The following is a 115343-nucleotide window of genomic DNA, read 5'->3' as shown; positions in this document are numbered from 1 at the left end:
TACTATCGACTCGCACGAACAGTGCAGGGGGCGATTGGCGCAGTTGGTAGCGCGCTTCGTTCACACCGAAGAGGTCATCAGTTCGAGTCTGGTATCGCCCACCCTTGAGACAGAGCCCGACGCAGCAGCGTCGGGCTCTTGTCATCTCACCGGGCCGCAGCACGCGGGCCACACCACCAGCACGATCGGACGAAGGGGCGCATGACCGACGTCGACCTCGAGTTCGCCCGGGTCCGAGCGGTCCTCGACCGTCCGACCCTGCGCCTCATGTCCCGCCCGACGAGCGCGACGGTCCTCGCCGTGTTCCGCACGGTGTTCGACCGCGACGTCCAGTACGTCCCCGCCGACCGCATGCACCTGCAGGTCGAGGAGCACGTCGCCCGCCTGCAGGCATCGGGTGCACGCGTGCCCGCGAGCGAACAGCACGAGCAGAGCGAGCAGGACCCCCGACCGAACGGCCGTGCCCTCTGCCGTGAGTGGGTGGCGGCCCAGTGGCTGGTCCGCTCGAACTCCCCCGACGGCGACGAGCAGTACTCGCTGACCAGTCACGCGCTCGAGGCCCTGAGCCTCGTCGACGCCCTGTCGGCCGACCGCGCCCTGATCAGCGAGAGCCGGCTGGCGATGATCGTCGACGCCGTGCACCGCTGGGCCGCCCGCGCCGAGCCGGACCCCGACGTGCAGATCCGCCGCATCGACGCCCAGATCGCCGAACTGCAGGCCGAGCGTGAACGCCTCGAGCACGGCGACGACGTCGTCACGGTCGAGGACGACCGGATGCGCGACGGGTACACGAACATCTCCGACCTGATCCGGCAGCTCCCGAGCGACTTCAAGCGTGTCGAAGAGGCCGTCGCGACGATGCACCGCTCGATCGTCGAGGACTTCCGGCAAGAGGTCCGCCCGATCGGCGAGATCCTCGACGACTACCTCGCGCGCACCGACAACCTGATGCAGGCGACGCCCGAGGGCCGCGCGTTCGAGGGTGCCTTCGAGCTCCTGCGCGACGACGCCCTGCTGCTCCGCCTGCGCGACGACATCGCGACGATCCTGTCCCACCCCTTCGCCGAGGGCCTCGGCGCCGGTGAGCGTCGCGCGTTCCGCAACACGGTGACGATCCTCCGCCAGGGCATCGAGGACGTCCTCGCCCAGCGCCGCCAGCTCACCGCCACGCTCCGCGACCAGATCGTCGCCCACGACGTGGTCCGCGACCGCGAACTCGACGCCGTCATCCGTTCGATCAACCGCGGCCTGGCGACGCTGATGGACCAGGGCGGGGCGCGCGACCGCATCCCGCTCCCGCTGCTGCCGGCATCGGCCGAGGTCGGCACCCTGCGCGAGCGCTTCTACGACCCGGACGCCGAGTCGGTGCCGCCGCCCATCGAGGAACCCGACGACGACGTCTTCGAGGACCTCGACGTCGAGATGCTCCGCAAGCACGGCGGTCCGCTCCTGACGGAGCTGCGCGCCGCACTCCGGTTCGCCGAGGCCGACTCGAGCGTCGACGCGTTCCACGGGCTGCCGCCCGAACAGCGTCGACCGGTCGAGCTCTTCGGCCTCGCCCACCTGCTCACCGGACGCGACGACTTCGAGTCCGCCGCGCACGTCGCCGAACACCGGACAGTGCGTCCGGACGGCAGCCCGGTCACCTTCCACATGCCCACCGCTGCGCTCGCTGCCGAGCACGCGCCGGCCGGCGAACCCCACGACGACACACAGAACGCACAGGAGGCACGGTGAGCGACACGACGCCGGCACCGGTCGACGAGACCGTCCCGTACGACGACCCCGCAACGGTCCTGCAGGACGACGAACGCGACGAGTCCAGCTTCGCTCTCTTCGAGGGCGACGAGGGCCGGCTCGACGAGCACCAGCGCCGCGCCCTGGTGGCGCTGCTCCGGCACTCGTACCTCAGCTCCCGCACGCACCCCGACGAGTGGCGTGCCGTCCTCGACGCCGAGTACCAGCTGCGGTCGCGTCTCAACGACCTGTTCCTCGAGCTGCACGTCGACCGTGACCGCGAGGTCGCGTGGAAGCGCCAGGCCCGCTCGGAGAGCCAGCGCCGCACGTTCCCCACGCTGCTGCGCGACCTGCCGTACACCCGCGAGGAGACGATCGTCCTCGTCTACCTGCGGATGCGGCTGCGAGCCGATGCCCGACCGGGGCCGGACCAGGTCGTCGTCGACCGCTCCGAGATCCTCGGGCACGTCGCCGGGTTCCGACCGGCCACCGCGACCGACCGCACCCGTGACGAGGGCCGTGTGGCGAAGGCCGTCGAGCGTCTCGTCACCGCGCGCATCCTGATCCGCACGTCCGACCCGGACCGCTTCCGGGTGGCGAGCGTCGTCGAGGTGCTGCTCCCCCTGGAGCGCCTGCTGGAACTGGACACCTGGTTGCGGACCACCACCGCGCAGGAAGTGGCGACCGCCCCGGGCGGCGAGCCGACCGACGGAGCCGACCCGGGCCTCCCGACTGACGACACCGACACCGACGACGAAGGCGAGACGGAAGCGTGACCGACACGTTCGAGATCCCGGCGCTCTTCGACACGGTCGCGCAGTGGCGCGCCGAGTCGATGCAGGTCGTCAACTGGGGCGGGTTCCACGGTCACCGCCAGGTCGAGCTGTCCGGCACCGCGACGCTCATCTCCGGCGCGTCCGGCACCGGCAAGTCCACGCTCATGGATGCGTACCTGGCCGTGATGATGCCGTCCGACGTGCCGTTCAACGGCGCCTCGAACGACGCCACGACCGGTCGTGCCCGCAGCGCCGACCAGCGCAACCTGCTCACGTACCTGCGCGGCAAGGTCGACACCCGCCGCGACCCCGAGTCCGGCGCCCTGCGCGACGTGAACCTGCGCGGCGACGACCAGACCACCTGGGGCGCGGCCGCGGTCACGTTCCGGAACGACGACGAGCGCCGCTTCACGGTGTTGCGGGCGTACATCGTGCCGAAGCGCGCGCGGGGCGTCGGCGACATCCAGATGACCATGGCGACGGTCGACGACACCTTCGACCTGCGCCGGCTCGAGGAGTTCGTGCCGACGCGCTTCCACCACCTCGAGCTGACCGGCCGCGTGCCGGGGCTCGTGATCCGCGACACCTACCAGGAGCTCGCCTACACGCTGCAGACCCGCCTCGGCATCGGTGACTCCGGTGGCGGCAACCGGGCGATGCGCCTGCTCGCACGCATCCAGGCCGGGCAGCACCTGCCGACGGTCGACGCGCTGTACAAGTCGCTCGTGCTCGAGACCCCGGGCACCTACGAGGCGGCCGACCGTGCCCTCGCGCACTTCTCCGCACTCGACGAGGCGTACGAGGCGATGGACACCGAGGAGCGCAAGGTCCGCATCCTCTCCCCCATCACCGACCTGCACGACGAGATCGAACGGTCGAAGGCCGCGGCCGAGGCCCTCGACGGCATCGCCACCGGCGCCGAGGTCTCCCCGTTCGCGCACTGGACGGCCTCGCGGAAGCGGGACCTGCTCGACGCCGAGGTGGACCGCAACGGCCGGGAGCGCACGGCGTCCCGCGCCGAGGTCGCCGCCGCCGAGGCCCGGCACGCCGCCGTGGAGATCGAGCTGCGCGACGCCGAGGCACGGCTGCGCGACCAGGGCGGCAACGCGCTCGCCCAGCTCGAGGACCGCATCGAGCGACTCACCCGTGAGCGCGACGCGGTGGTCCGGACCCGGGCGACCTTCGACGAGCGCACAGCGGTGCTCGGCACGTCCGTCGCGACCGAGGCCGACTTCACTGCCGCGCAGCGCAGCTCGCACGAGTTCCTCGGGTCCTACGCTGCTTCGCGCTCGTCGTTGGACGATCGCCGCGATGCCCTGACGCGCGAGGAGTACCCGCTCCTCGACCGGGAGCGCTCGCTGCGCCAGGAGCGGCAGTCGCTCGAGCACCGTCAGGGCGCGATGCCCCTGCCGATGCACGAGGCCCGGCTCGCGATGGCCCGGGCTGCCGGCATCGACCCCGCCGACCTGCCGTTCGTCGCGGAACTGCTCGACGTGCAGCCCGGCGAGGAGCGCTGGCGCACGGCCATCGAGTCCGTGCTGGCCCCCGTCGCCCGCACCCTGCTCGTCGACCAGGACCGCCTCGGCGCGTTCAGCGAGGCGATCGACGCACTCCGCCTGCCCGTCCGCGTGCAGTTCGAGGGCGTGCCGACCGGACCGCACCTGGACCTCGACGGCGACCCCGCGATGGTCTCCGGCAAGCTCGCCATCAAGCACTCGCCGTTCAGCACCTGGGTGCGGGAGCGGATCGAGTCGGACCGCACCGATGCCCGCTGCGTCACCGACGCCTCGGAGCTCGGTGGTGGTGGCCGGCGCGTGACCGAGTCCGGCCAGCTCCGCGACGGCCGGCGTGGTGCGCACGGTGACCGCCGCCAGGCCAACGTCATCGGCTTCACGAACGAGGCCCGCGTCGCCGCCGTCGAGCAGGAGCTCGCGTCGATCGCGCAGGACCTCGCCACGCTCGAGGCCCGTCGCACCGACGTCGCGCAGGACCTCACCGCGCTCGACGTCCTCCGCGCCGCGCACCAGCACGTGGTCGACGTGACGTGGGACGCCATCGACGTCGAGGGCGTCGAGACGTCGCTCGCCCGCCTCGACGAGGAACGCCAGGCGCTGCTCGCCGCCGACGACGGCCTCCGGACCCTGCGCGCCTCGGTCGCCCGCCTGCGGAAGTCGCTCGACGAGACCGCCGACCGACGCTCCGCCGCACGGCTCGCCGTGCAGCGGCTCGAGGAGCGGCACGCCGTGCTCGTCGACGGCCAGGACGCCGCCGCCGAGATCCTGTCGCGTTTCGACGACACCCCCGAGTCGTTGCCCGACGACGAGCAGTCGCGACTGCTCGCCGAGACGTTCGCCGAGGTCGGGGCACCGGACGGTGTGGACGGTTTCGACGACGCCACCCGACGGCTCCGACGCCGGCTGGAGGAACGGCTGTCGCAGGCACTCGACGGTGCCGCAGCGGCCTCGACGTCGTTGACGCTCACGTTCCAGCGGTACCAGGACGCCTGGCCGGACCCGAACCTCGGCACCGGCGTCGCGTCGTTCCCGGACTACCACGCCATCCTCGACCAGATCGTCGCGACCGGTTTGCACGCACGTCGCACCGAGTGGCGTCGACGGCTGTCGCAGTGGAGCGGCGAGGACCTCGTGCCGCTCGCCGGGGCCTTCGACCGGGCCGTCGTCGAGATCGAGGAGCGCCTCGAACCGGTCAACGAGATCCTGCGGGACCTGCCGTTCGGCGCGAACCGCGACCGCCTGAAGATCCAGATCCGGCGGGTCACCCGCGAGGACGTCACCGCGTTCCGCCGCGAGCTCCGCGCCCTGTCCGCCTCGGTCGACTCCGAGCTGACCGACGACGTGCTCGAGACCCGGTTCCGTCGGCTCCGGCGCTTCATGGCCGTCATCCGCCCCGACCCCGACGCCGCCCGTGGTCGCACCACGCAGCGCGACGCCGTACTCGACGTCCGGCGGCACATGGAGATCACGGCGGTCCGCTACGACACGTCGGGGGGCGACCTCGGTGTGTACTCGTCGCTCGGTGACAAGTCCGGTGGTGAGACGCAGGAGCTCGTGGCGTTCATCGTGGGTGCGGCGCTCCGTTACCAGCTCGGCGACGAGACCCGGCCCCGGCCGCGGTTCGCCCCGGTGTTCCTCGACGAGGCGTTCATCAAGGCGGACTCGGAGTTCGCCGGTCGTGCGGTCACCGCGTGGCTCCGACTCGGGTTCCAGCTGGTGGTGAGTGCGCCGCTCGACAAGGTCACGGCGCTCGAGCCCTCGATGGAGCGGCTGCTCTCGATGCGCAAGCACCCCGAGACCGGCCACTCGTCCATCACCGAGATCGCCCGGGTCCCCGCCGACGCCTGACCCGGGCGGGGGCGCCGTCCCGCTCAGGTCGGCCGAGTGGTCACGAACTGTCGCCTGGCGGCCGCGCTGCCGACAGTTGGTGACCACTCAACGCGCTTCCGGCGGGGTGTCCTGACCACCCGGCACACGCTGTGGGGGCGACCGACGACGGCCTGGAGGCGCGGCGCGGGCCCGCCACGGGCCTCCCGGCCGCTGTTCCGCCGGTCGCGACACCCCGCTCACCTTCGCGCACTGGTCACGATGCGTCGCCTGGCGGCGCCGCCGCCGACACTTCCTGACCACCCGACGGGGTGCGGACGGGGTGCCCTGACCAGTCAGCGCGCACCCGGCGGGCGCGCCATCAGCGTGCCGACAGATGCCGCACAGACGTTCCATGACCAATCGCCGCTACGGTGATGGCGTGTTCGGACGCCGCTCCCCCAAGCCCCGCCCCGACGACGCCCCCGGTCTCGGCATCGGCGCGCTCGTGCAGGTCATCGACTCCGCGGAGGGCGGTGACCGGTGGGCCGACGAGCCGATCGGCGTCATCGTGGCTCCCGGCGGCAACCAGATCGTCGGCTACCCCGGCGTCGGCGAGCCGCTGTCGTGGACCGTCGCGTTCGAGGAGCCCGTGTACACGAAGGACGGTCGCGGCCCCTTCGAGCGCGCGACCGTCCTGAGTCGTCAGTTGGTGCCGATCACGACCGGCAGCGGCGAGTAGCCCAGCGGGCTCAGTACTCTTCGGAGCCGCTCTTCATCATGGCGGCGACCGCCATGCAGCAGCCCACACCACCGAGGACGCCGATGCCGATGATGATGCCGGCGATGAGTTCGAGCATGGGGTGACTCCTTGGTTGCTTCGGCCGTGTGGCTTCCCTCAGGTTAGCGGATGCCGCGACGGATCAGCGGATACCGCGCATGAGCTTCAGGACCGGCTTGGCCAGGACGAGCAGGACCACGCCGACCGCGACGGCGACGAGACCGAGCACGGCGAAGTACGGCGCCTCGTTCGCCGGGTCGTAGTACTGCGACAGCACCCCGGTGACGGCGGTGCCGAGCGACACCGACAGGAAGAACAGCGCGACCATCTGCGTCTGGAACTTCGGCGGCGCGAGCTTCGTGGCGACGGACTGCCCGACGGGTGACAGCAGCAGTTCGGCCAGCGTGAAGACGAGCAGGATGCCGACCAGGGCGAGCAGCGGCGTGCCGTTCTGGCCCGAGCCGACGAAGGGCAGGAACAGCAGGAACGCGACGCCCATGATGCCGGTGCCCAGGCCGAACTTCGTCGGCGTGGACGGCTGTCGGTCGCCGAGCTTGGTCCAGAGCGCCGCGAAGACCCCGGACAGCACGATGATGAAGACCGGGTTGATCGACTGCACCCACGACACCGGCATCTCCCACCCGAACAACGAGCGGTCCAGTCGCTCGTCGGAGTAGACCGTGACGACGGTGAACTGCTGCTGGTAGAGCGACCAGAACACGGCGCTGCCGATGAAGAGCGGGATGAACGCGAACACCCGCGACCGCTCCTGCGCCGTGATTCCGCTGGTCAGGATGACGACGAAGTACCCGATCGTGGCGAGGATCACGATCGCGACGACCACGGTGGGCAGGTTGCCGACGTTCAGCAGCCCGGTCAGGACGGCGACCGCGATCACGACCAGGGCGACGACGACCCCGACCCCGATCAGCGGCAGGCGTCGGCGGTCGACCGGGTTCGTGACGTGGCGGACCGTGTCGGGCAGGTTCTTCCGACGGATCGCGTACTGGACCAGGCCGGCTGCCATGCCGACGGCGGCGAGCCCGAAGCCGTAGTGGAAGCCGAGCGAGCTCTGCAGCAGGCCGGTCAGGAGCGGCCCGAAGAACGCACCGAGGTTGACGCCGAGGTAGTACAGCGAGAACCCGGCGTCGCGGCGGGGGTCGTCGCGGCGGTAGAGCCCACCGACGATCGTCGTGGCGGTCGCCTTGAGTCCGCCGGACCCGAGCGCGATGAGCACGAGCCCGACGCCCACGCCAGCCACCCCGGGGGATGACCGCCAGGGCGATGTGACCGAGCATGACGACGATCGCGCTGCCGAACAGTGTGCGGTCGGCACCGAGCAGCCGGTCGGCGATCCACGCGCCGATGATCGTGAACAAGTACACGGCGCCGCCGTACGCGCCCATGATCCCGCTCGCGATGCCCTTGTCGATCCCCAGGCCGCCCTGCGTGACCGTGTAGTACATGTAGATCAGGACGATGCCCTGCATGCCGTAGAACGAGAACCGCTCCCAGAGCTCCACCGCGAAGGGCGTCGACAGCTCGAACGGCTGTCCGAAGAAGGTGCGTTGGGGCTTGGGATCGTGTCCCGTGGTGGAGCCTGACATGTCGGCCAGTTTGCCCCGCGGGCCGGTGGCACGCCCAATCGTCGATGGGTGCTCAACGAATTCGTCGGCACGTCCACTTGGAGGGTTCCCACGGCCGCGACCCCCACGCACCGATCGCCGGTTGTCCGAGCCACACCGCGTTCGCCCGGCTCCCGGCGGCGGTGTCTAGCGTGGGGAGCGCAACACCGGACACCGCAGTTCAGGAGGACTCCGACCATGGTCGACACCGCATCCGCGCAGCACACCGGCACGCCCACGGCGAAGCACGAGGCCGGCGAGAAGGCGAGCAAGAGCGCCAGCGAGAACCCGGGCACGAACGCGAGCAGGCACACGAGCGCGAACGCGAGCAAGCCCACCGACATCCGCATCGACGTCGACATGGTCGAGACCCTCCTGCTCGGCCGCTGGGCCGAGGACCGCCGGATCTCCCGCCGCCTCGTCCTCGACCCCGCACTGCACAAGACCGAGGGTCTCGGCACCATCGAGCACCGGGCCCGCGCGTTCGAGCAGCTGCAGATCCTGGTCGACGCCGGAGCCATCCAGCGCCCGTACCCGCCGGAGCTCGGCGGTCAGGACAACCACGGCGGCAACCTGGCGGCGTTCGAGGAGATCACCACCGCCGACCCGTCGCTGCAGATCAAGGCCGGCGTGCAGTGGGGCCTGTTCGGCTCCGCGGTGCACCACCTCGGCACCGCGCGGAACCACGAGGAGTTCCTGCCCGGCATCATCGGGTTCGACGTGCCCGGCTGCTTCGCCATGACCGAGACCGGCCACGGTTCGGACGTGCAGAACATCGCGACGTCAGCGACCTACGACCCCGCCACGCAGGAGTTCGTCGTGCACACGCCGTTCCGCGGGGCGTGGAAGGACTACATCGGCAACGCGGCCCTGCACGGCAAGGCGGCCGTCGTCTTCGCCAAGCTCGTCACCCAGGGCGTCGACCACGGCGTGCACGCGTTCTACGTGCCGCTCCGTGACGACGACGGCGCGTTCCTGCCGGGCGTCGGCGGCGAGGACGACGGCGTCAAGGGCGGCCTGAACGGCATCGACAACGGCCGACTGCACTTCGACCACGTCCGGGTCCCCCGCACGAACCTGCTGAACCGCTACGGCGCCGTCGCCGAGGACGGCACCTACAGCTCGCCGATCGACTCGCCCGGACACCGCTTCTTCACGATGCTCGGCACCCTGGTGCAGGGCCGCGTGTCGCTCGACGGCGCCGCGGTCGTCGCCCAGAAGATCGGGCTGCAGATCGCGCTGACGTACGCGATGCAGCGCCGGCAGTTCCCGACGGTGGGCGGCGTCGAGGGCGTCCTGCTGGACTACGGCCGGCACCAGCGCCGACTCATCCCCCGTCTGGCGACGGTGTTCGCGCAGTCGTTCGCGCACGAGCAGCTGCTCCGCACCTTCGACGACGTGTTCAGCGGGCGAGCCGACACCCCGCAGCGCCGCGAAGACCTGGAGACCCAGGCCGCCGCGTTCAAGTCACTGTCGACGTGGTCCGCGCTCGACACCCTGCAGGAGTGCCGCGAGGCCTGCGGCGGCGCGGGCTTCCTCGCCGAGAACCGCCTGACGAGCCTGCGCGCCGACCTCGACGTCTACGTGACGTTCGAGGGCGACAACACCGTCCTGCTGCAGCTCGTCGGCAAGCGTTTGCTCACGGACTTCCGCAAGCGGGCGCCGCGCGACGCCGCATCGACCGCGAAGTTCGTCGCCTCGCAGGTGGGCGCGAAGCTCGCGGACGCCTCGGGCCTCCGCCGCCTGGGCCAGACCGTCGCCGACCGCGGCTCGCTCGCCGCGAGCGTCACGGACCTGCACGACCCCGCCACGCAGCGCGCGCTGCTCGCCGGCCGCGTGGACACCATGGTCACCGAGATCGGACTCCGGCTGAACACCGCCGGCAAGGACCGCGCCCGCCAGGCCGTGCTCCTGAACCGGTCGCAGCACGAGCTGATCGAGGCTGCACGCGCCCACGCGGAGCTCATGCAGTGGGACGCCTTCACCGAGGGGCTCGACGCGGTCCCCGAGGGCGACACCCGCCGGGTGCTCGTGTGGCTGCGCGACCTGTTCGCGCTCGGACTGCTCGAGCAGCACCTCGACTGGTACCTGGTGCACGGCCGCCTGAGCGCGCAGCGTGCCCGTGCGGTGTCGGCGTCGATCGACCGGCTCGTGGCGCGGCTCCGTCCGGTGGTCCCGCAGCTCATCGAGACCTTCGGCTACGAGCCCGGCCACGTGCGGGCGCCGATCGCGCTCGGCGAGGAGCAGGCGCGCCAGGACGAGGCCCGTGCGTGGTTCGCCGCCGAGGCGGCAGCCGGACGACTCCCCGAACAGGAGAAGAAGCCCCGCGCGTAGCTGCCCGGTGCGGACGGTCCGGCCTGGAGGCACGGGTCGGGTCGTCCCCGCCGGCCGCGCCCCGCCGAGCCCGCGTCCACGGCGCGACGCACGAAGAACGTCGCCCCGTCCCGTCCCGTCCCGTCCGCGCCCCGCCAGCGTCGTCGCGCCCCGACTCTTCGGGGCGCGACGACGCTAGCGGGGCGCGCTCGACAACGAACGCTCGACAACGACCGTGCGACGGGCCGGACTACGCCCGGTCGGCCCCGCCGCGGTCGCCGAGCGCGGCACGCAGCCGTGCCTCGGCGTCGTCGCCGGAGGCACCGGTCGCGCCGGCAGCCGCAGCGGCCTCGGCGTTCGCCTCGGCGACCGCCCGCACGACCTCTTCACGCTGGATCTTCACCCCGCGTGGTGCGTCGATGCCGATCCGGACGCCGTCGCCCCGGGCGTCGAGGACCGTGATGACGATGTCGTCACCGACGAGGATCCGCTCGCCGACCTTCCGCGTGAGTACCAGCACCCGCTCAGCCTAGCGACAGGACGGGGACCCCCAGCAGGTCGACGGACTCCGGCGTGGCGGTCTCGCCCGCGCCGATCGCGACGACACCGGCCACCGGCAGCCGTCCGGCCACCGCGGACACCATGGCCGCGGAGTCCTCGGGCTTCCGTCCGACGTCGACGACGACCCAGACCTGGTCGGCCTCGATCCGTTCGCCGGTCGCGCGGTCGTCCCACGCGGCGACGGCGAGCACCGCGTGGCCGTCGCGCACGCCGTCGGCGCGGGCGAGGATCGCGGACCGCCGGTCGGCGGCGTCCGTCGGCCGCAGCGCGTGCCGGACGGCGAACAGCCCGGCCGCGGCGTCGACGTCGTTCGCCCGGCCGACCAGCAGGACCAGGTCACCGTCGGCCGACCGCACTGCCGGAACAGCAGACCGCACCGCCGGGATAGCAGATCGCGCGGCAGGGGCCGTGGGCCGGGCCACGCGCACGGCGGGCGCGGCGTCGGGGACGGTGGCCGGGCCTCCTGGCAGGGTGTCGCTGACGGCCTGGAGGCGCGGGACGACGTCCGCAGGCCCGTCCGGCTCCGGCAGGGCGCGCGTCGGGCGCGGGGCGCTCCCCGTGATCCCGTCCGCCACGAAGCCGTCGAGCACCGACGCGAACGCGTCGGCGCGCGTGGTCGCGGTGCCGTCACCACCCGCGATGCGGGCCTCGGCCTCCTCGGCGTCGGCGAGCAGCGCCGCGATCCCGATCCGCTGGACGGGCGAGTCGGCGATGACCACGCGTGCGGTCGGGGTCTCCCCCGGTTCGGGCACCTCGACGGTGGCCTCGACGTGCGCCTTGCGGAACAGCCCGCCGATGCCCGGCGTGGTGACCCGCTCGGCGGCGACGATCCGTGCACTCGCGCCGAACTCGGTCCGGACGGCGTCGCGGACCTCGTCGAGCGTTGCGCCGTTACGCTGCAATCGGGTCGGCGGCACGGACCACTCCCACGGTCTCGATGGTGGAGCCCGCGGCGGTGGCCTCCTGGTACGACAGCACCGGGAGCCCGTTCGACTGGGCGGCGACCATGCGGTGCACGGCCGGGCGGAGCTGCGGGGCGCAGACGAGGACGGCGGACAGGCCCTGGTCCTCGATGCTGCGCACGGCATCGCGGACGGAGCCCAGGACCTGCTCGATGCGGTGGGCGTCGAGGACGATCTGGCTGCCCTGCTCGGAGGGTCGCAGGCCCTCGAGCATCGACTGCTCGAGCAGCGGGTCGATCATGATGACCCGGAGCGTGCCCTGGTCGGTGTAGCGGGCGGCGAGAGCGGGACCGAGCGCGGCGCGGGCGGCCTCGACGAGCCCCTCGGGGTCGGTGGAGGCCTTGGCGCGCAGGGTCAGCGCCTCGCAGATCCGGCCGAGGTCGTTGATCGGCACCCGCTCGGCGAGCAGGCCCTGCAGCACGCGCTGCAGTTCGGCCATCGAGAGCATGCCCGGCACGAGTTCCTCGACCGCGGCGGGGTTGACCTGCTTGACGCCCTTGGTCAGGACCTTGACGTCCTCGCGGGTGAGCAGGCGGGCGGCGTTGTCGCCGATGACGGCCTGCAGGTGCGTGACGAGCACGGACACCCGGTCGATCACGGTGGCGCCGGTCATCTCGGCGGCGTGCCGGAGTTCGGCGGGCACCCACTTGCCGGTCAGGCCGAACACCGGCTCGACCGTCGAGGTGCCCGGCAGGCCGTCCAGGTGGTCACCGAGGGCCAGGACGCTGCGGGCCGGGGCGGTGCCGCGGCCCGCCTCGACGCCGGCGATCCGGATGGCGTAGGTCGACGGCGGGAGGTCGATGCTGTCGCGGGTGCGGACCGGCGGCACGACGATGCCCATGTCGACGGCGATCTTGCGACGGAGGGCACGGACCCGGCCGAGCAGGTCGTCGGAGGCGCCGGACACCATGTCGACCAGGTCGGGCGCGAGCAGGATCTCGAGGGCGTGCACGCGCATCTGCTCGATGAGGTCCTCGGGGGTGTCGCCGGAGGGCGCGGCGGCTTCGAGGGCCTGCTGCTCGGCGGCGGCCGACTCGGCGTTCGCGGCGTTCCGGCCGATGCGCCACGCGGTGAACAGCAGGGTCGCACCGACGAGCAGGAAGGGCAGGATCGGCATGCCGGGGATGAACCCCATCGCGACGGCGGCGACGCCGGCGATCATCAGGGCGTTGCGCGACTGCGACAGCTGTGTGGCGGCCGAGGCACCCATCTCGGACTCCGCGCCGGAGCGCGTGACGATCATGCCGGTGGAGACCGCCATGAGCAGCGCCGGGATCTGCGTGACGAGGCCGTCGCCGATCGTCAGGATGCCGTACTTCGACAGGGCGTCGGTGGCGGAGAGCCCGTTCTGCAGCATGCCGATCGCGATGCCGCCGACCAGGTTGATGATGATGATCAGGATGCCGGCGATCGCGTCGCCCTTGACGAACTTCGAGGCGCCGTCCATCGCGCCGTAGAAGTCGGCCTCGGCGGAGACCGCGGCGCGGCGGTCCTTCGCCTGCTGGTCGGTGATGAGCCCCGCGTTCAGGTCGGCGTCGATCGCCATCTGCTTGCCGGGCATGGCGTCGAGGGTGAACCGTGCCCCGACCTCGGCGACGCGCTCGGCACCCTTCGTCACGACGACGAACTGGATGACGATGAGGATCAGGAAGATCACCGCGCCGATGATGATCGACCCGGACACGGCGACGTGGCCGAACGCCTGGATGACGTCGCCGGCGAAGCCCTCGCCGAGCACGAGCCGGGTCGACGCGACGTTCAGGCCGAGGCGGAACAGCGTCGCGACGAGCAGCAGCGACGGGAACACCGAGAAGTCGAGCGGCTTCTTCACGAAGAGCGTCGTGAGCAGGATCACCAGCGCCAGCAGGATGTTGATGATGATCAGGAAGTCGAGCAGGAACGACGGCACCGGCAGGATCAGCAGCAGGATGATGCCGACGATGAACACCGGGACGACGAGCTTCGGCAGGTCCTTGCGGTTCATGCGGGGAGTCCTTCGGTCGGGGTCTCGGCGATGCGCGGTGCGCGGAGCTTGCGGGGGCGGAGGTCACCGGTCAACGTGGCCGGGTCGATGACGCTCGCGACCTCGTCGGGCGTGGTCGGCCTCGGCGGTGCGTGGGTGCCGGCCGCTGCGCCGCGGGCCTTCAGGGCCATCACGAACGACAACACTCGGGCGACCGGCGTGTACAGGTCGACGGGGATCTCGTGCCCGAGCTCGCACGCGGCGTGCAGCGCGCGGGTGAGCGGGACGTCGCGCACGATCGGCACACGGTCCTCCTCCGCCCGGGCACGGATGACGTCGGCGACGGGCCCGGCGCCCTTCGCGACCACCCGCGGTGCGGCCTTGCCCGGCTCGTACTTGAGCGCGACGGCGTAGTGGGTCGGGTTCGTCATGACGACGTCCGCGGTGCCGACCGCCTGGATCATCCGGTTGCGGCTCATCGCGAGCTGGCGGGAGCGGCGCTGGCCCTTCACGAGCGGGTCACCGTCGCTCTTCTTCTGCTCGTCCTTGACCTCGCGCTTGGTCATCATGGTGCGCTTGCGGTTGCGGCGGATGACCACGAGCACGTCGATCGCGGCGAGGACCAGCCCGGCGGCGATCGCGGCGCGGAGCAGGGTGCCCGCGCCGTCCGCTGCTGCCTCGAGCACGGCGGACAACGGCAGCGAGCCGCTGGTCATGAGCACGGGCATCAGGCCCTGCACGGCGAACCAGAGCACGAGCCCGACGACGGTGGTCTTCAGCAGGGCCTTCGCCCCGTTCCACAGCGCCTGGACGCCGAACACGCGCCTCAGGCCCGCGATGGGGTCGAAGTGCGAGGCCTCGGGCGCGAGTTTCCGGACGTGCACCCCGCCCTGCGCGACGGCGGCCGCGGTGACGGCGACGAGCACCACCGCGAGCATCGGGCCGAGGGTCGCGCCGACGCTCGCCATCGCATCGCCGAACACGTGGTTCATGGTGCCGATGGTCGGGTTCGCGATGACGGACTGCACGGCGACGAGCTGTGCTGTGCCCGCGGCTGCCGCGTTGCCGATCATCGACGGCACCATGAGTGCGACGACGGCGATGCCGATCCACGCACCGAGGTCTTGGGACCGGCCGAGCTGGCCCTTCCGGTGGACCTCCTGCATGCGCTTCTGGGTGGCCTTCTCGGACTTCTCACCACTATCGGACACGGTGCCTCACCCCCGTCCCGTGATCGCCTGGACGGCGTCGCCGGTCAGTGACGACACCACCGAGGGCAGGGCCATGAAGAGCGCTCCGGCGAACAGGACCGTCAGCCCGATCTTGATCGGGAACCCCATCTGGAACGCGTTGAGGGCCGGCGCGACGCGGGTGAGCAGGCCGAGGCCGACATCGGCCAGGAACAGCACGACCACCAGCGGCCCGGCGATCTGCAGCGTCGCCAGGAACATCTGCGACATCGCTGCCACGAGCAGGTGGGCCAGACCGTCGACCGCGAAGCTGCCGGTGAGCGGCACGGCGTCGAACGACCGCACGAGCCCACCGACGATGAGCTGGTACCCGCCCGAGGTGAACAGGAGCGCGAGCGCCGCCATCTGGAACAGCCGGGTGAACTGGGCGCCGTTGACCTGCGACTGCGGGTCGAACGCCTGCGCGAGCGTGAACCCGCCGAACAGGTCGATGAGCGCACCGGCCGACTGCACCGCGGCGAACACCAGGAACACCAGGAAGCCGAGCGACAACCCGACGACGAGCTGGGTGAGCAGCGCGAGCAGGAAGGGCCCGGTGTCGAGCGACTCGTAGCCGACGGCGACGCGGGGGGCGACGCCGATCGCCAGGCCGAGCCCGAGGATCACCTTCACGGTGCCGGGGAACGCCCGGTACGAGAACGGCGGCGCGATCACGAAGAACGCCACGAGCCGGACGCCGGCGAGCATGGTCGCCTCCAGACGGTCGGCGTTGACCGCGAGCTCCATCAGCCGCTCCCGAGGAGCTTCGGGATCATGTCGAAGGCGACGTGCGTGAACGCCACCATCTCGGAGATCATCCAGTTGCCGCAGACGACCAGGGCGATCGCGACCGCGACGGCCTTCGGCACGAACGAGAGCGTGACTTCCTGGATCTGGGTCACGGACTGGAACAGCGAGATCGCGAACCCGACGACGAGCGACGTGACGAGCACCGGAGCGGCGAGCTTGCCCGCGACCAGGAGCGCCTGGAGGACCAGGTCGATGACGGCCTGCTGGTTCATGCCTGCCCCCTAGACAACGTGGTAACTCTCGATGAGCGACGTGATGATGAGGCCCCAGCCGTCGACCAGGACGAAGAGCAGGATCTTGAAGGGCAGCGAGATCATGACCGGCGGGAGCATCATCATGCCCATCGACATGAGTGCCGCCGAGACGACGAGGTCGATCACCAGGAACGGGATGAAGATGACGAACCCGATGATGAACGCGCTGCGGAGCTCCGAGATGATGAACGCCGGGATGACGGTCGTCATCGGCACGTCGGCCATCGACTTCGGGTTGTCGAGCCCCGCCGCGCGGGTGATCAGGGCGACGTCCTCGTCGCGGGTCTGGTGCAGCATGAAGGTCCTGAGCGGCTTGGTGCCGATCTCGACGGCCTGGTCGAAGTCGAGGTGGCCGGCGAGGTAGGGCTGCAGGGCGTCGTCGTTGATGTGCCCGAGCACCGGTGCCATCACGAACAGCGACAGGAACAGCGCCAAGCCCGCGATCACCTGGTTCGGCGGGATCGACTGCAGGCCCAGGGCGTTCCGGGTCATCGCGAGGACGACGAAGATCTTCGTGAACGACGTCATCATGAGCATGAGCGCCGGGGCGACGCTGAGCAGCGTGATGCCGATGAGCGTCACGACGGCTGACGACGGGGTGCCGTCCGGGCCGTTCACGCTGACGCTGAAGTCGCCGTTCGCGGGAGCGGTCGGCGTCGCGGGGGCGGTCGGTTCGACGACGCCGGCGGCGTGGGCACCGGTCGCGGTGAGCATGAGGAAGCCGGCGACGACCGCCAGCCCGAGCAGGACGAGGGCCAGGACACGCGCCGAGCGGACGGCGGTCACCCGACCCGCCGGTTCCGCAGTGCGGCGGCCGCCTGCCGCCAGGTGTCGACCGACAGGATCGAGCCCTGCAGCTGCTGCGCGGTCGGCACGGTAGTGCGCTGCGGACGGCGGTTGCGGGGGCGCATCGGGAGGGGCTGCGCCGTCGCTTCCGTTCGGTCGGACGGGAGGTGGGCCCCACCAGCCGGTTCCGGATCGACGCGCCCGCGGCGCTCCGGCCGTGCCTGGAGGGACGTGGTGGCGTCCGTCTGCAGCGCCAGTTCCTGACCGAACGCGTCGGCCGACGGGGCGGGATGCACGGGCAGCTGCACGGGTCCGGTCACGATGGTGAGTTCTGGAGCGGGCGCCTGCCCGCTCCTCAACAGGTTGACGCCCTGCTCGGAGACCCCGAGCACCAGACGCTCCCCCTCGACGTCGACCACCACGACGCTCGCCTTGCCGCCGAGGCCCTGGCGACCGACGACCTCGACGGTCGCCGCACGGCGTCCGGAGGTCTTGCCGGCGAAGCGCTTCTTGCTGGCACGGTGCAGCACCCACATGAGGGCGAGCACGACGCCGAGCGACAGCGCGACGCGGAGCGTGATGAGGAGGGTGTCCACGCGGGGCTCAGAGGGATTCGGCGACGTCGAGGATGCGGGTGATCCGGACGGCGTAGTCCTGGTCGACGACGACGACCTCGCCGTGCGCGATCAGGCGGCCGTTCAGCAGGACGTCGGCGGGCGCGCCGGCGCTGCGGTCGAGTTCGACGACCGCGCCGGGCTCCATGCCGAGCACGTCGCGGACCGACATGCGGGTGCGGCCGATCTCCACGGTCAGGGTCATCTCGACGTTGTTGATGCGGCCGAGGTTGCCGGCGGGCACCCCGACGGGCGCGGCAGCCGAGACCGTGCCGTGCTCGCGCACCCGGATGCCGAACCAGCCGCTCGGGACACCACCGGCGGTCAGCTCGAACACCACCGTGTCGGGGTCGGCCAGCAGCGCCGCTGCCGACTCGCGGCTCGCCTCGCCGAGGACCCCGACGCCGAGCACGGACGCGGCGGCCTCGAGCGACGGACGCAGCACGTCGGTGACGGCCACGATCCCGTTGTCGGTACCGCCGGCAGCGATGACGGCCTCGAGGTCGGTGAGCACGAGGGCCAGATCGGCCGACAGGCCGCCGACGAACGACGCGACCACGGCGTCGGTCGCCGCTTCGAGCACGACCGGGGTCGCGCCTCCCGGCAGCAGCAGCGCACCCAGCGGGACCGCCGTCGGGAGCTGCGCCGCGAGCGACTCGGCCGCGGTGGTCTGGAGGGTGGTCGTTTCGGTCATCAGTGCTGCTCCGTGCTCGTGGTGGTGACGACGATGCCGGCGAGGCGCGAGCCGTTCGCGCCGACCGCGGCGGTGCCGACGGGTTCACCGTCGACCGCGATGGTGAGGGGGCGGTGCTGCGGGTGCGGCAGCCGCAGGACGTCGCCGACGGCGAGCCGGAGCACCTGCGTGGGCAGGACCGTCGCCGGGGCGAAGCGCAGGCTGACGCCGACGGGGACGCCCGCGAGCTGCGCGTCGAGCAGGGCCTGGGCGTCGGCGGGCGACACGTGGGCGGCGGCCTCGCCGAGCTGCGGCAGCACGGCCTCGGCCGGCAGGGCGAGCGTGCCGGGGGCGACGCGGTCGCCGACGCGGATCGAGAACGCCGCGACGATCATCAGGTCGCCCTTCTGGGCGGCCTGGGCGAACTGCGAGTTGAACTGGAAGCCACCAGCCGTGACGTCGTGCGCGAGCAACCCGCCGAACGAGTAGCGGAGGTCGTCGAGGGCGTCCTCGACGATCTTGCGCACGAGGGCCTGCTCGATGGGCGTGAAGGTGCGCTCCGGGGTCGGCAGCGGCTTCGAGGCGCCGAGGGCGTGCGAGACCCAGGTCAGCGCGGCGTCGAGCGGGACCTGCAGGACGCCCTTCGGGACGACGTCCGCGATCGGCAGCAGCACCATGCCGGTGAGCGCGGGCAGCGAGGCGGCGTACTCGTCGTACGTCACCATCTGCACCTGCTCGCAGGTGACCTGGCTGACGGCACGCACCTTCGCGGTGAGCTGCGTGCCCCACTGCCGCGCGAAGGTCTCGAACGCGAGCTCGAGGACCCGGGCGTGCTCGCGGGCGAGCGTCGACGGGCGCGCGAAGTCGTACACCTCGGGCGCTGGCAGGGTCTCGGTCACGGGTGCGTCTATCGGTCGCCTGTACGGCACCCGTCAGTGCTGTACCCCGTACTGGGGATGCGGGGTCTCCAGCCCCGTCGGTCGTGCGTCAGCCCTGGCGTGCTCCGTCCTGCGCCTTCGCCAGTGCCGGCATCAGCGCGCTGACGTCCTGGTCGGCGTTCGACAGCACCACGATGTCGACCCGTCGGTTCAGGGCGAGGTCCTGGTCCGTCCCGCCCTTCGCGAGCGGTCGGCTCGACCCGAAGCCGACGCTCTGCACGTGGTCGCCCGGCATCCCGCCGCGCTCGACCAGGTCGCGCAGCACCCCCGTCGCCCGTGCCGCGCTGAGCTCCCAGTTGGTGGCGTACGGCGCCGTCGAGTTCCGCTGGTCGGCGTGCCCCTCGACGCTGACGTCGTGGTGGCTCGTCTTCAGGACCGGGGCGATCGCGTCCATGATCGACTTCGCCTGGTCGGACAGGTCCGCGCTGTTCGTGCCGAAGTAGGTCTCACTACCGACGAGCCGGACGATCAGGCCACGGGCGTCGACGGTGAACTGCACGTTCGCGGTCTGGCCGGCCTTCGCGAGGTTCTGCTTGATCGCCTGCTCGATCGCGGTGAGGTCGTCCAGCTCCTTCTGGGCGTCGGCGAGGTCCTGCTTCGTCGCGGTCACGGGCACGACGGTCGACGCGGGGTCGACGTTGGTGTCCTTCGTGCCGGACGACGCCGTCGAGTGGTCGGCCTGCGACTTGTCGGTCGAGTACCCGGAACCGTCCTCCACCTGGTCCTTCGTCACCACCGTGCCGCTGGCGGTGTCGACCTTCTGCGACTTCACCTCGCCGAAGCCGGTCGCGAGCGAGTTCTTCAGGGCGATGTACTTCTCCTGGTCGACCGTCGACATGGCGAACAGCACCAGGAACATGCACATCAGCACCGTGATCATGTCCATGTAGGACGCCATCCAGCGCTCGTCGGGGTGCTCGGCCTCGTCGTGGCCCTTCTTCGCACGACCACGGCCACGGCCCCGGGGGTTGGCGCTCATCGTCAGGCCGCCAGCTGCTGGTCGTCGGCGTCGGCGTCCTGGTCGTTCTTGCCGGCTTTGCGCTTCGTGGTCTCGGCGCGTGCGGCCGGCGGCACCATCGCCTTCAGGCGTTCACCGAGCAGGCGGGGCTGGCTGCCGGCCTGGACCGCGAGCAGGCCCTCCATCAGGAGCGTCTGGCGGTCCGACTCGAGCTGTGCGAGCTTCCGGAGCTTGCCGCCGATCGGCAGCCACATGAAGTTCGCGGTGAGCAGGCCCCACAGGGTCGCGACGAACGCGCTCGCGATGAGGGGGCCGAGCTCGTCGGGCTTGCCGAGGTTCGCGAGCACGTGGGTCAGGGAGACGACGGTACCGATGATGCCGACCGTCGGGGCGAAGCCGCCGAGCCCCATGAAGAACGCACTGGCACTGCGCGTGGGGGCCGCGTTCGACTCGATCTCGTCCTCGAGCAGGATCCGCAGCTCGTCGCCGTCGGTGCCGTCCGCGATGTTCTGCAGCGCCTTCTTCATGAACGGGTCGTCGTGCTTGTCGGCCTCCTGCTCGAGGGCGAGCAGACCGTTCGACCGAGCCGTCTCCGCCAGGCCCACGACGTCGTCGATGACCGACTGCGGCGGCGTGACCTTGCCCGTGAACGCCTTCGGGACGGCCTTGAAGCTCGCGATGGCGTCCTTCAGCGTGGTGCTCGCGATCCCGCAACCGATGGTGGCACCGAACACGAGCAGCATCGGCGCGGGCAGGAACAGCCCGGCGAGTTCGACGTGCTCCATCTCGACCATGCCGAACAGGGCGCCGAAGGCGAGCAGGATCCCGATGATCGTCGCGATGTCCACGTCAGCGACCCCCGTCCTGCGTGCGGAGGGGTGCGACCGCGGTGAGCGTCGGCTGGGGGCCGGTGGCGTTCCGCGTGTTCGGCAGGTCGGTGCCGTAGGCCATGCCGACGATGCGAGCGCGGTACGCGGCGATCAGGTCGATGACGTCGGCCATGGACTCGCGGACGATGTACTTCGCCCCGTCGACCATGATGAGTGTCGTGTCCGGCGTCTCGTGGATGCGCTCCACGAGGTCGGGGTTCACAGCGAATGCGCTGCCGTTGAGTCGTGTGACGACGATCATGGCCCGTCCTGGTTCTCGATCGTCCCGCCGCCGTCCGTGGGGCGGGATGCCGCCCGTCCGTGGGCCTGCACGGAGGTCTATCGGCGGACCACACCTGTCCGTTAGTTCATCTCAGATACGAGTTGTTGTGCCCCGATGGCTGGGAATCTGGTGCATCACCACCCCGGTTTTATCTCATGAGCGTGTTACGTTGGCGCCATGTCCGACACCACCACCGTCGTCTCGCCGGCCACCCCGGCATCCGCCGCCCCGCTCCGCGAGGTCGGTGCCCTCATCCGGGGCGCCCGCAAGGGCCGCAGCATGACCCAGGCGCAGCTGGCCGAACGCGTCGGCACCAGCCAGAGCGCGATCAACCGCATCGAACAGGGCGGGCAGAACCTGTCCCTCGAGATGCTCACCCGCATCAGCGACGCCCTCGACCAGCGGATCGTCTCGATCGGCGGCGCCCCGCAGCGTGCCCACCTGCGCGTGCAGGGCGGCCGGAAGCTCAGCGGGTCCATCGCCGTCAACTCGAGCAAGAACGCCGCCGTCGCGCTGCTCTGTGCCTCGCTGCTCAACCGCGGCGTCACCCGCCTGCACAAGGTCGCCCGGATCGTCGAGGTCGACCGGATCATCGACGTGCTCCGCAGCCTCGGCGCGAGCGTCACGTGGTCCGAGGACGGCGAGACCCTCGAGATCGTCGCACCGTCCGACCTGCACCTCGACGCGATCGACGCCGACGCCGCCCGCCGCACCCGCAGCGTCCTGATGTTCCTCGGCCCGCTCAGCGGCCGGTACGAGTCCTTCCGGCTGCCGTACGCCGGTGGCTGCGACCTCGGCACCCGCACGGTCGAGCCGCACCTCATCGCGCTGCGCCCCTTCGGCGTCGACGTCGAGGCGACCTCCGGATGGTACGAGGTCGGCGTCGCGAACCAGGACGTCCCCACGAAGTCCGTCGTCCTCACCGAGCGCGGCGACACGGTCACCGAGAACGCGATCCTCGCCGCGGCCGCCCGCGACGGCGAGACCGTCATCCGCAACGCCAGCCCCAACTACATGGTGCAGGACCTCTGCTTCTTCCTCGAGCTGCTCGGGGTGCAGATCGAGGGCATCGGCACCACGACGCTCCGCATCACCGGCAAGAGCCGCATCGACGAGGTCGTGGACTACTGGCCGAGCGAGGACCCGGTCGAGGCGATGAGCCTGCTGACCGCCGGCATCGTCACCGACTCCACGCTCACCGTCACGCGTGCACCGATCGAGTTCCTCGAGATCGAGCTCGCGACCCTGGCCGAGATGGGCCTGCGGTTCGACGTCACCGACGAGTACCCCGCCGCGAACGGTCGTACCCGCCTCGTCGACATCACCGTGCACCCGTCCGAGCTGCACGCCCCGATCGACAAGATCCACGCCATGCCGTTCCCCGGGTTGAACATCGACAACCTGCCGTTCTTCGTGGTCATCGCCGCGATGGCCGAGGGAACCACGCTCGTGCACGACTGGGTGTACGAGGGCCGGGCGATCCACCTGCTCGACCTGACCCGCCTCGGCGCGAGCGTCACCCTGCGCGACCCGCACCGCCTCGACGTCACCGGACCGACGCACTTCTCCGGTGCCGAGATCAGCTGCCCGCCAGCACTCCGACCCGCGGTGGTCATCCTGCTGGCGATGCTCGCGGCGAAGGGTGAGAGCGTCCTGCGCAACGTGGGCATCATCGCCCGCGGCTACGAGCAGCTCCAGGAGCGCCTCAACTCCCTCGGCGCGTCCATCGAGACGTTCCACGACTGAGCCGACCACCCACCCACGTGACCTGACGGCCCGTCCCCGCAAGTGGGGACGGGCCGTCACCCGTTCTGCGCGGATCGACCCGCGCCTCCAGGCTGATGCGCAGGAGCGCTCCACCGCCCACCCAGGCGACCGGTGCTGGATGGGGTGATGGCCACGAGATCGCTCTTGACCGTCCCCCTGCTCATCACCGTCGCGGCCGCCGCGGCGGCATGGTTCGTCCTCGGCCCCGCCGCCGCCCTGGCGTTCGTCGCACTCGCGCTCCTGGAGATCGCGATGGCCGCCGACTCGTCGGTGCCGATGGCCGGCATCGCCGGACGGCTGCACTCCCCTGCCCGACGGCTGTTCCTGTCGCTCGGGATCGTCGCGGGCGTCCTCGCGATGCGGCTGCTCCTGCCGCCGGCGGCGGTCGCGGTCGGCGACGCGACCGACCCCGCGAGCTCCGTGCAGGAGGCCGTCTTCGCCCCCGGCTCGTTCTCGGCGCACCTCGCCGAGGTGCGCCCCGCCCTCGCCGCCTTCGGCGCCGCCTTCATCTGGCTCGTGTTCGCCGAGTACCTGTTCAACACGGACCGTGCGCCGCGCAGGTCCTGGCTGGGCCGCCTGGAGGCCCGGCTCGCCTCTGTCGCGCGTCCTCGCGTCTGGTCGCTGGTCACCGCTGCGACGGGGGTCGCCGTCACGGCCGTCCTCGTCGGCGTCGACCGTGCGTGGTCGCCGGGTGCCCTGCTGCCGGTCGTGCTCGGCGGTGCGGCGGGCATCGCCGCGTACCTCGGGTCGAAGCGCGTCGCCGCGTGGGCGCTCGACGGGGTCGGCTCGGACACCGCGTCGATCGGGGTCGGGCGGGGTGCCTGGCGGATCCACGCCTACGCGTCGACGGTGGTCTTCGAGCGGGGGCTCGTGGTGTTCATGCTGTTCGAGATCCTGGACGGCGTGTACAGCCTGTCGGGCTCCGGAACCCTCGGCGCCGACGGCCTCGGCGCGCTCGAACAGGCGGCGGTCGCGGTGGCGGCGATCGGCGTCGGTGCCGTGTTCCTGGCGCGGTTGACCTCGCGGTTGGACGAGGCCGCGGGACTGAAGCGGCTGCGGTACCTGAAGGCCGGGGCGGCGTACGTGCTCGGCGTGCTCGCGGTGCTGCTGTGGGCGAGCCTGCTCGTGCCGATCCCCGGGGTGGTCGTCGCCTGGTTCGGCAGCGTGGTGATCGGTTCGGCGCTCGCGAGCTCGTTGCCGTGGCGTGCGTGGTGGCGTCGGGTGTCGCGGCGTCCGCACGCCGTCTGATCGCGCGTCTGGAAGGATCCACCGGTGATCGGCGTTGACTTGCGGGTCGGACGACGATCGGAGTGCACGTGCTGGGTCCTGAACTGGTGGTCGTCCTCGGCCTCGCCATCGCGCTGACGGCGGGGATCGCGGACCGGATCCGGGTGGCCCCTCCGGTGCTGCTGCTCGTCTTCGGGGCAGCCCTGGCGTTCGTGCCGCAGTTCGCGGACGTCGAATTGCCGGCCGACGCGGTCCTGCTGCTGTTCCTGCCGGCGCTCCTGTACTGGGAGAGCCTGACGACGTCGTTGCGCGAGATCCGGAAGAACCTGCGCGGGATCGTCCTGATGGGCACCCTGCTCGTGGTGGTCACGGCCGGCGCCGTCGCCGTGCTGCTCCACCTGCTCGGCCTGCCCTGGGGTCCGGCGTGGGTGCTCGGCGCCGCCGTGGCCCCGACCGACGCCACCGCGGTCGGCGTGCTCACGAAGATGCTGCCCCGCCGGAACGTCACGGTCCTCCGTGCCGAGAGCCTGGTGAACGACGGTACGACCCTCGTCATCTACGGCATCGCCGTCGCCGTCACGGTCGGCACGCAGGAACTCACGTTCTGGGGCGTGTCGGGGATGCTCGTCCTGTCGTACCTCGGTGGGGTCGCCGCGGGGCTCGCCGCCGCGTGGGTCGGCACGCTCGTGCTGCGCCGGGTCGACACCGTGGTGCTCGAGAACCTCGTCACGCTCCTCGTGCCGTTCGGGGCGTTCCTGGCGGCCGAGGCGATCGGCGCCTCCGGCGTGCTCGCGGTGGTGGCGGCCGGCATCGTCGTCAGCCAGGTCGGACCGAAGCTCGACCGGGCCGAGACCCGGCAGCAGGTCCGGGCGTTCTGGTCGTTCCTGACGTTCCTGCTCAACGGCGCACTGTTCGTCCTGGTCGGCATCGAGGCGATGGTCGCGGCCCGGGCGCTGACTCCGTCCGAGTTGCTCCGCGCCGTCGGCGTCGTCCTGGCCGTGGCGGTCGTGCTCGTCGTGGTCCGGTTCGCGTTCCTCAACGCCGCGGGCGGCACCGTCTGGCTCGTCACCCGTCGGACCGGCGGTGCACCCCGCGAGGGCCACCGCGACCGGCTCGTGAGCGGCTTCGCCGGGTTCCGCGGCGCGGTCTCGCTGGCGATGGCCGTCGCCGTCCCCCGCGTGCTCGAGTCCGGAGCGGACTTCCCGGACCGCGACCTCATCGTCTTCGTGACGGCCGGCGTGGTCGTCGTCACCATCGTCGGGCAAGCCCTCGTGTTGCCGGCGGTCCTGCGGCGGGCCGCGCTGCCCGAGGACGAGTCGGTCGGTGAGGAACGTCGCTACGCCGAGCGGACCGCGATCGAGGAAGCCCTCGACGCCCTGCCGCGGTTGGCGCGGTCGACCGGCGCCGACCAGGCCACCGTCGACCGGGTGCGCAAGGACTACGAGGCGCACCTGGACGTCATCCAGGCACGCGAAGAGGACGACGACGACCACCCGGCGGTGCAGCGGCACGACACCGCCGTCGCGCTCGAACTCGCCCTGGTGCAGCACAAGGCCGCGACCCTGCTGCGGCTCCGTGACTCGGACGAGATCGACGACCTGGTGCTCCGCCAGGTCCGCGCCGGCTACGACGCGGAAGAGGCGCGACTCGACGGCATCACCCCCGCCTGACCTCCGCCGCCCGACGGCGCGCTCGATCAGCGCTCCCGGACGTCCGCCCGCGGGAGCACGACGACCGCGATGACGGCGCTGGCCACGAGGAAAACGGTCGCGATCGTGAGCGCCGTGTCCGTGCGGGCGACCACCGCCGCCGCGTCCGACCCGGCGGTAGCGGTCGTGGCGACGGCGACGAGGACGGCCAGCCCGAGCGAGCTGCCGAGTTGGTGCGCGGTGTTGACCAAGCCGGAGGCGGCGCCCGCATCCGACGCCGTGGCGCCGTGGATGCCGAAGCTCGTCAGCGGTGCGAACACCAGACCTTGCCCGCCACCGATCAGGACCATCGGCAGCGCGACACCGGTGGTGAAGGAGGAGTCGACGTGCACCTGGGCGAGCCACCACATCCCGATCGCGGTGAGGACCGCACCTGCCACGAGCACCCAGGCCGCCGGGACGCGACGGAGCAACCGGGGCACCGAGACGGCGACCGCGAAGTTCACGACGCTCATCGGCAGGAAGCCGAGCCCGGCCTGCAGTGGCGTCCACCCGAACACCTCCTGCAGGAACTGCGTCGTGAAGAAGAAGAAGCCCATCATCGCGCCGAGGTACAGGAAGCGGATCGCGTAGGCGCTCGACCGGATCGGGCTGCGGAAGAGCCGCAGCGGCATGATCGGCTGCTCCGCACGCCACTCGTTCACCACGAGGAGCGCGAGCAGCACCAGCCCGACGATGACCGCCGTCAGGGTGACCGGCGACGCCCACCCCCGTGTCGAGGACTCGATGACCCCGAAGATCAGCGCGCCCACGCCGATGGTCGCGGTGAGGGCGCCGACGACGTCGAACCGGCCGGGAGCGCGACGAGTCTCGACCAGGTACCGCACCCCGAGCACGATCATCACGGCACCGATGGGCAGGTTCAGGAAGAAGCCGGCGCGCCAGGAGACGAGGTCGGCGGTCACCCCGCCGACGACCATGCCGAGGCTCGCGCCGATCCCCGCGACCGCCGAGTACAGCGCGACTGCTCGCGAACGCTCGTCACGGTCCGTGAACGTGCTCGTGATCAGCGACAACGACGTCGGAGCGAGGATCGCGGATCCGATGCCCTGCGCAGCGCGTGCGGCGATCATCCACCAGCCGGTGGGCGACGCCCCGACGAGGCCGGAGGCGACCGTGAAGACGACCAGCCCGATGATGAACATGCGGCGCCGGCCGACGATGTCCCCGGCGCGCGCCCCGAGCAGCAAGGCGCCGCCGAAGGTGAGCGTGTACGCGTCCTGGACCCAGGTGAGCTGGGTCTGGGTGAAGTGCATCTCGCGCTGGATGGTCGGCAGCCCGGTGAAGACGATCGAGTTGTCGAGGATCAGCATGAAGTAGCTGATCAGGATGATCACGAGGATCGCGGTCGTGTGGACGACGGTCCGGTTCGTGCCGGTCGCGGGCTGCAGGGTGTCGGTGGTCACCGGACGATGCAATCGCCGATCCGACCGCGCTGACAGGGGCTGTCAACCCCTGGTTCACCCGTACCGCCCGGTGCCGGACGGGCATACCGTCGTGGGCATGGAGACGATCACCCTGAACAACGGACTCGAGTTGCCGGCCATCGGTTTCGGCGTGTTCCAGAGCGCACCCGACGAGACGGTGGACGCGGTCCGCACGGCACTGGAGACCGGGTACCGCCACATCGACACCGCCGCCGCGTACGGCAACGAGCGCGAGGTCGGCGAGGGCATCCGCGCGTCCGGGGTGGACCGCGCTGAGATCGTGGTCGAGACGAAGATCTGGGTCTCCGACTACGGGTACGACGAGACCCTGCACGCGTTCGAGAAGGCCACCGGCAAGCTCGGCTTCGACACCGTCGACGTGCTGATCCTGCACCAGCCCGCTCCTGACCGCTTCGACCGGACGGTGCAGGCGTACAAGGCGCTCGAGAACTTGTACGCCGACGGCAGGGTCCGGGCGATCGGCGTGAGCAACTTCATGCCGCACCACCTGCGCTCGCTGCTCGAGCAGGCGGACGTGATCCCGGCGCTCAACCAGATCGAGCTGCACCCGTACTTCACGCAGCCCGACGTGCAGCGCGCCGACGCGGAACACGGCGTCCTCGACCAGGCGTGGTCGCCCATCGGCGGGATCACGTTCTACCCGGGGTGGGGTGACGAACGTGTGAGCGTGATGGACGACCCCACGATCACCTCGATCGCCGAAGCGCACGGCAGGACACCAGCGCAGGTCATGCTCCGCTGGCACGTGCAGCAGGGCCGGAACGCCATCCCGAAGTCCACGAACCCCGGGCGCATCGCCGAGAACTTCGACGTGTTCGACTTCGCACTCACCGACGACGAGCTCGCGCGGCTCGATGCCCTCGACACCGGGCGCCGCAACGGGCCGGACCCCGACGGCGCGGACACGAGCCGGTTCGAGCGGGTGATCCCCGAGGCATGACCGGGCGTGGCGTCCGATGGTCTACGCGTCGTCGGACGCCGCAGCGTCGGACGCGAGCGCCTTCCGACGCTGCGCGACCTGGACCGCGATCGCGACGGGGACCGCGGCGAGGGCGACCGCCCGCAGCCACGGGCGGTCGAACACATGCCGGGTGGCGTGGTCGAGCGACACCGGACCGGGGCCACTGAGCGCGAACATCGCCGCCGAGAAGCCGAGGAACGCCGGGAACTCGAAGCCGCCGTCCGCGTTGAAGAAGCCGTTCGGGGTGTGCACGCTCGACGCGACACCCATCGTCGTCGCGGCGCCTGCGCCGGCGATCGGGGTGGCGAGCCCCAGTGCCAGGGCGGCGCCGGAACCGGCCTCGCCGATGCCGGCCAGCACGGCGTTCCGTTTGGCGGGGCGGAACCCCATGGCGTGCATGCCCTGCGCGGTGCCCTCGATGCCCCCGCCGCCGAACGCACCGAAGAGCTTCTGGGAGCCGTGCGAGACGAGGACGGCGCCGAGTGCGATGCGGAGCAGGGTCTTGGCGGTGACCGATGCGGTGCTGGTGGTGTGCGAGCTCATGCGTTCTCCCGATCGTCCGTGGTGGTGGTCCGGGCGACGGTACGCCGGCACGGCTGCGGTGTCCTCGGGCTGGTCATCGATCGCGCAGCATCACGCCTGACGGGTCGGGGTCACGCTGAACGTGTCGAGGTTCCCGATCGTCTGCCGGACGCCCTCCGCGGCGTGGTCGGCGACGTGCGTGGCGTCCTGCAGATCCGTCGTCATCACCTCGACCGTGGCCGATCCGGTCAGCCGGTGCCCGATCCACCGGAGACGGAGGTCGTGGACCCCGTGCACGCCGTCGGTGTGCTCGAGGGCGTGCTCGGCACGTTCGACGAGCGCCGGGTCGACGGCGTCCATCAGCCGCGCGCCGATCGACGGCACCGTGCCCCAGAGCAGCACCAGGATCGAGATCGAGATGAGCAGGCCGATGACCGGATCGGCGAGCGGGAAACCGAGCATGACACCGACCGCACCGAGGACCACGGACAGTGAGGTGAAGCCGTCGAGCCGAGCGTGCACGCCGTTGGCGACGAGCGCCCGGTCCCGGAGCGGCCGAGGAGACTGCACCAGCGCGGGATCTGCAAGGAGGAGCGCTGCGGCTGTTCACGCTCCGATCACGCAACACTGCACCACCGCCAGCAGGAGGCCGATCACCTCACGACGAGGTCTCCTCGCCGACGGCGGAAGCCGCCGCCGACGGCGGGCGGAGCACGGTCGGCGCTGCGTCGTGGGTCGCGAGGAGGCGGGGGTCGCCGACGCGTCGAAGCGGTGACGCGACCACCCAGACGACGGTGAGCAGGGTGCCTGCGCAGCCGAGCGCGATGCCGGCACGGGTGCCGACCGACTCGCCGACGATGCCGCCGACCGCGGCGCCGATCGCGATGACGCCGTAGGAGAGCCACCGCATGGTCGCGTTCACGCGGCCGAGCAGGTGATCCGGCGTGCGCAGCTGTCGGAGGGTGAGCGCGACGACGCTCGACAGCGAGGTGCCCGCGCCGTTGACCGCGAACACCGTGACGAGGACCGCGATGAGGACCGGGACCGGCCAGGACGCATCGGCCACCGGCAGGGCGGCGAGGGCGACGCACTCGACCGCAGCGCAGGCGACCATCACGGGGCCACCACCGAACCGGCGAACACTCGACGGGGCGGCTGCTGCCCCCAGGACGGCCCCGATCGCTCCGAGGCTGAACACCAGGCCGAGCTGGCCGGCGGTCAGGTTGAGTTCCCGGACGGCGTGGACGGTGAACAGGACCATCACCCACTGCGCGAAGAGGTTGTAGATGCCCGCGAACCCCACCAAGGAGACGAGGTACCGGTCGCGTCCGACGAACCGGAGACCGTCACCGAGGTCCCGGAGGGCGCTCCGTCCGGACCGCTCGGGCAGACGCTCGGTGGCGGCGATGCCGAACAAGGAGAACGCTGAGACCAGGTAGGTCACGGCATGGGCGAGGAGCGCCCACGGGGCGGACAACGCCTGGATGAGGAATCCACCCAGACCGGGGCCGCCGACCTCGGCCGCCGACGCCGTCGCCTGCAGCCGCCCGTTCGCGCGCTCGAGGTGCTCCCGGCCGACCACCGTCGGGAGGAAGGACTGGTACCCCACCTCGAACGCCACGGTGAACGCACCGAGCAGGCAGACCAGGAGCACGAGGACCGGCAGCGTGAGTGCGCCGGAGAACGCGAGGACGACGACTCCGACGGTGAGGACGGCGCGGGCGAAGTCCGACGCGATCAGGATCGGCCGTCGTCGGCAGCGATCGACCAGCACACCGAGCGGAAGCGCGAGGACCAGGAACGGTACCCATCGGGCCGCACCGAGCAGTCCGACATCGCTCGCGGAAGCATGCAGCACGAGCACGGCCAGCAGCGGCACCGCGAGTTCGCTGATCTGGCCGCCCACCGCCGATGCGCCCTGTGCGGTCCAGAACCGGGCGAAGTCCGCCCCGAGGCGCGGAGGCCGGTACCGCCTGGTGCTAATGGCTTCATAGTCCTTCACGCATTAGACAGTGACAGGCTCGATCTAATGGCGCAACCTGAAATCAGGCATTAGCCTGGACTCATGGTTGCGGCAGGCACGACGACGACGTTCCCCGAGGTGGGCGGTCACGCGGGTTTCGACCTCGTCGACACGGTCCACTGGCGTCTCGACGACCGCCGCGCGATCGACACGCTCGCGTCGTACGACGACGTCGTGCGGTGGTGCAGCCAGACGGGCGTCGTGCCGGAGGGCACCCGCGAACTCCTGGACACGGCGTCGGGAGCGCCGCAGACCGCAGCACGCGAACACACGGCCGTCATCGCGTTGCGCGAGGCCATCTACGAGGCTGTGTTCGAGTCGTCCGAATCGGCCGTCGAGCTGATCGCTCGGGAGTACGTCGACGCACTCACGAGGTCCGTGCTCGATCACGACCCCGCCGGGCACTCATGGTCGTGGCGGGTCCCGAGTGACCTGACCGGACCGCGCGCTGCGATCGCCGTGCTCGCACACGAACTGATCACCTCGGACCTCGGCGCCGCTCGGCAGTGCGGGGACGACGCCTGCGGGTGGGTCTACCTCGACACGTCGCCTCGCCACAACCGGATCTGGTGCACCGCCGCGGGCTGCGGGAACCGGAACCGGGTCGCACGGCACCAGGCCAGGAAGCACCCGTGAGGTGGCCGTCACCGACGGCGGCCACACGGGTCACTCGACGGAGAGGAACCGCAGGACGGCGAGCACGCGTCGGTGGTCCGCCGTGGTCGCTTCGAGCCCGAGCTTCGCGAAGACGGCCGTGACGTGCTTCTCGACGGTCCCGCCTGACAGGAACAGCGTCTCGGCGATCGCCGCGTTCGACCGTCCCTCGGCCATGAGCCGCAGGACGTCGGTCTCGCGCGCGGTGAGCCGGTCGAGCCGGTCTCGGAGCGGCCGCGGAGCCTGCACCAACGCGGCAGCGACCTCGGGGTCGAGCACGACGTTGCCGGCCGCGACCTGCTGCAACGACTCGATGAAGGTGGCGACCTCGGCGACCCGGTCCTTCAGCAGGTAGCCGACACCGACGGTCGCGACGTCGAGCAGGGTCCGCGCCCACCGCACCTCGGCGTACTGCGAGAACAGCAACACGCCGACCTCGGGCCGCGCTGTCTTGAGGGCCACGGCGGCCCGGACGCCCTCGTCGGTGTGGGTCGGCGGCATCCGGATGTCCATCACGACGACGTCGACGTGCTCGGACGCGAGCGCGGGGAGGACGGCCGCGCCGTCACCGACGGCAGCGACGATCTCGTGACCGCGCCCCTGCAACAACGACGCCAGTCCCTCGCGGACGATCGTGTTGTCGTCGGCGATGACGATCCTCACGTGGTCGTCCCGGAGGGCATCGCCATCCGGATCGTGGTGGGTCCGCCGGTCGGGCTCTGGACCGCGAGCGTGCCGTCGACCGCTCGGAGGCGTTCGAGCAGTCCGGCGAGACCGGTTCCCTGCCCGTCCGGAAGCGGCAACGAGACGTGGGCGCCGCCCGCGCCGTCGTCGGCCACCGTGACGACGAGTTCGGGCCCCGCCAACGCCACGTCGACCGTGGCCACGGTGGCTCCCGCGTGCTTCGACACGTTCGTGAGCAGCTCGAGGACCCCGAAGTAGGCGATGCCTTCGACGACCGGCGACGGGCGGACGGGAAGGTCCACGTGCAGCGTCACGGGGAACGGGGCGCGGGAGCACGCCGACGCGAGTCCGGCTTCGAGCCCCTCGTCGAGAACGGGCGGGTGGATCCCCCGAGCCAGCGCACGCAACTCGACGAGTGCTTCCTTCGTTGAGGCGTGTGCCTGGGCGACGAGCGCCTCAACTCCAGACCCGTCGGCGTCCTGATTGCTCTGGAGTCGGTCACGGGCGTCGCCGAGGGTCATCGCCAGACCGACCAGACGCGCCTGCGTGCCGTCGTGCAGCTCTCGCTCGATGCGGCGCAGCGTGCTGTCCGCATCCACCACGGCGGCGTCCCGGGACGCGGTGACCTCGGCGAGGCGCCGCTGCCGGAGGTCGGCGCCGAGCATCGAACGGATGACCGCGCGCTGCAGGGACCCGAGGCCGTGGTTGACGGCCGGCCAGACCGCGACGAGCACGACCAGGCCGACCGCGGCGAACGCGATCTGGAGCGGGACGGTGTCGACGAACACCCCGAGGAACTGCGCACCACGGTGCCGCAGCCCGTCCGAACCGGTCTGCTCCGGCAAGAAGCGGCCCCAGATGCTGTGGGACAGTGCGCCGAGCGCCGACACGAGCACCGCGACCGAGACAGCGAAGGATGCCGTCGTGACGACGAAGCCGACCAGCAGGTACGCGAACGCCCGCCACGTCGAGCCGTCCGTCAGCCGGGTGGTCGCCCATGCCAGGGGGCCGCCTCGACGCGGACGGATCGTCGGCGCGACGACCTCCTGTCCCAGCAGCGCAGCGGACATCCGCCGGGTGACCGCCGCGAACCACGCGGAACCGCCGACGAGGAACGCCGTGACGACCAGGCCGAACCACGTGACCGCGGACGGGACCCCGACAGCGATCGCCAGGGCGAACCACGTCACCGCCCCGATCGCGATCGGCAGGTGCGCGGCATGGAACGCGAACTGCCGCCAGGTCGCTACGGCGAACAGTCCGGAGACGAACCGGAACCGGGGAACGGCGGTGAGTTGCGGGATCAGGGCGGTGGTGCGGGACATGAGACCTCTTCGTGGGGACCGGGAGTGTGGTGCGCTGGTCCCAGCCTCGGGGGACGCAGGCGTTCGCGGGACCGGGCAAGCCCTCCGACTGCTGGGGGGAAACCCGAACAGTGGGCGCCGCCGTACTCAGTCGGCGTGTTCGGGTGGCCAGACCACGGAGAAGTACTCGAACACGATCTCGTCGAGCTCCGACCAGACCGCACCCCGAGCAGCGCAGGTGCGCTCCCAGTACCGCTGGTGCTCGCGTCGCCAGCTCTCCAGGGAACGATCGTCTTCGCCCTCCGCGACGGCGAACGCCGCATCGGCACTGTCGAACGGACCGACCCGCAACGCGGTGCTCCGGATGATGATCCGAGGTGCGCCCGAGCTGTCGCACGCGATCCAGTGCGACCCGATCCGGGGCAACGGGTCGCCTCGGTGCGCGAACTCGGAGACGAGCTCGGCGGTTGCGCGCTTCCCACCGGACAGGACGATCTGCAGCAGCCCGTCAGCGAGCCGGGCAGTGTCACCGAAGTGCTCCACCGTGTGGTCGCGTTCCTCGGCAGCCTGCGGACGGGTCGCCGTGTACTCCGCCCACATCGTGGTCGCGGCGTCGAGGTCCGGCGGTGCGACCGGGACCACGTCGTGAAGGTCACTCATGAGCATCATCGTGGCAGACGCGGCGCCGGGAACGAGCCCCGCGGCCGGTCAGTCTCCGTCGAGCATGCTCGTGGCCTCGTCGCCGGTGGGTCCCACCCGCGGCCTCGCGCTGTTCGCCAGGAGATCGGCAGCGAACGCCGCGATCTCGTCGGCGATCGTGCCCGGGACCTGCCAGGCGGTGAAGTGCGCGCCGTGGTCGAGGTGCGTTCTTCGCATGGCGGACAGGACGCCGGTGCTCGGGGTGGACGACGACGTGAACGTGCTGCTCGGCATCCGTGTCGCGCTCGAGACCGACGAGCACCGGACGGTCACGGCTGAGGGCGGCCGGGCACGGTTGGCCGCGGTGGTGCGCGAGGACCCGGACGCCGTGGTGCTCGACTCGCGATGCCGTTCGCTCCGCCGAACAGCTCGACCTCGCCGAGAAGACCGTGAAGAACCACGTCTCCGGCTTGCTCGCGATGTTCGGGATGGAAGGACGGACCCAGGCCGCGGTCTCCGGAACCACCGACCGCCCGACGGGTCCGGGCGGTCGGTGGCCGAGGGAAGCGCGCCTACCGCTTCAGGTTCGTCAGCTCCTGCAGCACCTCGTCCGAGGTCGTGATGATGCGCGCGTTCGCCTGGAACCCGCGCTGCGCCACGATCAGGTTCGTGAACTCCTGCGACAGGTCGACGTTCGACATCTCGAGCGTTCCGGAGGCGAGCGAGCCGACGCCCGCCGATCCGGGGGTGCCCACCGAGGCCTGGCCCGAGTTCGCGGTCGCCCGGTAGCCCGAGGCACCGGTCTTCTCGAGACCGGCGGGGTTCGCGAAGGTCGCCAGGGCGATCCGTCCGAGGGCCAGCGAGGCGCCGTTCGAGAACGACCCGGTGACGGTGCCGTCCTTCGAGATCGAGTAGCCCTGCAGGGAGCCGGCCTCGTGGCCGTTCTGCGACGAGATCGACGCGGTGTTGAGCGACGCGAAGCCGGACAGCTGGGTCATGTCGACGGTGATCCCACCGACCGCCAGGGTGGAACCGGACGCGATCGAGCCGTCGGTCTTGAAGGTGATCGTGCCGGTGGCGGAGGTCCCCTGACCGTTCGACGCCGAGACGTTCCACCCGGTGGTCGTGCGGGTGTACGCGAGCGACATGGTGTGCTTCGTGCCGTACTGGTCGTACACGGTGGCGTCACGGTTGAGCGTCTCGCCCACGGCGGTGTCCGACGGCAGGTTGCCGCTGACGGTGGCCGAGGTGGTCGACGTGGCCGGTGCCGCGGCGTCGAGGGGCAGACGGATGTCGGTCAGCTGGCCGCCGTCGTTGACGACGCCGTTCGTCGCCGAGTACCCCTGCACGATCTTGCCGTCGGCGGTGACCAGACGGCCGTTCGCGTCGAAGTCGAAGGCCCCCGCACGGCTGTACACGGTGTCGTTGCCGAGGCGCGTGACGAAGAACCCGTCGCCCGAGATCATCAGGTCGGTGGCCTTGCCGGTGGCCTGGGCCGAGCCCTGCGCGAAGTTCGTCGACACACCGGCGACCTGGACGCCGAGGCCGATCTGCGCGGGGTTCGTCCCACCGATGCCGGACTGCGGTCCGCCGGCACCCTGGGTCATCTGCGACAGGGTGTCCTGGAAGACGGTGGTCGACGACTTGAAGCCGACGGTGTTGACGTTGGCGATGTTGTTGCCGGTGACGTCGAGCATCTGCTGGTGCGAGCGGAGGCCGGAGATCCCGGAGTAGAGCGAGCGGAGCATGGTGCGTCCTTTCGGAGAGGCAGGAAGAGCAGGAAGAAGAAGCGGAAGAAGAACGGTCAGGAAGCCGGTGCGGTGGTGGTGATGCCGGAGATCACGTCGAGAGCGACCTCCTTCCCGTTCACGGTGACCGTGGGCACGCTGTTCGCGTAGGACACGGCCGAGGCGGTCCCGGTGACGGCGGTGCCGGTCGCAGCGTCGGTGTAGCTGACCTGCTTGCCGACGAGGTTCGCGGCGGCGATGCGCATCTGGAGCGAGAAGTTCTCGTTCCCCGTCGTGGTCTGGTTGGTGATCTGCTCCATCATCGCGAGCTGCGTCTGCTGGCTGATCATCTGGTTGGTGTCCATCGGCGACGACGGGTCCTGGTTCTGCAGCTGCGTGACGAGCAGCTTCATGAACACCTCGGAGTCCATCGTCTGGGACTTCTTCGCGGTCGAGCTCGCGGCGAGGGCCGCGGCCTGGGCAGCCTGGTCCACGCTGCCGGTGATGCCGTCGATGGGCATGGTCTGGTTCCTGTTCGTGAGCCGGTCAGGCGAGGACGTCGAGTCCCGCGGTGCGGATGGTGGAGGTGGTGGCTGCGGAGGCCGGCTGCGCGGCGGAGGTGCGCCGTGCCTCCAGGCCGGTGTCGGTACGCAGGCGGCCGTCGGCCGGTCGCTGGTCGCGACCCGCCGACGTGCCCGGGTGGTTCTGCGACGACAGGTCGAGCGTGGTGCTCAGCCCGGTGCCGGCGGCGTCGCGCCGCAGGTCCGGCAGCACCTGGCGGACCGCGTCGCGGCCCGCTTCGGACGCCGCGAACAGCTCGACGTGCATGCCGTGCGCCGTCACGTGCGCGCGGACCGTGACCGGTCCGAGGCTGTCCGGCACGACCTGCACGGTGACGACGTGTTCCCCGGGTCCGGCATGCGCGAGCGAGAACACCGGTCGCGCGAGCTGCTGCCCGAGGGGTGCGGGCGTGGACGTCGGTGCCGCGGCGGCCGTTGCCGGGGCGGGCGCGGCGGTCGGCGTGGTGGGCAGGACGAAGGGCGTCTCGCCGCCGCGCGTGGTGGTGACTGCCGGGAGGCCCGGATCACCCGCCGTCGAGCCCTGCTGGTCCGTCCCGTGGCCGGTCTGCCCACCCCGCGCCGCGATCGCCGCTGCCACCGTGACGACGGCCGGGGTCGCGGTCGCGGAACCGTCGGTGGGCTGGGTGGTCTGGGGGGTCTGGGTAGCCGAGCTGGTCGGCTGGAGCGTCACGGCGGCAGCAGCGGCAGTGGCAGTGGCAGCAGGCGCGCTGCTCGTGCTCGTGCTCGAGACTCCGACGGTGCCGGTGACGGTGACGGTGCCGGTCGTCCCGCTGGACGTGGTGCCGGGTCTCAGGACGTCGGACGCCGGCGACGGTCCGGGCACGTCGGCGGGGACTGCGGCGGTCGTGCCCGGTGCCGGTGCGGCGGCGGATGCGGCGGACGCCGTCGTGCTGGCCGACGGCGCCGTGGTGGCAGCCAGCGGGAGCGCGGCCGCCGTGGCAGCGGCAGCTCCGATGGTGGCGGCGGGGGCGGCTGCAGCCGTCGTCGGCGCGACCGTCGTCGGCGTGATCGTCTCCGGGGCCGTCGTCGCCGTCGTCGCGGTGACGTCCGGCGCCGTCGGCTCGGGCGCGGTCGACGTCACCGACGTGACCGTCTCGGCAGGGGTCGTCACCACGATCGGAGGGACGGGGGCGGGCACCGTCCCGGTGAGCGGGAGCGTGGGCGGGAGCGTGGGCGGGAGCGTGAGCGCCTGGGCCTCCCCGGCGGCAGCGCTCGCGCCGTCAGCGACAGCCGCGACGTCCGTCCCGGTGCAGGTCGTCGATGCGTTCGGCGACGTGGTCGACCCGGTGTCGTCGGCTGCGCGGGAGTCGTCGCTGCGCACCGGTGCACGCTCACCGGCGCGGCGATCGGTCGCGGCGGCCGCGGACAGGGCGGCGTCGAAGGAGCCGGCCCCTGCAGGGTCGGCGCTCGCGCGGGCCGGCGCCGCGGTGTTCGTCGGAGCGGGTGCGGGCTGGGTGGCGATGGTCAGGCTCATGCGGCGCTCCCGGACTGCATCATCGACAGCAGCGCGGCGGTCTGCAGGTCGGTGGCGCTGCTCGCGCCGGTGGTCGCGGTCGTCGCCGGGGTGGTGGACGCCTGCGCCGGCACGATGCGGCGGATGGTGGCGATGTCGGCGTCCGAGTACCAGTTGTCGACGATGCGGACGTCCTTGCCGGGGCGCGGCGCGTGCAGCACCTTGCCGTCGCCGACGTAGATGACGACGTGGCCCTCGCCCTTCGGGATGATCAGGTCCCCGGGCTGCGCGTCCTTCAGGGAACCGACCTCGACGCCCATCTTCGCCTGGTCCGGCACGACCCGCGGCATGGTCACGCCGAGGTCCTTGAACACCGTCTGCACCAGGCCGGAGCAGTCCATGCCGGCGGTCGTGGTGCCGCCGAACACGTAGGGCACGCCGAGGTACTTCTTCGCGTCCGCGACGACGTCGGAGCCGGTGGCGCCGCTGCCCGTGGCGAGCGTGCCCGCGCCGGCGTCGACGGACGTTGCGGGCGCGCTGCTGGTGGTCGCCGCAGCGCCGGCAGCAGCGGTCGCGGTCCCGGTGCCGGTGGTCCCGGTCGCCGTGGCCAGGGCATCGGCGAAGGCGCTCGACGACGCGCTGGTCGACGCGGCGGACGACGACGAACTCGTCGCCGCGGCCGGGCCACCGCGCAGGGTGTCGATCTGGGACCGGATCTCGGAGATCCGGGAGAGCACCGCTTCGACGCTCATCGGGCACCACCTTCCGTGCGGCGTCGTGCCGCGATCTCGTCGAGGGCGTTCTGTTCGGTGCGGAGTTCCTCGGCGGCCTGCTCGGCGGCGTGCTTGCCCTCGAGCTTCTCCAGGCCGACCGCGGCACGTCGTGCGGCGGTGTACTCGTCCTGCGCACGGTCGGCGTCCGCGCGGCGGGTCCGGACCACGGCGTCGAGCTCCTCGAGCATCCCGCGGGTCGCAGCACGCGCAGCGGCGACGGCGCTCAGGGTCGCGGCGTCCTCGATCGGCTGCGCGCCCTCGGCGTCGGCGAGGCTGCGGCGCGCGGCGATCCGGGCGTCGGCGGCGTCGCGCACGCGCTCGTTCGCGGTGGCGAGCGAGGCAGCGGCGCGGTCCTGTTCGGTGTGCCGCAGGCGCAGGAGCCCCGCGAGCGGGAACCGACGGGCCATCACGACACCCCCAGCTGCTGCACGAGACCACCGAGTCGCTGCCAGGACGCGTCGGCGGTCGCCCGCTCGTCCATCCCCTGGCGCAGGAACGCGTCGATCGCGCCCTGGTGGTCGACGGCGGCGTCGACGAGCGGGTTCGAGCCACGCTGGTAGGCGCCGACGTCGAGCAGGTCCTGGGCGGCGGCACGCGCGGCCATCACCTTGCGCAGGGTCGTCGCGGCACCGCGCTGCGCCGGGTCCGTCACCTTCGAGGCCACTCGGGACACCGAGCCGAGGGCGTCCACCGACGGGAAGTGCCCGGTGATCGCGAGTTTCCGGTCGAGCACGACGTGACCGTCCAGGATGCTGCGGGCGGCGTCGGCGATCGGCTCGTTGTGGTCGTCGCCGTCGACCAGCACGGTGTACATGCCGGTGATGCTGCCGACGCGGTCCGTCCCGGCACGCTCGAGCAGCCCGGCGAGCACCGAGAACGTCGACGGCGGGTAGCCCCGGGTGGCCGGCGGCTCCCCCACCGAGAGTCCGATCTCACGCTGCGCCATCGCGACGCGGGTGAGCGAGTCCATCATGAGCACGACGTCCTGGCCGGCGTCGCGGAACGACTCGGCGATGCGGGTGGCCACGAACGCGGCGCGCAGACGCATGAGGGCGGGCTCGTCCGAGGTCGACACGACGACGATCGAGCGGGAGAGCCCCTCGGGGCCCAGGTCGTCCTCGAGGAACTCGCGTACCTCGCGGCCACGCTCCCCGACCAGCGCGATCACGTTGACGGTGGCGTCGCTCCCCCGGGCGATCATCGACAGCAGCGACGACTTGCCGACACCGGAGCCCGCGAAGAGCCCCATGCGCTGGCCGCGGCCGACGGTGGTGAGGGTGTCGAGCACCCGCACGCCGAGCTGCATCGGGGTGTCGATGCGGGTTCGTGCCATCGCGTTCGGGGTCGCGTGGTCGAGCGGCACCCAGTCGACGGGCTCGCCACCGGCACCGACGAGCGGTCCGCGGTCGTCGATCGGCCGACCGAGCCCGTCGAGCACACGGCCGAACAGCCCGGCACCCGTCGGCACGAGCACCGGCCGGCCGGTGGGGCGTGCGGGGGTGCCGGCGGTGACACCGGTCAGGCGGCCGAGCGGCATGCAGCGCACGCCGGAGGCATCGGTGGCGACGACCTCGACCGTGGTCGGCTCGGAGCCGTCGCGGCCGACCGACACCAGTTCGCCGACGTGGGCGTCGAGCCCGGCGATCGTCAGCCCGAGGCCGACGGCGCTCGTGACGACGCCGACCCGCTGGGGCGCGGCCTGCCGCAGGGCGTCGTCGAGCCCGCGGGGCCGGAGCAGCGTGGCGCTCATTCGGACGCCCCCTGCAGGTCGACACCGAGCGCAGTGCGGGCGCGGTCGAGTGCGGTGGCGATCCGGGCGTCGAGGATGCCGTCCGGCAGGTCGACGACGGCGTCGCCGTCCCGCAGCGCGGGGTCCGCGACCACGGGCACCGGCAGGTCGACGTCCGCGACGCGGGCGGCGTCCGCCGGGCTGAGCCGGACGGCCACCGGGACGCTGCGGTCGATGGACGCGAGCGCCCGCCGGACGGTGGTCTCGGCGCCGGACGTGATCCGGGCCTCCCCTCCGTCATCGGTACCGACCGCCGGACGGGAGGCACGGATCTCGTACCCGACGATCGCCTCGGCCAGGTCCGTGGCCGCGCTGGCGACGGAGGCCTCGGCGTCGCTGAGGACGGGCGCGACCGTGGACAGCATCGCGTTCGTCGCGGCGTCGAGGACGGCGATGCGGCGGACGGTGTCCGCGCGCAGCGACGCGGTCAGCGCGGCGTGCTCGGCCTGCAGGCGGGCGCGCAGGGCGTCCGTCTCGGCCTGTGCGGCGCGGAGCCCCGCGGTGTAGCCGGCGGCGTGGCCGCGGACGTCGGCGCCCGACGCACGGTCGGTCGCTGCGGCGGTGCCGATCGCGGGGAAGGCGATGCGCTGCACGGTGCCGGCGGTCGTGGTGTCAGTCAACGAGCTCGTCCTCCTCGGCACGGTGCACGGTGATGACGCCCTGCGCCTCGAGCTCGCGCACGGAACGGACGACCTCGGCGCGCGCTTCCTCGACCTGCGAGACGCGGACCGGGCCCATGGCCTGCAGCTCGTCGTCGAGCAGCGAGCGGTTGCGCTCGGACACGTTCGCGCGGATCGTCTCGACGACGGGTCCGGCGGCACCCTTCATGGCGGTCGCGAGGAGCTTCGAGTCGATGCCGCGCAGTACCTGCTGGATGTCACGGGACTCGAGCTTGACGATGTCCTCGAAGGTGAGCATGCGCGAGCGGATGTCCTCGGCGAGCTCCGGGTCGCGGGCCTCGAGCCCGTCGAGCACGGCCTTCTCGGTGGCGACGTCGGAGCGGTTGATGATGTCGACCAGGGGCGCGATGCCGCCGACGACCTCGACGCTCTCGCGCGGCGACACGACGGCGCCGGCGCGCTGCCGCAGGACACCGGCGACGATCCCGACGGCCTCCGGGGTCGCGCTGCCCATCGTGGCGAAGGCCTGCGCGACGTCGGTGCGGACGCGCTCGTCGACACCCGCGAGGACGGCGCTGGCCTGACCGGGCTTGAGGTGCGCCAGGACGAGGGCGATGGTCTGCGGTAGCTCGCCCTCGAGCAGGGTGATGACCTGCCCGGGCTCGGCGTCGTCGAGGAAGTCGAAGGACTGACCGGCCAGGTTCGAGGCGAGCCGGTCCATCACGCCGGCGGCGCGCTCGGCGCCGAAGGACGCCTCGAGCAGCCCGAGCGCGGTCTCCTTGCCGCCACGCTTCTGCAGTCGGCCGCTCATCGTGATCCGGTGGAACTCCGACATGGTCTGGTCGACGACGGTGTCCTCGACGCGGCGCATCCGGACGATCTCGGCCGAGATCTCCTCGGCCTCCATCTCGGTGAACTGCTTCATCACCTCGGCCGCGCGGTCGGTGTCCATCTGCATGAGGATGAGCGCGACCTTCTGGGCGCCGGTCAGCGCTCGGTCGTTCGAGCCCTTGCCGGTGCCCGGGCCGCCGGCGCTCGGCATCAGGGCGCTCACACCGGTGCCCGGTCGTCGAGGAGCCCGCGCAGGAGTTCGGCCGTGCGCTTCGGGTCGCGTTCGGCCAGCGCGGAGATGTCCTGACGGCGGCGCTCGGCCGTGATCTCGTCGGTCGTCAGCACCTCGGTCGGCGGGTCACCGGCGGGCATGGTCGACAGCACGGCGGTGGGGGCATCACCGGCGCCGAGGGTCGCGCGGTCGGCGGCGCCGTCCATCGCGAGGGGCAGCTGGAACGTCTCGCCGGCGAAGGCGTCGAGTTCGCCGAGGTCGACGGCCTCGCGCTCCTGCTTCCGGCTGCGACGGGCGATGACGAACATGACGGCGATGAGCGCGAGCAGGATGCCGATGACGATGCCGGCGGTGCGGATCGACGACCACAGGGCTTCCTGCTGGTCGGCCTTCTGCTGCGCCTCGAGGGCCTTCGCGGCCTGGTCGGCACCACTGGTGTCGAAGTCCATCATCGCGACCTTTACCTGGTCGCCGCGGTCCTGGTCGACACCGGCGGCGGCCGACACCAGGTCGTTGATGCTCTGCAGGTTCGCGTTCTGCACGGCGTCGGCCTTCGAGTTCAGCGCCACCGAGATGGTCTGCCGGTCGAGGGACCCCGAGGGGATCTGCGTGGTCTCGGTGGTGTGGTCGACGGCGTTGTTCTTGGTCGCCGACTCGTTGGTGTAGCCGTCGTCACCGGTGCCGCTCGTGGCGGTGCCGTTCGGCACCGCGATGTTGTCCGGGCCGAGGACCCCGGTCGCGCCGCTCGACGCGCCCGCGGCACCCGAGCCGTACTGCTCGGTGGTGCTCGACTCGTTGAGCGCGACCGGACCGGAGGTCGGGGTCGTGTAGCTCTCCGACGTGCGGGTGCCGGACTCCTGGTTCATCGTGCCGGAGACCACGACGGTCGCGTTGCCGGCGCCGAGGGTGGTGTCGAGCAGATCCTGGATCTTCTTGCTCGTCGCGGCGTCGTAGTCGGCGGCCTGGTCTGCACCGCTGCCGGTCGCACCGGTCCCGACGGCGGACAGCGTCTGCCCCTTGGCGTCGACGACCGAGACGTCGGTGGTCTGCATGCCCTCGACCGAGGCGCTGGTCAGGTGCACGATCGCCTGCACCTGGTCGGTGCTCAGCTGCGTGCCGTTGTCGGTGGCGATGAACACCGACGCCGTCGGGTCCTTCTCCTCGGACACGAACACGGACTTCTCCGGGATCGCGAGCTGCACGGTCGCGGTCTGCACGCCGTCCATCGCGCCGATGGTCTTGGCGAGCTCGCCCTCCATCGCCCGCTTGTAGGTGACGTCCTGCTGGAACTCCGAGCTCGTCACGCCCATCTGGTCGAGCAGGGAGTAGCCGCCCTCGTTCGACGACGGCAGCCCGTTCGAGGCGGCCTTGAGACGCTCCGAGTACACCTGCGCCTGCGGCACCAGGATCGTCGCGCCACCGTCGGTGAGCTGGTACGGCACACCGTCGGTCTGCAGCTGGTCGGTGATGGAGCTCGCGTCGGCGGCGGCCAGCCCGGTGAAGAGCGGCGCGTAGGACGCCTTGCCGAGCCACGACGCCAGGGCGATCCCACCGAGCACGAGCGCGGCGATCACCAGGATCGCGATGGTGCGCTGGGCGGCGGAGAAGCCCTTCACGTACGCGGACAGGCGCGCGAAGACGTTCTTGACGGCGACGGGCATCAGGCCTGCATCCTCATGATCTCGTTGAACGCGTCGACGCCCTTGTTGCGGACGGCGGAGACGAGCTCGAGCGTGACCTGCGCGCGGGTGGCGGCGATGGTCGCGTCGTGGATGTCGTCGAGGTTGCCGGTGACGGCCTTGAGCGCGAGGGTCTTCGAGTCGCTCTGCAGCGCCTGCAGCCCGTCGACGGCGTTCCCGAGGCTGGCGGCGAACCCGCTGCCGTCGGTGCTGGTCGCGCCGGCGGCGCCGGTGACGTCGCTGGAGGTGCCGGACACACTGGTCAGTGCGTTCGTCATCGCGTTGGTGGTCACACCGTTGACGGCGTCGATGGGCATCAGTTCTTCCCGATCTGCAGTGCCGCCTCGTAGGCGGTCTTGGCACGGTCGACCACGGCGGCGTTCGCCTGGTAGCCGCGCTGGGCCATGATGAGGTCCGCCATCTGCGTGCCGAGGTCGATGTCCGGCATGCGGACGTAGCCCTCGTCGTTCGCGAGCGGGTTGTCCGGGTCGTAGGTCACGCGGCCGGCGGCGCTGCCGAACGCGGCGCCCTTGACGTAGGCGCCGGACACGCCGTTGCCCTCCTGCACCTCGACGTAGCGCGCCTGGAACGCGGTGTCGTCCATCGACTTCACGGTGTTCGCGTTCGCCATGTTGTCGGCGACGGCGTCGAGCCACTTCCGGTGCACGGTCATGCCGGTGCTCGCGATGCCGATCGCGTCGAAGGTCGTCACGAGTTCGTCCGCATCGCCGCACGGACGCTGGTGAGCTCGGAGTTCATCGCCTGCGTGGCGAACTGGTACCGGAGCACGGTGTCGACGTTGGAGAGCGTCTCCTCGTCGAGGTTGACGTTGTTGCCGTTCGTGTTCGTCGGCTCGAGGCTGCGGGCGACCGTCGGCGCGGTGTTCCCGCTGCCGTCGGTGATCGACTTCGCCAGGGCGTCCTCGAACTGGACCTTCTCGGCGTGGTAGCCCGGCGTGTTGATGTTCGCGATGTTGTTCGCGATCACCTTCTGGCGCATCGACAGGCCGTCGAGTGCGCTCTGCAGCGCGACGCTCGTCACGGAATCGAACACGGTGGTCCCCTCGTCAGGCGTCGCCCGTGGGACGTCGCCGTGCGGTGGTGGCCGATCCGTGGCCGAACTGGTGAGCGATCCGTGCTCGTGTGGCGCTATCGGTGCCCGTCCCCGGCCGCGTTAGCCCTCGCCCCGAACGGGGGTAGCACCACTTCTGCGACAGACCACTCGTCGAACGACGCGTGCTTCGTCGCGGCACAGGTGGCGGGAGCGCGGGGTCAGGCGGACGCGTCGAGGTACACCGCGCCACGGGGCTCGCGCGTCGCGTCGACGGCGCGCAGCGCACCGAGGTGCTCGAGCGTCGCCCGTCGGCTCGACTCCAGTTCCGCGATGCGGCCGCGCTGCGCAGCGAGCAGCCGGGAGGCACGCCCCACCAACTCGCGCGGCACCGGACCCAGCCCGGCCGGCTCCGACCACCCGGTGCCGTCGTCGAGCGCCACATCCTGTTCCAGGGAAGCGAGTGCCGCCTCCCAGGTGTCAGGCGACACCGAGGGCTCCGCCCGTCGCCTGCTGGCGGGCCGGCGTCGCCGGCAGCGACGCGGCGGCGTCGTGCCACGACTGCCGGAGGGGTTCGAGGATCCGGATGCAGTCGCGCGTGGCCTGCACGTCGCGGTGCACGTTCGCGGTGATGAGGGACGTCGACGCGTAGTTGTAGACGGCGAGCAGACCCTCACCCCCGTCCCAGACGTCGATCCGCAGCGTGGACGACAGCTCGCCGACGATGGCCTGCGCGTGCAGCAGTTGTTCGCGGGCGGCGTCCCAGTCGGCCGTGGTCTGTGCGGCCTCGGCGCGGTGCAGGTCGAGCAGCAGCCGGTCGTAGAGCATCGTGACGAGCTGCGCCGGGGTGGCCGACAGGACGGCCTCGTTCGTGTACTGGGCGCGACGCTGGTCGGTCACGGTGCGGGGCTGCGCGGCCTGGCGGAAGGCGGCGGCCTGGAAGTCGAAGGTCATGGTGATCCCGTCAGCTCGTCGTCGCAGCGAGCTGGCTGGCGAGCCAGCTCGACTGGGACTGGAGCTTGCTGAGGCTGGTCTCGAGCGACGAGTACAGCGTCTGGAGCGATGCGCGGCGCATCGTGAGTCGGTCGGTCCAGCTGTCGATCTGGGTGTTGAGGTCCTTGGCGACCGCCTGCTGGCCGGTGATCGTCGTGGTGATGGACCCGTCGTACTTGTCGGACGCCGCGGTGGCAGCGGCACCGACGTTCGCGGCGACACCGGACAGCATCGCCTGCGTGCCCTCGGGGTCGGTGGCGAGGGCCTTCTGGAAGACCTCGGCGTCGAAGGTGAAGCTGCCGTCCTTGGTGATCGAGATGCCGATCGACGACGGCGACTGCCCACCGACGGGCGCCGACATGGTGCTGCCCAGGCGCTGTACGGCGTCGCGCGTGGTGCCGTCGCCCATCAGGACCCCGGCGGTCGTGGTCGTCGATCCGCTGGTGGCACTCGTGCTGCTCGTCACCGCGGTGTTCGTCTTGTAGTAGGCCGAGACCGCGTTCATCGCGTCGACGAGTCCGGACGCCACGGACTGGGCCTTCGTGGTGTCCTGTGTGACGCCGACCGTGACCGGATCCGTCGAGGCCTTCGACACGGTGACGCTGAGCCCGGGGACCAGGTCGGTGAACGTGTTCGTCGCGCTCGTGATCGTCTGCTCGGCGGCGGTGCCGGCCCACAGCGTGACGCTGGCGTCCTTCGCCTGGGCGACGACCGCGGCGCCGACCTCGGTCAGCACGTTCGTCGCGGTGCCTGCGGTCACCTGGTCGGCAGTCCCCCGGTACACCTCGAAACCGCCAGCGGCCCCGGTCTTGGCGGACGTCAGCTGCAGCCGGTAGAGCTTGGTGCCGTCGGCGGCCGCACCCGCGGCGACCTTCGTGGCGGTGACGCCGGCCCCGGACTTGTTGATCGCCGACACCGTGTCGTCGAGGGAGCCCGACGACGGCGTGACGGTGGTCTTCGTGCCGTCGGCGCCCACCAGGGTGATCGGTTCGGCAGCGGCCGACCACGTGGACATCGCGGCGGTGACCCCGACCTGGGCGGACGCGGTCGAGCCGACGCTGAACGTCAGCGACCCGGCGCTCGCGTTCGTGCCGGTGACGGCGGTGACGGCCGACGACGAGCTCGTGGCCGTGAACAGGTCGAGCGAGGTCGCCTTCGCGGCGTCCTTCGCCTTGGTCGCGAGGGCCTGCACCAACCCGTTGATCGTCTGCAGTGACGAGATGAACGAGTTGGTGCTCGTGAGCTTGTTCTTGAGCAGGGTCTGCGGCACGCCCTCGACGCTCATCAACGAGTTGATGAGGTCGGTCGTCTTGAGCCCGCTGACGAGCCCGTCGATCGCGAGGCTGGTGCTCGAGGACACGGACGATGACATCGTCGACACTCCCTGGCGTCGTGGGGATGGTCAGGAGGGCGACGCCGCCTCCCGGGAAGCCTGAACGATCCCGGAAGGCGGCGTCGTGGGTGCTAGCGCAGGAGCGAGAGCACGCCCTGCGTGCTCTGGTTCGCCTGCGCGAGCATCGACGTGCCGGCCTGGCTGAGGATGTTGTCGCGCGTGTACTTGACCATCTCCTCGGCCATGTCGACGTCGGTGATGCGCGAACCGGCAGCGGTGAGGTTCTCCTTGGCCACGTTCGTCACGTTGATGGCGTGGTCGAAGCGGTTCTGGACAGCACCGATGCTCGAACGTGCCGAGGACACGTACTTGATCTGCTCGTCGATCGCGGTGATGGCGGCCTGAGCGTTCGTCGCGCTGTCGAAGGTGAGGGCGCCGACAGCGGTCGACACGGACTCCACGTTGGACTTCGACAGGTCGACGTCGATCTGGCTCGCCGCGTCGCCGTTGGCGCCGACCTGGAACTTCAGGACGCCTGCGGTGCCGGCGGAGCCGTCGAGCAGGTTGATGCCGTTGAAGTTGGTCGACTGCGAGATGCGGGTGAGCTCCTTGGTGAGCTCGCCGACCTCGGTGGTGATCGCCTTGCGCGAGTCCTCGTTGTTCGAGTCGTTACCGGCCTGGACGGCCAGGTCGCGCATGCGCTGGAGGATCGAGTGGGTCTCGGTGAGGCCACCTTCAGCGGTCTGCACGACGGAGATGCCGTCCTGCGCGTTGCGGGCGGCGACCGTGAGGCCACCGACCTGGGACTTCAGCCCCTCGGAGATCGACAGACCGGCCGCGTCGTCGGCAGCACGGTTGATGCGGAGACCCGACGAGAGCTTCTCGAGGGACTTCGACAGGTCGTTCTGCGTCGAGTTGAGGTTCCGGTACGTGTTGAGTGCCGAGAGGTTGGTGTTGATGGACATACCCATGGTGGTTTCCTCCGTGAATGCTGGGTCGTACTACAGCCCGTCCGTGGGCTGACGTGGATGACTCTCGACCGGGTGCCGGGAGCCGTTAGGGAATCGACGGAAATACCCGTCGACGGTTCAGCTCGCCGCCACGGCGACCGGCGCGGTCGCGTCGTGGACGGCACGTGCGACGCCGGCGGCGGCGTTCGACGCGACGCGTGCGAGGTAGGCGCTCCGGCGGGCCGCGGTGGTGCGCGAGGCGGGTTCGGCAGCGGCACCGCCGTCGCCGTAGTGGGCGGCCAGTCCGTCGCGGAGCAACCGCATCGCCTCGGAGCGCTGCTGCGACACGGCGGAGTGCGTGATGCCGAGTTCCGCCGCGACGTCGGTCACCGAGCGGTCCCCGAAGTAGACGGCCTCGACGACGAAGCGCATCCGCTCGGGCAGCGCCTCGACGGCCGCACGCAGGTAGCGGCGCTTCTCGGTCTCGAGCAGGTCGTCACCGGGCAACGGCAGGTCGGCGGCGACGAGGTCGTGCACGGTCTCGTCGAGGGGCGCGACGATGCGGGCCGCGTCGCTCATGGCGTCCGAGGCGGTCTGTCGGTCGACGCCCATCGCGTCCGCGACCTCCTGCACACCGACGCTCCGGCCGAGTCGGGCGGACAGGGCCTCCTGCGTGGCGAGGGTCTCGCGGATCCGCTTCCGGGTGCCACGGGACGCCCAGTCGGCCGAGCGCATGTCGTCGGCGAGGGCTCCGGCGATCCGGGTCCGTGCGTAGGCCCCGAAGGGGACGCCGAGAGTCGGGTCGAACGCGTCGGCAGCGGCGACGAGGGCGAGGGACCCGACGGCTGCGAGGTCGTCGCGGTCGAGGTGCGTGGCACGGGAGCGGACGTCGGCGACGATGTAGCCGACGAGCGGGAGGTGCTCCACGATCATCGCGTTGCGTGCGGTGCGGTCCATGCTGATCCCTTGATCGACCTGAGGTGAACGTCCTGACTCACCCGTCCGTGGGCACGGCGAACGCCGGCCTCGGATGGCCGGTGCGTACGCCGAAGATCCGCCCGGTTCCCTCCGAGCGGCGCACCCCGCGCCTCGTTCGCGCGGTTCGAGGTCGCCCTCGTGGTGCGTTCTGAATGTATCGGCTGGCAAAGTCCTGAACAGGGGTTCATCCGTCCCCAGTGCGGGGGCAATCACGGTGTTTCGCGGTCCGCATTTGGGGGGACCCACCCGGTAGAACGACCGTTCCCGGCCCCCGGACGGGGTGGATACGGGAGGCCCGGGGGTCGTCCGCCTCGCTTGTCACGTCCCCCACCGCTTACGGCGACCGCCGTCGGGTCGATAGGTCTCGGTGTCCGCCGGATGGTGGACCCGAACACCCGACGACGACCCACACGGGAGGAGCTGATGAGCGTGAACGACCTGTCCGCCGTGCTCTGGCGCGAACGCGAACTGCTCGAGCTGCTCACCTTCAAGCTCGAGGAGGAGCAGCTGCTGCTCACCGCGGGCCGTTCCCGCTGGGTGTCGCACGCCAGCCGCGAGGTCGAGCAGGTCCTCGAACGACTCCGCAGCACCGGACTCGAGCGCGCCGCGTCGAGTGCCGAGGTCGCCGAGGAGTGGGGCGTCCCCGCCGATGCTCCCCTGCGCGACGTCGTCGCCGCCGCACCCAACGGCCCGTGGGGCGAGATCCTCGCCGCGCACCTGACCGCGATGGTCGAGCTGACCACCCAGATCGGCGCCCTGCGCGACGAGAACGACCGCTTCCTCCGCACCGCCGCCCAGGCCACCGAGGAGACCCTCGCCGGCACCGTGACGACCGCAGCGACCTACGACGCCTCGGGCACCTCCGGTTCCGGCTCCGACGGCGCCCGCCTGTTCGAGGGGACCCTGTAACCCCGTGGTCAGCACCTTCGGCGCCCTCGCCACCGCGTACTCCGGCCTCGCCGCAGCCCGCGCCGGCATCGACGTCACCGGCCAGAACATCGCGAACGCCGGCACCGCCGGGTACACGCGGCAGCGCGTCACGCAGAACTCGATCCCCGCGACCCAGACCGGGTTCATGCGCGGCACCGCCGCCCTCGCCGGTCAGGGCGTCTCCGTCGACGGCATCGCCCGCCTGGCATCGCTGACGCTCGACGTCGGCGTCCGGGTCGCCGCGGGGTCCTCCGCTTATGCCGACGCCCGTGCGACGGCACTGTCCGCCCTCGAGACCGGCCTGCACGAGCCCGGCAAGGACGGCCTGAGCGCCAAGCTCGATGCCTTCTGGTCGTCGTGGAGCGAACTCGCCAGTCACCCCGACGACCCGGGTGCCGCCAGCGCCGTCCTCGGCGCAGCGGGCACCGTCGCCTCGGCCCTGGCCGCCGGGTCGAAGGCGGTCGACGCGCAGTGGTCCTCGGTCCGGGGCACCGCGGCCGGCCAGGTGACCCAGCTGAACGACGCCGCGAAGCAGGTGGCCGACCTGAACGGGCGGATCCGCACCACGCTGGCCTCCGGCGGCAACGCGAACGAACTCCTCGACCAGCGCGACCAGCTCACCGAGCAGATCGCGACGCTCGCCGGCGGGACGACCCGCACCAACGCGGACGGCACGGTCGACGTGCTGCTCGGCGGCAACCCGCTCGTGCAGGGCACCGACGCCCGCGCCGTCGCCCTCGGTGGTGGCGAACGCCTCGCGGACGGTGCCGCTGTCACCCTGACCTGGACCTCCGGCACCGCCGGCGCGGTGTCCCTCAGCGGAGGGTCGATCGGTGGCGCCCTCGCCGTCCTCGCCCCGGCGAACGGGGACGGCACGGGCGGCGCACTCGCCCAGGCTGCCGCGTCCTACGACGCCGTCGCGACCCAGCTCGCCACCACGGTCAACGCCGTCCACGCCACCGGCACCACCCCGGCCGGCACCACCGGCACCGCGTTCTTCGCCCTCGCGGCGGGGGTCCCGGCAGCGCAGGGCCTGTCGGTCGTCCCGACGGACGGCAGCGGCCTGGCGACGCGGAACGCGGCGGGGCAGCTCGACGACTCGTTCGCCGACGCGCTCTCGCGACTCGGCACGGGCCCTGGAGCCGCCGACACGACCTGGGCGACGTTCGTGGCGGGGGTGGGCACCGCCTCCCGGTCGGCCGCGACGGAGTCGACGCTCACCGGACTCGCCCTGACCAACGCGCGCACCCAGCAGCAGTCGAGCGCCGGCGTCGACCTCGACGAGGAGAACGTGAACCTGCTGAGCTACCAGCACGCGTACCAGGGCGCGGCACGCGTCCTGACCGCCGTCGACGAGATGCTCGACACCATCATCAACCGCGTCGGACTCGTCGGGAGGGGCTGATCGTGATCACCCGGGTGACCACCCAGATGTCGATGGCCGCGGCCTCGGCACGGCTGCAGACCGGTGCGGCGCGCGTGGCGCAGCTGACCGAGCAGGCCACCACGCTGCAGGCGATCCAGAAGCCGTCCGACGACCCCGTCGGCACCGCGTCGTCGATGCAGGTGCGCAAGGAGCAGGCCGCCGCCGCGCAGTACACGCGCAACGCGAACGACGCCGTGGCCTGGCTCGCGACCACCGACAGCGCCCTGTCCAGCGTCTACTCGGTGCTCAACAGCGTGCGGGACCTGACCGTGCAGGCGGCGAACTCCGGCACCATGAGCGACACCGACCGCGACGCCTTCATCACGCAGTTCCAGTCGCTGAAGTCCGACCTCGAGGCACGGGCCAACACGACCTACGGCACCCGCTCGGTCTTCGCCGGTGCCTCGACCGCCACCGCCGCGTACGACCCGGCGACCGGGTGGGCGGCCTCCGGCACGGACGTCTCCCGCCGGATCGGCGACGGCACCACCGTGCGCGTCGACACCGCCGGGGCCGACGTCTTCGGCACCGGCGCGTCGTCGGTGTTCGGCGTGCTCGACTCCATCGTCAGCGACCTGCAGAACGGGGTGAACGTGAACGCGCGGATCAACGACGTCGACAGCGCGCTCGGGGCCGTCCGCGGCGCCCAGGCCGACGTCGGTGTCCGGCACGCGACCGCTCTCGCCGCGCAGGACTCGCTGAAGACCGCGGCCGTCTCGCTCGAGAACCGCCGCGCCGGCATCGAGGACGTCGACCTCGCCAAGGCCGTCCTCGACCTGCAGGTGCAGCAGACCAACTACCAGGCAGCCCTCGCCGTCACCGCGAAGGTCCTGCAGCCGACCCTGATGGACTACCTCCGATGAGCATCTCCCTGACCTTCGCCGTCCCGCCGTTCGGCCTGTCCCCCGCACCGGTCTTCACGCTGACCCCGGTGGACGGCGCCGAGGGCCTGTTCACCCTCGTCGGGGGTTCCTCGCGCTTGTTCGTGCTCGACGCCGCGGTGCACCTGCCGTCGTACTCGCCCGAGCTCACCGACGAGCAGGCCGCGGGGCTCGAGCTGACCGACCCCGCCGACGCGATGCTGCTCGTGGTGGCGAACCCCGGCGCGTCGGGCACGACCGTCAACTTGCTCGCGCCGATCGTCGTGAACGCCCGGACCGCCGTGGGCGCGCAGCTCATCCTGGAGGACCAGGACCTGCCGCTGCGGGCGGAGCTCGCGCGGGCGTAGGTGCTGCGGGGGCCGGTCGGCCGCACGCGTTTTGCGACAATCCACGAGTCGATCGGCGCGTGGTTCGTCGGAACATGCGCACGCAACTGTTGCGTGTGCATGAGTCGACAAAGCACGAGGTGATCAACACGTGCATCGTCGCAAGATGCACACGAATGGAGCGCCCTCGTTCCTCCACACAGGGCGGTTGCGCTCGACTGTCCACAGATCGTCGCGGTAGGTCTCTCGCTCCGACTCGCTTCCACCAGCCTGTGGGCATGGGCAGAGCGAACGACATCGAACTCATCCGCACGACCGGCCTTCCGGATCCCGAACGCCGGGCGCTCGAACGTGATGTCCACCGCGGGGTCCTCGAACGGATCCGACCCGGCGTCCTGGTCCGGCCCGGGGCGCTCGAACAGCTCCACCCTGGTGAACGACACCACGTCCTCGTCCGAGCATCGCTCCACCGCATCCGCGCCAGCGACCTCGTGTCCCACCAGTCCGCGTGCGCCGTGCTCGGGCTGCCGCTCGTCGGCAACGCGCCGACGAAGGTCCACGTGTCCGACCCGACAACGACCCACACGCGCGTGACCGCCTGGTTCGTCCGGCACGGCACTGCAGCACGGCCACCGACCGCGTACATCGAGTCCGGCGGACTGCGGACCACCGGGTGGGCGCGGAGCGCGGTGGACGTCGCTGCGACCCGTCCGCTGCTCGAGTCGCTGCCCGTCGTGGACCAGCTGCTCGCGGATCGCCGGACGACGCCCGAGGCGCTGGCCGCTGATCTCGAACTGCGGGGCTCGGCGCAGACGAAGGCGGGGGTGGCGATCGGGATGGGGTCGGCGCTGTCGGGGTCGCCGGCGGAGTCGGTGTGCCGGGTGCGCTTCCGGCAGGTCGGGGCACCGGAGCCGGTGCAGCAGTACGAGTTCCGACGGACCGGAGGTGGGACGGCCGTCGTGGACTTCTGGTTCCCGGATCAGGGCGTCGTGGTCGAGGTCGACGGCCGCGCGAAGTACGAGGACCCGACGATGCTCGAGGGGCGGAGCACCGCCGAGGCGCACTGGCAGGAGAAGCGTCGCGAGGACTTCATCCGGTCGTTCCCCGAGGTCCGGTTCGTCATCCGGTTGTCGTGGGCCGACCTCATGCAGCCCGACCGCGTGCGTGCAGCACTCCGCCGGGCGGGTGTCCCGTGCCGGTGACGCGCAGGCGAGCGGCTCCGAGGGCCCGGCCGGGGTCAGTGGCTCGGCGCCTCCGGGTGGTGTGCACGCTGCCGTTCGACGACGAGCGGCGCACTCGGCACGCCGCCGCCGACGATCACTTCGCCGGTACCGACCCGCACGCCGTGGACCCGCCCGACACCCTTCACCACACCGGCACGCCGATCCGGGTCGGGTTCGCGGTGGTCGCCGCCGGCTGCGAGCTCGGCGTCACGGACGGCGACCGTCCCGAGCACCTGCGCACCGGCACCGAGCTCGGTGGGGCCCTCGACGAGGCAGCCGCCCGACAACCGAGCCCCGTCCCCCACGAGCACGTCCGCCCCGGTCGCCGTGATCGTGACGGGCCCCGGGCCCAGTTCGGCACCGGAACCGATGGTCACCCGGGCCGCGGTGGCGACGACGGTGAGCGGGCCCGGACCGAGCCGCGCGCCGGATGCGACGGTGATCGAGCCCCCGGCACGGGTCTCGAGCACGGCTCCGGGGTAGAGCACCACCCCGGCTGCAAGGGTGACGTCCGCGCCGACGAGCACGGAGCCGGGGTCGAGCACCACGACCTCGGGCAGCAAGCCGAGCACCTCGGCGACCGTCAGGAACCCGGAGGCCCGCCGAGCGTCGTCAGCCGGACCGGGCGCGCCGTCGATGTCCATCCAGCGAGCCTCCCACATGCCCGGCGTACGGTGAGCGCATGGCCCGCTCCCCGAAGGACCAGGCGATCGTGCCGCTGCCGAACGCCCAGGTCTCCCCCATGCCCGACGACTCCCGGACCCCGCAGCCGCAACAACCCGGCGGGTGGGTCAAGTGGCTCGACCGCGCCATCAGCGTCCAGCGCCCGGTGGTCGTGGCGCACGTCAACGCGATCCGCCGACGCAAGCCGGACGCCACCCCCGCCGAGGTCATCCAGATCCTCGAGCGGCAGTACCTCACCGCGGTCACCACCGGTGGCGCAGCGGTCGGTGCGAGTGCGGTCATCCCCGGTGTCGGGATGGTGGCAGCCCTCGGGCTGAGCGGCGCGGAGACGGTCGGGTTCCTCGAGACGACCGCGCTGTTCGCCCAGTCGGTGACCGAGGTCCACGGCATCGCCCTGGACGACCCCGAACGGGCACGGACCCTGGTGATGGCGATGATCCTCGGCGCTCCGGGCACACAGCTCATCAAGCAGCTCGGCGGGCAGATCGCTGGCGGTCAGGCGCGCACGGCGTTCTGGGGCGAGATGGTGACCTCGTCCCTGCCGAAGCAGGTCGTGAACGGCCTCGGCGGGCAGGTCCGCGACCAGTTCATCAAGCGGTTCGCGGTGCGTCAGGGGACGTCGGTGCTCGGCCGTGCACTGCCGTTCGGGATCGGCGCCGCCGTCGGCGGGCTCGGCAACCACGCGCTCGGGCGGAAGGTCATCCAGGCCTCGCGGACCGGGTTCGGGCCGCCGTCGGCACACTTCCCGATCGTGCTCGAGCCGAAGCCCACCAAGCCGGAGAAGCAGCCGAAGGACAAGCAGCCCAAGGAGAAGCAGCTGAAGGCGCCCAAGCAGCCCAAGCAGCAGAAGCAACTCGGCTGGCGCCGAGGCTCGGCGAAGGACGAGGACCTCTGGTCGGAGACGCCCGAGCGCTGAGCCGGGCGGCAGGCCCGATCAGAACGACCGCACCGGTGTCCTGACGACCTGTCCGGCGTGCGCGAACCCGCCGCCGAAGCCGAACAGCAGCGCGGGGACGCCCTCGGGCAGGTCGCCACGCGCCCACGCCTTCGACAATCCGAGCGGCACGCTGGCGGCCGAGGTGTTCCCGGACTCGACGACGTCGCGGATGACGAACTTCGACTCCCCGCCGAGGGCGGTGACGAGCGGCTCGATGATCCGCAGGTTCGCCTGGTGGAACGCGAACACCTCGATGTCGTCCATGGTGAGCCCGGCTGCCTCGACGACCTTGCGGGCGTGCCCCTCGGCCTCGGTGATGGCCCAGCGGTAGATCGAGCGGCCCTCCTGGTTGAACCGGCCGGGCGTCCCTTCGACCCGCACCGCGTCGAGCAGGTGCGGCACGCTGCCCCACGAGACGGGCCCGATCTCGGGGACGTCGGCGGCGCCGAGCACGGCGGCACCGGCCCCGTCACCGACGAGCACGCACGTCGACCGGTCGGTCCAGTCGGCGATGGCGGAGAGGGTCTCGGACCCGATGACGAGCGCGACGTCGGTGGACCCGACGCGGATCGACTGGTCGGCGAGGGCGAGTGCGTACTCGAACCCGCTGCACGCGGTGTTGATGTCGATCGGCGCCGGGCCGTTCGTCATGCCCAGGGCGGCTGCGACCCGACCGGCGGTGTAGGGCGCACGGTCCTGGTGCGTGGTGGAGGCGACGATGACGAGTCCGACCGCCGAGGGCGACACGCCGGCGTCGGCGAGGGCGTTGCGGCCCGCTTCGATCGCCATCGACGTGACGGTGTCGTCCGGCCCGGCGATGTGGCGGGTCTGGATCCCGGTCCGGGTGCGGATCCACTCGTCGTTGGTGTCGACCATGGTCGAGAGTTCGTCGTTGGTCAGGATGCGTTCGGGCTGGTGGTGACCGAACCCGAGGATCCGGCTGCCACGGAGTGCTGGGGTGTTCACCGTCGTCACGGTACTCCTCCCCCGAACCAGAACATGCCCCCGAAGGCATGCAGCACCACAACGACCCCGCATGCAGAACCGGTACTCCCAGGGCCTGGCAGGGTGCCCCTCGGAGCGCGTAGACCGGACCCATGGACTACACACACCTCGGACGGACAGGGCTGTCGGTTTCACGGGCAGTGCTCGGCACGATGAACTTCGGCCCGGAGACCACTGAAGACGACTCGCACGCCATCATGGACCGGGCCCACGAGCTCGGCGTCAACTTCTTCGACACCGCCAACGGCTACGGCGGCTCGGTGGGCAAGGGCGCCACCGAGGAGATCATCGGCCGCTGGTTCGCGAAGGGCGGCGGCCGTCGCGAGAAGACGGTCCTGGCGACCAAGGTCTACGGCGACATGATCGACTGGCCGAACGGCGGCAAGCTCAGCGCGTTCAACATCCGCCAGTCGCTCGACGCCAGCCTGCAGCGTCTGCAGACGGACCACATCGACCTGTACCAGTTCCACCACGTCGACCGTGCGACCCCGTGGGACGAGATCTGGCAGGCGATCGACGTCGCCGTGCAGCAGGGCAAGGTCCTGTACGTGGGGTCGTCGAACTTCGCCGGCTGGCACATCGCCCAGGCGCAGGAAGCCGCGAAGCACCGCCACACCTTCGGCCTGGTGAGCGAGCAGTCGATCTACAACCTCGTGGTGCGCGACATCGAGCGTGAGGTCCTGCCCGCCGCCCGCGAGTACGGCCTCGGCGTCATCCCGTGGTCGCCGCTGCAGGGCGGCCTGCTCGGTGGTGTCATCGAGAAGACCGAGAACGGCTCCCGCCGTCTGTCGGGTCGCAGCGCCGAGTACGTCGAGGGGCACCGCGACCAGCTCACGGCCTACGAGTCGTTCGCCAAGGAGCTCGGTCACACGCCCGGCGAGCTCGCCCTCGCGTGGCTCCTCCACCAGCCCGGCGTGACCGCGCCGATCACCGGCCCCCGCACGATGGAGCAGTGGGAGTCCGCGGTCCGCGCCGTCGACATCCGCCTCGACCAGCGTGCGCTGGACCGGCTCGACGAGATCTTCCCGGGGCACAAGACCTCGCCGGAGGACTACGCCTGGTGAGCTGACGGAACGGGCCGGAACCACGGCCCACGATCAGGGCCACGGACGGGAGGCACGGTGCGCGTCGGACGCGCACCGTGCCTCCCGTCCGCCGTTGCGACCACCGCACGTGGCGAGCCGCCAGGACGACGCACGCCCGTCAGAGCGCCGCGATCTCCGCGTCCGTCAGTCCGGCCCAGCGCAGGTACGCGGCGACGCTGCCCCACCTCGCCTCGACGTGCCGGACCACGGTGGTCATGGTCTCCGGCACGCACCGTTGCGCGACGGCGGTGGCCTCGGGGTCGGTGCTGACCGCACGCTCCCCGGCGAACCGGTCCGCCAGCCCGGCAGCGCTGGCTGCGTAGTCGTCGCCGATGGCCTCGATCGACGCGCCCCAGAGCCGGGCGAGCAGTCCGCTGACGACGCCGGTGCGGTCCTTGCCGGCGGAGCAGCAGACGAGCACGTCGCCGTCGGACCGGGCGATCGCGCGGAAGGCAGCGGCGATCCCGGTGCGGTGGCGCTCGAGCCAGTCGATGTACTGCTCCTCGAGCTGCACGGCCTGAGCGCCGGACTCGACGGTCGACGGGTCGAACAGCGGGACCAGCCGGTAGCCGTCGGTGGTGCCGAGCGGGTGCGGGACGCGGGCGACCTCGTCGTCACGGCGCAGGTCGACCACGGCCGCGAGTCCGTGCGGGTAGGCGTCGGCACCGACGCGTTCGGTGTTCGCGCGGTACACGGTGCGGGGACGGGCGTCCTGCAGGCCCGGTCCCCCGACCTCGCGCAGGTTGGTGAGGGTCGACGTCGTCGTCATGCGACCACCCTGTCAGACGTCCGACGACAGACGACCGACGACCGACGACAGACGCAGGACCGCACGACGACGGGCCCCGCGCTTGCTGTGTGCGCGGGGCCCGTCGTCGTGCGGGTGGTGCTGGTGGAGCTGGTGTCTGCTGGCTAGCGGACCGAGACCGGCGAGTCGTCGGTCTGCTCGTAGAGGACGTAGCCCTCTTCACCGTGGACCGCGGTGTCGATGCCGGCGACCTCGTCCTCGGTCTTGACGCGGAAGCCGATCGTCTTCTCGATGAGGAAGCCGATGACGAACGCCAGGACGAAGGAGTAGATGCCGACGGCCAGGGCCGCGGTGGCCTGCTTGCCGAGCTGCTCGAACGAACCGGAGTAGATCAGGCCGGTGTCGTTGGCGAAGAAGCCGAGGTACAGCGTGCCGACGATGCCGCCGACCAGGTGGACACCGACGACGTCGAGCGAGTCGTCGAAGCCGAGACGGTACTTCCAGTCGATGGCGAAGCAGCAGATGATGCCGGCGACGAAGCCGAGCAGGATGCCCCAGCCCGGCGTCAAGTTGGCACATGCCGGGGTGATGGCGACGAGACCGGTGACGGCACCCGAGGCGGCGCCGACCGAGGTGGCCTTGCCGTCCTTGAGCTTCTCGACGAGCAGCCAGCCGAGGATGGCGGCGGCCGGTGCGGCGAGGGTGTTGACCCAGGCGATCGCGGCGATGCCGTCAGCGGCGCCCTCGGAGCCGGCGTTGAAGCCGAACCAGCCGAACCACAGGATGGCAGCACCGAGCAGGACGAAGGGCGGGTTGTGCGGCTTGTGCGCGCCCTTGGCGAACCCGACGCGCTTGCCGAGGACGAGCGCCAGGGCGAGACCTGCTGCACCGGCGTTGATGTGCACCGCGGTGCCACCGGCGAAGTCGATGACGCCCCACGTGGCAGCCCAACCCGAGGTCAGGTTGAAGACCCACGAGGCGACCGGGAAGTAGACGACCGTGACCCAGATGCCCGCGAAGACCATCCAGGCGCCGAACTTGGCGCGGTCGGCGATGGCGCCGGAGATGAGCGCGACCGTGATGATCGCGAAGGTGGCCTGGAAGCCGACGAACGCCATCGACGGGTACGCCGCCTGGATGTTCGAGGACTGCGCCTCCTCGAAGGCCTGGCCGAGACCGATCTGGTTCCAGTCGATGCTGAAGAACCCGACGACACCGGAGACCGCCGTGCCGTCACCGTGGTTGGCGAAGGCGATCGCGTAGCCGTAGAGCACCCACAGGACGCTCACGAGTGCGATCGCACCGAACGACATCATCATCATGCTGATGACGGACTTGGCCTTCACCAAACCGCCGTAGAAGAAGGCCAGGCCGGGTGTCATGAACAACACCAGCGCCGCCATGACCAACACGAACGTCGTGTTGCCCTGATCAAGCATCTGTTCACCTCTCGATTGCACGAGCGGCTCTTGGACCGCCTCGGGTGACACCGAGTCTGGCGAGGTGACGTTTCACGAGGGGGCACGATGTGTTTCGCGGATGTAACGCGACGGCGCGGTTTGTAAACGTCGTGTTTCGCATGGCCCGATGCCCCCTGGACAGGGGGTGCACCGACCGGTCAGCGGATGCCCCGGGCGGTGGGCGTCAGTCCTGGGCGCGGCTCAGGGCCACGACACGGCTCGCTGCGCGCAGGTACTTCTTGCGGTAGCCGCCGTCGAGCATGGCGTCGGGGTACACCTGGTCGAGCGGCGTGCCCGAGGCCACGATCCGGACCTGGGCGTCGTAGAGCCGGTCGACGAGCGCCACCCACCGGAGCGCGTCGGTCTGGTCCGTGAACGCCCGGACGTCGGTCAGCCCGACGGCGTCGAGGTCCTCGACGAGCGCGACGTACTTCGACGGGTGCACCGAGCCGAGGTGCGCGACCACGGCCGAGAAGTCGTCGAGCGTGACGGTGCCGGCCGGCAGCGCCGCGGCCACGTCGGACACCACACCCGCAGACTCGTCGACCGCGCGGCGGCGGTAGTCCAGCCCGTCGATCCGCATGGTGTCGAACCGGTCGGACATCGCCTGGATCTCGCGCAGGAAGTCCTGCGCCGCGAACCGACCCTCGCCGAGCGCGCCCGGAGGCGTGTTCGAGGTGGCGGCGAACCGGGTGCCGGTCTCGGTCAGCTCCTTGATCAGACGGGTCATGACCATGGTGTCGCCCGGGTCGTCGAGCTCGAACTCGTCGATGCAGACCAGCGCGGTCCCGCGCAGCAGGTCGACCGTGCCCTGGAACCCGAGCGCACCGACGAGGGCCGTGTACTCGATGAACGTGCCGAACGTCTTCCGCCCTGATGCGGCGTGGTACGCCGCGGCGAGCAGGTGGGTCTTGCCGACACCGAACCCGCCGTCCAGGTAGACACCGGACTTCGCAGCGGGCTCGACCGACTGCTTGCGGCGGCCGAACAGCCCGCGACGTGGTGCTTCGGTCGGACCCGCCGCGACGAACGCTGCGACGGCGTCGCGCACGTCGGCCTGCGAGGCGTAGTCCGGGTCCGGCCGGTACGACTCGAACGAGGCGTCCGCGAACTGGGGCGGTGGCACGAGTGCCGCGGCCATCTGCTGCGGGGTCACCTGGGGGTCACGGTCGACGAGGTGCGCTGGCAATCGAGTGGGCCTTCCGGGAAGCAAGTCGTGCGGTGTCACGTTGCGGCTGGGGCACGGTACGTCCGCGTACCGTTGCCCACAGGCACCGACGACCGATCCTAGTCCGGTGCCGGATGACCACCTGGAGGTAGCCCACCATGACCGCACCGGTCGACCCGTCCGAGAAGTTCACCGCCTACGCCCACCCGGAGCGTCTCGTCTCCACCGAGTGGCTGCAGGAACAACTGGACGCCCACACCCCCGACCTGGTCGTCGTCGAGTCCGACGAGGACGTCCTGCTCTACGAGACGGGCCACATCCCCGGCGCCGTCAAGATCGACTGGCACACCGACCTCAACGACCCGGTGCAGCGCGACTACATCGACGGCGAGGCCTTCGCGGAACTCCTCGGCAGCAAGGGCATCGGCCGCGAGACCACCGTCGTGGTCTACGGCGACAAGAACAACTGGTGGGCCGCGTACGCCCTCTGGGTCTTCTCGCTGTTCGGCCACGAGGACGTCCGCCTGCTCGACGGCGGCCGTGCGAAGTGGATCGCCGAGGACCGCGCCCTCACCACCGACGAGACCGCCGTCACGCCGGCCGAGTACCCGGTCGTCGAGCGGATCGACACCGAGATCCGTGCCTACAAGGACGACGTGCTCGCCCACCTCGGCAAGCCCCTCATCGACGTCCGCAGCGCGCCGGAGTACAGCGGTGAGCGCACGACCGCGCCCGACTACCCGGAAGAAGGAGCGCTGCGCGGCGGCCACGTCCCCACGGCGGTGAACATCCCGTGGGCCACCGCCGCCGCTCCGGACGGCACCTTCAAGCCGCGCGCGGAACTCGACGCGATCTACCGCGAGGGCGCCGGCATCGGCGACGCGGACGAGGTCATCGCGTACTGCCGCATCGGTGAGCGGTCGAGCCACACCTGGTTCGTCTTGCAGCACCTGCTCGGTTACGACAGCGTCCGCAACTACGACGGTTCGTGGACCGAGTGGGGCAGCGCCGTGCGCGTCCCGATCGTGCAGGGCGCGGAGCCGGGTACAGTCCCGAACCGATGAACGACAGCACCGAGGCCACTCTCCCCGCCACCCTCGCCGAGATCCGCGACGACTTCCTCGCCCTGGGCCAGAAGGACCGCCTGCAGCTCCTGCTCGAGTTCTCGAACGAACTGCCCGCGTTGCCCGAGCGCCTGCAGGGGCACGAGGACGAACTCGAACGGGTCGAGGAGTGCCAGTCCCCCGTGTTCATCACGGTCACCGTGGGCGAGGACGGCGACGCACCCGACGTCGTCCGCATGCACGCCACCGCCCCGCGCGAGGCGCCGACCACGCGCGGCTTCGCCTCCATCCTGGCGCAGGGCCTGAGCGGCCTGACGGCAGCGCAGGTGCTCGCCGTGCCGGCGGACTACCCGCTGACGATCGGGCTGTCCGAGGCGGTCAGCCCGCTGCGGATCCGCGGCATGGTGGGCATGCTCGGTCGCGTGCAGCGTCAGGTGCAGGCTGCGGTGTCGTAGACGCAACCGGAAGGCGGACGGGAGGCCCGTGGCGGATCCGCCACGGGCCTCCCGTCCGTCTCCCCTCGGCACGCATGCCGTCCTCTGGAATACCAGTCCGGATCCGTGCCAGGATGGTGCGGTCAACACCAGGGGGGAATGACGATGGCGAAGATCCACGGGAACGATCCGACCGGTTACTCGTACAGCGCGGCGGATGCGCTGAAATCGGCTTCGACGGCGCTCGCGTCGTCGATCGGCGGCCAGTCCGGTTCGCGCTCGTCATCGGTGACGACTGCGCGTGCGGAGTTCCGCGGGTACTTCTCCGAGGTCTTCGCGGACAACGCCGACATCGGTTCGCGCAGCGCGACGAAGCTCGTCGAGTCGCTGCAGAGCCTGTCGGGGTTCGTGCAGCAGCTGCGCGACGCCGCGAAGGACGAGGACGACCGGCGGAAGCAGGCGAAGGAGTGGACCGCCCGCAAGCGTGAACGCGAGGAGAACCTCCTCGTCGCCGCCGGGCACGAGGTCTCGACGTGGTTCGGCGGGGGCGACGACCCGAAGCCGCCGGAGCCCGAGCCGGAGCCACGACTGCAGGCGGACGAGGTCAGCGTCACGGGGCGGGAGTTCCCGGCAGGCGGCGGGACCAGCGGTGGGACGTCGTCCGCCGTCCCCGCGGACCTCCGCTCCTTCGAGGCGAATACCCGGACACTCGACGCCGATCTGTCCGGCGCCGTCTCGACGTTCCGGAACGCCCTGAGCGACTACGAGGCCGAGTGCAACCCGTGCTGGGGCACCCTGAACGCCCAGTCGCTGCTGACCGCGGTGACCGACTGGCTCACGGCGAACGGGAAGGACGCCGACTGGGCGGGCACCGTCGCAGCGCAGTTCGAGGCCGCCGGTGGTGGTGCCGGGCCCGCGACGCTGTCAGACGCGGCGATCGCGGCAGCCCTGTCCTCGGCGGGGATCGACGCCGGACGTGATGACTTCACCATCGGGCCGTTCTCGGCCCTGGGAACACCCCCGACGAACGGGTTCGCCGACGACCCGGTCAACACCGCTACCGGCAACTTCCTCGAGCCCGAGACCGACCTGTCCTTCGCGGGGCAGGCCGCGTCGCTCCGGCTCGCCCGCATGTACAACTCACTCGACGGCCGCGTCGGGGTGTTCGGACTCGGGTGGTCCTCGATCCTCGACGTCCGGCTCGAGGTCAGCGACGAGGCCGCCTCGGTCGTGCTGGACGACGGTCGGCAGATCGACTTCCCGCGGCAGGGGGACGGGTGGAGCCGCGGCGTCGGCGAGGACCTGTGGCTCCGGGCCGAACAGGACTCGCTCGTCGTGCGGGACAACGCCGGCGGTCGGTGGGCGTTCACACCGTCCGGACTGTGGCTGAGCAGCGATCGTGGTGCGGGCACCGCCGTGACCGTGCGCCGCGACGAGCAGGACCGGATCACCCGGCTCGCGCACGTGTTCGGGCGGTTCGTCGACATCGAGTACCGCGGCGACCGGGTGGCGTCCGTGACGGCGTCGGACGGTCGCCGCGTCGAGTACCACTACGACGACGCCCGCCGGCTGGTCCGGGCGACCGACGCTGTCGGCAGTCGTCGGTACCGCTGGAACGCGGACGGGCTGATCGACCGAGTGACCGCGGCGACCGGGGTCGTCGAGTGCGAGAACACCTACGACGACCGCGGCCGGGTCATCGAGCAGCGCACACCGTTCGGTCGACGGGTCCGGTTCACGTACCTGCCGGGTCGGGTCACCTCGGTCTCCGACGTCGACGGGGACCACGCGAACACCTGGATCGCCGACCGGAAGGGCCGCGTCGTCGGGATCATCGACACCGACGGGCAGCGCCAGTCGATGTCGTACGACCCGCACGGCAACCTCGTCTCGGTGACCGAGCGCGATGGTCAGGTGACCGTCCACGGGTACGACGACCGCGGGCGTCGGGTCCGGACCGTGACGCCGGAGGGCGCCGATCTGACCTTCGGGTACGACGAGCAGGACCGCATGACCACGGTGGTCACCGCGAACGGCGGGGTCGCCGAGTACGAGTACACGGGCGACGACCGGAACCCGTCGGCCGTCGTCGATCCCGTCGGCGGACGCACGCTGCTCGACTGGCAGGACGGGGTGCTCGTCCGCACCACCGATCCGACGGGCGTCGTCGTCACGTTCCACCACGACGCGTCCGGTGAGCTCGTCGGCGTCGAGAACGCCGTCGGCGACACCGCGCGGTTGGTCCGCGACGCCGGAGGTCGGATCGTCGAGGCCGTCACACCGCTCGGCCACCGGACCCGGTACCGCTACGACGCCGCCGGGCTACTCACCGCGCGCGAGGATCCGGACGGCGGACTGTGGCGGTTCGAGCACGGCGACGGCGGCCGGGTCACCGCGACGATCGATCCGACCGGTGCCCGCACCGAGGTCACCTACGGCCAGCACGGCGAGATCGTGTCCACCACGGATCCCCTCGGTCGCGTCGTGACGAAGGACTTCGACGCGTTCGGCAACGTGTCGACGATGACCCTGCCCGGCGGTGCCGAGTGGGCGTTCGTCCACGACGCGCTCTCGCGGCTCGAAGCCGTGGTCGACCCGGCCGGCGGCACCTGGAGGCGCGAGTACAACGCGGTCGGAGCCCTCGGCGCCACCGTCGACCCGACCGGTGTCCGCACCGAGGTGGGCCACTCGCGCACGGACGGCGTCTCCACGGTCCGCGACGCCTTCGACGCCGTGTCCGTCACGACCGACGAGTTCGGGCGTCCGACCCGGCTCGAGCACGCGGATTCCTCTGCTGAGCTGACGACGTACGACGCGTGCGGCCGCCCGGTCGAGCTCGTCGACGCAGACGGTGGCCTCACCCGCATCCAACGTGACCTCGCCGGACGCGTCGTCGCCGTCACCACCCCGGCGGGCCGCACCACCCGGTACGAGTACGACGCGTGCGGCCGACCGGTCTCCGCGATCGATCCCGCCGGCGCACGCACCACGCTGACCTACGACGCGGATTCGCGGGTCGTCGCGCGCACCCTGCCGACCGGCGAGGTCGCTCGGACCGAGTACGACCGCCAGGGTCGAGTCGTCCACGCCGACGTCCCCGGGGTCGGCACCGTCCGGTACCGGTACGACCGGGTCGGTCGCGTGGTCTCGGCGCGGGACACCCGCTTCGGCCAGCGGACCTTCCGGTACGACGCCGCCGGACAGCTCGTCGCCGCGGTGAACGGGCTCGGCGGCACCACCCGCTACGAGTACGACCAGCGTGGACGACTCGTCCGCACCGTCGATCCGCTGGGTGGCGTGACCGTCCGGACGTACACGCAGCTCGACAAGGTGGCCTCGTCCACGGATCAGCTCGGGCGCACGACGACGGCGACCTACGACGCTGCCGGACGACAGCTCACCCAGACCGATCCGGACGGCACCGTGCTGCGGTGGGAGTACGACGCAGCCGGTCGGGAATCCGCGCAGTACGCCGACGACCGTCTGATCGGCCGCATCGACCGTGATGCCCGCGCCCGCACGGTGACGATCACCGATGAGACCCGTCCGGGCTCCCCCACTGCACACGTCCTCGAGTTCAGCCGCCTGGGCCAGCTCGTCCGACGCTCGACCGGCGCGCGCGAAACGCGGTGGACCCACGACGCCGACGGGCTCCGCACCTCGGTGCAGTCCCCCGACGGGTCCACGACCCGGTACGAGCACGACGCCACCGGACGGGTCGTCCGGGTCGAGCACTCCGCTTTCGGCGAGGCCCGGTACGAACGCGACGCAGCCGGTCGGATGCTGCAGGCCCGGGCCGGCGACCAGTTGCAGACCTGGGAGTACGCGAACGGACACGTCGTCCGGCACGCGCGCATCGACTCGGACGGCACGCACCTCAGCACCATCGGGCGCGACGCCGACGGGCGCATCACCCGGGTCGACGGACCCGGCGGGAGCACCACCTACGAGCACGACGATGCCGCGCAGCTGGTGGCGTCCGTCCAGGACGGCAATCGCACGGGTTGGGTCTACGACGCAGCGGGTCGCCTGGTCGAGGAACGAACGGACTCCGGGGCCCGACGGTTCTCGTACGACGCCGCCGGACAGCTGACCAGGGTCGACGCTCCGGACGGGGCGCCCGGGGCGGAGTACGCCTACGACGGCGCAGGTCGACGGATCCAGACGGTCCGAGCCGACGGCGTGACGACCACGTACGCCTGGACCCCGCAGGGTCACCTCACCGGGGTGGCGGAGACCACCGCGGCGGGCAGCACCACGACCGACCTGCACGTCGACGCCCTCGGTGAACTCGCCGATGTCGACGGCGTTCCGATCGACTGGGACACCGCCGCGTTCGCGCCGACGCTCCTCGCTGTCGGCGACACCCCGGTCGTCCGCGCTCCCGGTGGTCTCACCGGGGTGGGCGACGGGTGGGCAACCAGCGGTCGGCGCACCACGAGAGCAGCCGACGACGCCGACCCGTGGCAGACGCTCGTCGACCTCGGCGGCTCTGGCCTGCCCGGCGGGATCGCCCTCGGCGCCGACGGTTCGCTGCAGGTCGCCAGCCTGGAGTGGATGGGTGCCCGCGCCTACGACTCGTCGTCGCGCGGCTTCCTGTCCGTCGACCCGGTCGCCGCGCCCGCCGGAGCAGCCTGGGCGGGCAACCCCTACTCGTTCGCCGGCAACGATCCGCTGCACGCCATCGACCCGCTCGGTCTCGCGCCCGTCACCGACGCGGAGCTGGAGGCTTACGCGGCGGCCGAACAGGGTCCGCTCGCCCGGGCCGCTGCGGCCACCGGCGACTGGTTCGCGGACAACTGGGAGTACGTCGCCGGCGGCGCGATGGTCGTCGCGGGCGGTGTGCTCGTCGCCACCGGCGTCGGCGGTCCGGTCGGCGCGATGCTCATCAGCGCCGGTGCCGACACCATCATCCAGAAGGCCACCACCGGCGAGGTCAACTGGGGCCAGGTCGCCGTCAGCGGGGCCTTCGGTGCCGTCGGCGGTGGTGCCGGTGCCCTGATCGGCAAGCAGCTGGTCAAGAACGCAGCAGAAGGTGCGGCCGAGAACGTCGCGAACTACGCGGTGAGTGGCCAGCCGGTGACCCCCGGTGGTCTGCTCCGGAACGCTGCCGAGGGTGCGGCGACGTCGGCGGCCACCGGCGGCACGATGTCGAAGGTCCACCTCCCGACTTCCGTGGCGAAGCTCGGCGACGAGACGCCGGTACCACCAGGCATCATCTACCGGCGCACGGACATCACTGGCGACCTGAAGCCCTACATCGGACAGACCAAGAGTGAAGACCACTTCCTCCTGCGCCAGGCCGCTCACGCACGAGAACACCCGGATGCCGCATTCAGATTTGAGAGGATCGACAGAGGCCACCCAGGAGTCGACCTGGACCGCCGAGAAGAGTTCCACATTCGCAACGAAGGCGGACCCACGAACAAGGGCAACCCGGATGGCGGCCTATCCAACAAGCGCCACCAGATGAGCGAAAAGCGTTACGACGCGGCAGGAGGAAGCCCGTATTGAGTACGAAACAGCAGGTCTACAAGGTCTCGATCGGCGACATCTTCACAGTGCCCCTCGGCGACGGCAGGGCTGCCCTCGGACAAGTGATCGGTAAGTACAAGAGTTCGTTGTACGTGGTCGTCTTCGATCTCGTCGTGCCTGAAGATGCAGTTCAGAGCCTTGACCTCAGCGACGTGGCCGCAACTCCGCCGCTCCTGGCCCGGATGACGTTCGACGCCCGGTTCCGACCGGGGATGTGGCAGATCGTGGGCAATCGCGCTCCGGATCAGCGACGGTTCCTTCCCGCCTTCAGCTATGGCTCAGACGATTATGACGGGGTACAGGTGACGAATTTCGACGGGACTAGAACGCGCCGGGCGGTGGGACGCGAGGCCACCCAGATCCCGCGACTCACGATTGACTCCCCGATCATCCTGGAGAAAGCAACTCGCGCTCACTACGGCTTGGAACCGTGGCTTCCCGCGTACGACGATCTTCGGTATCGCCCTACCCCCACGTCGTCCGACTTGTTTGGCGACGAGCGGTTCGCGGGGGAGCCAGCGGCATCGCCGCTGGCCTAGAGCACGTTCAGGGGTCCGGTCGGCATGATGCTCATCAGCTCCGATGAGGCATCAGATGAACCAACAGCGTAACGACAACACAGGGGTAACCTCGAATGACACCGAAGCGGAGGCTGCACTGGCGGACCCTTCGTCCGGGAAGTACACGAAATGCACCCAGTCACGCGGCTCCGACAGGTCGCCGCCCCGCAGCACGATCTGCTGCAGCACGGGGTTCGTCGGCAACGAGGGCTCGGACTCGGGGCGCTTGCGGAACGGCCACATGGGTCGAGTTTCGCAGACGGCACCACCGACAGACGGGAGGCGCGGTGCCAGGTGACACAGCGCCTTCCGTCCGTCTGCTCTTGCGTCTACCGCGCGCTGGCCGCCCGTGACGCCGGACCACCTCGGTGAGTCACGCGAGGATCCGGGCGTCGTGTCTCCGGCGGAGATGCTCAGGCGACCGGTGCCGCATGGTCGCCGTCCCACCCTGGTTCTGTTGCCGATCACCGCGCCGTCGCAGGACTACCGTCAGGGAAGACCGAGCCCGATCACAGCGTGAACTCGGGGCAGTTCCTGCTCGAAGGAACGTTGCGCGACCCCTCCCGAACGGCATCGAGAAGGGCGCGATCCAGCTCGATCGCGTCAGCGGCATCAATCCGGAGTTCTGACATGCAAGAAGTCTTCTTTCTCTCGTCCATGGACAGCAAGCGGTTCTCGTCTGTCTTCCGGTGCGAAGTGCAACGACCGATCGTGCTACCGAACGGTCACCATGCGCTGATGGTCAGCTGCGATCCGCCGCTGAACGGTCAGGAGCTCGGCCACCCGCTGGGCGTCGGCGAGCTGTTGCTCTGGAGTCGCTTCGAAGACGAAGACCTCTGGACCTTCCCCACCTTCCCGCACTTCGTGCAGATCTGTCTCCCTGACGTCGATCTGCCTGTCCATGCCATGCCTCCGAGCATCGCATGGGGCGAGATCTACAAGAGCGAGGCAGACGCGCACGCCCACGAGATGAGCGCTCGCCCGCGCTCCTCGACGAAGTGATCGATATGGGAACATCGATCCTTACGTTGACCAATCCAAGTCGTTGGATCGATACGAAATCCGCCAAGAGGCCGCGGCGTGATCCTCAGCACAGATCTCGAGCCGTACCGGAGCAGGGTAGTTCCCGGACCTGACGAGTTCGGTGAGTCCGAAGTCCTCATCCGCGGAGTCGTCCGTGGCGCAAAGGTGGAGGGGTACGAGAGTTGAGCGAAGTCATGACTGTCGAGGTGCTCGAAGGGATGATCGAGCGCTCGGGATTGAACGTTCCAGCAGATGCGCTGACCCTGTTGACAGAACTTAGTTGAACTTCTAGCGCCAGTGCATGATCTTGGCAATGGACCGATCCTGTTTTGCCAGGCCGAGGCGGGCGAGCGGATCGCGTCCTTCGTCGTAGACGCCGAACACCAAGTTCCGCTCGCAGCGACATACCTCGATCGGGCACCGACGCAAAAAACAATCTCCGTAGGAGCACTTCGTCATCTCTTGAAGGAATTGACAACCCCGGCCGCTTTGAAGGCGTCCGCGGCGCTTCTGCCTCAAGCCTGTGAAGAAGATCTCCGACTCAGCGTACAGGACGCCTCGAGCATCGCGCGGACACTTTGGACGAAGTACAACTTGGCCAGGGAGAAAGGTGTCGTAGTGATTGGGTTGGAAGAATTCACGACGAATCTCGCTCTCCTCGGTTCTACCGAGGTTCGCCTGTGTTTCGAGTGGCTTGAGGACTCCCTCGTGACTGTCGCACTCGAAAAGGAAAGGGACCAGGTGATGGGTGCGCTGTTCGTCACCAACTTCATCGGGAAACCAGGCGAACGTTGAGAACCAGTCTGGTCGCGGCCGATGACGACACCGCGTATCACCCGCGACGGCGGATCCAGTTGTGCGCATCGATTCTGTCGACAGCACCACGGCGACAGTCGTCTTCGACGAGGCAGTAGTCAACCCGACGATGAGATTGGACGACTTCCTGGGGCGGTCTTCCGCAACCTTGACGAATCGATGTACGCTTTCCGGAGCGGTAAGTACGTCGTTTGGCCAAAAGAAACGGAGATGACATGCGCCTGTCCGTTGTGGGAGAAACCGTCAATTTCATCGGGATCGACCACATGGTCACGTTGCGCTTCTCCAACGGTGCAAGCACGGCTTTCGAATCCACATTCACGGTGCGTGAGCCGAGCGGAGCCATTTCCCAAGTTGCCCCGGACGGCGACAAGTCTTCGCTCGTTCCAGCCTTGCGTCTGCACACCCAGACGGTAATCGAGGCCCGGATCGACGAAAGCTCTCTGGAGCTGACCTTCTCCAGCGGAGTCGTGATGAGAGCCGATCCTGACGCGCAGTACGAGTCTTGGCACTACACCGGCCCGGAAAGACCGCCGGTGCGGGTGATCGCTCTCGGGGGCGGATATCTGTTCACCTCGATCCCAGACGACGAAGATGACCGAGCTGAACAACGCTGAGGACTGACGATGACCAGAACACAGCCAGACCTCTCGATCGCACACCTTCGAGCGGTCACCTGCAGGACGACCATCGAACCACCCGGCGGTGTCGTCTCGATGACCGCCGCGATCCCGGCCGACGCTGAGGTGCACTGCGACGCTGTCCCCTCGGACTTCACCGGTGCAGTCCGACGGCACTCCACGAAGAAGGAAGACCCTCTCCGACCGTTCATCGGTCCACTCGACGCCTTCGCGGACGCGCTCGGTGACTACGCACCCTCGTTTCGCTCGGTCAGACCCCGATCGTCAGCGGGATCAATGAAACGCCTCACGAGAAGGCTGCGGATCATCGTCATGCCGAGCGAGGGGCCCGCGATCTGGCTCACCAACACCTGATGACCGGCCGACGAGAGGCCGCTCAGCGGTTCTGGTTCTTCCGGAGGGGCCCCTCACACGAGGGGCCGCTGCCTGGCTTCCGGGACGTGTTCGAATCGTTGAACCTCACGCCCCTGCACTGGCTCGTCACGGAGCTCGACATGGTCATGCAACCGAGCTCGACTGTCGACGTGCACGAGTGGGACCGGCGACTCATGGCAGCGTCGGGACCCGGGCTTGGTTCTCGCACGACGAGATGCTGACGCTCGTCCAGGAGAACCACCAGATGATCGACTGCGAGTTCTTCGGCGTTCCCGTCGCCGCCGGAACCGATCCGGCGCAGGCAGTGCTCCGCATCGACTTCTTCGACAGCACTGAAGTCACCGTGTGCATCGACGGATCAGTCATCGAGATCTCGAACGCGATCGAGCGGGCTCTCGGACCCGCGGTGGCTTCGCACGTGGTCGGCAGTCGGGAGGGCGACACCACGGCACACCACATCGCGGCGATCCTGCGGACGTGCTTTGACGCGTCGCCGGACCCCAGGTCCGCCTTGCTGCGCGACCAGGTCGAGGCGGTGCGGACCGTCGACGAGTCGGTGCCGCGGATCTTCGACATCGTGCTCGCCGAGGCACCTCGGTCCGACTACGCCGACGGTCCTCTCCCATGGGCCGTGTACTACTGCTCCGACGAGGCCCCCCTCGCGGGCGAGGTACTCGTCTGGATGCTCGAGGGTCGCATCAACTTCGTCGAGTTCCCGTGGTTCACCACCGACATGCCGGCCGAGCTGCCTCGACCGGACCAGCTCATCCTCACATCCACCGACGAAGACGGAGTCCGCGATGTTCGGTAGACGGAGCAAGCCCGATCGGTCGACGCAGCAGTTTCACCAGGCCGACAGCGGCGCACAACTGTTCGCGCAGCTCCTGACCGAGACGCGCGCTGACCCCGAAACGTTGTTCACAATCGAAGTCGTCGACCACGGATGGCCGGGTCGGGACCTCGACGAGCGCGCACGCCAGCTCCGGCGCACCAGGGTGCCACGGACACCACTCGCGGCACCGGATCCAAGGGGACCCAGCACCCCCTCCGGGACAGCCAGTGTGTTCTACCCATGCAGCCGTCCGCCGTTCGCGGCCGCCGCCGGCGACGTCTTCCTCATACCGGACGGAGCGGGCGGTGTTTTGCTCGGGCACGTGATATCGGAACATTTCGATGCCGTCTACGTCGCCGTCTTCCAACGTCCCGAAGGAGTACCGCCGCCGGCGGATCCGCTCGTGGTGCTCGCGACGCAGCCCGTCATCGCCGGACTGACCCTGCCGGCGCGGTTCCAGCCAGGCATGTGGGAGGTCGTCGGCACCACGACGCCCGACTCTGACCGGCTCCTCCCCGCGTACTCCTGGGGCACCGCCACCGACGTCGAATACGTCACGGATTTCTCCGGCAAGAGGTCGCGGCCGGCGAGCGAGGTCGAGGCAGAGACCGTCCCCCATCGGATGGTCGTATCCCCGTTCTTCGTCGACATCGCCGTCCGTGCGGTGGTAGGCCTGGTCGACTGGCACCCGGACTTCGAACACCTGCGATACCGGGCTACGCCACGGTCAGTCGATCTCTTCCCACGGACCTGACGTGCGGGCGTGCGGCGCAAGCATCGCCGTCCTCCCAGCCTTCCTCCCACACCGTGGCGAGTGCCGGCCCATGTCCTTTTACCGTTCTGCGCGCTCGGCGGACCAGGGGTCACCGAAGAGGCGACGACGTGAGCAGATAACGGACGGGAGGCGCGGTGCCATCTGGCACCGCGCCTCCCGTCCGTCTGCTCTTGCGTCTACCGCGCGCTGGCCGCCCCGCGCCGCTGGACCACCTCGGTGAGCCACGCGAGGATGCGGGCGTCGAACCAGTCGGCGTCGTGGTTCCAGAGCTTGGTGTGCCGGGCCGTGGTCTGCACCTCGAGCCGCACCAGGTCGGGTCGGGCGCGCGCCAGGTCGTGCGACGCGGAGGACGGCACGAACCCGTCGTCGTCGCTGTGCAGCAGGAGGATCGGCACCGTCAGCTCGGCGGACCGGGTGACCATGTCGAGCTCCCGCAGGTCGACCGGCTGCTGGAGGCCGGCGAGCCGGTGCAGCACCGGCGTGCGGAGCAGACGCTGCGCGACCTTGCGCACCGGTCGCGGCAGCCCCATCAACTGGCTCTGCGACTTGAGCACCGCGTGCCAGTCGACCACGGGCGACTCGAGCACCACACCGTCGACGAGCCCGGCGAAGCGCGAGCGCAACAGGGTCTGCAGCACGACGGCGCCGCCCATCGACCAGCCCATGAGCACGACGCTCTGCGCGTTCTGGGCGCTGAGCCAACGGAGGACGGAGTCGATGTCCTCCCACTCGGTGCTGCCGAGGCCGTACCTGCCGTCGACGCTCGGCGGTGCGACGCCGTCGTTCCGCCACGATGCGAGCACGACGGAGTAGCCGGCGGCGCGGAAGACCGGGACCGCGCGGATGGTCTCGGCGCGGGTGACGCCGCGCCCGTGCACCAGGACGGCCCACGGGGCATCCGGGTCGTCGGCGCGCACGATCCAGGCGGGTGCGGGCCCGTTCGGGGTCGGGATGTCGATGTCTTCGACGGGCACGTCGAGCTCGCCGGGCGTCAGGTAGAGCCAGCCGCCCCAGCGGCCGCGACGTGCAGCGGTCGGGTCGCCGGCGTCGATCGCGATGATGCGGCGCGTGACGGTGGTGTCGGTGGCGCCGAGGACCTCACCGACGCGCATGTGCCCGGTGCCGGCGCCGAACCAGAGGGAGTAGCGGCCCTGCAGCTCGGTGTCGGCGGTCCGCTCGATGGTGACCGTCATCCGGACCGGGTCCACGGCGTGGATCGGGACGCGTTCGGTGCGTTTGCGGTCCGGGGTGACGACGGCGCGGGCGACAGCGGCGACGAAGCCGCCGATGACGGCCGTTCCCACCGCGGCGGCGGCCAGACCGGCGCCGAGCGCGATGAACCCGGCCGATCGTGCGGTCTCCTGGACGGCGTCCTCGGCGGGTCGCGCGGATCGGGACATGGCCCGGAGCCTAGTCTGCATGTGTGTCCGAAACCCGAGAGCCCGACGCCTTCGCGCGGCTCCGCGCGTTCGTGTCCTCCGGCAGCAGCCGCTCCGAGACCACCGTCACCGAGATCCCCTCGCCCACGCGGATCGCACCGTTCTCGATCGCCCTGGCGGCGGACGTGTCCGGCACCGCGCACGGCGTCGAGTCCGACCTCGGCACCGGACGGTTCATCGCCCTGTACGACCCCGAAGAACCCGAGGGCTGGGGCGGCGCGTTCCGGGTGGTCTCGTTCGCGCAAGCACCACTCGAACCGGAGATCGGCGTCGACGAGTTCGTCGCCGACGTCACGTGGAGCTGGCTCGTCGATGCGCTCGAGACGCATGGGGCCGACTACGACCACGCTTCAGGTACGGCCACCAAGATCATCTCGCGCGGGTACGGCGACCTCGCCGCACAGGGCGACGGCGCCCAGCTGGAACTCCGCGCGTCGTGGACGCCCCGCGGCGACGACCTCACCGCACATGTCCAGGCATGGCAGGACATCGTCGCCATGCTCGCCGGTCTGCCCCCTGCCTCGGACGGTGTGACCCTGCTGGCCCCGAGGAGGCTCGCCAAGTGACCGACCCCGCCAGCTCGACCCCCGGTGCGCCGGACCCCGCGTTCGAGGACTCGCACGAGGCCGTCAAGGTCATCGAGTCGCGCGACGACTACCTCGAGGCCGTCGCGGCGATCGCCGCCGGTCACGGGCCCGTCGCCGTCGACGCCGAACGCGCCAGCGGCTACCGCTACTCGCAGCGCGCCTACCTGATCCAGGTGTTCCGCCGCGGTGCCGGCGCGTTCCTGTTCGACCCGATCCCGATCGGCGACTTCTCCGAGTTGCAGGCGGCCATCGTCGACGAGGAGTGGCTGTTCCACGCCGCCTCGCAGGACCTGCCCTGCTTGCAAGAGGTGGGCCTCGTCCCGACCCGCATCTTCGACACCGAACTCGGAGCCCGCATCGCCGGGTTCCCCCGGGTCGGTCTCGGCGCCGTCGTCGAGCAGCTGCTCGGGATCACGCTCGCCAAGGCGCACTCGGCAGCAGACTGGTCGACCCGGCCGTTGCCGCAGTCGTGGCTCGTCTACGCGTCGCTCGACGTCGAGCTCCTGCCCGACCTGCGTGACGCCCTCGCCGCGAAGCTCGACGAGGCCGGCAAGTCCCGCATCGCGGAAGAGGAGTTCGACGCGGTGCTGCACCGCGCCCCGAAGCCCGTCCGTGCCGAGCCGTGGCGTCGCCTGTCCGGCATGCACGCGCTCCGTGGCGCCCGCGCGCTGGCGATCGCCCGGTCGCTCTGGGTCGCCCGTGACGAGTACGCCCGCGCGGCCGACATCGCTCCGGGGCGCACGATCCCCGACGCCGCGATCGTCGCAGCGGCAGCCGCCGCACCGTCGTCGCGCACCGAACTCGGCGGTCTGAAGGCGTTCACGGGTCGCGCCAGCCGGTCCGAGCTCGACCGCTGGTGGGCCGCGGTCGACGAGGGCCTGACGACCGAGGACCTGCCGAAGCTCCGCGGCTCCGGTGAAGCGACGCTCCCGCCGCCCCGTGCCTGGGCCGACCGCAACCCCGCCGCCGACCGCCGGTACAAGGCCGCACGGGCCGCGGTGACGAAGCGGTCGGAGGAGCTCGACATCCCGCTCGAGAACCTGCTCACCCCGGAGACCCTGCGTGTGGTCTCGTGGGCACCGCCGTCGCCGCCGTCGACCGAGCTGGTCGGGGCCGCCCTCGCCGCACACGAGGCCCGCCCCTGGCAGGTGGAGGAACTCGCCTCGATCATCGCGTCGGCCTTTGTCGCTGCTGCACAGCAGCCCGCGCCGACGGATGACGTCGAGTCGTAGGAACCGCCCAACCGGCATGCGGCCGCCCAGCCTGGGGGCATAGCGTCGGGAGCGTCGCCGGGCGAGGCCCGGCCGGCCGGAGCGACCAGCGTTCCGGCCCGATCGATGAGGATCTGGGAGGCCCGGATTGCCAAAGGCATCAGACGTCGTGTTCGTGGACGGAGTACGGACACCGTTCGGACGAGCCGGCGAGAAGGGGGTGTTCTGGAAGACCCGGTCCGACGACCTCGCGGTGCACGCGATGCGCGGACTGCTCGACCGGAACGCCTCGCTCGACACCGCAGCGGTGGACGACGTCGCCGTCGCGGCGACCACGCAGCAAGGTGACCAGGGGCTGACCCTGGGCCGCACCGTCGGCATGTTGGCCGGCCTGCCGAAGTCGGTCCCCGGGTACGCGATCGACCGCATGTGCGCCGGGGCCATGACGAGCGTCACGACGCTCGCGGGTGCCATCGCCTTCGGTGCCGCGGACATCGCGATCGCCGGTGGCGTCGAGCACATGGGGCGCCACCCGATGGGCTTCAACTCGGACCCGAACCCGCGGTTCATCGCCGAACGCATGGTGTCGAGCGACGCGCTGGTGATGGGGTCCACCGCCGAGCGCCTGCACGACCGCTTCCCGGCGATCACGAAGGACCGCACGGACGCCTACGCCGTCCAGTCCCAGCAGCGCTACGCCGCCGCCTGGGCCGCCGGCAAGCTGCAGCCCGACGTGATCCCGGTCGAGGTGAACAAGGGCGACGGGTGGGACGTCATCAGCACCGACGAGCCGCCGCGTCCGGGCACGACGCTCGAGGCACTGGCTGCGCTGAAGACGCCGTTCCGCCCGCACGGACGGGTCACCGCCGGCAACGCCGCCGGCCTCAACGACGGCGCGACCATGAGCCTGCTCGCCTCGGCCGAAGGCGCCAAGGAGCACGGCCTGCCCACGAAGATGCGGATGGTGTCGTTCGCCTTCGCGGGCGTCGAGCCCGAGGTCATGGGCGTCGGCCCGGTCCCCGCGACCGACAAGGCGCTGTCGAAGGCCGGCCTGTCGATCGACGACATCGGCTTGTTCGAGATCAACGAGGCGTTCGCGGTGCAGGTACTCGCGTTCCTCGACAACTACGGCATCGCGCAGGACTCCGCGAACGTCAACGCGTGGGGCGGCGCGATCGCCGTCGGCCACCCGCTGGCATCGAGCGGTGTCCGCCTGATGACCCAGGTCGCCGCGCAGTTCGCCGAGCGGCCGGACGTCCAGTACGGCATCACCACGATGTGCATCGGACTCGGCCAGGGCGGCACCGTCATCTGGGAGAACCCCGGCTTCAGCAAGTCCGCAGCACGTTCGGCTCGGAAGGGGGCATGAGCATGACCACCGTCGACACCGACCGTCTGTCCGAACTCAGCGAGGACGAGGTCGTCACGCACTCGTTCGTCAAGCACGTCACGATGCCCTCCGGCGGCACCCTGGCGCTCATCACGCTCGACAACGGCAAGGACTACAAACGTCCGAACACCCTCGGGCCGCGTACCCTCCACGAACTCTCCGGGGTGCTCGACACCCTGAAGACCGAGGCCACGGCCGGAACCATCCAGGGCGTCGCGATCACCGGCAAGGAGTACTGCTTCGCCGCCGGGGCCGACCTGTCCCAGGCCGCCGCGGTGCCCTCCCGCGAGGCCGCCCACGACCTGGCTGCCCTCGGGCACGCCACGCTCCGCAAGCTGTCCGACCTCGGGGTACCGTCGTTCGCCTTCGTGAACACGCTCGCCCTCGGCGGTGGGCTCGAGATCGCCCTGCACTGCACGTACCGGGCGTTCTCGTCCGCTGCGCAGGGCATCGGCCTGCCCGAGGTCTTCCTCGGCATCATCCCCGGCTGGGGCGGCGCGACGCTGCTCCCCCGCCTGATCGGTCCGGAGCGCGCGCTGCGGGTCATCGTCGAGAACCCCCTCAAGAACAACCGCCTGATGGACGGCCCGGCCGCGGTCGAGATCGGCATCGGCGACGTGCTGATCCCGTCGGTGACGTTCCTGCCGTCGGCAGTCGCCTGGGCCGACGGCGTCATCGCCGGTCGTGTGTCGGTCAAGCGGCCAAACGAACCCGGAATGCTCGAGAAGGCTGCCTGGGGCACGGTCGTCAAGGTCGCCCGTGGGCAGGTCGCGTCGAAGATCGGGACGGTGCCGAAGTCGCCGTTCCGCGCGCTCGACCTCGTGGCCGCCGCTCGCGGCGGTTCCCTGGACGAGCGGTTCGCCGACGAGGACGACGCCCTCGCCGACCTGCTCTCCGGTGACCAGTTCGCCGCGTCGATGTACGCGTTCGACCTGGTGCAGAAGCGTGCGAAGAAGCCCGTCGGTGCACCGCAAGGCGTCGAGCCGAAGAAGATCACGAAGGTCGGCGTCCTCGGCGCCGGTCTGATGGCCTCGCAGTTCGCGCTGCTGTTCGCCCGACGACTCGGCGTCCCCGTCGTGATCACCGACGTCGACCAGTCCCGCGTCGACGCCGGTGTCGAGCGGATCCGCGGTGAGGTCGGCAAGCTGCTCGAGAAGGGACGGATCTCCCCCGACGACGCCAACCGCATCACCGCACTCGTCAGCGGGTCGGTGTCGTACGACGCCTTCGCCGACGCCGACTGGGTGATCGAGGCCGTCTTCGAGGAGATGAGCGTCAAGCAGGAGGTCTTCCGGAAGATCGAGCAGGTCATCGCACCGGACGCCATCCTCGCCACCAACACCTCGTCGTTGTCCGTCTCCGAGATGGGCTCGGTACTGTCCGACCCGTCGCGCCTGGTCGGGTTCCACTTCTTCAACCCGGTCGCCGTGATGCCGTTGCTCGAGGTCGTCCGCACCGCCGACACCTCCGACGAGACGCTCGTCACGGCACTCGCCGTCGCGAAGACCCTCAAGAAGACGGCGATCATCACGGCCGACCAGCCGGGCTTCGTCGTCAACCGGGTGCTCGCACGGGTCCTCGGTGAGGCGATGCGCGGAGTCGAGCAGGGCACCTCGTTCGACGTCGTGGCGGCCGGTGCCGCACCGCTGGGACTGCCGATGTCGCCGTTCGAGCTGCTCGAGCTCGTCGGTCTGCCCGTCGGGGCGCACGTGCTCGACTCGCACCACGCCGCCTGGCCGGAGCGCTTCTACCCCGGTGACGGGCTGAAGAAGATCGCCGAGTACGGGAAGATCCTGACCCGCGACAAGAAGGGCAACGCGACCGGGTACGACCCCACAGCCGTCAAGCTCGTCGCGCCGTCGAAGAAGGACGCGAAGCCGGTCGACGCCGCCGCGATGCAGCAGCGCTTCGAGGACGCCCTGGCCGACGAGCTGCACCGCATGCTCGAGGACGAGGTCGTCCAGCACGTCGAGGAGATCGACCTCGGCCTGATCCTCGGCGCGGGCTACCCGTTCCAGGCCGGTGGGATCAGCCCTTACCTCGACCGCAGTGGTGCGTCCGAGCGCGTCTTCGGTGGGAGCTTCCACGACCCACTGATCGTCGGCCCGGCTTCCCGGTAGCCGGCGCGGGTCCCCCTCGCACCAGCAAAGTCGCCCCGAACCGCGGATCGCCGTGGTTGGGGGCGGCTTCGGTTGTGCGCTGGGATGGAGCGCCGGCCTCGGGAACGCTCGCCCCGGCGTACGGTGCAGGGATGACGCAGGAGTGGTGGGCACCGAAGGCCGCCGCAGGGCCGTCCGTGGTCCTGCCGGTCCCGCTCGACGCTGTACCGGCCCTGCTCCGACGGGCAGTGGACTCCGTTCCGGGTGCCGCGGCCATGGAGATCCGAGACGACGGCGCCGTCATCGCCCGCCGGACGTCGTTCGCACTGCGGGCCGAGAACATCGTCCTGGCCTTCCGGCGCGAGTCGGCCTCCTCGTCCCGCGTCCAGATCCTGCGCGAGGGCCGCGACGGTCTCGACTCCGGCCAGGTCCTCTGGGTGACGCCGATGGCGCGCGCAATCCTCGCTGCGCTGCGCTCAGCAGCTGCACCAGATCCGGCAGCGCCCCTGTCGTGAGCCGCCGTCAACCACCGACGCAGTCGTTGCTGCCGCTGAAGCACGGCGGCACCGACGGCCGTGGTGCCGGCGGCGCGGGCGGCTCGTTGTCGTACGACGTGAAGTACGCGGCGCTGTGCGTCACGACGAGCACGTAGTCCGCCCCGCTCGCCCGGACCGCGTCGTCGCGTCCGTCGACGCCGAGACCCGGTGCGGACTGCACGACGGACGACCCCTCCGACTGCCACAGTCCGAGTGACCCGTCCCAACCGCGGACCCGCACGACCGCGAACCGGTCCTGCCCGAGGTCGTTGCCGAGTGCGATCGACTGCCGCCCACCGATGTCGACCAAGTACGGTGTCGAGCCGTCCGGCTGGATCGCCTGTGCCACGAGGTCCTCGTCGGTCAGGCCGCCCGTGCGCAGCGCCGGTCCGGCGATGCGCACCGCGTCGACCGGTGTGGTCGCACCGTCGATCGTGTACACCGCCCCGGCGTCGATCCGACACGTCGTGCCCGAAGCGGGCTGGAAGAACCCGGAGTTGCTCGCGTGGCCGCACGAGTCGGTCCAGGTGGCATCGACCCGGTGGACCGCGACGGTGCCCTCCCAGTCGACCACACGGTGCATCGTCTGTCTGGCGCCGATCCGGGCATCGGCACCGAGACCCGGCGTGACCGTGCCGTCGTTCATCGCTGCGCACCCTGAGGACAGCGCCACCACCGCGAGACCGATCGCAACCGCCGTCGTCCTGAACCCCCGTCGCATGCGGCGATCATGTCAGACGTCCCCGAGGGACATGCCCGCGCCGGCATGGACGGCCCGCGCGATCCGCGCGCGCCGCCGAGCGCCGCGCGGTCAGCACCTACCGGTCGGCCGACTCCCGCGACCGGGCGGGCTTCGCCTGGGGCAACTTCGTCCCGACGACCTGGTCGATGACGTCGCGGGCGATCGCCTGCGCGGTCAGCCCGACGTCGGCGAGGATCTGCGACCGGGTCGCGTGGTCGATGAACTCGTCCGGCAGCCCCAGCTCGTTCACGCCCGTGTCGACCCCGGCGGCCCGCAGGTCCTGCCGGAGCCGGGTCCCGACGCCACCGACGCGCACGCCGTCCTCGATCGTGATGACGAGCCGGTGCGTCCGCGACAGCTCGATGAGCGAGCCCGGGATCGGGACCACCCAGCGCGGGTCGACGACGGTGACGCCGATGCCCTGCGCCTCGAGCAGCGCCGCGGCCTCGAGCGCCGTCGGCACCATCGAGCCGACGGCCACGAAGAGCACGTCCTCGACGCCGTCAGCGGCGGCGTGCAGCACGTCCACACCGTCGGGGAGACGACGGACGGCGGGGATGTCCGGCCCGACCTGGCCCTTCGACCACCGGAGCACCGTCGGGGCGTCGTCGACGGCGATCGCCTCGCGGAACTCCTCGCGCAGGGTCGCCGCGTCACGGGGCGCCGCGATCCGGATGCCGGGCACGACCTGCAGCAACGCGAGGTCCCACATGCCGTGGTGCGACGGTCCGTCCGGTCCGGTGATGCCGGCGCGGTCGAGCACGAACGTCACGCCGGCCTTGTGCAGCGCGACGTCCATCAGCACCTGGTCGAACGCCCGGTTCAGGAAGGTCGCGTAGAGCGCCACCACGGGGTGCAGGCCGCCGTAGGCGAGACCCGCCGCAGTCGTCACGGCGTGCTGCTCGGCGATGCCGACGTCGTAGACCCGGTCGGGGTGCTGCTCCTGGAACAGGTGCAGTCCGGTCGGTCGGAGCATCGCTGCCGTGATGGCGACGATCCGAGGATCCGAGGCGCCGGCGTCGGCCAGGGAAGACGCGAACACCGAGGTCCACGACGGACCCGACGCAGCGTCGAGCGACTCCCCCGTCTCCGGGTCGATGTGTCCGACGGCGTGGAACTGGTCGGCCTGGTCGCGGAGCGCCGGCTCGAACCCGTGGCCCTTCTCGGTGATCGCGTGCACGATCGTCGGGGCGCCGTAGGCCTTCGCCTGACGCAGCGCTGCTTCCATCGCACGCTGGTCGTGGCCGTTGACCGGCCCGATGTACTTGATGTCGAGGTTCGAGTACAGCGCTTCGTTGTTCGTGAAGCGCGACAGGAACCCGTGCAGACCCCCGCGCATCCCGCGGTACACGGCCCGGCCGGGGGCGCCGAAGCGGTCGGCCACGGCCCGGGAGGTCTCGTACAGCGCCCGGTACTCACGCCGCGTGCGCACGGAGCTGAGGAACCGCGCCATGCCGCCGATCGTCGGAGCGTACGAGCGGCCGTTGTCGTTCACGACGATGACCAGCCGGCGGTCGTTGTCGTCCGAGATGTTGTTGAGCGCCTCCCACGTCATCCCACCGGTGAGGGCGCCGTCACCGACCACCGCGACGACGGTGCGGTCGGTCTGTCCGGTCTGCCCGAAGGCGCGGGAGATCCCGTCGGCCCAGGACAGGGACGACGACGCGTGCGAGGACTCCACGATGTCGTGCTCGGACTCGCTCCGCTGCGGGTAGCCGGCGATGCCGCCCCGCTCGCGGAGCTTCGAGAAGTCCTGCCGGCCGGTGACGAGCTTGTGCACGTACGACTGGTGCCCCGTGTCGAACACGAAGGGGTCGTTCGGCGAGTCGAACACCCGGTGCATCGCGAGCGTCAGCTCGACCACACCGAGGTTGGGCCCGAGGTGCCCACCGGTCTTCGCGACCTCGGCCACCAGGAACCGGCGGATCTCGGCGGCGAGTTCGGTCATCTGCACGTCGGAGAGACGCTTCAGGTCGCGCGGCGACGTGATGCTGCTGAGCAGGCTCACGGGCGCTCCTTTCGTGGGGCTGTCGGCCCACTCTATGCGCGTGGGGACAGAACGGACTGGAGGCGCGGTGCCAGCTGGCACCGCGCCTCCAGGCAGTATCCGGGTCGCGTCAGACGAGCGACCGGAGCACGTACTGCAGGATGCCGCCGTTGCGGTAGTAGTCGGCCTCGCCCGGGGTGTCGATGCGGACGACCGCGTCGAACTCGACCGGCTGCTTGCCGGCGGGCGAGTGCTCGCTCGGCGTCGCGGTGACGTGCACGGTCTTCGGGGTGCGCCCCTCGTTCAGCTCGGTCAGCCCCGAGATCGAGACGACCTCGGTGCCGTCGAGCCCGAGGGACTCGACCGACTCGCCCGCCGGGAACTGCAGCGGGACGACGCCCATGCCGATGAGGTTCGAGCGGTGGATCCGCTCGAAGCTCTCGGTGATGACGGCGCGGACGCCGAGCAGGTTCGTGCCCTTGGCCGCCCAGTCGCGCGACGAGCCCGAGCCGTACTCCTTGCCACCGAAGATGACGAGCGGGATGCCCTGCTCCTGGTAGTGCTGCGAGGCGTCGTAGATGAACGACTGCTCGCCGTCGGCGGTCGTGAAGTCACGGGTGTAGCCGCCCTCCACGCCGTCGAGCAGCTGGTTGCGCAGGCGGATGTTCGCGAACGTGCCGCGGATCATCACCTCGTGGTTGCCGCGACGCGAGCCGTAGGAGTTGAAGTCCTTGCGGTCCACGTCGTGCTCGGCCAGGTACTTGCCGGCCGGGCTGTCCGCCTTGATCGAGCCGGCGGGCGAGATGTGGTCGGTCGTGACCGAGTCACCGAGCTTCGCCAGCACGCGGGCGCCGGAGATGTCCGACACCGCGTCGGGCTGCATGGTCATGCCCTCGAAGTACGGGGGCTTCCGCACGTAGGTCGACTCCTGGTCCCACTCGAAGGTGTCGCCCGTGGGGGTCGGCAGGTTCTTCCAGCGGTCGTCGCCCTCGAACACGGAGCCGTACTCGTGGGTGAACATCTCGGTGTCGATCGACTCGTCGATGACCTGCTGCACCTCGGCCGCGTCGGGCCAGATGTCCTGCAGGTAGACGTCGTTGCCGTCCTGGTCCTTGCCGAGGGCGTCCTTGTCGAAGTCGAAGTGCATCGACCCGGCGAGGGCGTACGCGATGACCAGGGGCGGGGACGCCAGGTAGTTCATCTTGACGTCGGGGTTGATGCGCCCCTCGAAGTTGCGGTTGCCCGAGAGCACCGCGGTGACGGCGAGGTCGTTGTCCTGCACGGCCTGCGAGATCTCCTCGGGCAGCGGGCCCGAGTTGCCGATGCAGGTGGTGCAGCCGTAGCCGACCGTGTAGAAGCCGAGCTGCTCGAGGTAGGTGGTGAGACCGGCCTTCTCGTAGTAGTCGGTGACGACCTTGGACCCGGGGGCGAGCGTCGTCTTGACCCACGGCTTCGAGGTCAGGCCCTTGGCGGCGGCGTTCCGCGCGAGGATGCCGGCCGCCATCATGACGGACGGGTTCGACGTGTTCGTGCACGAGGTGATCGCGGCGATCGCGACGGCGCCGTGGTCGATCGTGAACGGGTCGGCCCCGTCCATCGCGACCTTCGTCGGGGCCGAGGCCGTCGACGGGGCGCTCGACACGTAGACGTGCTCGTGCAGGTTGGTGTCCTCGTTGGTCGAGCCCGCGGCGATCGGGTCGGAGGCCGGGAAGGTCTCCTCCACCGCGTCGTCGAGGTCGGTCTGCTCGCTCGGGGTCGTGTAGTTGTTCAGGTCGACCTCGAACTGGTCCTTCGCCTTGGACAGTTCGATGCGGTCCTGCGGACGCTTCGGCCCGGAGATCGACGGCACGACGGTGGAGAGGTCGAGCTCCATGTACTCGGAGTACGCCGGCTCGACCGAGGCGTCGTGCCACAGGCCCTGGGCCTTGGAGTACGCCTCGACCAGGGCGATCTGCGCCTCGTCGCGACCGGTCAGGCGCAGGTAGTCGAGCGTGACGTCGTCGACCGGGAAGATCGCCGCGGTCGAACCGAACTCGGGCGACATGTTGCCGATGGTGGCGCGGTTCGCGAGCGGGACGGCGCTGACGCCCTCGCCGTAGAACTCGACGAACTTGCCGACGACACCGTGCTTGCGGAGCTCCTGCGTGATGGTGAGCACCACGTCGGTCGCCGTCACGCCGGCCGGGATCTCACCGGAGAGCTTGAAACCGACGACCTTCGGGATGAGCATCGACACCGGCTGGCCGAGCATCGCTGCCTCGGCCTCGATGCCGCCCACGCCCCAGCCGAGCACGCCGAGCCCGTTCACCATCGTGGTGTGCGAGTCGGTGCCGACGAGGGTGTCCGGGTAGGCGTAGGTCTCGCCGTCGAAGTCACGCGTGTAGGTGACCTTCGCCAGGTACTCGATGTTGACCTGGTGCACGATGCCGGTGCCCGGCGGGACGACCTTGAAGTCCTCGAACGCGGTCTGGCCCCAGCGGAGGAACTGGTAGCGCTCCCCGTTCCGCTCGTACTCGAGGTCGGTGTTGCGCTGGAGTGCGTCCGTGCTGCCGAAGAGGTCGGCGATGACCGAGTGGTCGATGACCATCTCGGCCGGGGACAGTGGGTTGATCTTGTTCGGGTCGCCGCCGATGTCCGCCATCGCCTCGCGCATGGTGGCGAGGTCGACGATGCACGGCACCCCCGTGAAGTCCTGCATGACGACGCGCGCCGGCGAGAACTGGATCTCGGTGTCCGGGTCGGCGTCGGGGCGCCAGGAGCCGAGCGCGCGGATCTGCGCCTCGGTGACGTTCTTGCCGTCCTCGGTGCGGAGGAGGTTCTCGAGCAGCACCTTCAGGCTGTACGGGAGCTTCTCGTGCCCGGGCACCGTGTCGATCCGGTGGATCGCGTAGTCGACACCCCCAACCGACAGTGTGTCCTTCGAGCCGAAGCTATTGACTGCAGCCACCGTGCCGCCTCCCTACTGATCGGTTTGCCCTCATCATCGCGGGCCGTGGTCCGTCCCACCAGCAAGGCAAACCTAATCCCGCTGACGCCGGAGCGCCGGACGGGAAAGTCTCTTGATGTCGAGACAACTCTACACCGTGGCGGCGTCGTCCCTCCGCACGAACACGGTGCGCACCAGCAGCCACGTGACCCAGAGCACGGCGGCGTAGAGCGGGACACCGAGGATGAGCTTGAGGCCGGCGAGCAGCTCGACCTGCGCGGTGAGGTAGAGCGGCACCTCGACGGCCAGGCGGAGTGCGAAGAGCCCGACCCAGATCCAGGTGGCGACCGTCAGCACGCGGCGCTTGACCGGGTCGGCGCGCCAGTCGACGTGCGAGCCGTCCTCGTTCGCCGGCAGGAGGAACCCGACGACCAGACCGATGAGCGGCCAGCGGACGGCCAGCGACACCAGGAGCCCGACCAACCACACCGAGTTGATGATGATGCCCGGGATGAAGTTGCTCTCGGCGCGTCCGGTGATGAGCGCGAGGCCGGCCGACACCGCGACGCCGAGGATGCCCGCGAAGGACATCGTCAGCGACTGTCGCTGCACCAGGCGGAGCACGACGAACACCAGGCCGACGACGACGGGGATCACGACGCTCGGCACGAGCTCCTTCGTGATCGCGTAGACGACGAGGAACGCGAACCCGGGCAGCACCGACTCGGCGAGCCCGCGGATCCCGCCGACCGCTCCGAGCAGGGCGCGCCCGGAGGGCGCCTCGCCAGGGGCGACGCGGGCGATGCCCGCGTTCTGCACCGCGTCGCGGAACTGCGATGAGAACGACGGCGCAGCCGACGCAGCGTCAGGGCTCCCAGCGGACGCGGGCACGGCTTCGGACCCGGCCGTCTCGGGTCGGTGGGTGTCGTCGTGTTCCGGCACCGTGCCTCCAGGGCGGGTCAGGTCGTCAGATCGCGGTCTGCGTCGACTTCGGCATGTGCAGCGGGATGAGGTCGCGCGGCGGCATCGGCGTCGTGCCGCGCACGACGACGACGGTGCGGAACAGCTCCTCGATCTCGCTCGCGTCGTCGGGCTGCTCGGCGGCCTTGCCGGCGATCACGCCGCGCAGGAACCAGCGCGGGCCGTCGACGCCGACGAAGCGGGCCGGCCGGACGCCGGCGGTGCCGCCGTCCCCGTCGACCGCGACGGGCACGGACGCACGGAGCTCGGGGCCGAACGGGCCGTCGACCTCGGTCACGACACCGCCCTGGCGCTCGATCTGCTCGGCGATCTGTGCGCGGATCTCGTGCCACAGACCTGTCGAGCGGGGTGCGGCGAACGGCTGGACCTGCAGCGTCGAGTCGTCGTAGTCGAGCCCGACCGCGACGACGCGCTGTGAGCCCTCCTCGACCTCGAGGCGCAGGTGCAGGCCCTCGCGCGGCAGGACCTTGACGCCGCCCAGGTCGACGTACGGACGGACCAGGTTCGCCTCGGTCTCGTCGTGCGGGCCGTTCTCGGCACGGTCCTCGGGTGCGGACTTGTCCGTCGGGGCGACCCCGTCGACCTCGTCGAGGTCCGCGTCGGCGTCCGTCGCGATGTCGACCTCGGGGGTCGTGTCCGCGATCTCGACCTCGTCGGCGACGGCCTCGGCCACCTCGACCTCGGCCACCTCGCCCTCGTCACGCTTGCGTCGACCGAACTTCATGCGCGCGTTCCTTCCTGAACATCATCGGCGGCGCCGGTCACGGCACCGCTCCGGTCACCGTAGCCGGACGAGCCGAAGCCACCCTGGCCCCGGACGCTGTCGGGGAGTTCCTCGACGTGCGTGTAGGTCACCCGCGGCACGGGCATGACGATCAGCTGTGCGATGCGGTCACCCACGTGCACCTCGTACGGCTCGGACCGGTCGGTGTTGAGCAGCGAGACCTTGATCTCCCCGCGGTACCCGGAGTCGACCGTGCCCGGGCTGTTGACGATGGTGATGCCGTGCTTGGCGGCGAGCCCGCTGCGCGGGACCACGAACGCGGCGTACCCCTCGGGGAGCGCGATCCGCAGTCCGGTCGCGGCCAGGTGGCGCTCGCCCGGCTGCAGCACGAAGGCCTCGGTCGAGACGAGGTCGGCACCGGCGTCGCCGGGGTGGGCGTGTCCGGGGCGGTTCTCCCCGGTCCAGAGGACGTCGACTGGTTCGGTCACGTGTCGAGGGTAGTGCAGAGACGTGACCCGACCGTGACCTGCCCCGAGTCGTGGTCGAATGGACCCGTGACCCTGTACCGCGAACGACTCTGGGCCCCGCCCGCCCTGTACCTGGCGACGGCGCTCGTCATCCCCGCCACCCTGCTCGTGTTCCTGCCCATCAGCGTGCTCGCCGGTGTGCTCGTGGCGATCGGCATGGAGCTCGGCGTCCTCGTGCTCCTGTGGGCACTCGCACCCACCATCGAGGTCACGGACAGCGAGTTCCGCGCCGGCAAGGCGCACCTCCCCCGCGCACTCGTCGGCAGCGTCGAGGCGTTCGAGGGCGCCGAGGCGACCACGCAGCGCGGCCCGAAGCTCGACGCACGAGCGTGGACGCTCTTCCGCGGCTACGTGCGCGGGGTCGTCAAGGTCGAGGTCCGCGACGACGCCGACCCGACGCCCTACTGGCTGGTCAGCGTCCGGCAGCCCACCAAGGTGGTCGAGGCGCTCCGGTCCTGACGGACCGCGACGGGCGGACGGGAGGCCCGGCGCGCGTCCGCCCCGCACCGTACGACGAAGGCCCCGCATCCTGGAGGATGCGGGGCCTTCGGTGATCGGTGCGTCGAGAGCGCCGCGGCTGTGTCCGCTACAGCGCTGCGCATTCCGCGCAGACCGGCCCGAGCTTCGACTCGTGGTCGAGCTGGGAGCGGTGCTTCACGAGGAAGCACTCGACGCAGGTGAACTCATCGACCTGCGGGGGCAGCACCACGACGTCGAGGTCGACGTCGCTCAGGTCCTGCCCGGCGAGTTCGAAGCTGCCGGGGTTGTCCGAATCATCGTCGACGACCCCCGACATCTTGTCGGGAACGCGCTCCTTGAGGGCCTCGATCGACTCCGAATCGGAGTTGTCATCGGTCTTCCGGGGGGCGTCGTAATCGGTGGCCATGCCCATCCATTTCTCGTATCGAGAGGTCGTCGCCGGGTGATCGGCGGCGACAGTTTGCACTACGTCCCGCCAGAGTGCAAACCGAGATCTGCGGCGGGTCGTCACGGCGCTGCAACCCGTGACCGGATCGGGACATTCCCGACACCCGTCGCCACTGATGCGCAGACTCCGCGGCACGCCCGTGCGCCTCCGTGGAAACCGTCCGCGACCACTGCATACTCACGGGGTACGACGCACGACCGTACGCGACGCTGGGAAGGCTGGACCATGCAAGACGTGAGAGTCATCGGAGTCGAGGCAGGCGCACTCCTCCTGGCGACCGACGGCGGTACCGAGTTCCGGTTGCCCGTCACGTCCTCGCTGCCGGGGCAGGTCCGTCAGGCCAACCCCGACGCCGGTCCGCAGAAGCGGGTCTCCCCCAAGGACGTCCAGGCACGCATCCGTGGCGGTGCCGACGCCGTCGACGTCGCGGCCGCGCTCGACGTCGACGTCGAGTACGTCCGACGCTTCGAGGGCCCGGTGCTCGCCGAGCGCGCGTTCGTCCTCGACGCCTCGCACCGCGTCCCGGTGACCCCGGTCGACGACGAGGCCCCCGACACCTTCGGCGCGGCGATCACCGCGAAGCTCGAGGCCGGCGAAGCCACCGCGATCAGCTGGGGCTCGTGGAAGCACCCGGAGAGCGGTTGGCAGGTCCGGGTCCGCTACACCGCGGCCGAGGTCGAGCACGACGCCCAGTGGCGCTTCGACCCGAAGACGTCGACGCTCGTGCCGGACAACGGCGACGCGCACCGGCTCTCGCACACCGACGACGAGGGCATCGCGCCCCGCCTGCGCGCCGTGGAGTACGAGCAGCAGGACGACGACGGCACCCGCTTCGACTCCGGCGCCTTCCGCGTCGAGGAAGAGGACGAGGCCGTCACGAACCCCGACGTCCCCGACCGCGCCCCGCTCCGTGCACCGCTGCCCCGCATCGGTCAGGCGGCCGTCGAGGAGCGCGCACCCGGCAACGAGACCGCCGACCTGCTCGAGGCGCTGCGCCGCCGCCGCGGGGAGCGCGAGGCCGCATCGTTCGGCGAGCAGCGTGACGAGCCGGCCCGCGGCACCTCGATCAGCGTCGTCGACATCCCGCTGCAGGGGTTCGAGGACGAGCCCGAGGGCGACACCGTGCCGCCGTCCGCCGACGCCCGTCCGGCGTCAGCGCCCGAAGCAGAGGGCCGTGCGGAGCGCAAGAAGCGCAACCGCCGGTCGATGCCGAGCTGGGACGAGATCGTCTTCGGCACCCGCCCGGAGGACCCGGCTTGATCAGCTCGGACTGATCCGCAGCCGGCTGCTACTGCGCGAACGCGCCGGCGAGCCGCAGCGGGACGAACGTCTCCTCGTCGGTCATCGCGCCGTGCTGGCCGATCATGCGCTTCGGGACCTCGCCGTCGCGCAGCGCGCGGTCGTCGTTGAACGCCCACGACCCGCGTGCCACGACGATGACGTCGCCGATGCGCGGGACCACCTGCGGCGAGACCGCACCGAACCACCCGGCGGCGATCGCCTCGTCGCGGCTCGCGACGTACGCCTTCTTGCCGTAGCGCGCCCGGAACGCCCCGACGAGCCCGCGGACGTCGGTGCCCGGCGCCACCGTGAGCTGACGACACCGCGGATCGCCCGCCACCCCGACGACGTCCGTCAACAGGAGCGGGTCGATGGCGATGTTCGCGTGGTCGGGCACGTCGAGCACACCGTGGTCCGCGGTGACCAGGACGCCGACGTCCGGCGCACCGCCGGCGTCGAGGCGGGCGAGTTCACCGTCGAGCAGCTCGAGCGTGGCCGTCCACCGGTCGGACTGCCACCCGGACTTGTGGCCGATCGAGTCGAGCTCCGGCACGTACAGGTACACGAGCGACCGCCCGGTTGCGGTCTCGGCCAGGGCGGCGTCGATGCGCTCCGGGATCGTGTCCGCCGACACGTACCGTGCGCCGCCGAGGACGTTCGCGGTCATGCCCGACGCCCGGTACCGGTCGGGGCCGACGACGACGGGGTCGACGCCGAGCTCCGCGGCGCGGGTGAAGAGCGTCTCGGTGAGGAACCAGTCCGCGGGGACCTCGGTGTCCCACCCGCCGAGCAGGTTCATCACGGCGCCGGTGTCCGGGTTCCAGCCGCTGTAGCCGACGATGCCGTGCGTGCCGGGCGACCGTCCGGTGGTCAGGGTGCTCAGTGCCGCGGCCGTCGTGGTCGGGAACCCGCTGCGCAGTTTCTTCGCGGTGCCGGACCCCTTCGCGGCCGTCAGCCAGCGGGCGTGCCCGGCGCGAGCCGACAGCGCGGCGCTCCCGAGGCCGTCGACCAGGACGACGATCGCGGAACGGGCGGGACGGAGGGCGATCCGGGCCTCCAGGCCGTGGTCACGCGACCACGCGCCGTCCGCAGCCCCGAGTGCGACGAGGCAACTCGGGAAGACGTCGGCGAGGTTGGCGGCGGCGTCGGGGGCCGTCGGTACGCTGGTTCCCATTCCAACGAGTCTTCCAGAAAGGTGCCATGGCACGCACGGACGCAGTCGGCCTGCCCGACGGTGAGCGCATCGAGGACGTCGACGTCTCCGAGGAGATGCAGGGCTCCTTCCTCGAGTACGCGTACTCCGTCATCTACTCGCGGGCGCTGCCCGATGCGCGCGACGGCCTGAAGCCCGTCCAGCGGCGCATCCTGTACCAGATGGCCGAGATGGGCCTGCGGCCCGACCGCGGGCACGTCAAGAGCGCCCGCGTCACCGGCGAGGTGATGGGCAAGCTGCACCCGCACGGCGACGGCGCGATCTACGACGCCCTGGTGCGGATGGCGCAGCCGTTCACGATGCGCGTGCCGCTGATCGACGGCCACGGCAACTTCGGGTCGCTCGACGACGGTCCCGCTGCAGCCCGGTACACCGAGGCACGCCTGGCCGAACCGTCGATGGCCATGACCGAGGGCCTCGGCGAGGACGTCGTCGACTTCGTCCCGAACTACGACAACCAGATCATGCAGCCCGGCGTGCTGCCGGCGGCGTTCCCGAACCTGCTCGTCAACGGCGCGTCCGGCATCGCGGTCGGCATGGCGACGAACATGGCGCCGCACAACCTGGGCGAGGTGGTCGAGGCCGCGAAGCACCTGCTGATGAACCCGCAGGCCACCCTCGAAGAGCTGATGGAGTTCGTGCCGGGGCCGGACCTGCCCTCCGGCGGCACCATCGTCGGGCTCTCCGGGGTCCGCGACGCCTACGCCACCGGGCGCGGCACGTTCCGTACGCGCTCGAAGGTGAGCGTCGAGAACCTCACCCCGCGCAAGGTCGGACTCGTCGTCACCGAGCTGCCGTACCTGGTCGGTCCCGAGCGCGTCATCGAGAAGATCAAGGACGGCGTCCAGTCCAAGAAGCTCGTCGGCATCTCGGACGTCAACGACCTGACCGACCGCAACCACGGGCTCCGGCTCGTCATCGGCATCAAGAGCGGCTTCAACCCCACGGCGGTGCTCGAGCAGCTGTACAAGCACACCCCGCTCGAGGACGGCTTCGGCATCAACAACGTCGCACTCGTCGGCGGGTCGCCCCGCACCCTCGGGCTGCGCGAGCTGCTCGACGTCTACGTGCAGCACCGCCTCTCGGTCGTCACCCGGCGGTCGGAGTACCGGCTCGCGCGTCGCCGCGAGCGGCTGCACCTGGTCGAGGGACTGCTCATCGCGATCCTCGACATCGACGAGGTCATCCAGGTCATCCGCACCTCGGACGACTCCGAGGCCGCACGGAGCCGGCTCCGTGACGTCTTCGACCTGTCCGAGGTGCAGGCCGAGTACATCCTCGAGCTGCGGCTCCGACGCCTGACGAAGTTCTCGCGCATGGAGCTCGAGTCCGAGCGCGACCAGCTGCTCGCCGACATCGCCGCCCTCGAAGAACTGCTGGCGTCCGACGAACGGCTGCGTGCCCAGGTCGCGCTCGAGCTCACCGAGGTGTCCGACAGATTCGCCACCCCGCGCCGCACGCTGCTCACCGAGGCCGACGCTCCCGTCAAGGGCGGTCGCAAGGCCGCGGTCGACCCGGAGTCCCTCCAGGTCGCCGACTCGCCGTGCCGCGTGCTCCTCTCGACCACCGGACGGCTCATCCGCGTCGACATCCCGACGTCGGAGCTCAGCATCGTCCGCGTGCCGAAGCGCTCCAAGCACGACGCCGTCCGGTCCGCCGTGGTGAGCACCGTCCGGGGCCAGGTCGGCGCGCTGACCTCGACCGGGCGGGTCCTGCGGCTCTCCCCCGTCGACGTGCCGGCGGTGCCGCCCGCCGCGGTCCGCCTCGACGCCGGGGTGCGGGTCACCGACTTCCTGGTGCTCACCAAGGGCGAGACGGTCGTTGCACTCGTCGACCTGTCCGGCGCCTCGTCGGACTCCCTCGCCATCGGGACCGCGCAGGGTGTCGTGAAGCGCGTCGTCCCCGGAACCTGGCCCGACAAGCCCGAGTTCATCGCCATCGGCCTGAAGCCCGGCGACGCGGTGGTCGGTGCCGCCCAGGCACCCGAGTCCGACGACCTGGTGTTCATCAGCTCGAACGCCCAGCTGCTGCGCTTCCCCGCGTCCGGCGTCCGTGCTCAGGGGTTGCCGGCCGGCGGTGTCGCGGGCATGGCGCTGGCGTCCGGTTCCTCGGTGATCTGGTTCGGGTCCGTCGCCCGTTCCGACGACGCCGTGGTCGCCACGGTGTCCACGACCTCGACGGCACTGCCCGGCACGGACTCCGGTCGCGCCAAGGTCTCCGCGCTGTCCGAGTTCCCCGCCAAGGGCCGGGCGACCCAGGGTGTCCGGGCGCACGCGTTCCTGAAGGGCGAGGACGGGCTCACCGTGGGCTGGGCGGGCATCGCTCCCCCGCACGCGGTCGGCACGGACGGCGCGGCGCGGACCCTGCCCGACTGGCTGTCGAAGCGTGACGGGTCGGGTGCGCCGCTCGAGGCCGTCATCGGCTCGATCGGCGGGAGCGCCGCGGCGCTCGACGGGACCGCTGGCGACGCGTAGCGCGCGGCGGCGCTCCGGCATCCTTCCGCGAGAGCGACGTGGCGCGCTGGCGGCACCGAGACTCGGGCTGCGCGACCGAACTCGGAGTACGCAGCCCGAGACGAGTCGCTGACCACGAGACTCGGGCCAGCGCCGCCGAGACTCGGGCCAGCGCCGCGGGCGTCAGGCGTCGATGCGGTCGCGGTCCAGACCCTCGCCGGCCAGGATGAACTCCTTGCGCGGGGCCACGTCGTTCCCCATGAGCAGCTCGAACACCTTCGCCGCGCTCTCGGCATGGGTGATGTTCACCCGCCGCAGGGTGCGGTGCGCTCGGTCCATCGTGGTCTCGGCGAGCTGGTCGGCGTCCATCTCGCCCAGGCCCTTGTACCGCTGGATCGGCTCCTGGTACTTCTTGCCGGTCTTCTCGAGCTTCTTCAGCACGGTCTGCAGTTCCTGCTCGGAGTACGTGTACAGCGTGTCGTTCGGCTTGCCGCGGTTCACGACGACGACCCGGTGCAGCGGCGGCACGGCCGCGAACACCCGGCCCTGCTCGATCATCGGTCGCATGTACCGGAAGAACAGGGTGAGCAGCAGCGTGCGGATGTGGGCACCGTCGACATCGGCGTCCGACATGATGATGACCTTGCCGTAGCGCGCCTGGTCGATCTCGAACGTCCGGCCGGAACCGGCGCCGATGACCTGGATGATCGACGCGCACTCGACGTTCGACAGCATGTCCGACACGGACGCCTTCTGCACGTTGAGGATCTTGCCGCGGATCGGCAGCAGCGCCTGGTACTCGCTGTTGCGTGCGAGCTTCGCGGTCCCCAGGGCTGAGTCGCCCTCGACGATGAAGAGCTCGGTACCCTCGGTCTCCTGCGACCGGCAGTCGGCGAGCTTCGTCGGCAACGAGGAGTTCTCGAGCGCGTTCTTCCGGCGCTGCGTCTCCTTGTGGGCGCGGGCCGAGATGCGGGTCTTCATCTCCGCGACGACCTTCTCGAGCAGGGTCGCGGCCTGGGCCTTCTCGGTGCGCTGCGTCGACGTCAGGATCTCGGTGATGCGCTTCGACACGACCTGGTCGACGATCTTGCGGACCGCCGGCGTGCCGAGGACCTCCTTCGTCTGCCCCTCGAACTGCGGCTCGGGCAGTCGCACGGTCAGCACGGCGGTCATGCCGGCGAGCACGTCGTCCTTGTCGAGCTTGTCCTGCCCGACCTTGAGCTTGCGGGCGTTCGCCTCGACCTGCGCACGGACGGCCTTGACCAGACCGGACTCGAAGCCGGCCTGGTGCGTGCCGCCCTTCGGCGTGGCGATGATGTTGACGAAGCTGCGGAACACCGTCTCGTAGCCGTCGCCCCACCGCAGCGCGAGGTCCACCTCGCAGGAGCGCTCGACCGAGGTGGACACCATGTGGCCCTTGTCGTCGAGCATCGGGACGGTCTCGGTGAAGGTCCCGGTGCCCTGCACGCGCCAGACGTCGGTGACGGCGGTGTCGGCCGCGAGGTGCTCGACGAACTCACCGATGCCGCCCTCGTAGCGGAAGCGCTCGACGACCGGGCCGGCCTCGACGGCGGTCCCCGTCGCCTCGGCACGCGCAGCGGCGGCCTCGATCGAGGACACGCGCTCGTCGGTGATCGTGATGCCGAGCCCGGGCACGAGGAACGCCGTCTGCCGTGCCCGGGTGACCAGGTCGTCGGTGCTGAACCGCGCATCGGCGGTGAAGATCTGCCGGTCGGCCCAGTACCGGATCCGGGAGCCAGTGACGCCCTTCTTCACCTTGCCGACGACCCGCAGCTCACTGCCCGAGGTGAATGGGCTGAACGGGGCGTCCGGACCGATGCCCTTCATGTCGTCGAACGTGCCGGGCTCGCCGCGGTGGAAGGACATGGCGTAGGTCTTGCCGCCACGGTCGACCTCGACGTCGAGGCGCTCGGACAGGGCGTTGACCACCGAAGCGCCGACGCCGTGCAGACCACCGGAGGCAGCGTAGGACCCGGAGCCGAACTTGCCACCGGCGTGCAGCTTGGTGAACACGACCTCGACCCCGGTCAGACCGGTCTTCGGTTCGACGTCCACCGGGATGCCGCGGGCGGTGTCGCGGACCTCCACCGACCCGTCGGCGTGCAGCACGACACCGATCTCGTCGCCGTGCCCCGCCAGGGCTTCGTCGACGGAGTTGTCGATGATCTCCCACAGGCAGTGCATGAGCCCACGGGAGTCGGTCGAACCGATGTACATCCCCGGACGCTTCCGGACCGCCTCGAGCCCTTCGAGGACGGAGAGATGGCGTGCGGAGTAGTCGGAGCTCACCGTCCGATGCTACCGAGCGCTACCGACACCCTCGGCGTGGACACTCGCACTGGGGACAACCGATCCGCGCTCAGCGAAACAGCGCTGCACAATGCATCGTTCTCAGGCATCACGTGTTGAAATGGTGCAACCACCCGGCACCACCTGCGATCCGTGAGGAGCACAGCAATGACCCAGACCGTGCAGGACCCCTCCATCGACGAAGTCAGCAACCACCAGCTGACCGCCGCCGACCGTTGCGACAGCTGCGGAGCGCAGGCCTACATCCGAGCCACCATGTCGAGCGGCGAGCTCTTCTTCTGCGCGCACCACGGCGCCGAGTTCAAGGACAAGCTCGCGGCGACCGCCATCGAGTGGCACGACGAGAGCAGCCGACTCTACGAGTCGAAGTAGCGCGCGAAGGCGCGAGCACAGCAAGACGGGAGGCCCGGTGCCAGCTGGCACCGGGCCTCCCGTCTGTCTGTCGCCCGTCTCAGAACGCGCCGAGACGACGAAGGCCGGGTCCCGTCGGGACCCGGCCTTCGTGGGCGTCACGCGATGCGCTTGAACGCCTTGTCGACGTAGCGGTCGACCGTCGCGCGCGCTTCGCGGGCGTAGCGGTCGATGGTCGCCGTCCGCTCCGGGTCCGTCGCGTACTCGCGGCCCAGCCGTGCGGCGGCCGCGGCGAGGACACCGTCGGTCAGCTGCGGGTTGAGCGGCAGGATCGGCCCCTGCGTGTGCGTGCCGAACGACGTGCCGACGATCGCGCCCTCGACCGGCTGCCCGGCCTGGTTGCCGCCGCCGGACACGACGTCGGCGAACGGGGTGACCCCGGCCGCGAGCTCGATCGTGGTGGCGTGGTCCTCGAAGCCGGCGAGCCGCTTCGGCGCACCGGGGAGCAGCGGGTAGCGGGTCTCGAGCACGAAGTAGTTCACCCGACGTTCGGCCCCGCGGACGGCTCGGGCGTCGAACACGCCGAACCCGGCGAGCGGAGCGCCCTCGGTGGGGACGACCTCGTTCGTCGCCAGGTCGAACCCGCCGCCGACGGCGATGACCGGCACGCCGTCGCTCGCGAACGAACGGAGCGGAGCGGCGATGCGGGCGACGTCGGCACCGAGCGAGCGCATCGCGCTGAGCGGGCCGTTGCCGATGACGACGACGTCGGCCGCGGCGGGCAGGTCGTCGCCGGGCGCGTACTCGAGCACCTCGGTGTCGAGGCCGGCTGCGGCGGCACGGCGGACGAGGGCTGCGACGTTGCCGCGGTCCCCCGAGACACCCATCTGCCGGGGGTAGACGTGCAGGATGGTCAACCGGTCGGCCGTCATGCGGTCTTCTCCATGTCCGGGTGGCCGAGGGCCTTGCGGGCGATCATCATGATCTCGTAGTTGACGATGAAGTTCTTCGTCCCGTTGGTCGTCGACCCGAGCTGCTCCATGTGCTTGATCGCTGCCTCGACGTCGGGCTCGACCCGACCGATGCGGACACCGGCGTGCTCGAGGGCGATCGCGATCTGCCAGGCCTTGTCACCGGAGACGACGTCGACGTGGTCGAGCTTCGAGAAGTCGATGTCGTAGATCCACGAGATGTCCGGCGTGCCCTCGTCGATCGCCATGAGGACCTGCTCGGGGCGGTCCGGCAGCGCGTCGAGGTTGAGCTGGAGGCTCGCGGCGTTCTTGAACATCGTGAACTCGGCGGACTCGCCGGCGATCGGGAGTCGCTCGCCGCGGCCGTACGCCGGCTTCATCGTGCCGAAGGCCTTCGTGACGGCGTCGGCCCGGAACTGCGTGCCGAGTGCGGCGCTGGCCGTGGCGGTGGCAGCAGCAGCGTCGACCGCGTAGTGCAGGCCGCGTGCGGGCAGGCGCACCGCGATGTCGGCACCGTCGTACCGGATCGTCGCACCGTCGCCGGTGTTCACGACGACCTCGGACTCGGCGACGTTCGGCTGGGCGTCCTGCCGGTCGAAGTCGTCGGCGTTCTGCAGGCCGTTCGGCGCCGCGGCGACGACCTCGGCGCTCGCACCGAAGCGCAGCACGCGCTGGCCGGTGCGCGCCACGTAGGCGTCGAGGAACTGGTCGTCGCGGTTCGTGATGACGTTCGCCGTGGACAGTGCCGCGGTGTCGAGCATCATGTCGGCGACGCGCTCGGTCTCGAAGAACCGGTACAGCTGGTCGACCTGCACGTTGAGCATCGTCACCGTGGACGGCGACAGGATGCCGGCGAGCTCGACCGCGAAGGCCTCGTCGACCTCGAGGATGCCGATGTCCGCCTTCAGGCGACCGGTCAGCGACACCTCGGACAGCAGCGCCGACGCGATGCCCTGCGGCAGGTTCGCCCCGGACGGGTTCGTGAAGACCCGGAGCCCGTGCGCCCGGACGATGTCCGAGATCATGTGCGTGGTCGTCGACTTGCCGTTCGAGCCGAGCACGAAGACGACGCCGTTCGGGAACTGCTTCGTCACCTGCTGCAGGAAGTCCGGCACGAGCTTGAGCACGATGAAGCCGGGGTACGCGGATCCCCCGCCCCGCGCTCGCGCGAGGGCACGGAGGATCCGCCCGATCAGGATCGGGATGAAGAACCGCATCGGCCTACTCGAGGTAGTCGCGCAGCGACTGCGACCGCGACGGGTGGCGGAGCTTCGCCATCGTCTTGGACTCGATCTGACGGATGCGCTCACGCGTCACGCCGAACGTGTCACCGATCTGGTCGAGGGTCTTCGGCTGGCCGTCACCGAGGCCGAAGCGCATGCGGATGACGCCCGCCTCGCGCTCGGACAGGGAGTCGAGCAGGCTCTCGAGCTGCTTCTGCAGCATGGTGAAGCCCACCGCGTCGGCCGGTACGACTGCCTCGGTGTCCTCGATGAGGTCACCGAACTCGGAGTCGCCGTCCTCGCCCAGGGGCGTGTGCAGGGAGATCGGCTCGCGACCGTACTTCTGCACCTCGACGACCTTCTCCGGGGTCATGTCGAGCTCGCGGGCGAGCTCTTCCGGAGTGGGTTCGCGACCGAGGTCCTGCAGCATCTGGCGCTGGACACGAGCGAGCTTGTTGATGACCTCGACCATGTGCACCGGGATGCGGATGGTGCGGGCCTGGTCGGCCATGGCGCGGGTGATCGCCTGGCGGATCCACCACGTCGCGTAGGTCGAGAACTTGAAGCCCTTGGTGTAGTCGAACTTCTCGACCGCACGGATCAGGCCCAGGTTGCCCTCCTGGATGAGGTCCAGGAACTGCATGCCACGGCCGGTGTAGCGCTTGGCCAGCGACACCACGAGGCGGAGGTTCGCGCCGAGCAGGTGCGACTTGGCGCGCTGACCGTCGCGGGCGACCCAGCGCAGCTCACGCTCGGCCGGCTTGGTCAGCCCGGTCGAGTGCTGCAGCTTGTCCTCGGCGAACAGGCCGGCCTCGATGCGCATCGCGAGCTCGACCTCCTGCTCGGCGTTGAGCAGGGCGACCTTGCCGATCTGCTTGAGGTAGTCCTTCACCGGGTCGGCGGTCGCACCCGTGATGGTCGTGGAGTAGACCGGGGCTTCGTCGTCGTCGGTCTGTGAGATGACGAGCGCGCCGGCGGCGACCGCAGCGGCGGCGTCGGGCTTGATCGCCTTGTCGTCGGTGTCCTCGACGTCCTCGGTCGGCTCGTCGGTGGCTTCGTTCGCCTCGTCGACGGGGTCGACCTTCTTCGCCTTCGGGGCGGCCTTCTTGGCCGGGGCCTTCTTGGCGGGGGCCTTGGTGGCGCGCTTCCTCGGCGCGGCGGTTCCCTCGGTGTCCGTGGCGTCCTCTGCCACAGCACCTTCGGGCTGAGTGTCCTTCGTGGGATCGATCGTCGTGCTCCGGGCAGCCATGCGATCACCTCTCTCGTCGTGCCACGTTCGTGGGGTCGTGGCCTCCCTCGCCGCCCAGGGCCCGAGCCGCAGTCCCCCGCGTCGTCGAGTCCTACCGTTCCGGGCAGCACTAAGACCCATGTCAAGTCCCCCGGGTTGATCGGCGCTCCGAAGTGCTCCGACAGGATGGGGGTCCTGAGTGGGTCCGTGATCATTATTGCACGTGCCGCTTCCGCAGGCGCGCAACGAGTGCAACCCAGAGCGGTCCGACGCGTATTCCCTCTTCCGTGTGGAGCACCCGGCGCGTGCGGTGCCGGGCGTGCAGGAGCATCGCGACACCGAACCCGACCACCAGGTACTGCACCGTGAGGGCCACGCGGAAGTTGTCCCAGGCGAACACGGTCTCACCGGTGACGCGGGACATCACGTCGAGCAGCAGCCCGATCAGGTACATCATCACGAAGGCCGCCAGGAAGCCCCCGACGTTGACGACCCCGTTCGCGGACCCGAGGGAACCGACGGGATTGAACGTCCGGGCGAAGTCGAACCCGATCAGCGAACCGGGGCCGCCGATGCCCATCGCCACGACGAGGAGCACGAGCAGCCAGGTCGGCGGGTGGCCGGGCCAGAGCAGGATCGCGGTCCACACCACCGCGAGCAGCACGACCACGCCGAGCACGAGGTTCGAGCGGCGCATCGGGAACCGCGCGCACAACAGCCCGAGCACCGGCCCGGCCACGAAGCCCACGGCGACGATGATCGTCAGGAAACCGGCGGCCTCGGCGGGGCTGTACCCGAGCCCGCGGAGCATGGGGACGCCCCACAGCAGCGAGAACACCGTGCCGGACGACTGCGTCACGTAGTGGGACCAGAACCCGAGCTGCGTGCCCGGTCGACGCAACGCGTGCCCGAACGTCCGGAACGCGGCGCCCCACGAGTGCGGCAGCGGGATCGTTCCGGTCCGCACGACCACCGGGCCGTTGCGGACGAAGACGAACGCCAGGACGAGCCCGACGGCACTCGCGGCGGCGGCGACCCCGAACGCCGGCGTCCACCCCGCGGCGTGCAGGAGCACCGCGAACGGGAACGCCGACAGGATCTGGCCGATCTGCCCGAGGTTGCCCGTCTACTGCGAGATCTGCGGCAGGATCCGGCCGCTGAACCACATCGGCACCAGGCGGATCACCGAGATGAACGTCATCGCGTCGCCGGCACCCACGAGCACCCGGCCCGCGATCGCCGGGCCGATCGTCGGCGAGAAGGCCACGACGGCCTGGCCGACCACGAGCAGCGCGGCGCCGAGCAGGACGAGCCTGCGCGGCCCCACCCGGTCGAGCGCGACGCCCACCGGGATCTGGAGTCCGGCGTACACGGCGATCTGCACGACCGCGAGCGTGGACAGCACCGCCGCCGAGACGGCGAACCGGTCCTGCGCGTCCACTCCGGACACCCCCAGCGAGGACCGCTGCACGACCGCGAGGACGTAGGCGAGCACCGCGATGCCCCAGATCAGGTAGGCGCGACGGGAGTTCACCCCGACAGGCTACCGATCCGGCGGAGCCGGATACGCGACGTGTGTCGCCGACGCGGGTGACGTCCTGATCGGGACCAGACGCCGACCGGGAGGCGCGGCGCGGGCCCGCACCGGGCCTCCCGTCCGCCGTTCCGGACCGTTCAGGGCCCGACCCGGCTACTCGCCGCCGTCACCCTGGGTGCGCCGGTCGGCCAGGAAGCGCTCGAGCTCGGCCGCGATCGCGTCCGCGGTCGGCACCTCGCCGTCGACGTCCGTGAGCGGCGACGCGACCGGGTTGCCCTCCATGTACGTGTCGTGCCGCTCCTCGAGCACACCGACGAGTCGCTGCAGCTCGGCGTTGCCGGCGACCTGCTCCTCGACCCGGGTGAGGAACTCGCGACCCGCCTCGCGCAGGGCGTCCGTCGGGAAGATGAGGCCGGTGGCCGCAGCGATGCCGGACAGGGCGGCGACGGCCGCGTCCGGGAACTCGGTGTCCGACAGGTAGTGCGGGACGAGCAGGACGAGCCCGGTGACCTGCTCGCCGGTGGATGCGAGCCGGTGCTCGACGAGGTGCAGGACGTTCGCCGGCGCCTGGGTCTCGGGCTTCCAGACGCTCATCTGCTCGACGAGGTCGGCGCGGGTGCCGGAGACGGTCAGGCTGATCGGGCGGGTGTGCGGGACCGGCATCGGGATCGACTGCACCCAGGTGGTGTCCGCGACCTGGAGCTGGGCGGCGAGGCCGGTGACGGCGTCCACGAACCGGTTCCACTGGAAGTCCGGCTCGTACCCGGACAGGAACAGGAACGGCTGGCCGATCTCGTCGCGCACGAGGTGCAGCGCCAGCCGGGGCGGCTCGACGGCGGCGATGTGGTCGTGCTCGAAGGTGATGACGGGCCGGCGAGCACGCCAGTCGAGCAGCACGTCGGGGTCGAACTCGGCGACGAGCTGGGTGTCGAGGTCCTCGAGCACCGACGCCGTGACCTGGGCAACGGCCGAACCGGCGTCCGCGAAGCCGGTGAGCCCGGCGACCAGGTGCAGCCCGGCCGGGACGGTCGGGGCGGCCTCGTCGAACGTGTAGAGCTCCTCGGGGTGGTTCACCGTCCCCATGCTAGGCGGGGCCACCGACGTCCCCGCGCGGGACGACCACGCCGACAGCGAACAGTGCGTGGATAGGGTTGGAGCATGGTCCGACCGACGCTCTCCACCGACTCCTCCGCCCCCTCCTCGATCTCCGCCGACGTCCTCGTGGTCGGCGTCCGGCCCGGTGCCGACGGTGCCCCCGCGACGATCGCGCAGCCGGCCACGACACCGTTCTCGGCGCTCGACGACCTCGACCTCGCGGCGATCGGCGCGACGGGCGCCAAGGACCAGCTCGTGCGCATCCCGGCCGTCGGCGTCGACGCCGCGAGCATCGCGCTCATCGGGCTCGGCTCCGGCACCGACGCCGCCGCGTACCGTTCGGCCGCCGGCAGCGCCGTCCGCCAGCTGCCGCACGCCGCGTCGATCGCCCTCGCGCTGCCGACCGACACCGACGCCCTCGCCGAGGCAGCGCTCGAAGGCGCCGCGCTCGGCGCCTACGCCTTCACGCGGCACAAGGGTGCCGGCACGACCGGGCCGACGCGTGGCGACCAGCGCGTGACGGTCCTCGCACCGTCCGCCGCGGCGGACGCCGCGGTCCGTCCCGCGATCGTGGCCGACGCCGCGTCGCTCGTCCGCGACCTCGTGAACACCGCGGCCGGCGACCTGGGACCACAGGACGTCGCCGACGTGGCGGCCGGGCTCGCCTCGGACCTCCCGCTCACCGTCGAGGTCCTCGACGAGCAGGCACTCGAGGAGCAGGGCTTCGGCGGCATCCTGGGGGTCGGCCGTGGTTCGGCACGTCCCCCGCGCCTGGTCGTCGTCCGCTACGCACCGGAGTCCGCCACGAAGCACCTCGCCCTCGTCGGCAAGGGCATCACGTTCGACTCGGGCGGGCTCTCGCTCAAGCCGGCGGCGTCGATGCTCGGCATGAAGACCGACATGACCGGCGCCGCCACCGTGCTCGCCGCAACCGTCGCCGCCGCACGCCTGGGCCTCGACGTGCGCGTCACCGCCTGGCTCGCACTCGCCGAGAACATGCCGTCGGGCACGGCGACCCGCCCGGGTGACGTCCTCACGCTCAAGAACGGCAAGACCGTCGAGGTCACGAACACCGACGCCGAGGGCCGCCTCGTGCTCGGCGACGGCATGGCCGCCGCCTCGCTCGAGCAGCCCGACGCGATCGTCGACGTCGCGACCCTGACCGGCGCGCAGGTCGTCGCGCTCGGCGACCGCACCACCGGCCTGATGGGCAGCGACGACCTCGTCGCGAAGGTCCGCGCCGTGGCCGAGGGCGTGTCGGAGCCGATCTGGCCGATGCCCCTGCCCGAGGAACTCGACGCCCGGCTCGCCAGCGACGTCGCCGACATGGTCAACGCCACGGTCGGCAACCCGGCCGGCGGCATGCTGCTCGCCGGCAAGTTCCTGGAGCGCTTCGTCGGCGAGGGCATCCCGTGGGCGCACCTCGACATCGCCGGTCCGTCCGAGCACAAGGGCGGCGGCTACGGGTGGCTCGGCAAGGGCGCGACGGGTGTGATGGTCCGCACGCTCATCGCGCTCGCAGAAGACCTCCAGTCCGAGTAGTAGGTTTGGTACCGGTGGGACGGGGCATCGACGCGCCTCCCACCGGTACTGCACGGGACGGGACCGGAACCACGCGGTCCGACCGTCGGACGCCGCCCCCGCGGTGTCCACGTAGGGCCCGATCGGCCCGACACGCACGAGGGAGTTGCACCAGGTGACGGAACAGACTTACGACGTCGTGGTCCTCGGTGGCGGGAGCGGTGGCTACGCCGCTGCGCTCCGGGCCGCCGAACTCGGCATGAGCGTCGCGCTCATCGAGGGCGACAAGCTCGGAGGGACGTGCCTGCACCGTGGCTGCATCCCCACCAAGGCGCTGCTGCACGCGGCCGAGGTCGCCGACGCGACGCGCGACGCCGAGAAGTACGGCGTGATCGCGGAGTTCGCTGGTGTCGAGGTCCCGAAGGTCATCGAGTACCAGCAGGGCGTCATCACCTCGAAGTACAAGGGCCTGCAGGGCCTCATCAAGGCTCGCGGCATCACCGTCGTCGAGGGTTGGGGTCGACTCACCTCGCAGAACACCGTGCAGGTCGGCGACCAGAACATCGTCGGCAAGAACGTCGTGCTCGCGACCGGCTCCTACTCGAAGTCCCTGCCCGGGCTCGAGATCGGCGGCCGAGTCATCACCTCCGAGACCGCACTGCGCATGGACTACGTGCCGAACAAGGTCGTCATCCTGGGCGGCGGCGTCATCGGCGTCGAGTTCGCCAGCGTCTGGAAGTCCTTCGGTGCCGAGGTCACGATCGTCGAGGCGCTCCCCCACCTCGTCCCGGCCGAGGACGAGTCCATGTCGAAGCAGCTCGAGCGCGCCTTCCGCAAGCGCGGCATCGAGTTCTCGCTCGGTGTCCGGTTCCAGGGCGTCGAGCAGCACGAGAACGGCGTCGTCGTGACGCTCGAGGACGGCAAGACCTTCGACGGCGACGTCCTGCTGGTCGCCGTCGGTCGTGGCCCGGTCACGCAGAACGTCGGCTTCGACGAGGTCGGCGTCGCCATGGACCGCGGCTTCGTCACCACGAACGAGCGCCTCGCCACCAACCTGCCGAACGTCTACGCAGTCGGCGACATCGTCCCCGGGCTGCAGCTCGCACACCGCGGCTTCCAGCAGGGCATCTTCGTCGCCGAGGAGATCGCCGGCCTGAACCCGGTGGTCATCGAGGACAAGAACATCCCGAAGATCACGTACTCCGACCCCGAGGTCGCCTCCGTCGGCCTCTCGCAGGCCAAGGCCGAGGCCGAGTACGGCGCCGACAAGGTGGACTCGTACGAGTACAACCTGGCCGGCAACGGCAAGAGCCACATCATCGGCACGTCCGGTTCGGTCAAGGTCGTCCGCGTCGTCGACGGCCCCGTGGTCGGCGTGAGCATGATCGGCGCCCGCGTCGGTGAGCTCATCGGTGAAGCGCAGCTCGCCGTGAACTGGGAGGCGTACCCGGAGGACATCGCTCCGCTCGTGCACGCGCACCCGACGCAGAACGAGGCCCTGGGCGAGGCGTTCATGCACCTCGCGGGCAAGCCGCTGCACGCGCTGTGACCCGCACGAGTCCGCGCCCTGTGACAATGACATCAACAACAACTGCAACCCCCCGCGAAGAGGAGTCCACCCGATGAGCGAATCCGTCAGCCTCCCGGCGCTCGGCGAGAGCGTCACCGAGGGCACGGTGACCCGATGGCTGAAGAACGTCGGTGACCGGGTCGAGGTCGACGAGCCGCTGCTCGAGGTCTCGACCGACAAGGTCGACACCGAGATCCCGTCGCCAGTCGCCGGCGTCATCGAGGAGATCCTCGTGCAGGAGGACGAGACCGTCGAGGTCGGCACCGCGCTGGTGAAGATCGGCGACGGCTCGTCCGACTCCGGTTCGTCCGACTCCGGTTCGTCCGACGAGTCCTCGAACGAAGCCGCTGCCGAGGCAGAGGCCCCCGAGGCCGAGCCGAGCACCGAGCAGGAGTCCGAGACCCCCGCCCCGGAGCCCACCGAGCCCGAGCCGGCCCCCGCCGGACAGACGCAGCCCGCAGCCCCGCAGGCGCCGTCGGCACCGCCCGCGGCCGCCCCGGTCCCGCAGGCCGCTCCGGTCCCGCCGCCCGCCGCCGCACCCCCGGCCGCCGTCCCGGCGCCGGCCGCTGCCGCACCCGCACCGGCCGCGCCGAGCGCAACCACCGCCGCTGCGGTGCCGAACCCGACGCAGGACGGCGCAGCCTCCGGCTACGTCACGCCGCTCGTCCGCAAGCTCGCCAACGAGCAGGGTGTCGACCTGTCCACCGTCACCGGTTCCGGTGTCGGCGGTCGCATCCGGAAGGAAGACGTGCTCGCGGCCGTCGCGAAGGCCCCGGCCGCCGGTGGTGCAGCTGCACCTGCCGCCGCGTCCGGTCCGTTCGTCGCCGAGGTCTCGCCGCTGCGCGGCACCCGCGAGAAGATGACCCGCCTGCGCAAGGTCGTGGCCGAGCGCGCCGTGCAGTCGATGACCTCGACCGCACAGCTCACGAGCGTCGTCGAGGTCGACGTCACGAAGGTGGCGCAGTTCCGCGACGCCCACAAGGCGGAGTTCCTCGAGAAGACCGGTTCGAAGCTCTCCTTCATGCCGTTCTTCGCCCTGGCAGCGTCCGAGGCTCTCAAGGCCCACCCGAAGATCAACTCGACCGTGGAAGGCGACGAGATCGTCTACCCGGAGTCCGAGAACGTCTCCATCGCGGTGGACACCGAGCGTGGCCTGCTGACCCCGGTCATCAAGGACGCAGCCTCGCTCGACCTGGCGCAGTTCTCGAAGTCCATCGCGGACCTGGCGGAGCGCACCCGGAACAACCAGCTCAAGCCCGACGAGCTCGCCGGCGGCACGTTCACGCTGACGAACACCGGTTCGCGTGGCGCGCTGTTCGACACCCCCGTGGTGTTCCTGCCGCAGTCGGCGATCCTCGGTACCGGCATCGTCACGAAGCGTCCCGCGGTCGTGAAGGTCGACGGCCAGGAAGCGATCGCGATCCGTTCGTTCGTCTACCTCGCGCTGTCGTACGACCACCGGATCATCGACGGTGCGGACGCCTCGCGCTACCTGGTCGCGGTCAAGAACCGCCTGGAAGAGGGCAACTTCGCCCCCAACCTCGGCTACTGACCCCAGTACCACGGCCGACGGCCCCGGTTCCCCCTCGTGGGGAGCCGGGGCCGTTCCCGTTCCCGCTCCGGTTCGTCGGCGTCCGGGGCGTCACCCACCACCACCCGCACCGGCTCCGGCTCCCGGTCCGGCACCGAGCACGGACACCGCGGCGACGACCGTGCCGATCGCGACGACGACACCGACCACGGCGCGGCGGAGCGGCAACCGCCGACCAGCACCGAGCGGGATGCCGAGCTCGACGACCTCGCGCAGCCGAGCCGCTGGGCCCGTGGTGTCGAGCAACGGGTCTGCCTCGACGAACACCAGGTCGGCCGGCGGCGGGGCCCACCGGAACGGCCGTGGAGGCGCCGCAGCCCGGACCGCGTCGAGCGCCGCGCACACCGTGCTGCGGTCGCCGTCGAGGGCCGCGAGGAGCGCAGCGTCCACCTCGTCGCGGCTCGGATCGCGCGGGTCGACACGGTCCCAGACGACTCTGGCAGCGAGCACGAGGACCCGTGCAGCATCGTCGCCGGGCAGCTCCGTGCCGTCGCGGACGGTGCCCGCCGGGTGGTCGCACAGCACCACGGCACCGGCGTCGTCCACCAGGACGTCGTCGATCCCGGCGACGCCGAGCCGCACCGCGCCGTCCACGGCCGCGACGAGGAGCTCGAGCAGCGGTACGCAGAGGGTGACCGCGACCCCGGTCGTCGGGGTGCCGAGGCGGTCCAGCGCCACCGGGAGCGACGTCCCGCGTGGGCGGTCGAGCAGGGTCACGAGCCCGCCGGCCCCGGTCCGGCCCACCGCCTCGACGGGCACCAGGTGCCGGTGTCCGGTGGCGCACCGGTCCGCGATCCAGGACGCCACGGCAGCGTCGTCGGCCGGCGCGACCCACCGGTCGCTGCGGGCGTCGTCGACGCTCTGGTCGGTGCTCGTGTCCATGGTGACGAGCGTGGCGGAGGCGGGTCGGGGCTCCTGTCCGTCCTGCCCGGTCTGTGGACAACGCGTGTTCGCGCACAGCCGGACCGACTGCGGTCTCCCCCGGACCGCGGAGGCCGTATCCTGTCAGCATGGCACGCAGCACTTCCACAGACACGAAGGCGAAGGAGCCGGGGCGTCTCAAGCAGATGTTCCAGGTCTTCCAGATGACCCGACGGGCCGACCCGTCGTCCGTCTGGTGGTTCGCCCTCGCATTCGTCGGCCCCGTCGTCCTCGGCATCGTGCTGGCGCTGGTGCTCCCGGGCCAGAACTGGCTCGCGATGATCCTGTGGATCGTCGCCGGTGTCCTGATGGGCGTGCTGCTCTTCCTCATCGTGCTCGGCCGGCTGGCCGAGCGGGCGGCGTACTCGCAGATCGAGGGCCAGCCCGGCGCCGTCGGTGCGGTGCTCTCCAACTCGCTGCGTCGGCAGTGGCGCTCCAGCGAGATGCCCGTCGCCGTGCACGGTCGCTCGCAGTCCGCGGTCTACCGCGCGGTGGGGCGTCCCGGCGTCGTCCTCATCACCGAGGGCCAGCGCGGCAACCTGAAGCGTCAGGTCGACGAAGAGCGTCGCAAGGTGCAGCGCATCGTCCCGAACGTCGCGGTCCACGTGGTCAGCGTCGGAGACGGCGACGACACCCTCACCCTGCACAAGCTCCCCCGTGCCATGAACAAGTTCAAGAAGTCGCTCAACCGCAACGAGGTCCTGGCCGTCGCGAACCGCCTCGACTCGCTCACGCAGAGTCCCGCCGCTGCGATCCCGAAGGGCATGGACCCGATGCGTGCCCGTGCCGGACGTCCGCGCTGACCCGTCCCCGAACCACCACGCAGAACGCCCCCGACCGTGCCAGGTCGGGGGCGTTCTGCGTGCGGTGCGGCCGGTGGTCAGCGGCGGACGAGCACCGTGCCGGCGATGCGGTCGTGCGCGCCGCGGCTGTCCCGGTCGATGATGAGCGCCGGCACCACCAGGCAGAGCAGGACGGTCCGGACGACCGGACGCCACACCCCCACGTACCCCCCGCGCATCGGCACGACGCGCAGCCCGACGCAGATGTGCCCGAACGAGCCGGACAGCAGGCAGATGAAGAGCACCTGGAGCGCGGCGAAGATCGCCAGCTGCACCCACGAGTGCGCGATGTCCCCGGAACCGTTCACCGGCGACCAGACCCCGGTCACGTAGGCGATGAGGTCGGCGAGGGCACCGTCGATGAGCAGGGCGACGATCCGCCGTCCGATCCGCCCGACACTGCGGGGTCCTTCCTCCGGCAGACCGAGGTCCTTGCCCGGCCAGCCGTCGGGGTGCTCGGAGGGCGTGGACGGACTGGAGGAGCTGCGTGCCATGCCCCCAAGCGTAGGCGACGGGCCGCCCGTAACACGCCCGAAACAATTCAGTCACGTCCGGGAAACCCCGTGTCAATAGCCTCGTCGGAGGTGCCTTGATCGGTACCTCCGACATCACCCAACCCATTGGAGATCGGCCCCCATGTTCAGCGATTCCTCCGAGGTCCTGGCCTTCATCAAGGACACCGACGTCAAGTTCCTCGACATCCGATTCACGGACCTGCCGGGTGTGCAGCAGCACTTCAACATCCCCGCCTCGACCGTCGACGAGGACTTCTTCTCGGTCGGCCAGCTCTTCGACGGCTCCTCGATCCGCGGGTTCGCGTCGATCCACGAGTCCGACATGCAGCTGATCCCCGATGTGACCACCGCCTACGTGGACCAGTTCCGCGCCGAGCGCACGCTCATCATGATCTTCGACATCTACAACCCGCGGAACGGCGAGATCTACGGCCGCGACCCGCGCCAGGTGGCGAAGAAGGCCGAGAAGTACCTCGCGTCGACGGGCATCGCGGACACCGCGTTCTTCGCCCCCGAGGCCGAGTTCTACATCTTCGACGACGTCCGCTACTCCGTCACCCAGAACGAGTCGTTCTACGCGGTCGACTCCGAAGAGGGCGCCTGGAACACCGGTCGTGACGAAGAGGGCGGCAACCTCGCCAACAAGACCCCGTACAAGGGCGGCTACTTCCCTGTGTCGCCGGTCGACAAGACCGCCGACCTGCGCGACGACATCACCCTCAAGCTGATCGACGCGGGCTTCGAGCTCGAGCGCTCGCACCACGAGGTGGGCACCGGCGGCCAGCAGGAGATCAACTACAAGTTCGACACGATGGTCCACGCCGCGGACGACATCCTGAAGTTCAAGTACATCGTCAAGAACACGGCGGACCAGTGGGGCAAGGTCGCCACGTTCATGCCGAAGCCGCTCTTCGGCGACAACGGCTCGGGCATGCACACCCACCAGTCGCTCTGGTCGGACGGCAAGCCGCTCTTCTACGACGAGAACGGCTACGGCGGCCTGTCCGACCTGGCCCGTTGGTACATCGGCGGTCTGCTGAAGCACGCTCCGGCGCTGCTCGCCTTCACCAACCCGTCGATCAACTCGTACCACCGCCTGGTCAAGGGCTTCGAGGCTCCGGTCAACCTGGTCTACTCAGCCGGCAACCGTTCGGCTGCGATCCGCATCCCGATCACGGGCACCAACCCGAAGGCCAAGCGCATCGAGTTCCGCGCGCCGGACGCCTCGGGCAACCCGTACCTCGCCTTCGCCGCGCAGCTGATGGCGGGCCTCGACGGCATCCAGAACCGCATCGAGCCGCACGAGCCCGTCGACAAGGACCTCTACGAGCTCCCCCCGGAAGAGGCCAAGGGCATCCCGCAGGTCCCCGGCTCCCTCGACGAGGCGCTCGACTTCCTCGAGGCGGACCACGAGTTCCTCACGAAGGGCAACGTCTTCACCGAGGACCTCATCCAGACCTGGATCGACTACAAGCGTGAGAACGAGATCCTCCCGCTGGCGCAGCGCCCGCACCCGTTCGAGTACGAGCTGTACTTCGGCGTCTGATCCTCGCTGACACACGAAGGCCCCGCACCGTCAGGTGCGGGGCCTTCGTCTGTGCCGCGACAGCGACGGTGTGCCGCGAACCATCCGCAGGAATGTGTCGCTTCAGGGGGTGGGCGGTTGCGGCGACCGCCTGGAGGCCCGGTGCCGGTCCGGCGGGCCGGCGACGGGCCTCCCGGCTGGTCGCGACGCACGTTCCTTCCCATCGCACCCGGACTGGGAAGCCGGATCGGGCGTACCCGGTCGAAAGTTCCGACCAGGTACGCCCGTTTCGGCACGGTACGCCCGTTTCGGCACGGCACCCGCGCACACGGGAACGGGGCCCGTGCCGCCCGGCACGGACCCCGCTTCGCGAACGGTGACTAGCGAGCCGTGGCCAACGAGTCGTTCGTCCCCGCTGCGACGCTCACGGGTGCACCCGTGACCGGCGTGGGCCGCCCCAGGGAACGGACGGTCCACCCCGCTTTGACCCAGTCGTGGACCGGGAGGCAGTTGCGCGCGTCGATCACGACGCGGCGACCGACGAGGTCACCGAGGGCGACCGGGTCGGCAGTGATGATCTCGTTCCACTCGGTGAGCACCAGGACGACGTCGGCGCCCTCGATCGCGTCCGTCATCGACGCGGCGTAGCTCAGCGTCGGGAACGAGCGCTTCGCCGGCTCCATCGCCTCGGGGTCCCAGAGGGTGACCTGGGCGCCGCGCAGGTGCAGCGCAGCGGCGACGTTGAGCGCCGGGGAGTCCCGCACGTCGTCGGTCAGGGGCTTGAACGCAGCGCCGATCACGGCCACCCGACGGTTCAGCACCGATCCCCCGGCCGAGTCGATCGCCATGTCGATGACCCGCTGACGCTGGCCCATGTTGATCTCGTCGACCTGCTGCATGAGGCCGACGACCTGGCCGGCCCCGATCTCGTTCGCGCGGTACATGAGCGCTCGGATGTCCTTCGGCAGGCACCCACCGCCGAACCCGAGGCCGGCGTTCAGGAACTTCCGGCCGATGCGGGCGTCGTGCCCGAGGGCGTCGGCGAGCGTCGACACGTCGGCGCCGGTGATCGCGCACATCTCGGAGATCGCGTTGATGAACGAGATCTTCGTGGCGAGGAACGCGTTCGCGCTCACCTTGACGAGCTCGGCGGTGGCGAGGTCGGTGGTGATGACCGGGGTGCCCTCGCTGATCGGCGCGGCGTAGACCTCGCGGATGACGGCGTCGGCGGCCTCGGACGCGCCGCCCCAGACCAGACGGTCCGGGTGCAGGGTGTCCTCGACGGCCTTGCCCTCGCGGAGGAACTCCGGGTTCCAGATGAGCTCGGCGTCGATCCCCGAGGGCGTGAACTCGCGGACGATGCCGCGCAGTCGCGCCGCGGTGCCGACCGGGACCGTCGACTTGCCGACGATGAGTCCGGGGTGGGTGAGGTTCTCGGCGACGCCGCGGGTGGCGCTCTCGACGTACGCCAGGTTGGCGGCGTGCGAGCCCGCCTTCTGCGGGGTGCCGACGCAGACGAAGTGGACGTCCGCGTCGGCGACGGCCGAGGCGATGTCGGCGGTGAACCGGAGCTTGCCGCTCGCGACGTGCTTCGTGATGAGCTCCGGCAGGCCGGGTTCGAAGAACGGGACCTCGCCAGCGGACAACGCGGCGAGCTTCGCCGGGTCGACGTCCACGCCGATGGTCTCGAAGCCCATCTCGGCCATGGCGGCCGCGTGGGTGGCACCGAGGTAGCCGGTGCCGATGACGCTGATGACGGGTGCGGGACGGGTGTCGGCCTGGTCGGGCGACTTCTTGGACGCGGTCATGGCGTGACCTCCTGCAGGTCGTAGTCGATGTCGTTGCGCTTGATGCCCTCGGCGAAGGCCGCCAGGGAGTCGGCTCGCGAGTTGAGCCGCCAGTCGTTCGTGGTGCGTTTGCCGTCGACGATCGTGGTCGCGGTCTCGCTGAAGTACGCGAAGCCGATGATGTCCGAGTTGGCGGGGTCGGCCAGGGCGTCGAAGAGCGAGTTGATCCACTGGGTCTTCTGGGGGTTCGAGACGCTGCCCCCGGTCTCGGTGGCCCCGATCTCGTTGAGCACGATGCCCTTGCCCGGCGCGACCTGCCGGATCTGCGCGAGCGTCGCACCGAAGGTGTTCTCGAAGGTCGGCTGCTCGGCGGCGTCACGGTAGTAGCCGCTCATGCCGACCCAGTCGACGTACTCGGCGCCCGGGTAGTAGTTCTGCATGTACTCGAGCGTCTGGTACTTCGTGTTGCCGAGCTTGTCGATGCGCGACGGCGACCAGTCCCAGATGGCGTACTGGTTCGCCCCGTTGGCCTGGAAGACGTTCCAGACGTGCTGCCACATCGCGGTGTACGAACCGGCGGCGTTCTGCTGCTTCGCGGATTCGGACCAGTTGTACCACTGGCCGTTCATCTCGTGGTCGAACCGGATGACGAGCGGCTGGCCGTTCGCTGCCAGGGACTTGGCGTACTGCGTCAGGTAGGCGTCGAACTTGCCGGAGATGACGTCCTCGTTGGTGTAGCCCTCGACGTAGGGCTCGTCGTTGCCCGTCTGCGCGGGCACCGACTCCCACGTCATCATCGGCAGACGGCCGTTCGCCCACGAGCGCTGGACCGCGTTCTGGTTGAAGTCCTGGTCGAAGCCCTGGAAGAAGCCGACCATGTTCGTCGCCTTCCCCACCTCTTGCGACACCTGGTCGTACTCGGACCAGTTGAACGGGGACTGCGCCGTGTACAGGCCGTACCAGCGGGACTGCTGCGCGAGGATGTCCGCCTTGGTCGGGACCGCGACGGGCGTGGTGCCCGGGTCGGTCGACGGTCCGGGGTTCGGGTTGGTGACCCCACCGGAGCCGCCGCCGGAACCGTCGGACCCGCCAGACCCGCCAGACCCGCCGCCCGAGCCGCTCCCGCTCCCCGAGCCGGACCCGTTGTCGGACACACCGGACCCGCCGGTCCCGCCGGTCCCGGAACCCGAGCCGGAGCCCGAGGTGCCGGCCCCGTTCGCACCGGAACCCGACGCGGTGACGGAGGACGAGCCTCCCGAGCCCTTCGCGGAACCGAGCTGTGACTGGAGCGACGCGATCTGCGCCTTGAGCTCCGTGATCTGGTCGCCACGCGACCCGGCCTGAGCGGTGCGGGAGTCGAGCTTGCCCTCGAGCGCCCAGATGCGGTCCTGGGCAGCGTCGAGCTGCGTCTGCAGTTCGGCGGCGGACACCTTCTTGGCCTTCGGGGCGGTGACCCCGAGAGCCTGGTGCACGGCGGTGGAGACGGGGCCGGCCGGGGAGACCCAGACCGACCAGGTGATGAGGGCGAGGGCGAGGACGATGGCGGTCGTGCCGACGGCCGTCCAGCGGGCGTGCTTGCTCGACTGCGCCCACCAGGTACTGGAGGAGCGGATGATGTCAGACAATGAGGAAGGCCTCCAGGACGAAGATCGCGATGCCGATGCAGTACGGGATCGCGGCGTACGGGTTGTACCGGCGGGCCTTCACGGGGGCGGTCCGTGGGGCTGCGGGCTGCACTGCTGCTGCAGCAGCGGCCTCGCGCCGGGTGGCGAGCACGGTCGTGGTGGAGTTGGTGGTGGCGTCGGCCCCGAAGAGCTCGTCGAACGCGCGGTCCACGGCAACCTGGTCGCTCCCGAGCGGCACGCGTCCGTCGACGGCCCGGGCACGGTCCGCGGCGTCGATCGGGCTGACCGGGGTCTGGGCGCCGAACGACGACGGCTGCGCGGCGTCGGACGGGTCCTCCTGCATCGGACCGCCGGCGTAGGCGCCCGCACGGGTCCCCCA

104 protein-coding genes, 1 tRNA gene and 2 pseudogenes (1 of these 107 cut by a window edge) are annotated in these 115343 nt (G+C 70.7%); 42 read left to right on the top strand and 65 right to left on the bottom strand.

The genetic code is table 11. The features are described 5' to 3' along the window. Nucleotides 1–28: 28 nt before the first annotated feature. From DEJ14_RS09170 to DEJ14_RS09150, 5 genes are all read left to right on the top strand, one after another. A tRNA-Val gene (locus DEJ14_RS09170) sits at nt 29–101 on the top strand. Between the two features lie 100 nt (nt 102–201). Continuing rightward, nucleotides 202–1737: a DUF3375 family protein gene (locus DEJ14_RS09165; protein WP_111084121.1), complete on the top strand. Its 1536-nt coding sequence runs from the start codon at nt 202–204 to the stop codon at nt 1735–1737. Continuing rightward, nucleotides 1734–2513 (top strand): DUF4194 domain-containing protein, encoded by a 780-nt coding sequence (locus DEJ14_RS09160; RefSeq protein WP_111084122.1) that lies wholly within the window; start codon nt 1734–1736, stop codon nt 2511–2513. The genes DEJ14_RS09165 and DEJ14_RS09160 overlap by 4 nt, the downstream gene beginning before the upstream one ends. Further along, nucleotides 2510–5875, top strand: coding sequence for an ATP-binding protein (locus tag DEJ14_RS09155; protein ID WP_111084123.1), 3366 nt, complete (start codon nt 2510–2512; stop codon nt 5873–5875). Before DEJ14_RS09160 ends, DEJ14_RS09155 begins: the two co-directional genes overlap by 4 nt. 400 nt (nt 5876–6275) lie before the next feature. Continuing rightward, nucleotides 6276–6575 carry a hypothetical protein gene (locus tag DEJ14_RS09150; protein WP_111084124.1) on the top strand — a complete coding sequence of 100 codons (300 nt, stop codon included), beginning with the start codon at nt 6276–6278 and terminating at the stop codon, nt 6573–6575. A gap of 181 nt (nt 6576–6756) precedes the next feature. On the opposite strand, the pseudogene DEJ14_RS09145 reads toward DEJ14_RS09150, so the two are convergent. Beyond that, a pseudogene (locus tag DEJ14_RS09145) lies at nt 6757–8221 on the bottom strand (peptide MFS transporter). A gap of 216 nt (nt 8222–8437) precedes the next feature. Here DEJ14_RS09145 and DEJ14_RS09140 point away from each other — a divergent pair. Beyond that, entirely contained in the window at nt 8438–10573 is a 2136-nt protein-coding gene (locus DEJ14_RS09140; RefSeq protein WP_111084125.1) for an acyl-CoA dehydrogenase family protein, read from the top strand. 229 nt (nt 10574–10802) lie between these two features. On the opposite strand, the gene csrA is transcribed toward DEJ14_RS09140, so the two are convergent. The 13 genes from csrA to DEJ14_RS09075 form a co-directional block, all read right to left on the bottom strand. Continuing rightward, nucleotides 10803–11072 carry a carbon storage regulator CsrA gene (gene csrA, locus DEJ14_RS09135; protein ID WP_111084126.1) on the bottom strand — a complete coding sequence of 90 codons (270 nt, stop codon included), beginning with the start codon at nt 11070–11072 and terminating at the stop codon, nt 10803–10805. Nucleotides 11073–11076: 4 nt separating this feature from the next. Further along, nucleotides 11077–12030, bottom strand: a complete 954-nt coding sequence (locus DEJ14_RS09130; RefSeq protein ID WP_111084127.1) for a hypothetical protein — start codon at nt 12028–12030, stop codon at nt 11077–11079. Next, a complete protein-coding gene (locus tag DEJ14_RS09125) occupies nt 12005–14059 on the bottom strand; it encodes a flagellar biosynthesis protein FlhA (protein ID WP_111084128.1) in 2055 nt (684 codons plus the stop codon). The genes DEJ14_RS09130 and DEJ14_RS09125 overlap by 26 nt, the downstream gene beginning before the upstream one ends. Then, nucleotides 14056–15249, bottom strand: coding sequence for an EscU/YscU/HrcU family type III secretion system export apparatus switch protein (locus DEJ14_RS09120; RefSeq protein ID WP_111084129.1), 1194 nt, complete (start codon nt 15247–15249; stop codon nt 14056–14058). Before DEJ14_RS09120 ends, DEJ14_RS09125 begins: the two co-directional genes overlap by 4 nt. A 6-nt stretch (nt 15250–15255) precedes the next feature. Further along, nucleotides 15256–16014 (bottom strand): flagellar biosynthetic protein FliR, encoded by a 759-nt coding sequence (locus DEJ14_RS09115; protein ID WP_111084130.1) that lies wholly within the window; start codon nt 16012–16014, stop codon nt 15256–15258. Beyond that, the gene (fliQ, locus tag DEJ14_RS09110; RefSeq protein ID WP_111084131.1) at nt 16014–16289 is read right to left on the bottom strand and encodes a flagellar biosynthesis protein FliQ; all 276 of its coding nucleotides are present in this window, start codon (nt 16287–16289) and stop codon (nt 16014–16016) included. The genes DEJ14_RS09115 and fliQ overlap by 1 nt, the downstream gene beginning before the upstream one ends. Nucleotides 16290–16298: 9 nt before the next feature. Beyond that, entirely contained in the window at nt 16299–17117 is an 819-nt protein-coding gene (fliP, locus tag DEJ14_RS09105) for a flagellar type III secretion system pore protein FliP (RefSeq protein ID WP_111084132.1), read from the bottom strand. Continuing rightward, on the bottom strand, nt 17114–17713 hold the full coding sequence (locus DEJ14_RS09100) for a FliO/MopB family protein (protein ID WP_111084133.1): 600 nt from the start codon (nt 17711–17713) through the stop codon (nt 17114–17116). Before DEJ14_RS09100 ends, fliP begins: the two co-directional genes overlap by 4 nt. A gap of 7 nt (nt 17714–17720) precedes the next feature. After that, nucleotides 17721–18425: a flagellar motor switch protein FliN gene (fliN, locus tag DEJ14_RS09095; RefSeq protein ID WP_111084134.1), complete on the bottom strand. Its 705-nt coding sequence runs from the start codon at nt 18423–18425 to the stop codon at nt 17721–17723. Then, nucleotides 18425–19303, bottom strand: a complete 879-nt coding sequence (locus tag DEJ14_RS09090; protein ID WP_111084135.1) for a flagellar motor switch protein FliM — start codon at nt 19301–19303, stop codon at nt 18425–18427. Before DEJ14_RS09090 ends, fliN begins: the two co-directional genes overlap by 1 nt. An 88-nt stretch (nt 19304–19391) precedes the next feature. After that, on the bottom strand, nt 19392–20321 hold the full coding sequence (locus DEJ14_RS09085) for an OmpA/MotB family protein (RefSeq protein WP_111084136.1): 930 nt from the start codon (nt 20319–20321) through the stop codon (nt 19392–19394). A gap of 2 nt (nt 20322–20323) precedes the next feature. Next, on the bottom strand, nt 20324–21148 hold the full coding sequence (locus DEJ14_RS09080) for a motility protein A (protein ID WP_111084137.1): 825 nt from the start codon (nt 21146–21148) through the stop codon (nt 20324–20326). A gap of 1 nt (nt 21149) precedes the next feature. Then, the gene (locus tag DEJ14_RS09075) at nt 21150–21431 is read right to left on the bottom strand and encodes a flagellar FlbD family protein (RefSeq protein WP_111084138.1); all 282 of its coding nucleotides are present in this window, start codon (nt 21429–21431) and stop codon (nt 21150–21152) included. Nucleotides 21432–21629: 198 nt separating this feature from the next. Between DEJ14_RS09075 and DEJ14_RS09070 the strand changes: the two genes are divergently transcribed. The 3 genes from DEJ14_RS09070 to DEJ14_RS09060 all read left to right on the top strand — a co-directional run bounded on the left by DEJ14_RS09070 (nt 21630) and on the right by DEJ14_RS09060 (nt 26116). Beyond that, nucleotides 21630–23198 carry a helix-turn-helix domain-containing protein gene (locus tag DEJ14_RS09070; RefSeq protein ID WP_181437409.1) on the top strand — a complete coding sequence of 523 codons (1569 nt, stop codon included), beginning with the start codon at nt 21630–21632 and terminating at the stop codon, nt 23196–23198. 147 nt (nt 23199–23345) lie between these two features. Beyond that, on the top strand, nt 23346–24467 hold the full coding sequence (locus tag DEJ14_RS09065; protein WP_111084139.1) for a DUF475 domain-containing protein: 1122 nt from the start codon (nt 23346–23348) through the stop codon (nt 24465–24467). 68 nt (nt 24468–24535) lie between these two features. Next, nucleotides 24536–26116, top strand: coding sequence for a Na+/H+ antiporter (locus tag DEJ14_RS09060; RefSeq protein ID WP_111084191.1), 1581 nt, complete (start codon nt 24536–24538; stop codon nt 26114–26116). 26 nt (nt 26117–26142) lie between these two features. Here the strand turns inward: DEJ14_RS09060 and DEJ14_RS09055 are convergent, their stop codons facing one another. After that, nucleotides 26143–27561, bottom strand: a complete 1419-nt coding sequence (locus tag DEJ14_RS09055) for an MFS transporter (protein WP_258373176.1) — start codon at nt 27559–27561, stop codon at nt 26143–26145. Nucleotides 27562–27658: 97 nt separating this feature from the next. Between DEJ14_RS09055 and DEJ14_RS09050 the strand changes: the two genes are divergently transcribed. Next, a complete protein-coding gene (locus tag DEJ14_RS09050) occupies nt 27659–28543 on the top strand; it encodes an aldo/keto reductase (protein WP_111084140.1) in 885 nt (294 codons plus the stop codon). 21 nt (nt 28544–28564) lie between these two features. Here the strand turns inward: DEJ14_RS09050 and DEJ14_RS09045 are convergent, their stop codons facing one another. The 3 genes from DEJ14_RS09045 to DEJ14_RS09035 all read right to left on the bottom strand — a co-directional run bounded on the left by DEJ14_RS09045 (nt 28565) and on the right by DEJ14_RS09035 (nt 31088). Next, nucleotides 28565–29107, bottom strand: coding sequence for a DoxX family protein (locus tag DEJ14_RS09045; protein WP_111084141.1), 543 nt, complete (start codon nt 29105–29107; stop codon nt 28565–28567). Nucleotides 29108–29197: 90 nt separating this feature from the next. Beyond that, nucleotides 29198–29656, bottom strand: a complete 459-nt coding sequence (locus DEJ14_RS09040) for a cation diffusion facilitator family transporter (RefSeq protein ID WP_502868827.1) — start codon at nt 29654–29656, stop codon at nt 29198–29200. A gap of 88 nt (nt 29657–29744) precedes the next feature. Further along, the gene (locus tag DEJ14_RS09035) at nt 29745–31088 is read right to left on the bottom strand and encodes an MFS transporter (protein WP_111084142.1); all 1344 of its coding nucleotides are present in this window, start codon (nt 31086–31088) and stop codon (nt 29745–29747) included. A 63-nt stretch (nt 31089–31151) separates the two neighbouring features. Here DEJ14_RS09035 and DEJ14_RS09030 point away from each other — a divergent pair, with 63 nt between their 5' ends. After that, nucleotides 31152–31745 carry a CGNR zinc finger domain-containing protein gene (locus DEJ14_RS09030; RefSeq protein ID WP_111084143.1) on the top strand — a complete coding sequence of 198 codons (594 nt, stop codon included), beginning with the start codon at nt 31152–31154 and terminating at the stop codon, nt 31743–31745. A gap of 30 nt (nt 31746–31775) precedes the next feature. On the opposite strand, the gene DEJ14_RS09025 is transcribed toward DEJ14_RS09030, so the two are convergent. The 21 genes from DEJ14_RS09025 to DEJ14_RS08920 all read right to left on the bottom strand — a co-directional run bounded on the left by DEJ14_RS09025 (nt 31776) and on the right by DEJ14_RS08920 (nt 49358). Then, on the bottom strand, nt 31776–32426 hold the full coding sequence (locus DEJ14_RS09025; protein WP_111084144.1) for a response regulator transcription factor: 651 nt from the start codon (nt 32424–32426) through the stop codon (nt 31776–31778). Further along, entirely contained in the window at nt 32423–33772 is a 1350-nt protein-coding gene (locus tag DEJ14_RS09020) for a sensor histidine kinase (RefSeq protein WP_111084145.1), read from the bottom strand. The genes DEJ14_RS09025 and DEJ14_RS09020 overlap by 4 nt, the downstream gene beginning before the upstream one ends. A 126-nt stretch (nt 33773–33898) precedes the next feature. After that, complete coding sequence (locus tag DEJ14_RS09015; protein ID WP_111084193.1) at nt 33899–34411, bottom strand: ASCH domain-containing protein; 513 nt, start codon at nt 34409–34411, stop codon at nt 33899–33901. A gap of 48 nt (nt 34412–34459) precedes the next feature. Beyond that, complete coding sequence (locus tag DEJ14_RS09010) at nt 34460–34684, bottom strand: hypothetical protein (RefSeq protein ID WP_146249681.1); 225 nt, start codon at nt 34682–34684, stop codon at nt 34460–34462. 278 nt (nt 34685–34962) lie between these two features. Then, entirely contained in the window at nt 34963–36138 is a 1176-nt protein-coding gene (locus DEJ14_RS09000; protein ID WP_111084147.1) for a flagellar hook protein FlgE, read from the bottom strand. A gap of 56 nt (nt 36139–36194) precedes the next feature. After that, nucleotides 36195–36638 carry a flagellar hook assembly protein FlgD gene (locus DEJ14_RS08995; RefSeq protein WP_111084148.1) on the bottom strand — a complete coding sequence of 148 codons (444 nt, stop codon included), beginning with the start codon at nt 36636–36638 and terminating at the stop codon, nt 36195–36197. A 25-nt stretch (nt 36639–36663) separates the two neighbouring features. After that, nucleotides 36664–38172, bottom strand: a complete 1509-nt coding sequence (locus DEJ14_RS08990) for a flagellar hook-length control protein FliK (RefSeq protein ID WP_284180443.1) — start codon at nt 38170–38172, stop codon at nt 36664–36666. Beyond that, nucleotides 38169–38903, bottom strand: a complete 735-nt coding sequence (locus DEJ14_RS08985; RefSeq protein ID WP_111086343.1) for a C40 family peptidase — start codon at nt 38901–38903, stop codon at nt 38169–38171. Before DEJ14_RS08985 ends, DEJ14_RS08990 begins: the two co-directional genes overlap by 4 nt. Then, nucleotides 38900–39331 carry a flagellar FliJ family protein gene (locus DEJ14_RS08980; RefSeq protein WP_111086344.1) on the bottom strand — a complete coding sequence of 144 codons (432 nt, stop codon included), beginning with the start codon at nt 39329–39331 and terminating at the stop codon, nt 38900–38902. The genes DEJ14_RS08985 and DEJ14_RS08980 overlap by 4 nt, the downstream gene beginning before the upstream one ends. Then, nucleotides 39331–40674, bottom strand: coding sequence for a FliI/YscN family ATPase (locus tag DEJ14_RS08975; protein ID WP_111086345.1), 1344 nt, complete (start codon nt 40672–40674; stop codon nt 39331–39333). The genes DEJ14_RS08980 and DEJ14_RS08975 overlap by 1 nt, the downstream gene beginning before the upstream one ends. Beyond that, nucleotides 40671–41333: a FliH/SctL family protein gene (locus DEJ14_RS08970; protein WP_111086346.1), complete on the bottom strand. Its 663-nt coding sequence runs from the start codon at nt 41331–41333 to the stop codon at nt 40671–40673. Before DEJ14_RS08970 ends, DEJ14_RS08975 begins: the two co-directional genes overlap by 4 nt. Next, nucleotides 41326–42387: a flagellar motor switch protein FliG gene (fliG, locus tag DEJ14_RS08965; RefSeq protein WP_240347290.1), complete on the bottom strand. Its 1062-nt coding sequence runs from the start codon at nt 42385–42387 to the stop codon at nt 41326–41328. Before fliG ends, DEJ14_RS08970 begins: the two co-directional genes overlap by 8 nt. Further along, nucleotides 42384–44057, bottom strand: a complete 1674-nt coding sequence (gene fliF, locus DEJ14_RS08960; RefSeq protein ID WP_111086347.1) for a flagellar basal-body MS-ring/collar protein FliF — start codon at nt 44055–44057, stop codon at nt 42384–42386. Before fliF ends, fliG begins: the two co-directional genes overlap by 4 nt. Continuing rightward, a complete protein-coding gene (gene fliE, locus DEJ14_RS08955; protein WP_111086348.1) occupies nt 44057–44392 on the bottom strand; it encodes a flagellar hook-basal body complex protein FliE in 336 nt (111 codons plus the stop codon). Before fliE ends, fliF begins: the two co-directional genes overlap by 1 nt. Further along, on the bottom strand, nt 44392–44787 hold the full coding sequence (locus DEJ14_RS08950; protein ID WP_235035933.1) for a flagellar basal body rod protein FlgC: 396 nt from the start codon (nt 44785–44787) through the stop codon (nt 44392–44394). Before DEJ14_RS08950 ends, fliE begins: the two co-directional genes overlap by 1 nt. After that, the gene (locus DEJ14_RS08945; RefSeq protein WP_111086349.1) at nt 44784–45128 is read right to left on the bottom strand and encodes a flagellar basal body rod protein FlgB; all 345 of its coding nucleotides are present in this window, start codon (nt 45126–45128) and stop codon (nt 44784–44786) included. Before DEJ14_RS08945 ends, DEJ14_RS08950 begins: the two co-directional genes overlap by 4 nt. Nucleotides 45129–45346: 218 nt before the next feature. Then, entirely contained in the window at nt 45347–45616 is a 270-nt protein-coding gene (locus tag DEJ14_RS08940) for a hypothetical protein (protein ID WP_146249814.1), read from the bottom strand. Then, nucleotides 45606–46079 (bottom strand): flagellar export chaperone FliS, encoded by a 474-nt coding sequence (locus tag DEJ14_RS08935; protein ID WP_111086351.1) that lies wholly within the window; start codon nt 46077–46079, stop codon nt 45606–45608. Before DEJ14_RS08935 ends, DEJ14_RS08940 begins: the two co-directional genes overlap by 11 nt. A gap of 10 nt (nt 46080–46089) precedes the next feature. Then, a complete protein-coding gene (fliD, locus tag DEJ14_RS08930; RefSeq protein WP_111086396.1) occupies nt 46090–47490 on the bottom strand; it encodes a flagellar filament capping protein FliD in 1401 nt (466 codons plus the stop codon). A 92-nt stretch (nt 47491–47582) separates the two neighbouring features. Beyond that, entirely contained in the window at nt 47583–48422 is an 840-nt protein-coding gene (locus DEJ14_RS08925) for a flagellin N-terminal helical domain-containing protein (protein WP_181437623.1), read from the bottom strand. Between the two features lie 117 nt (nt 48423–48539). Further along, on the bottom strand, nt 48540–49358 hold the full coding sequence (locus tag DEJ14_RS08920; protein WP_111086353.1) for a sigma-70 family RNA polymerase sigma factor: 819 nt from the start codon (nt 49356–49358) through the stop codon (nt 48540–48542). 444 nt (nt 49359–49802) lie between these two features. Here DEJ14_RS08920 and DEJ14_RS08915 point away from each other — a divergent pair, with 444 nt between their 5' ends. From DEJ14_RS08915 to DEJ14_RS08895, 5 genes are all read left to right on the top strand, one after another. Next, nucleotides 49803–50288, top strand: a complete 486-nt coding sequence (locus DEJ14_RS08915; protein WP_111086397.1) for a flagellar protein FlgN — start codon at nt 49803–49805, stop codon at nt 50286–50288. Between the two features lie 4 nt (nt 50289–50292). Then, a complete protein-coding gene (gene flgK, locus DEJ14_RS08910) occupies nt 50293–51714 on the top strand; it encodes a flagellar hook-associated protein FlgK (RefSeq protein WP_111086354.1) in 1422 nt (473 codons plus the stop codon). 14 nt (nt 51715–51728) lie between these two features. Further along, complete coding sequence (flgL, locus tag DEJ14_RS08905; protein WP_181437624.1) at nt 51729–52598, top strand: flagellar hook-associated protein FlgL; 870 nt, start codon at nt 51729–51731, stop codon at nt 52596–52598. Beyond that, on the top strand, nt 52595–52963 hold the full coding sequence (fliW, locus tag DEJ14_RS08900) for a flagellar assembly protein FliW (protein ID WP_111086356.1): 369 nt from the start codon (nt 52595–52597) through the stop codon (nt 52961–52963). The genes flgL and fliW overlap by 4 nt, the downstream gene beginning before the upstream one ends. 257 nt (nt 52964–53220) lie before the next feature. Continuing rightward, entirely contained in the window at nt 53221–54144 is a 924-nt protein-coding gene (locus DEJ14_RS08895) for a putative endonuclease domain-containing protein (protein ID WP_111086357.1), read from the top strand. Between the two features lie 35 nt (nt 54145–54179). Here DEJ14_RS08895 and DEJ14_RS08890 read toward each other — a convergent pair whose 3' ends face one another. After that, nucleotides 54180–54809, bottom strand: coding sequence for a hypothetical protein (locus DEJ14_RS08890; RefSeq protein WP_111086358.1), 630 nt, complete (start codon nt 54807–54809; stop codon nt 54180–54182). Nucleotides 54810–54847: 38 nt separating this feature from the next. On the opposite strand from DEJ14_RS08890, the gene DEJ14_RS08885 reads away from it, so the two are divergent. Then, nucleotides 54848–55765: a hypothetical protein gene (locus tag DEJ14_RS08885; RefSeq protein WP_181437625.1), complete on the top strand. Its 918-nt coding sequence runs from the start codon at nt 54848–54850 to the stop codon at nt 55763–55765. Nucleotides 55766–55783: 18 nt separating this feature from the next. Here DEJ14_RS08885 and DEJ14_RS08880 read toward each other — a convergent pair whose 3' ends face one another. Beyond that, nucleotides 55784–56752 (bottom strand): beta-ketoacyl-ACP synthase 3, encoded by a 969-nt coding sequence (locus DEJ14_RS08880; RefSeq protein WP_111086399.1) that lies wholly within the window; start codon nt 56750–56752, stop codon nt 55784–55786. Between the two features lie 131 nt (nt 56753–56883). On the opposite strand from DEJ14_RS08880, the gene DEJ14_RS08875 reads away from it, so the two are divergent. After that, nucleotides 56884–57855, top strand: a complete 972-nt coding sequence (locus DEJ14_RS08875) for an aldo/keto reductase (RefSeq protein WP_111086359.1) — start codon at nt 56884–56886, stop codon at nt 57853–57855. A 139-nt stretch (nt 57856–57994) separates the two neighbouring features. Here DEJ14_RS08875 and DEJ14_RS08870 read toward each other — a convergent pair whose 3' ends face one another. The 3 genes from DEJ14_RS08870 to zapE form a co-directional block, all read right to left on the bottom strand. Then, on the bottom strand, nt 57995–58645 hold the full coding sequence (locus DEJ14_RS08870; RefSeq protein ID WP_111086360.1) for a tyrosine-protein phosphatase: 651 nt from the start codon (nt 58643–58645) through the stop codon (nt 57995–57997). A gap of 143 nt (nt 58646–58788) precedes the next feature. After that, nucleotides 58789–60063 carry an ammonium transporter gene (locus tag DEJ14_RS08865; RefSeq protein ID WP_111086361.1) on the bottom strand — a complete coding sequence of 425 codons (1275 nt, stop codon included), beginning with the start codon at nt 60061–60063 and terminating at the stop codon, nt 58789–58791. Between the two features lie 205 nt (nt 60064–60268). Next, entirely contained in the window at nt 60269–61225 is a 957-nt protein-coding gene (gene zapE / locus DEJ14_RS08860; protein ID WP_258373347.1) for a cell division protein ZapE, read from the bottom strand. A gap of 185 nt (nt 61226–61410) precedes the next feature. Between zapE and DEJ14_RS08855 the strand changes: the two genes are divergently transcribed. From DEJ14_RS08855 to DEJ14_RS08840, 4 genes are all read left to right on the top strand, one after another. Next, nucleotides 61411–62316, top strand: a complete 906-nt coding sequence (locus DEJ14_RS08855; protein ID WP_111086362.1) for a sulfurtransferase — start codon at nt 61411–61413, stop codon at nt 62314–62316. Continuing rightward, the gene (locus DEJ14_RS08850) at nt 62313–62771 is read left to right on the top strand and encodes a SufE family protein (protein WP_111086363.1); all 459 of its coding nucleotides are present in this window, start codon (nt 62313–62315) and stop codon (nt 62769–62771) included. The genes DEJ14_RS08855 and DEJ14_RS08850 overlap by 4 nt, the downstream gene beginning before the upstream one ends. A 144-nt stretch (nt 62772–62915) precedes the next feature. Further along, nucleotides 62916–68264, top strand: coding sequence for a DUF6531 domain-containing protein (locus tag DEJ14_RS08845; RefSeq protein WP_146249815.1), 5349 nt, complete (start codon nt 62916–62918; stop codon nt 68262–68264). After that, nucleotides 68261–68824 (top strand): Imm26 family immunity protein, encoded by a 564-nt coding sequence (locus DEJ14_RS08840; protein ID WP_181437627.1) that lies wholly within the window; start codon nt 68261–68263, stop codon nt 68822–68824. The genes DEJ14_RS08845 and DEJ14_RS08840 overlap by 4 nt, the downstream gene beginning before the upstream one ends. A 530-nt stretch (nt 68825–69354) precedes the next feature. Here the strand turns inward: DEJ14_RS08840 and DEJ14_RS08835 are convergent. Next, nucleotides 69355–69477, bottom strand: coding sequence for a hypothetical protein (locus DEJ14_RS08835; RefSeq protein WP_258373345.1), 123 nt, complete (start codon nt 69475–69477; stop codon nt 69355–69357). Here DEJ14_RS08835 and DEJ14_RS08830 point away from each other — a divergent pair. The 6 genes from DEJ14_RS08830 to DEJ14_RS08805 all read left to right on the top strand — a co-directional run bounded on the left by DEJ14_RS08830 (nt 69476) and on the right by DEJ14_RS08805 (nt 73286). Next, nucleotides 69476–69847 carry a hypothetical protein gene (locus tag DEJ14_RS08830; protein WP_111086367.1) on the top strand — a complete coding sequence of 124 codons (372 nt, stop codon included), beginning with the start codon at nt 69476–69478 and terminating at the stop codon, nt 69845–69847. The genes DEJ14_RS08835 and DEJ14_RS08830 overlap by 2 nt on opposite strands. A 318-nt stretch (nt 69848–70165) precedes the next feature. Further along, entirely contained in the window at nt 70166–70663 is a 498-nt protein-coding gene (locus DEJ14_RS08825) for a hypothetical protein (RefSeq protein ID WP_146249816.1), read from the top strand. 236 nt (nt 70664–70899) lie between these two features. After that, the gene (locus DEJ14_RS08820) at nt 70900–71301 is read left to right on the top strand and encodes a DUF6188 family protein (RefSeq protein WP_111086368.1); all 402 of its coding nucleotides are present in this window, start codon (nt 70900–70902) and stop codon (nt 71299–71301) included. A 99-nt stretch (nt 71302–71400) separates the two neighbouring features. Continuing rightward, nucleotides 71401–71679: a hypothetical protein gene (locus tag DEJ14_RS08815; RefSeq protein WP_111086369.1), complete on the top strand. Its 279-nt coding sequence runs from the start codon at nt 71401–71403 to the stop codon at nt 71677–71679. A 235-nt stretch (nt 71680–71914) separates the two neighbouring features. Beyond that, nucleotides 71915–72511, top strand: coding sequence for a hypothetical protein (locus DEJ14_RS08810; protein ID WP_111086371.1), 597 nt, complete (start codon nt 71915–71917; stop codon nt 72509–72511). Next, a complete protein-coding gene (locus DEJ14_RS08805) occupies nt 72501–73286 on the top strand; it encodes a hypothetical protein (RefSeq protein WP_111086372.1) in 786 nt (261 codons plus the stop codon). The genes DEJ14_RS08810 and DEJ14_RS08805 overlap by 11 nt, the downstream gene beginning before the upstream one ends. A gap of 197 nt (nt 73287–73483) precedes the next feature. Here the strand turns inward: DEJ14_RS08805 and DEJ14_RS08800 are convergent, their stop codons facing one another. Further along, nucleotides 73484–74707, bottom strand: a complete 1224-nt coding sequence (locus tag DEJ14_RS08800; RefSeq protein WP_111086373.1) for an alpha/beta fold hydrolase — start codon at nt 74705–74707, stop codon at nt 73484–73486. A 23-nt stretch (nt 74708–74730) separates the two neighbouring features. Here DEJ14_RS08800 and DEJ14_RS08795 point away from each other — a divergent pair, with 23 nt between their 5' ends. The 5 genes from DEJ14_RS08795 (at nt 74731) to DEJ14_RS08775 (ending at nt 80548) form a co-directional block, all read left to right on the top strand. Further along, on the top strand, nt 74731–75312 hold the full coding sequence (locus DEJ14_RS08795; protein WP_111086374.1) for a DUF3000 domain-containing protein: 582 nt from the start codon (nt 74731–74733) through the stop codon (nt 75310–75312). Beyond that, the gene (locus DEJ14_RS08790) at nt 75309–76565 is read left to right on the top strand and encodes an HRDC domain-containing protein (RefSeq protein ID WP_502868826.1); all 1257 of its coding nucleotides are present in this window, start codon (nt 75309–75311) and stop codon (nt 76563–76565) included. Before DEJ14_RS08795 ends, DEJ14_RS08790 begins: the two co-directional genes overlap by 4 nt. Nucleotides 76566–76713: 148 nt before the next feature. Further along, complete coding sequence (locus tag DEJ14_RS08785; RefSeq protein ID WP_284180442.1) at nt 76714–77913, top strand: thiolase family protein; 1200 nt, start codon at nt 76714–76716, stop codon at nt 77911–77913. After that, entirely contained in the window at nt 77910–80054 is a 2145-nt protein-coding gene (locus DEJ14_RS08780; RefSeq protein ID WP_111086376.1) for a 3-hydroxyacyl-CoA dehydrogenase NAD-binding domain-containing protein, read from the top strand. The genes DEJ14_RS08785 and DEJ14_RS08780 overlap by 4 nt, the downstream gene beginning before the upstream one ends. 131 nt (nt 80055–80185) lie before the next feature. Next, nucleotides 80186–80548 carry a hypothetical protein gene (locus DEJ14_RS08775; RefSeq protein WP_111086377.1) on the top strand — a complete coding sequence of 121 codons (363 nt, stop codon included), beginning with the start codon at nt 80186–80188 and terminating at the stop codon, nt 80546–80548. A gap of 7 nt (nt 80549–80555) precedes the next feature. On the opposite strand, the gene DEJ14_RS08770 is transcribed toward DEJ14_RS08775, so the two are convergent. The 6 genes from DEJ14_RS08770 to dut all read right to left on the bottom strand — a co-directional run bounded on the left by DEJ14_RS08770 (nt 80556) and on the right by dut (nt 88417). Continuing rightward, nucleotides 80556–81215, bottom strand: coding sequence for a hypothetical protein (locus DEJ14_RS08770; protein ID WP_111086378.1), 660 nt, complete (start codon nt 81213–81215; stop codon nt 80556–80558). Nucleotides 81216–81387: 172 nt separating this feature from the next. Continuing rightward, the gene (gene dxs, locus DEJ14_RS08765; protein ID WP_111086379.1) at nt 81388–83319 is read right to left on the bottom strand and encodes a 1-deoxy-D-xylulose-5-phosphate synthase; all 1932 of its coding nucleotides are present in this window, start codon (nt 83317–83319) and stop codon (nt 81388–81390) included. A 109-nt stretch (nt 83320–83428) separates the two neighbouring features. Further along, nucleotides 83429–86245 carry an aconitate hydratase AcnA gene (gene acnA / locus DEJ14_RS08760; RefSeq protein ID WP_111086380.1) on the bottom strand — a complete coding sequence of 939 codons (2817 nt, stop codon included), beginning with the start codon at nt 86243–86245 and terminating at the stop codon, nt 83429–83431. A 129-nt stretch (nt 86246–86374) separates the two neighbouring features. Further along, entirely contained in the window at nt 86375–87166 is a 792-nt protein-coding gene (locus DEJ14_RS08755; RefSeq protein WP_111086381.1) for a DUF3159 domain-containing protein, read from the bottom strand. A gap of 25 nt (nt 87167–87191) precedes the next feature. After that, nucleotides 87192–87929, bottom strand: a complete 738-nt coding sequence (locus DEJ14_RS08750) for a DUF3710 domain-containing protein (protein ID WP_258373346.1) — start codon at nt 87927–87929, stop codon at nt 87192–87194. Continuing rightward, entirely contained in the window at nt 87926–88417 is a 492-nt protein-coding gene (gene dut / locus DEJ14_RS08745; protein WP_111086382.1) for a dUTP diphosphatase, read from the bottom strand. The genes DEJ14_RS08750 and dut overlap by 4 nt, the downstream gene beginning before the upstream one ends. Nucleotides 88418–88483: 66 nt before the next feature. Between dut and DEJ14_RS08740 the strand changes: the two genes are divergently transcribed. Continuing rightward, nucleotides 88484–88915 (top strand): DUF3093 domain-containing protein, encoded by a 432-nt coding sequence (locus DEJ14_RS08740; RefSeq protein WP_111086383.1) that lies wholly within the window; start codon nt 88484–88486, stop codon nt 88913–88915. A gap of 127 nt (nt 88916–89042) precedes the next feature. Here DEJ14_RS08740 and DEJ14_RS08735 read toward each other — a convergent pair whose 3' ends face one another. After that, nucleotides 89043–89342 carry a DUF4193 domain-containing protein gene (locus tag DEJ14_RS08735; RefSeq protein ID WP_031263038.1) on the bottom strand — a complete coding sequence of 100 codons (300 nt, stop codon included), beginning with the start codon at nt 89340–89342 and terminating at the stop codon, nt 89043–89045. A 276-nt stretch (nt 89343–89618) separates the two neighbouring features. Between DEJ14_RS08735 and sepH the strand changes: the two genes are divergently transcribed. Continuing rightward, nucleotides 89619–90644: a septation protein SepH gene (gene sepH / locus DEJ14_RS08730; RefSeq protein ID WP_181437628.1), complete on the top strand. Its 1026-nt coding sequence runs from the start codon at nt 89619–89621 to the stop codon at nt 90642–90644. A gap of 28 nt (nt 90645–90672) precedes the next feature. On the opposite strand, the gene DEJ14_RS08725 is transcribed toward sepH, so the two are convergent. Continuing rightward, entirely contained in the window at nt 90673–91839 is a 1167-nt protein-coding gene (locus DEJ14_RS08725; RefSeq protein WP_111086385.1) for an alkaline phosphatase family protein, read from the bottom strand. A 26-nt stretch (nt 91840–91865) separates the two neighbouring features. On the opposite strand from DEJ14_RS08725, the gene DEJ14_RS08720 reads away from it, so the two are divergent. Continuing rightward, on the top strand, nt 91866–94352 hold the full coding sequence (locus DEJ14_RS08720) for a DNA gyrase/topoisomerase IV subunit A (RefSeq protein WP_111086386.1): 2487 nt from the start codon (nt 91866–91868) through the stop codon (nt 94350–94352). A gap of 162 nt (nt 94353–94514) precedes the next feature. On the opposite strand, the gene DEJ14_RS08715 is transcribed toward DEJ14_RS08720, so the two are convergent. Then, a complete protein-coding gene (locus DEJ14_RS08715) occupies nt 94515–96641 on the bottom strand; it encodes a DNA gyrase/topoisomerase IV subunit B (protein ID WP_111086387.1) in 2127 nt (708 codons plus the stop codon). Nucleotides 96642–96809: 168 nt separating this feature from the next. On the opposite strand from DEJ14_RS08715, the gene DEJ14_RS08710 reads away from it, so the two are divergent. Next, nucleotides 96810–97034 carry a DUF7455 domain-containing protein gene (locus DEJ14_RS08710; RefSeq protein WP_071255055.1) on the top strand — a complete coding sequence of 75 codons (225 nt, stop codon included), beginning with the start codon at nt 96810–96812 and terminating at the stop codon, nt 97032–97034. Nucleotides 97035–97171: 137 nt separating this feature from the next. Here the strand turns inward: DEJ14_RS08710 and DEJ14_RS08705 are convergent, their stop codons facing one another. The 5 genes and pseudogenes from DEJ14_RS08705 to DEJ14_RS08685 form a co-directional block, all read right to left on the bottom strand. Then, a complete protein-coding gene (locus tag DEJ14_RS08705) occupies nt 97172–97945 on the bottom strand; it encodes a type 1 glutamine amidotransferase (RefSeq protein ID WP_111086388.1) in 774 nt (257 codons plus the stop codon). Beyond that, nucleotides 97942–99201 (bottom strand): MurT ligase domain-containing protein, encoded by a 1260-nt coding sequence (locus DEJ14_RS08700; RefSeq protein WP_111086389.1) that lies wholly within the window; start codon nt 99199–99201, stop codon nt 97942–97944. Before DEJ14_RS08700 ends, DEJ14_RS08705 begins: the two co-directional genes overlap by 4 nt. Nucleotides 99202–99205: 4 nt before the next feature. After that, entirely contained in the window at nt 99206–100456 is a 1251-nt protein-coding gene (locus DEJ14_RS08695) for an RNA polymerase sigma factor (protein WP_111086390.1), read from the bottom strand. A gap of 193 nt (nt 100457–100649) precedes the next feature. Next, nucleotides 100650–101930: pseudogene (locus tag DEJ14_RS08690) on the bottom strand (MFS transporter). 195 nt (nt 101931–102125) lie between these two features. After that, nucleotides 102126–103055, bottom strand: a complete 930-nt coding sequence (locus DEJ14_RS08685) for a proteasome assembly chaperone family protein (RefSeq protein ID WP_111086391.1) — start codon at nt 103053–103055, stop codon at nt 102126–102128. A 75-nt stretch (nt 103056–103130) separates the two neighbouring features. On the opposite strand from DEJ14_RS08685, the gene DEJ14_RS08680 reads away from it, so the two are divergent. The 3 genes from DEJ14_RS08680 (at nt 103131) to sucB (ending at nt 107710) form a co-directional block, all read left to right on the top strand. Beyond that, entirely contained in the window at nt 103131–104609 is a 1479-nt protein-coding gene (locus DEJ14_RS08680) for a leucyl aminopeptidase (protein WP_111086392.1), read from the top strand. 154 nt (nt 104610–104763) lie between these two features. After that, complete coding sequence (gene lpdA, locus DEJ14_RS08675; RefSeq protein ID WP_111086393.1) at nt 104764–106137, top strand: dihydrolipoyl dehydrogenase; 1374 nt, start codon at nt 104764–104766, stop codon at nt 106135–106137. A gap of 73 nt (nt 106138–106210) precedes the next feature. Beyond that, nucleotides 106211–107710, top strand: coding sequence for a 2-oxoglutarate dehydrogenase, E2 component, dihydrolipoamide succinyltransferase (sucB, locus tag DEJ14_RS08670; protein ID WP_131846139.1), 1500 nt, complete (start codon nt 106211–106213; stop codon nt 107708–107710). 90 nt (nt 107711–107800) lie between these two features. Here sucB and DEJ14_RS08665 read toward each other — a convergent pair whose 3' ends face one another. Beyond that, nucleotides 107801–108631: a hypothetical protein gene (locus DEJ14_RS08665; protein WP_111087018.1), complete on the bottom strand. Its 831-nt coding sequence runs from the start codon at nt 108629–108631 to the stop codon at nt 107801–107803. Between the two features lie 128 nt (nt 108632–108759). Here DEJ14_RS08665 and DEJ14_RS08660 point away from each other — a divergent pair, with 128 nt between their 5' ends. Beyond that, nucleotides 108760–109473, top strand: a complete 714-nt coding sequence (locus DEJ14_RS08660; protein ID WP_111087017.1) for a DUF4191 domain-containing protein — start codon at nt 108760–108762, stop codon at nt 109471–109473. A 77-nt stretch (nt 109474–109550) separates the two neighbouring features. Here the strand turns inward: DEJ14_RS08660 and DEJ14_RS08655 are convergent, their stop codons facing one another. After that, on the bottom strand, nt 109551–110006 hold the full coding sequence (locus tag DEJ14_RS08655) for an RDD family protein (protein ID WP_111087016.1): 456 nt from the start codon (nt 110004–110006) through the stop codon (nt 109551–109553). 142 nt (nt 110007–110148) lie between these two features. Here DEJ14_RS08655 and glnA point away from each other — a divergent pair, with 142 nt between their 5' ends. Next, a complete protein-coding gene (gene glnA / locus DEJ14_RS08650; protein WP_111087015.1) occupies nt 110149–111573 on the top strand; it encodes a type I glutamate--ammonia ligase in 1425 nt (474 codons plus the stop codon). Between the two features lie 359 nt (nt 111574–111932). Here glnA and DEJ14_RS08645 read toward each other — a convergent pair whose 3' ends face one another. The 3 genes in view from DEJ14_RS08645 to DEJ14_RS08635 are tightly spaced (each overlapping or abutting the next) and all read right to left on the bottom strand, a layout consistent with a single transcriptional unit that may run on beyond the window. Further along, nucleotides 111933–113360, bottom strand: a complete 1428-nt coding sequence (locus DEJ14_RS08645) for a UDP-glucose dehydrogenase family protein (RefSeq protein ID WP_111087014.1) — start codon at nt 113358–113360, stop codon at nt 111933–111935. After that, nucleotides 113357–114964: a glycoside hydrolase family 26 protein gene (locus DEJ14_RS08640; protein ID WP_111087013.1), complete on the bottom strand. Its 1608-nt coding sequence runs from the start codon at nt 114962–114964 to the stop codon at nt 113357–113359. Before DEJ14_RS08640 ends, DEJ14_RS08645 begins: the two co-directional genes overlap by 4 nt. After that, nucleotides 114957–115343, bottom strand: partial view of a glycosyltransferase family 2 protein gene (locus DEJ14_RS08635; protein WP_111087012.1) — the 3' portion only. 1215 nt of this gene lie beyond the right edge of the window; only the last 387 of its 1602 coding nucleotides appear in the window; its start codon lies off the right edge, out of view; it ends in the stop codon at nt 114957–114959. Before DEJ14_RS08635 ends, DEJ14_RS08640 begins: the two co-directional genes overlap by 8 nt.

The sequence above is a fragment of the Curtobacterium sp. MCJR17_020 genome (genome assembly GCF_003234365.2).
GTDB lineage: Bacteria > Actinomycetota > Actinomycetes > Actinomycetales > Microbacteriaceae > Curtobacterium.
This window is presented reverse-complemented; position numbering and strand designations above follow the sequence as displayed.

Excerpts from the sequence above, each read along its gene's own strand:
- DEJ14_RS09010 (WP_146249681.1), bottom strand. The coding sequence starts at position 34,684 with ATGCCGAGCAGCACGTTCACGTCGTCGTCCACCCCGAGCACCGGCGTC.
- DEJ14_RS08890 (WP_111086358.1), bottom strand. The coding sequence starts at position 54,809 with ATGGACATCGACGGCGCGCCCGGTCCGGCTGACGACGCTCGGCGGGCC.
- DEJ14_RS09020 (WP_111084145.1), bottom strand. The coding sequence starts at position 33,772 with ATGTCCCGCACCACCGCCCTGATCCCGCAACTCACCGCCGTTCCCCGG.
- DEJ14_RS09000 (WP_111084147.1), bottom strand. The coding sequence starts at position 36,138 with ATGCTCCGCTCGCTCTACTCCGGGATCTCCGGCCTCCGCTCGCACCAG.
- DEJ14_RS08655 (WP_111087016.1), bottom strand. The coding sequence starts at position 110,006 with ATGGCACGCAGCTCCTCCAGTCCGTCCACGCCCTCCGAGCACCCCGAC.
- DEJ14_RS08780 (WP_111086376.1), top strand. The coding sequence starts at position 77,910 with ATGAGCATGACCACCGTCGACACCGACCGTCTGTCCGAACTCAGCGAG.
- DEJ14_RS08925 (WP_181437623.1), bottom strand. The coding sequence starts at position 48,422 with ATGGGTATGTCCATCAACACCAACCTCTCGGCACTCAACACGTACCGG.
- DEJ14_RS08805 (WP_111086372.1), top strand. The coding sequence starts at position 72,501 with ATGTTCGGTAGACGGAGCAAGCCCGATCGGTCGACGCAGCAGTTTCAC.
- fliN (WP_111084134.1), bottom strand. The coding sequence starts at position 18,425 with ATGACCGAAACGACCACCCTCCAGACCACCGCGGCCGAGTCGCTCGCG.
- DEJ14_RS08685 (WP_111086391.1), bottom strand. The coding sequence starts at position 103,055 with ATGGGGACGGTGAACCACCCCGAGGAGCTCTACACGTTCGACGAGGCC.
- DEJ14_RS08720 (WP_111086386.1), top strand. The coding sequence starts at position 91,866 with ATGGCACGCACGGACGCAGTCGGCCTGCCCGACGGTGAGCGCATCGAG.
- DEJ14_RS08815 (WP_111086369.1), top strand. The coding sequence starts at position 71,401 with ATGACCGCCGCGATCCCGGCCGACGCTGAGGTGCACTGCGACGCTGTC.
- DEJ14_RS08845 (WP_146249815.1), top strand. The coding sequence starts at position 62,916 with ATGGCGAAGATCCACGGGAACGATCCGACCGGTTACTCGTACAGCGCG.
- fliD (WP_111086396.1), bottom strand. The coding sequence starts at position 47,490 with ATGTCATCGTCCGTGTCCTCGAGCACCAGCCTCGCGATCGACGGGCTC.
- DEJ14_RS08920 (WP_111086353.1), bottom strand. The coding sequence starts at position 49,358 with ATGGACCGCACCGCACGCAACGCGATGATCGTGGAGCACCTCCCGCTC.
- DEJ14_RS09085 (WP_111084136.1), bottom strand. The coding sequence starts at position 20,321 with ATGAGCGCCAACCCCCGGGGCCGTGGCCGTGGTCGTGCGAAGAAGGGC.
- DEJ14_RS08775 (WP_111086377.1), top strand. The coding sequence starts at position 80,186 with ATGACGCAGGAGTGGTGGGCACCGAAGGCCGCCGCAGGGCCGTCCGTG.
- DEJ14_RS08850 (WP_111086363.1), top strand. The coding sequence starts at position 62,313 with ATGAACGACAGCACCGAGGCCACTCTCCCCGCCACCCTCGCCGAGATC.
- DEJ14_RS09070 (WP_181437409.1), top strand. The coding sequence starts at position 21,630 with ATGTCCGACACCACCACCGTCGTCTCGCCGGCCACCCCGGCATCCGCC.
- zapE (WP_258373347.1), bottom strand. The coding sequence starts at position 61,225 with ATGGCCGCGGCACTCGTGCCACCGCCCCAGTTCGCGGACGCCTCGTTC.
- DEJ14_RS08695 (WP_111086390.1), bottom strand. The coding sequence starts at position 100,456 with ATGGCTGCCCGGAGCACGACGATCGATCCCACGAAGGACACTCAGCCC.
- DEJ14_RS08885 (WP_181437625.1), top strand. The coding sequence starts at position 54,848 with ATGGCCCGCTCCCCGAAGGACCAGGCGATCGTGCCGCTGCCGAACGCC.
- DEJ14_RS08935 (WP_111086351.1), bottom strand. The coding sequence starts at position 46,079 with ATGACCTTCGACTTCCAGGCCGCCGCCTTCCGCCAGGCCGCGCAGCCC.
- sucB (WP_131846139.1), top strand. The coding sequence starts at position 106,211 with ATGAGCGAATCCGTCAGCCTCCCGGCGCTCGGCGAGAGCGTCACCGAG.
- DEJ14_RS09065 (WP_111084139.1), top strand. The coding sequence starts at position 23,346 with ATGGCCACGAGATCGCTCTTGACCGTCCCCCTGCTCATCACCGTCGCG.
- DEJ14_RS09015 (WP_111084193.1), bottom strand. The coding sequence starts at position 34,411 with ATGAGTGACCTTCACGACGTGGTCCCGGTCGCACCGCCGGACCTCGAC.
- DEJ14_RS08980 (WP_111086344.1), bottom strand. The coding sequence starts at position 39,331 with ATGGCCCGTCGGTTCCCGCTCGCGGGGCTCCTGCGCCTGCGGCACACC.
- DEJ14_RS09045 (WP_111084141.1), bottom strand. The coding sequence starts at position 29,107 with ATGAGCTCGCACACCACCAGCACCGCATCGGTCACCGCCAAGACCCTG.
- DEJ14_RS08735 (WP_031263038.1), bottom strand. The coding sequence starts at position 89,342 with ATGGCCACCGATTACGACGCCCCCCGGAAGACCGATGACAACTCCGAT.
- DEJ14_RS08800 (WP_111086373.1), bottom strand. The coding sequence starts at position 74,707 with ATGTCCCGATCCGCGCGACCCGCCGAGGACGCCGTCCAGGAGACCGCA.
- DEJ14_RS08810 (WP_111086371.1), top strand. The coding sequence starts at position 71,915 with ATGCTGACGCTCGTCCAGGAGAACCACCAGATGATCGACTGCGAGTTC.
- DEJ14_RS09050 (WP_111084140.1), top strand. The coding sequence starts at position 27,659 with ATGGAGACGATCACCCTGAACAACGGACTCGAGTTGCCGGCCATCGGT.
- fliQ (WP_111084131.1), bottom strand. The coding sequence starts at position 16,289 with ATGAACCAGCAGGCCGTCATCGACCTGGTCCTCCAGGCGCTCCTGGTC.
- DEJ14_RS08705 (WP_111086388.1), bottom strand. The coding sequence starts at position 97,945 with ATGACGGCCGACCGGTTGACCATCCTGCACGTCTACCCCCGGCAGATG.
- fliE (WP_111086348.1), bottom strand. The coding sequence starts at position 44,392 with ATGCCCATCGACGCCGTCAACGGTGTGACCACCAACGCGATGACGAAC.
- DEJ14_RS08865 (WP_111086361.1), bottom strand. The coding sequence starts at position 60,063 with ATGCTTGATCAGGGCAACACGACGTTCGTGTTGGTCATGGCGGCGCTG.
- DEJ14_RS09165 (WP_111084121.1), top strand. The coding sequence starts at position 202 with ATGACCGACGTCGACCTCGAGTTCGCCCGGGTCCGAGCGGTCCTCGAC.
- DEJ14_RS08830 (WP_111086367.1), top strand. The coding sequence starts at position 69,476 with ATGCAAGAAGTCTTCTTTCTCTCGTCCATGGACAGCAAGCGGTTCTCG.
- DEJ14_RS09030 (WP_111084143.1), top strand. The coding sequence starts at position 31,152 with ATGGTTGCGGCAGGCACGACGACGACGTTCCCCGAGGTGGGCGGTCAC.
- DEJ14_RS08985 (WP_111086343.1), bottom strand. The coding sequence starts at position 38,903 with ATGAGCGTCGAAGCGGTGCTCTCCCGGATCTCCGAGATCCGGTCCCAG.
- DEJ14_RS09125 (WP_111084128.1), bottom strand. The coding sequence starts at position 14,059 with ATGAACCGCAAGGACCTGCCGAAGCTCGTCGTCCCGGTGTTCATCGTC.
- DEJ14_RS08995 (WP_111084148.1), bottom strand. The coding sequence starts at position 36,638 with ATGCCCATCGACGGCATCACCGGCAGCGTGGACCAGGCTGCCCAGGCC.
- fliF (WP_111086347.1), bottom strand. The coding sequence starts at position 44,057 with ATGCCCGTCGCCGTCAAGAACGTCTTCGCGCGCCTGTCCGCGTACGTG.
- DEJ14_RS08990 (WP_284180443.1), bottom strand. The coding sequence starts at position 38,172 with ATGAGCCTGACCATCGCCACCCAGCCCGCACCCGCTCCGACGAACACC.
- DEJ14_RS08725 (WP_111086385.1), bottom strand. The coding sequence starts at position 91,839 with ATGGGAACCAGCGTACCGACGGCCCCCGACGCCGCCGCCAACCTCGCC.
- DEJ14_RS08660 (WP_111087017.1), top strand. The coding sequence starts at position 108,760 with ATGGCACGCAGCACTTCCACAGACACGAAGGCGAAGGAGCCGGGGCGT.
- DEJ14_RS09140 (WP_111084125.1), top strand. The coding sequence starts at position 8,438 with ATGGTCGACACCGCATCCGCGCAGCACACCGGCACGCCCACGGCGAAG.
- DEJ14_RS08855 (WP_111086362.1), top strand. The coding sequence starts at position 61,411 with ATGACCGCACCGGTCGACCCGTCCGAGAAGTTCACCGCCTACGCCCAC.
- DEJ14_RS08975 (WP_111086345.1), bottom strand. The coding sequence starts at position 40,674 with ATGAGCGCCACGCTGCTCCGGCCCCGCGGGCTCGACGACGCCCTGCGG.
- DEJ14_RS08895 (WP_111086357.1), top strand. The coding sequence starts at position 53,221 with ATGGGCAGAGCGAACGACATCGAACTCATCCGCACGACCGGCCTTCCG.
- glnA (WP_111087015.1), top strand. The coding sequence starts at position 110,149 with ATGTTCAGCGATTCCTCCGAGGTCCTGGCCTTCATCAAGGACACCGAC.
- DEJ14_RS08820 (WP_111086368.1), top strand. The coding sequence starts at position 70,900 with ATGCGCCTGTCCGTTGTGGGAGAAACCGTCAATTTCATCGGGATCGAC.
- DEJ14_RS09075 (WP_111084138.1), bottom strand. The coding sequence starts at position 21,431 with ATGATCGTCGTCACACGACTCAACGGCAGCGCATTCGCTGTGAACCCC.
- DEJ14_RS08835 (WP_258373345.1), bottom strand. The coding sequence starts at position 69,477 with ATGTCAGAACTCCGGATTGATGCCGCTGACGCGATCGAGCTGGATCGC.
- fliW (WP_111086356.1), top strand. The coding sequence starts at position 52,595 with ATGAGCATCTCCCTGACCTTCGCCGTCCCGCCGTTCGGCCTGTCCCCC.
- DEJ14_RS08915 (WP_111086397.1), top strand. The coding sequence starts at position 49,803 with ATGAGCGTGAACGACCTGTCCGCCGTGCTCTGGCGCGAACGCGAACTG.
- DEJ14_RS08875 (WP_111086359.1), top strand. The coding sequence starts at position 56,884 with ATGGACTACACACACCTCGGACGGACAGGGCTGTCGGTTTCACGGGCA.
- DEJ14_RS08665 (WP_111087018.1), bottom strand. The coding sequence starts at position 108,631 with ATGGACACGAGCACCGACCAGAGCGTCGACGACGCCCGCAGCGACCGG.
- DEJ14_RS09115 (WP_111084130.1), bottom strand. The coding sequence starts at position 16,014 with ATGGAGCTCGCGGTCAACGCCGACCGTCTGGAGGCGACCATGCTCGCC.
- DEJ14_RS08750 (WP_258373346.1), bottom strand. The coding sequence starts at position 87,929 with ATGAAGTTCGGTCGACGCAAGCGTGACGAGGGCGAGGTGGCCGAGGTC.
- DEJ14_RS08710 (WP_071255055.1), top strand. The coding sequence starts at position 96,810 with ATGACCCAGACCGTGCAGGACCCCTCCATCGACGAAGTCAGCAACCAC.
- DEJ14_RS08700 (WP_111086389.1), bottom strand. The coding sequence starts at position 99,201 with ATGCGGTTCTTCATCCCGATCCTGATCGGGCGGATCCTCCGTGCCCTC.
- DEJ14_RS08770 (WP_111086378.1), bottom strand. The coding sequence starts at position 81,215 with ATGAACGACGGCACGGTCACGCCGGGTCTCGGTGCCGATGCCCGGATC.
- DEJ14_RS08870 (WP_111086360.1), bottom strand. The coding sequence starts at position 58,645 with ATGACGACGACGTCGACCCTCACCAACCTGCGCGAGGTCGGGGGACCG.
- DEJ14_RS08680 (WP_111086392.1), top strand. The coding sequence starts at position 103,131 with ATGGTCCGACCGACGCTCTCCACCGACTCCTCCGCCCCCTCCTCGATC.
- DEJ14_RS08645 (WP_111087014.1), bottom strand. The coding sequence starts at position 113,360 with ATGACCGCGTCCAAGAAGTCGCCCGACCAGGCCGACACCCGTCCCGCA.